The sequence below is a fragment of the Hydrogenobacter sp. T-2 genome (assembly GCF_033971325.1).
Classification (GTDB): domain Bacteria; phylum Aquificota; class Aquificia; order Aquificales; family Aquificaceae; genus Pampinifervens; species Pampinifervens diazotrophicum.
Map to the genome: position 1 here is coordinate 1,487,546 of NZ_CP117180.1, position 112,149 is coordinate 1,599,694.

The 112,149-nt window shown below is 43.5% G+C and carries 113 protein-coding genes and 3 tRNA genes (2 of these 116 only partly in view); 59 read left to right on the forward strand and 57 right to left on the reverse strand.

What is annotated here, in order from left to right; translation table 11 throughout:
- Window positions 1–520: the 5' portion of a M23 family metallopeptidase gene (locus IAE16_RS08610; protein ID WP_323700421.1), read on the reverse strand. The gene continues 83 nt to the left of window position 1, outside the view; the window shows 520 of its 603 coding nt (coding positions 1–520); the start codon lies at window positions 518–520; its stop codon lies off the left edge, out of view.
- Window positions 521–604: 84 nt separating this feature from the next.
- Here IAE16_RS08610 and IAE16_RS08615 point away from each other — a divergent pair.
- Window positions 605–676 (forward strand) — tRNA-Ile (locus tag IAE16_RS08615).
- Here the strand turns inward: IAE16_RS08615 and IAE16_RS08620 are convergent.
- The 7 genes from IAE16_RS08620 to murD form a co-directional block, all read right to left on the reverse strand.
- Window positions 677–1,153 carry a YqaA family protein gene (locus IAE16_RS08620; RefSeq protein ID WP_323700422.1) on the reverse strand — a complete coding sequence of 159 codons (477 nt, stop codon included), beginning with the start codon at window positions 1,151–1,153 and terminating at the stop codon, window positions 677–679.
- Window positions 1,153–1,908, reverse strand: coding sequence for an MBL fold metallo-hydrolase (locus tag IAE16_RS08625; protein ID WP_323700423.1), 756 nt, complete (start codon window positions 1,906–1,908; stop codon window positions 1,153–1,155). Before IAE16_RS08625 ends, IAE16_RS08620 begins: the two co-directional genes overlap by 1 nt.
- A 1-nt stretch (window position 1,909) precedes the next feature.
- Complete coding sequence (locus tag IAE16_RS08630) at window positions 1,910–2,131, reverse strand: ferredoxin (RefSeq protein ID WP_323700424.1); 222 nt, start codon at window positions 2,129–2,131, stop codon at window positions 1,910–1,912.
- The gene (locus IAE16_RS08635; protein WP_323700425.1) at window positions 2,095–2,313 is read right to left on the reverse strand and encodes a ferredoxin; all 219 of its coding nucleotides are present in this window, start codon (window positions 2,311–2,313) and stop codon (window positions 2,095–2,097) included. The genes IAE16_RS08630 and IAE16_RS08635 overlap by 37 nt, the downstream gene beginning before the upstream one ends.
- A gap of 69 nt (window positions 2,314–2,382) precedes the next feature.
- Window positions 2,383–3,264 carry a succinate--CoA ligase subunit alpha gene (gene sucD, locus IAE16_RS08640; protein WP_323700427.1) on the reverse strand — a complete coding sequence of 294 codons (882 nt, stop codon included), beginning with the start codon at window positions 3,262–3,264 and terminating at the stop codon, window positions 2,383–2,385.
- 3 nt (window positions 3,265–3,267) lie between these two features.
- The gene (gene sucC / locus IAE16_RS08645; RefSeq protein ID WP_323700428.1) at window positions 3,268–4,425 is read right to left on the reverse strand and encodes an ADP-forming succinate--CoA ligase subunit beta; all 1,158 of its coding nucleotides are present in this window, start codon (window positions 4,423–4,425) and stop codon (window positions 3,268–3,270) included.
- Window positions 4,426–4,470: 45 nt separating this feature from the next.
- Window positions 4,471–5,730, reverse strand: coding sequence for a UDP-N-acetylmuramoyl-L-alanine--D-glutamate ligase (gene murD, locus IAE16_RS08650; RefSeq protein WP_323700429.1), 1,260 nt, complete (start codon window positions 5,728–5,730; stop codon window positions 4,471–4,473).
- An 18-nt stretch (window positions 5,731–5,748) separates the two neighbouring features.
- Between murD and IAE16_RS08655 the strand changes: the two genes are divergently transcribed.
- On the forward strand, window positions 5,749–6,285 hold the full coding sequence (locus tag IAE16_RS08655; protein ID WP_323700431.1) for a class I SAM-dependent methyltransferase: 537 nt from the start codon (window positions 5,749–5,751) through the stop codon (window positions 6,283–6,285).
- On the opposite strand, the gene mrdA is transcribed toward IAE16_RS08655, so the two are convergent.
- Genes mrdA through IAE16_RS08675 form a run of 4 tightly spaced genes read right to left on the reverse strand, consistent with a single transcriptional unit; the run spans window position 6,278 to window position 10,306 of the window.
- Window positions 6,278–8,047 (reverse strand): penicillin-binding protein 2, encoded by a 1,770-nt coding sequence (gene mrdA, locus IAE16_RS08660; RefSeq protein WP_323700432.1) that lies wholly within the window; start codon window positions 8,045–8,047, stop codon window positions 6,278–6,280. The genes IAE16_RS08655 and mrdA overlap by 8 nt on opposite strands.
- A complete protein-coding gene (locus tag IAE16_RS08665) occupies window positions 8,044–8,493 on the reverse strand; it encodes a hypothetical protein (protein WP_323700433.1) in 450 nt (149 codons plus the stop codon). The genes mrdA and IAE16_RS08665 overlap by 4 nt, the downstream gene beginning before the upstream one ends.
- Window positions 8,490–9,278, reverse strand: a complete 789-nt coding sequence (gene mreC, locus IAE16_RS08670) for a rod shape-determining protein MreC (RefSeq protein WP_323700435.1) — start codon at window positions 9,276–9,278, stop codon at window positions 8,490–8,492. Before mreC ends, IAE16_RS08665 begins: the two co-directional genes overlap by 4 nt.
- Complete coding sequence (locus IAE16_RS08675) at window positions 9,275–10,306, reverse strand: rod shape-determining protein (RefSeq protein ID WP_323700437.1); 1,032 nt, start codon at window positions 10,304–10,306, stop codon at window positions 9,275–9,277. Before IAE16_RS08675 ends, mreC begins: the two co-directional genes overlap by 4 nt.
- 17 nt (window positions 10,307–10,323) lie before the next feature.
- On the opposite strand from IAE16_RS08675, the gene IAE16_RS08680 reads away from it, so the two are divergent.
- A complete protein-coding gene (locus tag IAE16_RS08680) occupies window positions 10,324–12,417 on the forward strand; it encodes a RelA/SpoT family protein (protein WP_323700438.1) in 2,094 nt (697 codons plus the stop codon).
- Window positions 12,418–12,870: 453 nt separating this feature from the next.
- On the opposite strand, the gene IAE16_RS08685 is transcribed toward IAE16_RS08680, so the two are convergent.
- Together IAE16_RS08685 and IAE16_RS08690 are read right to left on the reverse strand one after the other, a co-directional pair.
- Window positions 12,871–15,825, reverse strand: a complete 2,955-nt coding sequence (locus IAE16_RS08685; protein WP_323700440.1) for an AAA family ATPase — start codon at window positions 15,823–15,825, stop codon at window positions 12,871–12,873.
- Window positions 15,826–15,969: 144 nt separating this feature from the next.
- Window positions 15,970–16,389 (reverse strand): RrF2 family transcriptional regulator, encoded by a 420-nt coding sequence (locus tag IAE16_RS08690; protein ID WP_323700441.1) that lies wholly within the window; start codon window positions 16,387–16,389, stop codon window positions 15,970–15,972.
- Window positions 16,390–16,445: 56 nt separating this feature from the next.
- Here IAE16_RS08690 and glnE point away from each other — a divergent pair, with 56 nt between their 5' ends.
- On the forward strand, window positions 16,446–19,226 hold the full coding sequence (gene glnE / locus IAE16_RS08695) for a bifunctional [glutamate--ammonia ligase]-adenylyl-L-tyrosine phosphorylase/[glutamate--ammonia-ligase] adenylyltransferase (protein ID WP_323700443.1): 2,781 nt from the start codon (window positions 16,446–16,448) through the stop codon (window positions 19,224–19,226).
- A gap of 9 nt (window positions 19,227–19,235) precedes the next feature.
- On the opposite strand, the gene IAE16_RS08700 is transcribed toward glnE, so the two are convergent.
- From IAE16_RS08700 to dnaX, 7 genes are read right to left on the reverse strand one after another with little or no spacing between them, the layout of a single operon-like run.
- Window positions 19,236–20,192 carry a magnesium transporter gene (locus IAE16_RS08700; RefSeq protein ID WP_323700444.1) on the reverse strand — a complete coding sequence of 319 codons (957 nt, stop codon included), beginning with the start codon at window positions 20,190–20,192 and terminating at the stop codon, window positions 19,236–19,238.
- A gap of 41 nt (window positions 20,193–20,233) precedes the next feature.
- Window positions 20,234–21,643 (reverse strand): glutamate--tRNA ligase, encoded by a 1,410-nt coding sequence (gltX, locus tag IAE16_RS08705; protein WP_323700445.1) that lies wholly within the window; start codon window positions 21,641–21,643, stop codon window positions 20,234–20,236.
- 9 nt (window positions 21,644–21,652) lie between these two features.
- Window positions 21,653–22,474 (reverse strand): DNA-methyltransferase, encoded by an 822-nt coding sequence (locus tag IAE16_RS08710; protein WP_323700446.1) that lies wholly within the window; start codon window positions 22,472–22,474, stop codon window positions 21,653–21,655.
- 8 nt (window positions 22,475–22,482) lie between these two features.
- The gene (locus tag IAE16_RS08715) at window positions 22,483–23,136 is read right to left on the reverse strand and encodes an endonuclease III domain-containing protein (RefSeq protein WP_323700448.1); all 654 of its coding nucleotides are present in this window, start codon (window positions 23,134–23,136) and stop codon (window positions 22,483–22,485) included.
- Window positions 23,133–24,278 (reverse strand): MFS transporter, encoded by a 1,146-nt coding sequence (locus tag IAE16_RS08720; protein ID WP_323700449.1) that lies wholly within the window; start codon window positions 24,276–24,278, stop codon window positions 23,133–23,135. Before IAE16_RS08720 ends, IAE16_RS08715 begins: the two co-directional genes overlap by 4 nt.
- Window positions 24,268–24,519 (reverse strand): hypothetical protein, encoded by a 252-nt coding sequence (locus IAE16_RS08725; protein WP_323700450.1) that lies wholly within the window; start codon window positions 24,517–24,519, stop codon window positions 24,268–24,270. The genes IAE16_RS08720 and IAE16_RS08725 overlap by 11 nt, the downstream gene beginning before the upstream one ends.
- On the reverse strand, window positions 24,473–25,936 hold the full coding sequence (gene dnaX, locus IAE16_RS08730) for a DNA polymerase III subunit gamma/tau (RefSeq protein WP_323700451.1): 1,464 nt from the start codon (window positions 25,934–25,936) through the stop codon (window positions 24,473–24,475). Before dnaX ends, IAE16_RS08725 begins: the two co-directional genes overlap by 47 nt.
- 75 nt (window positions 25,937–26,011) lie before the next feature.
- Here dnaX and IAE16_RS08735 point away from each other — a divergent pair, with 75 nt between their 5' ends.
- Complete coding sequence (locus tag IAE16_RS08735) at window positions 26,012–28,447, forward strand: ATP-dependent Clp protease ATP-binding subunit (RefSeq protein WP_323700452.1); 2,436 nt, start codon at window positions 26,012–26,014, stop codon at window positions 28,445–28,447.
- Here IAE16_RS08735 and smc read toward each other — a convergent pair.
- Entirely contained in the window at window positions 28,437–31,898 is a 3,462-nt protein-coding gene (gene smc, locus IAE16_RS08740; protein WP_323700453.1) for a chromosome segregation protein SMC, read from the reverse strand. The genes IAE16_RS08735 and smc overlap by 11 nt on opposite strands.
- A gap of 21 nt (window positions 31,899–31,919) precedes the next feature.
- Here smc and IAE16_RS08745 point away from each other — a divergent pair, with 21 nt between their 5' ends.
- The 7 genes from IAE16_RS08745 to IAE16_RS08775 are packed head-to-tail and all read left to right on the forward strand — an operon-like array spanning window position 31,920 to window position 39,505.
- On the forward strand, window positions 31,920–33,143 hold the full coding sequence (locus IAE16_RS08745) for a GGDEF domain-containing protein (protein WP_323700454.1): 1,224 nt from the start codon (window positions 31,920–31,922) through the stop codon (window positions 33,141–33,143).
- 37 nt (window positions 33,144–33,180) lie between these two features.
- Window positions 33,181–33,558 (forward strand): hypothetical protein, encoded by a 378-nt coding sequence (locus tag IAE16_RS08750; protein WP_323700455.1) that lies wholly within the window; start codon window positions 33,181–33,183, stop codon window positions 33,556–33,558.
- Window positions 33,545–34,060: a translation initiation factor IF-3 gene (gene infC / locus IAE16_RS08755; protein ID WP_323700456.1), complete on the forward strand. Its 516-nt coding sequence runs from the start codon at window positions 33,545–33,547 to the stop codon at window positions 34,058–34,060. The genes IAE16_RS08750 and infC overlap by 14 nt, the downstream gene beginning before the upstream one ends.
- 12 nt (window positions 34,061–34,072) lie before the next feature.
- Complete coding sequence (locus tag IAE16_RS08760; protein WP_323700457.1) at window positions 34,073–36,556, forward strand: diguanylate cyclase; 2,484 nt, start codon at window positions 34,073–34,075, stop codon at window positions 36,554–36,556.
- Entirely contained in the window at window positions 36,553–37,887 is a 1,335-nt protein-coding gene (gene radA, locus IAE16_RS08765) for a DNA repair protein RadA (RefSeq protein WP_323700458.1), read from the forward strand. Before IAE16_RS08760 ends, radA begins: the two co-directional genes overlap by 4 nt.
- Window positions 37,888–37,890: 3 nt before the next feature.
- Window positions 37,891–38,538, forward strand: a complete 648-nt coding sequence (locus IAE16_RS08770; protein WP_323700460.1) for a response regulator transcription factor — start codon at window positions 37,891–37,893, stop codon at window positions 38,536–38,538.
- Window positions 38,528–39,505, forward strand: coding sequence for an ATP-binding protein (locus IAE16_RS08775; RefSeq protein ID WP_323700461.1), 978 nt, complete (start codon window positions 38,528–38,530; stop codon window positions 39,503–39,505). The genes IAE16_RS08770 and IAE16_RS08775 overlap by 11 nt, the downstream gene beginning before the upstream one ends.
- Here IAE16_RS08775 and hisS read toward each other — a convergent pair.
- Window positions 39,489–40,703: a histidine--tRNA ligase gene (gene hisS, locus IAE16_RS08780; protein WP_323700462.1), complete on the reverse strand. Its 1,215-nt coding sequence runs from the start codon at window positions 40,701–40,703 to the stop codon at window positions 39,489–39,491. The two genes, IAE16_RS08775 and hisS, sit on opposite strands and share 17 nt — an antisense overlap.
- A gap of 92 nt (window positions 40,704–40,795) precedes the next feature.
- Between hisS and IAE16_RS08785 the strand changes: the two genes are divergently transcribed.
- Genes IAE16_RS08785 through murA form a run of 6 tightly spaced genes read left to right on the forward strand, consistent with a single transcriptional unit; the run spans window position 40,796 to window position 44,464 of the window.
- Window positions 40,796–41,242, forward strand: coding sequence for a DUF4149 domain-containing protein (locus tag IAE16_RS08785; RefSeq protein WP_323700463.1), 447 nt, complete (start codon window positions 40,796–40,798; stop codon window positions 41,240–41,242).
- A gap of 3 nt (window positions 41,243–41,245) precedes the next feature.
- Window positions 41,246–41,548: a cupin domain-containing protein gene (locus IAE16_RS08790; protein WP_173834048.1), complete on the forward strand. Its 303-nt coding sequence runs from the start codon at window positions 41,246–41,248 to the stop codon at window positions 41,546–41,548.
- An 11-nt stretch (window positions 41,549–41,559) separates the two neighbouring features.
- Entirely contained in the window at window positions 41,560–42,789 is a 1,230-nt protein-coding gene (gene hemA / locus IAE16_RS08795) for a glutamyl-tRNA reductase (RefSeq protein WP_323700464.1), read from the forward strand.
- Window positions 42,761–43,033 (forward strand): Lrp/AsnC ligand binding domain-containing protein, encoded by a 273-nt coding sequence (locus IAE16_RS08800; protein WP_323700465.1) that lies wholly within the window; start codon window positions 42,761–42,763, stop codon window positions 43,031–43,033. The genes hemA and IAE16_RS08800 overlap by 29 nt, the downstream gene beginning before the upstream one ends.
- Entirely contained in the window at window positions 43,030–43,206 is a 177-nt protein-coding gene (locus IAE16_RS08805; protein WP_323700466.1) for a hypothetical protein, read from the forward strand. Before IAE16_RS08800 ends, IAE16_RS08805 begins: the two co-directional genes overlap by 4 nt.
- Window positions 43,178–44,464, forward strand: coding sequence for a UDP-N-acetylglucosamine 1-carboxyvinyltransferase (gene murA, locus IAE16_RS08810; protein ID WP_323700467.1), 1,287 nt, complete (start codon window positions 43,178–43,180; stop codon window positions 44,462–44,464). Before IAE16_RS08805 ends, murA begins: the two co-directional genes overlap by 29 nt.
- Here the strand turns inward: murA and IAE16_RS08815 are convergent.
- Complete coding sequence (locus IAE16_RS08815; RefSeq protein ID WP_323700468.1) at window positions 44,461–44,892, reverse strand: Hsp20/alpha crystallin family protein; 432 nt, start codon at window positions 44,890–44,892, stop codon at window positions 44,461–44,463. The two genes, murA and IAE16_RS08815, sit on opposite strands and share 4 nt — an antisense overlap.
- A 152-nt stretch (window positions 44,893–45,044) precedes the next feature.
- Between IAE16_RS08815 and IAE16_RS08820 the strand changes: the two genes are divergently transcribed.
- The gene (locus IAE16_RS08820; RefSeq protein ID WP_323700469.1) at window positions 45,045–45,419 is read left to right on the forward strand and encodes a DsrE family protein; all 375 of its coding nucleotides are present in this window, start codon (window positions 45,045–45,047) and stop codon (window positions 45,417–45,419) included.
- Between the two features lie 27 nt (window positions 45,420–45,446).
- Here IAE16_RS08820 and IAE16_RS08825 read toward each other — a convergent pair whose 3' ends face one another.
- From IAE16_RS08825 to purH, 5 genes are read right to left on the reverse strand one after another with little or no spacing between them, the layout of a single operon-like run.
- On the reverse strand, window positions 45,447–46,379 hold the full coding sequence (locus IAE16_RS08825) for a glycosyltransferase family 9 protein (protein ID WP_323700470.1): 933 nt from the start codon (window positions 46,377–46,379) through the stop codon (window positions 45,447–45,449).
- Window positions 46,372–46,605, reverse strand: a complete 234-nt coding sequence (locus IAE16_RS08830) for a MoaD/ThiS family protein (RefSeq protein ID WP_323700471.1) — start codon at window positions 46,603–46,605, stop codon at window positions 46,372–46,374. Before IAE16_RS08830 ends, IAE16_RS08825 begins: the two co-directional genes overlap by 8 nt.
- A gap of 2 nt (window positions 46,606–46,607) precedes the next feature.
- On the reverse strand, window positions 46,608–47,132 hold the full coding sequence (locus IAE16_RS08835; protein ID WP_323700472.1) for a Uma2 family endonuclease: 525 nt from the start codon (window positions 47,130–47,132) through the stop codon (window positions 46,608–46,610).
- Window positions 47,129–47,659 (reverse strand): Uma2 family endonuclease, encoded by a 531-nt coding sequence (locus IAE16_RS08840; RefSeq protein ID WP_323700473.1) that lies wholly within the window; start codon window positions 47,657–47,659, stop codon window positions 47,129–47,131. The genes IAE16_RS08835 and IAE16_RS08840 overlap by 4 nt, the downstream gene beginning before the upstream one ends.
- Before the next feature lie 10 nt (window positions 47,660–47,669).
- Window positions 47,670–49,187 (reverse strand): bifunctional phosphoribosylaminoimidazolecarboxamide formyltransferase/IMP cyclohydrolase, encoded by a 1,518-nt coding sequence (gene purH / locus IAE16_RS08845; RefSeq protein ID WP_323700474.1) that lies wholly within the window; start codon window positions 49,185–49,187, stop codon window positions 47,670–47,672.
- A gap of 67 nt (window positions 49,188–49,254) precedes the next feature.
- Here purH and IAE16_RS08850 point away from each other — a divergent pair, with 67 nt between their 5' ends.
- Window positions 49,255–50,346, forward strand: coding sequence for a radical SAM protein (locus IAE16_RS08850; RefSeq protein ID WP_323700475.1), 1,092 nt, complete (start codon window positions 49,255–49,257; stop codon window positions 50,344–50,346).
- A 1-nt stretch (window position 50,347) separates the two neighbouring features.
- Here IAE16_RS08850 and lysA read toward each other — a convergent pair whose 3' ends face one another.
- The gene (lysA, locus tag IAE16_RS08855) at window positions 50,348–51,592 is read right to left on the reverse strand and encodes a diaminopimelate decarboxylase (protein WP_323700476.1); all 1,245 of its coding nucleotides are present in this window, start codon (window positions 51,590–51,592) and stop codon (window positions 50,348–50,350) included.
- 110 nt (window positions 51,593–51,702) lie between these two features.
- Between lysA and dnaJ the strand changes: the two genes are divergently transcribed.
- Genes dnaJ through IAE16_RS08875 form a run of 4 tightly spaced genes read left to right on the forward strand, consistent with a single transcriptional unit; the run spans window position 51,703 to window position 54,892 of the window.
- Window positions 51,703–52,845, forward strand: a complete 1,143-nt coding sequence (dnaJ, locus tag IAE16_RS08860) for a molecular chaperone DnaJ (protein WP_323700477.1) — start codon at window positions 51,703–51,705, stop codon at window positions 52,843–52,845.
- Window positions 52,842–53,225 (forward strand): heat shock protein transcriptional repressor HspR, encoded by a 384-nt coding sequence (locus IAE16_RS08865; protein WP_323700478.1) that lies wholly within the window; start codon window positions 52,842–52,844, stop codon window positions 53,223–53,225. The genes dnaJ and IAE16_RS08865 overlap by 4 nt, the downstream gene beginning before the upstream one ends.
- 10 nt (window positions 53,226–53,235) lie before the next feature.
- Window positions 53,236–53,721 (forward strand): cation:proton antiporter regulatory subunit, encoded by a 486-nt coding sequence (locus tag IAE16_RS08870; RefSeq protein ID WP_323700479.1) that lies wholly within the window; start codon window positions 53,236–53,238, stop codon window positions 53,719–53,721.
- 1 nt (window position 53,722) lies between these two features.
- Window positions 53,723–54,892 carry a cation:proton antiporter gene (locus IAE16_RS08875; RefSeq protein WP_323700480.1) on the forward strand — a complete coding sequence of 390 codons (1,170 nt, stop codon included), beginning with the start codon at window positions 53,723–53,725 and terminating at the stop codon, window positions 54,890–54,892.
- Here IAE16_RS08875 and IAE16_RS08880 read toward each other — a convergent pair.
- From IAE16_RS08880 to IAE16_RS08890, 3 genes are read right to left on the reverse strand one after another with little or no spacing between them, the layout of a single operon-like run.
- Window positions 54,807–55,466 (reverse strand): lysophospholipid acyltransferase family protein, encoded by a 660-nt coding sequence (locus IAE16_RS08880; protein ID WP_323700481.1) that lies wholly within the window; start codon window positions 55,464–55,466, stop codon window positions 54,807–54,809. The genes IAE16_RS08875 and IAE16_RS08880 overlap by 86 nt on opposite strands.
- Window positions 55,463–56,785: a M23 family metallopeptidase gene (locus tag IAE16_RS08885; RefSeq protein WP_323700482.1), complete on the reverse strand. Its 1,323-nt coding sequence runs from the start codon at window positions 56,783–56,785 to the stop codon at window positions 55,463–55,465. Before IAE16_RS08885 ends, IAE16_RS08880 begins: the two co-directional genes overlap by 4 nt.
- Complete coding sequence (locus tag IAE16_RS08890; RefSeq protein WP_323700483.1) at window positions 56,782–57,675, reverse strand: 50S ribosomal protein L11 methyltransferase; 894 nt, start codon at window positions 57,673–57,675, stop codon at window positions 56,782–56,784. Before IAE16_RS08890 ends, IAE16_RS08885 begins: the two co-directional genes overlap by 4 nt.
- A 179-nt stretch (window positions 57,676–57,854) precedes the next feature.
- Here IAE16_RS08890 and IAE16_RS08895 point away from each other — a divergent pair, with 179 nt between their 5' ends.
- The 8 genes from IAE16_RS08895 (at window position 57,855) to thiD (ending at window position 67,284) form a co-directional block, all read left to right on the forward strand.
- Window positions 57,855–58,313: a transposase gene (locus IAE16_RS08895; RefSeq protein WP_323700484.1), complete on the forward strand. Its 459-nt coding sequence runs from the start codon at window positions 57,855–57,857 to the stop codon at window positions 58,311–58,313.
- A gap of 402 nt (window positions 58,314–58,715) precedes the next feature.
- Window positions 58,716–60,581, forward strand: coding sequence for a molecular chaperone DnaK (dnaK, locus tag IAE16_RS08900; RefSeq protein ID WP_323700485.1), 1,866 nt, complete (start codon window positions 58,716–58,718; stop codon window positions 60,579–60,581).
- A 17-nt stretch (window positions 60,582–60,598) separates the two neighbouring features.
- Window positions 60,599–62,074 (forward strand): L,D-transpeptidase family protein, encoded by a 1,476-nt coding sequence (locus tag IAE16_RS08905; RefSeq protein ID WP_323700486.1) that lies wholly within the window; start codon window positions 60,599–60,601, stop codon window positions 62,072–62,074.
- On the forward strand, window positions 62,071–62,616 hold the full coding sequence (mepK, locus tag IAE16_RS08910; protein WP_323700487.1) for a peptidoglycan L,D-endopeptidase MepK: 546 nt from the start codon (window positions 62,071–62,073) through the stop codon (window positions 62,614–62,616). The genes IAE16_RS08905 and mepK overlap by 4 nt, the downstream gene beginning before the upstream one ends.
- Window positions 62,616–63,173, forward strand: a complete 558-nt coding sequence (gene thpR / locus IAE16_RS08915) for an RNA 2',3'-cyclic phosphodiesterase (protein ID WP_323700488.1) — start codon at window positions 62,616–62,618, stop codon at window positions 63,171–63,173. The genes mepK and thpR overlap by 1 nt, the downstream gene beginning before the upstream one ends.
- Window positions 63,166–64,167, forward strand: a complete 1,002-nt coding sequence (gene purM / locus IAE16_RS08920) for a phosphoribosylformylglycinamidine cyclo-ligase (protein ID WP_323700489.1) — start codon at window positions 63,166–63,168, stop codon at window positions 64,165–64,167. The genes thpR and purM overlap by 8 nt, the downstream gene beginning before the upstream one ends.
- Window positions 64,151–66,484, forward strand: coding sequence for an outer membrane protein assembly factor BamA (gene bamA, locus IAE16_RS08925; RefSeq protein WP_323700490.1), 2,334 nt, complete (start codon window positions 64,151–64,153; stop codon window positions 66,482–66,484). Before purM ends, bamA begins: the two co-directional genes overlap by 17 nt.
- Window positions 66,484–67,284, forward strand: a complete 801-nt coding sequence (gene thiD, locus IAE16_RS08930) for a bifunctional hydroxymethylpyrimidine kinase/phosphomethylpyrimidine kinase (protein ID WP_323700491.1) — start codon at window positions 66,484–66,486, stop codon at window positions 67,282–67,284. Before bamA ends, thiD begins: the two co-directional genes overlap by 1 nt.
- Here thiD and acpS read toward each other — a convergent pair.
- The gene (gene acpS, locus IAE16_RS08935; RefSeq protein WP_323700492.1) at window positions 67,266–67,619 is read right to left on the reverse strand and encodes a holo-ACP synthase; all 354 of its coding nucleotides are present in this window, start codon (window positions 67,617–67,619) and stop codon (window positions 67,266–67,268) included. The genes thiD and acpS overlap by 19 nt on opposite strands.
- Before the next feature lie 15 nt (window positions 67,620–67,634).
- Here acpS and ccsA point away from each other — a divergent pair, with 15 nt between their 5' ends.
- The 4 genes from ccsA to bioF all read left to right on the forward strand — a co-directional run bounded on the left by ccsA (window position 67,635) and on the right by bioF (window position 70,778).
- Window positions 67,635–68,393 (forward strand): cytochrome c biogenesis protein CcsA, encoded by a 759-nt coding sequence (gene ccsA / locus IAE16_RS08940; protein WP_323700493.1) that lies wholly within the window; start codon window positions 67,635–67,637, stop codon window positions 68,391–68,393.
- Window positions 68,383–68,898, forward strand: coding sequence for a shikimate kinase (locus IAE16_RS08945; protein WP_323700494.1), 516 nt, complete (start codon window positions 68,383–68,385; stop codon window positions 68,896–68,898). Before ccsA ends, IAE16_RS08945 begins: the two co-directional genes overlap by 11 nt.
- A 62-nt stretch (window positions 68,899–68,960) precedes the next feature.
- Window positions 68,961–69,662, forward strand: a complete 702-nt coding sequence (locus tag IAE16_RS08950) for a DsbC family protein (RefSeq protein WP_438617131.1) — start codon at window positions 68,961–68,963, stop codon at window positions 69,660–69,662.
- Entirely contained in the window at window positions 69,663–70,778 is a 1,116-nt protein-coding gene (gene bioF / locus IAE16_RS08955; protein ID WP_323700496.1) for an 8-amino-7-oxononanoate synthase, read from the forward strand.
- 43 nt (window positions 70,779–70,821) lie between these two features.
- Here the strand turns inward: bioF and IAE16_RS08960 are convergent, their stop codons facing one another.
- Genes IAE16_RS08960 through IAE16_RS08970 form a run of 3 tightly spaced genes read right to left on the reverse strand, consistent with a single transcriptional unit; the run spans window position 70,822 to window position 73,107 of the window.
- Entirely contained in the window at window positions 70,822–72,213 is a 1,392-nt protein-coding gene (locus tag IAE16_RS08960; protein WP_323700497.1) for a flagellar hook protein FlgE, read from the reverse strand.
- A gap of 2 nt (window positions 72,214–72,215) precedes the next feature.
- Window positions 72,216–72,863 carry a flagellar hook assembly protein FlgD gene (locus tag IAE16_RS08965; protein WP_323700498.1) on the reverse strand — a complete coding sequence of 216 codons (648 nt, stop codon included), beginning with the start codon at window positions 72,861–72,863 and terminating at the stop codon, window positions 72,216–72,218.
- The gene (locus tag IAE16_RS08970; RefSeq protein ID WP_323700499.1) at window positions 72,850–73,107 is read right to left on the reverse strand and encodes an AbrB/MazE/SpoVT family DNA-binding domain-containing protein; all 258 of its coding nucleotides are present in this window, start codon (window positions 73,105–73,107) and stop codon (window positions 72,850–72,852) included. Before IAE16_RS08970 ends, IAE16_RS08965 begins: the two co-directional genes overlap by 14 nt.
- Before the next feature lie 129 nt (window positions 73,108–73,236).
- On the opposite strand from IAE16_RS08970, the gene IAE16_RS08975 reads away from it, so the two are divergent.
- The 5 genes from IAE16_RS08975 (at window position 73,237) to IAE16_RS08995 (ending at window position 77,760) form a co-directional block, all read left to right on the forward strand.
- On the forward strand, window positions 73,237–74,805 hold the full coding sequence (locus IAE16_RS08975; RefSeq protein WP_323700500.1) for a molybdopterin-dependent oxidoreductase family protein: 1,569 nt from the start codon (window positions 73,237–73,239) through the stop codon (window positions 74,803–74,805).
- Entirely contained in the window at window positions 74,802–75,467 is a 666-nt protein-coding gene (locus IAE16_RS08980) for a CinA family protein (RefSeq protein WP_323700501.1), read from the forward strand. The genes IAE16_RS08975 and IAE16_RS08980 overlap by 4 nt, the downstream gene beginning before the upstream one ends.
- Before the next feature lies 1 nt (window position 75,468).
- Window positions 75,469–76,260 (forward strand): acyl-ACP--UDP-N-acetylglucosamine O-acyltransferase, encoded by a 792-nt coding sequence (gene lpxA / locus IAE16_RS08985; protein ID WP_323700502.1) that lies wholly within the window; start codon window positions 75,469–75,471, stop codon window positions 76,258–76,260.
- A gap of 9 nt (window positions 76,261–76,269) precedes the next feature.
- Complete coding sequence (gene glmU, locus IAE16_RS08990; protein WP_323700503.1) at window positions 76,270–77,655, forward strand: bifunctional UDP-N-acetylglucosamine diphosphorylase/glucosamine-1-phosphate N-acetyltransferase GlmU; 1,386 nt, start codon at window positions 76,270–76,272, stop codon at window positions 77,653–77,655.
- Window positions 77,656–77,687: 32 nt separating this feature from the next.
- Window positions 77,688–77,760, forward strand: a tRNA-Lys gene (locus IAE16_RS08995).
- Here IAE16_RS08995 and IAE16_RS09000 read toward each other — a convergent pair.
- From IAE16_RS09000 to purS, 5 genes are all read right to left on the reverse strand, one after another.
- Complete coding sequence (locus IAE16_RS09000) at window positions 77,758–78,477, reverse strand: Crp/Fnr family transcriptional regulator (protein WP_323700504.1); 720 nt, start codon at window positions 78,475–78,477, stop codon at window positions 77,758–77,760. The genes IAE16_RS08995 and IAE16_RS09000 overlap by 3 nt on opposite strands.
- Window positions 78,435–79,472 carry an aminopeptidase gene (locus IAE16_RS09005; protein WP_323700505.1) on the reverse strand — a complete coding sequence of 346 codons (1,038 nt, stop codon included), beginning with the start codon at window positions 79,470–79,472 and terminating at the stop codon, window positions 78,435–78,437. Before IAE16_RS09005 ends, IAE16_RS09000 begins: the two co-directional genes overlap by 43 nt.
- 71 nt (window positions 79,473–79,543) lie before the next feature.
- Window positions 79,544–81,112 (reverse strand): MlaD family protein, encoded by a 1,569-nt coding sequence (locus IAE16_RS09010; RefSeq protein ID WP_323700506.1) that lies wholly within the window; start codon window positions 81,110–81,112, stop codon window positions 79,544–79,546.
- 15 nt (window positions 81,113–81,127) lie between these two features.
- Complete coding sequence (gene purQ / locus IAE16_RS09015) at window positions 81,128–81,808, reverse strand: phosphoribosylformylglycinamidine synthase I (protein ID WP_323700507.1); 681 nt, start codon at window positions 81,806–81,808, stop codon at window positions 81,128–81,130.
- Entirely contained in the window at window positions 81,805–82,017 is a 213-nt protein-coding gene (gene purS, locus IAE16_RS09020) for a phosphoribosylformylglycinamidine synthase subunit PurS (protein WP_323700508.1), read from the reverse strand. The genes purQ and purS overlap by 4 nt, the downstream gene beginning before the upstream one ends.
- 57 nt (window positions 82,018–82,074) lie before the next feature.
- Here purS and aspS point away from each other — a divergent pair, with 57 nt between their 5' ends.
- From aspS to hemC, 4 genes are read left to right on the forward strand one after another with little or no spacing between them, the layout of a single operon-like run.
- Window positions 82,075–83,871 (forward strand): aspartate--tRNA ligase, encoded by a 1,797-nt coding sequence (gene aspS, locus IAE16_RS09025; RefSeq protein ID WP_323700509.1) that lies wholly within the window; start codon window positions 82,075–82,077, stop codon window positions 83,869–83,871.
- 5 nt (window positions 83,872–83,876) lie between these two features.
- Window positions 83,877–85,064 (forward strand): DNA methyltransferase, encoded by a 1,188-nt coding sequence (locus IAE16_RS09030; RefSeq protein ID WP_323700510.1) that lies wholly within the window; start codon window positions 83,877–83,879, stop codon window positions 85,062–85,064.
- Window positions 85,054–85,743 carry a BsaWI family type II restriction enzyme gene (locus IAE16_RS09035; protein WP_323700511.1) on the forward strand — a complete coding sequence of 230 codons (690 nt, stop codon included), beginning with the start codon at window positions 85,054–85,056 and terminating at the stop codon, window positions 85,741–85,743. The genes IAE16_RS09030 and IAE16_RS09035 overlap by 11 nt, the downstream gene beginning before the upstream one ends.
- Window positions 85,736–86,656, forward strand: coding sequence for a hydroxymethylbilane synthase (hemC, locus tag IAE16_RS09040; protein WP_323700512.1), 921 nt, complete (start codon window positions 85,736–85,738; stop codon window positions 86,654–86,656). Before IAE16_RS09035 ends, hemC begins: the two co-directional genes overlap by 8 nt.
- On the opposite strand, the gene IAE16_RS09045 is transcribed toward hemC, so the two are convergent.
- From IAE16_RS09045 to hemB, 3 genes are read right to left on the reverse strand one after another with little or no spacing between them, the layout of a single operon-like run.
- Complete coding sequence (locus IAE16_RS09045; RefSeq protein WP_323700513.1) at window positions 86,647–86,976, reverse strand: hypothetical protein; 330 nt, start codon at window positions 86,974–86,976, stop codon at window positions 86,647–86,649. The two genes, hemC and IAE16_RS09045, sit on opposite strands and share 10 nt — an antisense overlap.
- Window positions 86,973–87,488 carry a Uma2 family endonuclease gene (locus tag IAE16_RS09050; protein ID WP_323700514.1) on the reverse strand — a complete coding sequence of 172 codons (516 nt, stop codon included), beginning with the start codon at window positions 87,486–87,488 and terminating at the stop codon, window positions 86,973–86,975. The genes IAE16_RS09045 and IAE16_RS09050 overlap by 4 nt, the downstream gene beginning before the upstream one ends.
- On the reverse strand, window positions 87,488–88,471 hold the full coding sequence (gene hemB, locus IAE16_RS09055) for a porphobilinogen synthase (protein ID WP_323700515.1): 984 nt from the start codon (window positions 88,469–88,471) through the stop codon (window positions 87,488–87,490). Before hemB ends, IAE16_RS09050 begins: the two co-directional genes overlap by 1 nt.
- Window positions 88,472–88,492: 21 nt before the next feature.
- Between hemB and IAE16_RS09060 the strand changes: the two genes are divergently transcribed.
- The 3 genes from IAE16_RS09060 (at window position 88,493) to IAE16_RS09070 (ending at window position 91,433) form a co-directional block, all read left to right on the forward strand.
- Window positions 88,493–88,564 (forward strand) — tRNA-Gly (locus tag IAE16_RS09060).
- 24 nt (window positions 88,565–88,588) lie between these two features.
- Window positions 88,589–90,241 carry an ATP-binding protein gene (locus IAE16_RS09065; RefSeq protein WP_323700516.1) on the forward strand — a complete coding sequence of 551 codons (1,653 nt, stop codon included), beginning with the start codon at window positions 88,589–88,591 and terminating at the stop codon, window positions 90,239–90,241.
- Window positions 90,213–91,433, forward strand: coding sequence for an N-acetylmuramoyl-L-alanine amidase (locus tag IAE16_RS09070; RefSeq protein WP_323700517.1), 1,221 nt, complete (start codon window positions 90,213–90,215; stop codon window positions 91,431–91,433). Before IAE16_RS09065 ends, IAE16_RS09070 begins: the two co-directional genes overlap by 29 nt.
- Here the strand turns inward: IAE16_RS09070 and IAE16_RS09075 are convergent.
- A complete protein-coding gene (locus IAE16_RS09075) occupies window positions 91,390–92,037 on the reverse strand; it encodes a 7-carboxy-7-deazaguanine synthase QueE (RefSeq protein ID WP_323700518.1) in 648 nt (215 codons plus the stop codon). The genes IAE16_RS09070 and IAE16_RS09075 overlap by 44 nt on opposite strands.
- Window positions 92,004–94,334 (reverse strand): translation initiation factor IF-2, encoded by a 2,331-nt coding sequence (gene infB / locus IAE16_RS09080; RefSeq protein ID WP_323700519.1) that lies wholly within the window; start codon window positions 94,332–94,334, stop codon window positions 92,004–92,006. The genes IAE16_RS09075 and infB overlap by 34 nt, the downstream gene beginning before the upstream one ends.
- A 22-nt stretch (window positions 94,335–94,356) precedes the next feature.
- Here infB and IAE16_RS09085 point away from each other — a divergent pair, with 22 nt between their 5' ends.
- From IAE16_RS09085 to IAE16_RS09105, 5 genes are all read left to right on the forward strand, one after another.
- Window positions 94,357–95,112, forward strand: coding sequence for a glycosyltransferase family 2 protein (locus tag IAE16_RS09085; protein WP_323700520.1), 756 nt, complete (start codon window positions 94,357–94,359; stop codon window positions 95,110–95,112).
- The gene (locus IAE16_RS09090) at window positions 95,106–95,954 is read left to right on the forward strand and encodes a glycosyltransferase family 2 protein (RefSeq protein ID WP_323700522.1); all 849 of its coding nucleotides are present in this window, start codon (window positions 95,106–95,108) and stop codon (window positions 95,952–95,954) included. Before IAE16_RS09085 ends, IAE16_RS09090 begins: the two co-directional genes overlap by 7 nt.
- The gene (locus IAE16_RS09095) at window positions 95,947–96,678 is read left to right on the forward strand and encodes a 6-carboxyhexanoate--CoA ligase (protein WP_323700523.1); all 732 of its coding nucleotides are present in this window, start codon (window positions 95,947–95,949) and stop codon (window positions 96,676–96,678) included. Before IAE16_RS09090 ends, IAE16_RS09095 begins: the two co-directional genes overlap by 8 nt.
- Window positions 96,679–96,796: 118 nt before the next feature.
- The gene (locus IAE16_RS09100) at window positions 96,797–98,107 is read left to right on the forward strand and encodes an OmpP1/FadL family transporter (RefSeq protein WP_323700524.1); all 1,311 of its coding nucleotides are present in this window, start codon (window positions 96,797–96,799) and stop codon (window positions 98,105–98,107) included.
- 108 nt (window positions 98,108–98,215) lie between these two features.
- Window positions 98,216–98,548 carry a (2Fe-2S) ferredoxin domain-containing protein gene (locus IAE16_RS09105; protein ID WP_323700525.1) on the forward strand — a complete coding sequence of 111 codons (333 nt, stop codon included), beginning with the start codon at window positions 98,216–98,218 and terminating at the stop codon, window positions 98,546–98,548.
- Window positions 98,549–98,558: 10 nt separating this feature from the next.
- Here the strand turns inward: IAE16_RS09105 and hfq are convergent, their stop codons facing one another.
- The 3 genes from hfq to topA are packed head-to-tail and all read right to left on the reverse strand — an operon-like array spanning window position 98,559 to window position 101,415.
- Window positions 98,559–98,801: an RNA chaperone Hfq gene (gene hfq / locus IAE16_RS09110; RefSeq protein WP_323700526.1), complete on the reverse strand. Its 243-nt coding sequence runs from the start codon at window positions 98,799–98,801 to the stop codon at window positions 98,559–98,561.
- A 3-nt stretch (window positions 98,802–98,804) separates the two neighbouring features.
- On the reverse strand, window positions 98,805–99,794 hold the full coding sequence (locus tag IAE16_RS09115) for an ADP-ribosylglycohydrolase family protein (protein ID WP_323700527.1): 990 nt from the start codon (window positions 99,792–99,794) through the stop codon (window positions 98,805–98,807).
- Between the two features lie 13 nt (window positions 99,795–99,807).
- On the reverse strand, window positions 99,808–101,415 hold the full coding sequence (topA, locus tag IAE16_RS09120) for a type I DNA topoisomerase (RefSeq protein WP_323700528.1): 1,608 nt from the start codon (window positions 101,413–101,415) through the stop codon (window positions 99,808–99,810).
- A 42-nt stretch (window positions 101,416–101,457) separates the two neighbouring features.
- Here topA and fbp point away from each other — a divergent pair, with 42 nt between their 5' ends.
- Genes fbp through era form a run of 4 tightly spaced genes read left to right on the forward strand, consistent with a single transcriptional unit; the run spans window position 101,458 to window position 104,695 of the window.
- A complete protein-coding gene (fbp, locus tag IAE16_RS09125; protein ID WP_323700529.1) occupies window positions 101,458–102,603 on the forward strand; it encodes a fructose-1,6-bisphosphate aldolase/phosphatase in 1,146 nt (381 codons plus the stop codon).
- Entirely contained in the window at window positions 102,603–103,058 is a 456-nt protein-coding gene (locus tag IAE16_RS09130; RefSeq protein WP_323700530.1) for a hypothetical protein, read from the forward strand. The genes fbp and IAE16_RS09130 overlap by 1 nt, the downstream gene beginning before the upstream one ends.
- Complete coding sequence (locus tag IAE16_RS09135; RefSeq protein WP_323700531.1) at window positions 103,055–103,780, forward strand: sulfite exporter TauE/SafE family protein; 726 nt, start codon at window positions 103,055–103,057, stop codon at window positions 103,778–103,780. Before IAE16_RS09130 ends, IAE16_RS09135 begins: the two co-directional genes overlap by 4 nt.
- A gap of 9 nt (window positions 103,781–103,789) precedes the next feature.
- On the forward strand, window positions 103,790–104,695 hold the full coding sequence (era, locus tag IAE16_RS09140) for a GTPase Era (RefSeq protein WP_323700532.1): 906 nt from the start codon (window positions 103,790–103,792) through the stop codon (window positions 104,693–104,695).
- On the opposite strand, the gene IAE16_RS09145 is transcribed toward era, so the two are convergent.
- Genes IAE16_RS09145 through IAE16_RS09155 form a run of 3 tightly spaced genes read right to left on the reverse strand, consistent with a single transcriptional unit; the run spans window position 104,666 to window position 107,186 of the window.
- Window positions 104,666–104,842: a hypothetical protein gene (locus IAE16_RS09145; protein ID WP_323700533.1), complete on the reverse strand. Its 177-nt coding sequence runs from the start codon at window positions 104,840–104,842 to the stop codon at window positions 104,666–104,668. The two genes, era and IAE16_RS09145, sit on opposite strands and share 30 nt — an antisense overlap.
- Complete coding sequence (locus IAE16_RS09150; RefSeq protein WP_323700534.1) at window positions 104,839–105,219, reverse strand: DUF302 domain-containing protein; 381 nt, start codon at window positions 105,217–105,219, stop codon at window positions 104,839–104,841. The genes IAE16_RS09145 and IAE16_RS09150 overlap by 4 nt, the downstream gene beginning before the upstream one ends.
- 26 nt (window positions 105,220–105,245) lie before the next feature.
- Entirely contained in the window at window positions 105,246–107,186 is a 1,941-nt protein-coding gene (locus tag IAE16_RS09155) for a thioredoxin domain-containing protein (RefSeq protein WP_323700535.1), read from the reverse strand.
- 88 nt (window positions 107,187–107,274) lie between these two features.
- On the opposite strand from IAE16_RS09155, the gene mutL reads away from it, so the two are divergent.
- Together mutL and hisF are read left to right on the forward strand one after the other, a co-directional pair.
- On the forward strand, window positions 107,275–108,555 hold the full coding sequence (gene mutL / locus IAE16_RS09160; protein WP_323700536.1) for a DNA mismatch repair endonuclease MutL: 1,281 nt from the start codon (window positions 107,275–107,277) through the stop codon (window positions 108,553–108,555).
- Between the two features lies 1 nt (window position 108,556).
- Window positions 108,557–109,318 (forward strand): imidazole glycerol phosphate synthase subunit HisF, encoded by a 762-nt coding sequence (gene hisF / locus IAE16_RS09165; RefSeq protein ID WP_323700537.1) that lies wholly within the window; start codon window positions 108,557–108,559, stop codon window positions 109,316–109,318.
- On the opposite strand, the gene IAE16_RS09170 is transcribed toward hisF, so the two are convergent.
- The 4 genes from IAE16_RS09170 to IAE16_RS09185 all read right to left on the reverse strand — a co-directional run.
- The gene (locus tag IAE16_RS09170) at window positions 109,276–110,013 is read right to left on the reverse strand and encodes an OmpA family protein (RefSeq protein WP_323700538.1); all 738 of its coding nucleotides are present in this window, start codon (window positions 110,011–110,013) and stop codon (window positions 109,276–109,278) included. The genes hisF and IAE16_RS09170 overlap by 43 nt on opposite strands.
- Window positions 110,014–110,168: 155 nt before the next feature.
- Window positions 110,169–110,882 carry a 2-oxoacid:ferredoxin oxidoreductase family protein gene (locus IAE16_RS09175; protein WP_323700539.1) on the reverse strand — a complete coding sequence of 238 codons (714 nt, stop codon included), beginning with the start codon at window positions 110,880–110,882 and terminating at the stop codon, window positions 110,169–110,171.
- Window positions 110,879–111,739: a thiamine pyrophosphate-dependent enzyme gene (locus IAE16_RS09180; RefSeq protein WP_323700540.1), complete on the reverse strand. Its 861-nt coding sequence runs from the start codon at window positions 111,737–111,739 to the stop codon at window positions 110,879–110,881. Before IAE16_RS09180 ends, IAE16_RS09175 begins: the two co-directional genes overlap by 4 nt.
- Window positions 111,729–112,149 carry the 3' end of a transketolase C-terminal domain-containing protein gene (locus IAE16_RS09185; RefSeq protein ID WP_323700541.1) on the reverse strand. Its footprint extends 785 nt past the window's final position, so the window shows 421 of its 1,206 coding nt (coding positions 786–1,206); the start codon falls outside the window, past its right edge; it ends in the stop codon at window positions 111,729–111,731. The genes IAE16_RS09180 and IAE16_RS09185 overlap by 11 nt, the downstream gene beginning before the upstream one ends.

A 112,149-nucleotide genomic window follows, 5' to 3' on the forward strand; every position in this document is an offset into this window, starting at 1 on the left:
TAGTTCCTACGTTTCCTATTATCTGACCCTTTACAACCTTGTCTGAGTAGGAAACCTTTATGTCCGATAGGTGCGCATAAAGGGTTGCAAAACCGTAACCATGATAGATGATAACTGTTTTGCCGTAGCCCCTTATCCATCCTGCGTATATTACCCTGCCGTCAGATGCAGCGACTACAGGTGTTCCATAAGGTGCGGATATATCTATACCAGTATGAAATTCTCTCCTTCCACCAAGTGTCCGCCAGCCATAGTCCGAGGTTATAACGCCTACCACTGGCCATATATCTGGTTTGACAGTCTCCACCGTCTTGACATTCAGAAGCTCTCTCATGGCTTCTTCTACAGACATCTCAGTGGCTATAATTTTGCTAACCGTATCTACGTCAAAAAGTTCCTCATCAAGTTCATTATTTTGGTAAGAGACCTCTGAAGGGCCACCTATGCCTAAAGGAGACGCATCCATTATTGGCTTGCAGAGAGCTCCCACCAGGGCAAAGGCAAGGACAAATCTTTTCATGGCACTACCTCCCTGGTTAAGTTTCCAAAACTCTACCATAGAGTTGCAAAGATTGTCAAGAGGTTTTATAATATTTTTCCTGTAGGGTGCGTAGCTCAATGGCAGAGCGGGCGGCTCATAACCGCCCGGTTGGGGGTTCGAGTCCTCCCGCACCCATTAGTTTATAAATTTCCCAAGCACATCACCAAAGAAGACAAATATGCCTATCCTAATAGCTCTTGCAATAAGGCTTGCCAAAAGAAAGCTCCAAACTGGCATATGAAAGAGACCAGCAAGCCAACAAACGAGCTTGTATGGTTCGCCTATAAGCACCGCCCAAAAGCCATACCTATTAAAAAGAGCTTCTCCCTTGAGGTAGAGTCTCTGACCGAAGAGTTTCTTTACAAAGGTTTCTCCAAGAATTTTGGCAAGATAGTAGGCTACGATAGCACCCGCTATGTTTCCTACAAAGGCAATAAGCCCTGCCACGTAGGGACTTAGATTAAAGAGAGGAGCACTCACTATAAAGGGATAAGGTGGCACTGGTTGAATTATGGATTCTGTAAAGGAAAGAATGAAAAGTGCAGTATAGCCGTGCTCTTGGACAAAATTTTCTGCCCACTTTTTTAACTCGGGGAATAGGTGCTCTAACATTAGAGCACCACCTCCATAAAATCTTTGGCGGATATCACTGGTATTCCATATTTTTGAGAAAGCTCCTCTGCAACCCTTTCTGGGTCATACTGCAAAAGGAACTCATACCCAAAGTGGGTTAGGATGACCTTTTTAGGCTTTAGAACAGATATTAGCCTTTCTGCGTCTTCAACGGTAAGGTGGTCTATAGGCTTTGTTTTCCTGTAAAGGGTTGTGTTGATTATCATAACTTCCACATTATGCGGGTAGAGTTTTAGCATTCTGTCCTCGTATAAGGCACAAGAGACATACAGAATTCTATCGTTGAAGAGCAAGGCATAGGTTTCTGCACCATGATGGGTGTGTTTCATTACCGCTTTTACACTCACTGACTTGTAGGAGAGCACCTCACCCTCTTTTAGAAAACCTTCTAACGCAAGCCTTTCTCTTATAAAGGGGAGAACAACTCTGTGATGACCTTCAAAAGCAGAGCGTGGAGCAAACAAGGCTACGTGCTTTAGCTTTCCTCCATCTGTGGCAGATTCTATTACAGAGTTGACATCGGAAGAGTGGTCAAGGTGGATATGAGACAAGACTACAAGGTCTATGTTTTTTGGGTCTATACCAAGTTGGTGAAGATATACAAAAGCACCAGGACCTGGGTCTACGTGCACCAGTGAGCCAGATAAAAAAAGTAGAAAGCCTCCAGACCTTCTTAAAAATCTAAAAACGCTTGCTCTACCGCCTGCAGTCCCCAGAAAAAGTATCTTATCCAACTTAGTATAGGATTATAGAACCACTGGGGCAATCCTCTGCAGTTTGCAAAAGCTTTTCGTATACCCGCTCTATTGGGACCTTTATCATAACAAGGGGGATGCCATCCCCCCTATCAACAAAAACCTCTGGTAGCCTATCGTAGCATAGCTCACAGGCGGTGCATGTATCTATGTCAATCTTTATATTTACGATTCCTCTGTTATTATTGACCCACTGGGACATTCGTCGGTAACCTCTTTAACCTCGTTTTCAAGCTCCGCTGGCACTATCATCCATCCGTCCGGTCCAGGGCTTACCACTTCTGCTATTCCATCGCCCCTGTTTTTGTAGACCTCTGGCACTCTGTCATAGCAAAGCTCGCATGAAGTACAGGTATCTGGGTCAACTTTGGTCTTCAGAGCCATATTAACACCTCCTTAAAAGTTTGGGTTTATAAAATATATCACAGGTTCACTTTATCAACATAAACTTAATCATAACTTTCCAATAGCCTCCGCTACAGTCTTCCCTATAAAGGCAGGGTTTTCTATTACTGTCACACCTGCTTCCTTTAAGGCTTGCATTTTTGCCTGTGCTGTGCCCTTACCTCCACTTATTATAGCACCTGCATGTCCCATACGCCTTCCCGGTGGCGCGGTTATACCTGCAATATAGGCAAACACTGGCTTTTTCACATGCTCTTTTATATACTCCGCAGCCTCCTCTTCCGCGGTCCCACCTATTTCTCCTATCATAAGTATAGCCTCTGTTTCTGGGTCTTGGTTAAACATGGCTATAACGTCCTTGTGAGAAAGCCCATGGACTGGGTCTCCACCTATTCCTACCGCAGTGGACTGTCCAAGCCCAAACTGTGTAAGCTGATAGGATGCTTCGTAGGTAAGCGTCCCACTTCTTGAAACTATGCCTATAGAACCTCTTTTGAAGATATGCCCTGGCATTATACCCACCTTTGCCTCGCCTGGGGTTATCACTCCTGGGCAGTTTGGACCTATGAGCTTGGCGTCTGGGTAGTTCTTTTTCATGTAGTCCTTTACCATCATCATATCTCTTACTGGTATACCCTCTGTGATACAGACCACGAGCTCTATGCCTGCATCAAGAGCTTCCACTATGGCATCTCCTGCAAAGGCTGGCGGGACAAAGATAAGGGAGCAGTTAGCGGAGGTTTCTCTGACAGCCTCTTCCACGGTGTTGAAAACAGGTATGCCCTCTACAGACTGACCTGCTTTGCCGGGAGTAACGCCTGCCACCACTTGAGTGCCATAGGCTTTGCATTGGGTAGCATGGAAAGAGCCTTCCTTTCCTGTTATGCCTTGAACTAAGACTTTTGTGTTTTTGTCTACAAGGATTGCCATGACTTAACCTCCTTTGGATGCCAACTCCACCGCCTTCTTTGCACCATCCCACATATCCACTGCGTTTATAAAGTTTAGTCCAGACTCAGCCAGAAGTCTTCTCCCCTCCTCTACGTTTGTCCCTTCCATACGGACCACAACAGGGACTTTTATTTCCACCATTTTTGCCGCCTCTATGAGACCATTGGCAAGCCTGTCGCATCTAAGGATGCCACCGAAGATGTTTATAAAAACCGCCTTTACATTTTGGTCTGCCATAAGTATCCTAAAGGCGTTGGCTATCTGCTCCACATTGGCACCACCACCCACATCAAGGAAGTTGGCAGGCTCTCCCCCTGCAAGCTTTATTATATCCATTGTGGTCATAGCAAGCCCTGCACCGTTTACCATACACCCTATGTTTCCATCCAGCTTTATGTAGTTAAGGCTATACCTCTTTGCTTCCACCTCAAGAGGGTCAAGCTGAGTGAGGTCTTCAAGCTCTTCAAGGTCCTTGTGCCTTATTAGAGCATTGTCGTCAAGCTCCACCTTTGCGTCAAGAAGCACAAAGCTTCCTTCTTTTGTAAGGACAAGTGGGTTTATCTCCACAAGGCTTGCATCAAGGTCAATATACGCCTTGTAGAGAGCCAAGGCTATCTTTACAAACTCGTTTACAGGGAGTCCAAGCTTAAAGGCTATCCTTCTTGCTTGAGAAGGCATAAGACCCAAGGCTGGGTCTATGTGGAGCATGTGTATGGCTTCTGGTTTTTCCTTGGCAACCTCCTCTATTTCCATTCCACCCTCCGCAGAAGCCATCAAAACGGGTTTAGAAACTGCCCTGTCAAGGGTTATAGAGAGGTAGTATTCCCTTTCTATGTTGGTAGCCTTTTCTATCCATACCCTGCTTACAGGTTTTCCATCAGGGCACTGGAAGGTCTTAAGCACTTTCCCAAGCATGCTCTCCACCGCTTGCTGGAGCTCTTCTGCATTCTTTACCAACTTTACACCGCCAGCCTTTCCACGCCCACCGCAATGCACCTGAGCCTTTACCACAAGAGGAAACTCTCCAAGCTCTTCGCACGCCTGCAAGGCTTCTTGAAGGTTAAAGGCTACTCTTCCCTCTGGCACAGGAAGACCATATCTTTTCAAAAGCTCCTTTGCCTGATGCTCGTGCAGTTTCATGCCTGCCTCCGTAAAGGTTTGTGAGTTAAAAGATTATAGCAAAGCTCATAGACTTTTGCCACCAAGCTCAAAAACTAACTCCTTAAACCTCTCCCCTCTTTCCTTGTAGTCTCTAAACATATCAAAGGAAGCACAAGCTGGAGAAAAGAGAATAATGTCTCCCTGCTTGGCAAACTCAAAGGCTTTTGATACCGCAGACTCAAGGTCTTTTGCTAAATAGACCTCGCAACCCCGCCAAGCCTTTGCGATTTTCTCCCGTGCCTCACCTATGAGGATGCTGAGCCTTGTCTTTTTCTTAACAAGCTCCTTTATACCTTCAAAATCTCCACCCTTGTCCTTCCCACCTGCTATTAAGATAACCTTACCATCCTCAAAACTTTCAAGGGCAGACCTTAAGGCGTTAACAGTGGTAGACTTAGAATCGTTGTATACCTCTACACCACCAAAACTTCCCATATACTCCATCCTATATGGCAGTCCAGAAAAGCTGTAGAGAACTTCTTGTATTATTTCCCTTTCCACACCCATAAGCCTTGCCATAGCACCCGCAAAAAGGGCATTGTGCCAGTTGTGTTTTCCTCTTATTTTGAGCCTCTCCACTTCAAAAAGCTCCTCACCAAGAAAGTAGGCTTTGCCTTCCTTTATGTATCCTTGCATACCCTCTTCAAGGAGGAAAAACTTTTTTGCATCACTTGGAGTTTCTCTTATTCTTGGGTCTTTTGCGTTCAATAAGAGAAAGTCTTCTTCCCTTTGCCTTGAGAAGATGTTTCTTTTGCTCTCAAGGTAGTCTTGGAGGCTCGGATGCCAATCAAGGTGGTCCTCAGAAAAGTTTAGAAAAGCACCTCCTATTGGTCTAAAGGTTTTTAAAGTTTTACCCTGAAAGGAGGAGACCTCAAGCACCGCAAGGCAAGAGGGATTGCTTAAGACTATCTCAGAGAGAGGCTTTCCCGCGTTTGCACCCTCTTCCACGTTGGCGTAGACCTCTTTTAGCATAAGGTATGTGAGCCGTGTGGTGGTGGACTTTCCGTCTGTGCCGGTGATAGCTAAGGCTTTGCCTTCAAAGAACCTCCAAGCGAGCTCCAATTCTCCTATAACCTCTATCCCTTTCTCTTGTGCTTCCTTCCAGAGTGCGTGGTGTGGTGGTATGCCCGGAGAGAGAACTACCGTATCCACTATATGCAAGAACTCTTTAAAGTTATCACCTCTTGCATCGTCCCCTGCGTACACTTCAAAGCCTTTAGCCTTCAAAAGGTTAAGGGCAGACCTTCCACTAACACCAAGACCCCAAAGGAGGACTCGTTTCATTAAGTTTAAAATTCTACCATGGCACTTCAAGACAAAGAAAGGTGGGACTTTAAATATCTACAGGGTTGGCAAAGCACGCTCCACAAAGCCCTGGTCGAATTTTTCACCTATGCACCTGTTGGAAGGGCACTTGAGATAGCCTGTGGAACTGGAGAGAATGCGATTTTTCTTGCAGAGCAAGGTTTTACTGTAGATGCAATTGATATATCTATTGTTGCCCTCAAAAAGGCAAGAAGGCAAGCCTATGAAAGGAATCTTAGAGTGAATTTCATATGTGCTGACCTTGATTACTTTATATTGAAAGAAAACACATATACACTTGTTGTGAACTTCTATTATTTAAATAGAAGGCTTATACCCCAAATAAAGAAGGCTTTAAAGCCCAATGGTTTGATTATCTTTGAAACCTACAATGAAAAGCATAGCCTTATAAAAAGAGATTTTAATCCCGATTACCTTCTTAAGGAAGGAGAGCTTTTCAGACTTTTTGAGGACTTTAGAGTAGTTTTTTACAAAGAAGAGCTTAACATATCCACGCTTGTAGCCTTTAAGTAAGCTCCTTATGTATACCTTCCATGTATATCCTTTCAAGAATCTTTCTTGCTATAGGCGCTGCTGCCGCACCTCCAGAACCTCCATGCTCCACAAGCACTCCTATTATAAAAACAGGGTCTCTGTAAGGTGCAAAACCTACAAACCACGCATGGTCTCTAAGATGATAGGGCAGGTTCCTTCTTATTGCACTTAGGGCGGACACTTGAGCGGTTCCAGTTTTGCCTGCTATTTCTACTATTCTTGAAAAGGCGGAAGTAGCAGTTCCTGACCTTACCACACTTCTAAGTGCTTCCCTAACTATGGCAAAATATTCTGGCTTTGCCTTCACTACCTTGTAAACGCTTCTTTTTGCCTTCCATATGGTATTGCCCTCCGCATCCCTTTTCTCCTTCACCAAAATAGGTTTATATATTACTCCATTGTTGGCTATCGCCATCATCATAAGGGTTTGCTCAAAAAGAGTAGACTTCATGTATCCTTGCCCTATAGACATGTTAACCGTGTCTCCACCATACCAAGGCTCCTTCATTCTATTTCTTTTCCATTCGGGTGTGGGTATAAAACCCTTTGCAAGAGGAAGTTCAAAGGGTATTTCCTCGCCATAGGAAAAGCTCCTATAAACTCTCTCCATTTCTCTTGGACCAAGCTTATAGTAGCCAAAGTGATAAAAGTAAACGTCGCAAGAATCTTTTATAGCCCCATGTAGGTTCTCCCAGCCATGTCCTGCTCTGTTCCAGCAGAAAAACTTCCTGTTTCCAAGCTCAAAGTATCCCCTACATACCACACCCTCCTTTGGAGATACACCCTTTTGGAGCAGAGCTATTCCCAAAGCAGGTTTTACAACAGACGCTGGAGGGTATCTTCCTTGCGTTGCCCTATTGAAAAGGGGTTTGAACTTATCACTGTTGTATTGACTCCATAAGTCTGCTATTCTGTTTGGGTCAAAGGATGGATAACTAAGAAGTGTTAGCACCTCTCCCGTCCTTGTATCCATTATAAGAACCGCACCAGCCCTGTGTCCAGAGTCCCTAAAGACCTCGTAGGCTATTTTCTGTACTCTTGAGTCTATAGTGGTTAAGATGGTTATTCCTTTCTCTGGCTCTTTATAGCCAAGATTTCCTATAATCCTTCCCACCGCGTTTACCATAACTTCCTCCGCACCGACCTTGCCCAAAAGCTCTGTATCAATAGCTCTTTCAATTCCATACACACCCACCAGGCTTTGACTTCCTATCCTGTCTGCATATTGCTGATAGTGTCTTTCCGTTGGGTAAGAAACGTATCCCACCACGTGGGCGCATACCTCCCCCATAGGATAGTTTCTTGTTGGCACTGTGTTTATAAAGACCCCTGGTAACTTGTAGCTGTAGTTATAAAATTTATCTATCTCCTCCTGTGTCCTTAGCTCTGTTAAGAAAACAGGTTCTATAGCCTTTCTCTTTTTTATGCTCTCATAGTCCAATTTTACTCCAAATATCTCTTCAACATTTGCTAAAACCTCCCTAAGATTACCCTCTTCTTGAAGTTTTTGATGGTCAAGGAGGAGTATATATTTCGGTGTGTCGTAGGCTAACTTCTCTCCTCTTCTGTCTAAAATATCTCCCCTCTGAGGATATATAATCCTTTTTCTTACATAATTCCTCTGTGCAAGTTTCTTGTAGTATTCACCCTTAAAAAGTTGAAGGTATACCAGCCTAAGAAAGATAAGAGCATAGACAAATGCACCAAAAAGCATAAGAAACAAAAACCGTCTTCTACTCATGGCTCTCTGCTAAGGTATCTTCCTGAGATAAGGTAAAGGAAAAGAACTTCAAGTGCAAGGCTCAAGGGCAAAAGCCAGAGGCTAAGGTCCGCATAGTATCTAATTCTAAACAAAAGGACCAGCCAAAGCTTTTCAAGCAGGGAGAGAAGAAAGTAGGCAAGCAACAAAGAAAGCCTGCTCGGAATTTCTATCCTCAGCCTCATTAGATTAAAAAGAATAGCAAAGAATATATGTCCTGACAGGTGCAATCCAAGAGAATCCTGAAATAGGTCAAGGAAAAAACCTGTAATAAACGCTTTTCTAAGCCATCCTTTGTCTTCCTTAAAGATATGAAGGAAAAGGTAAGCAAGGAGAAGATTAGGAGACACGAGCATGTTATGAAAGATAGTGATCAGCACAGAACCCTGAAAATACGCAAGAAAGAATGCTATTATGTAAAACTTCATAACCTTTCCCTTATGACAACAAGAAGGGAAACCTTTCTTATGTCCAAGTAGGGCTTGACCTTTACCTTTTTAAAAAAGCCCTTCCCATCATGGTATACTTCTTCAACAGTGCCAATTTTGAACTGAGGAAAGGTCCTACCTGGCACTCTCACATAAACCACATCACCAATATTAATCTCATCATCCAACTTGACATGTAGTAAAGACCCTGTAGGGAATCCTCCCCTGTATATATATGCCTTATCTCCAACTCCAGCACTAAGAGTGAATTCCTCAGAGAAAACTGTTCTTATTCTTGAGGAGCTTCCATAAACACTATCTACAATACCTACGAGACCCTCTCCAGAAAAGGACAACATACCCTCGGATATACCCTTATCTTGTCCTCTGTTTATGAGCACAAAGGTGTCCCTACCTGATGGGTCGTAGGCAACCACGTTTGCATAAACTATTGAATATTTGCTTGGATTAAAGGGTATATTCATAGCTTGACTTAGGCTTTTAAGGTTGTTTTCGCAGGCGAAAAGCTGGGCTTTATACAATTTATATTCTTCAACTTCCTTTCTTAATCTGTTGTTTTCTTCGCTCACATTTTTCAAAAACAGGTAAGTCTCTACGATTCTTCTTGTGTTTTCTTGTATATTACCCTTTAACTCCAAGAGGGGATAAACCGCTAATCTAAGAAAGTTATAGACTTGGTTAAGATATGGTAGCGTAGAAAAGTTGATAAAATAAACTACAACGCTCAATAATAAAGCAGTAAAAGGCACAACATAGCTTTTCATATCATGGAAACTTTCCTTATCAGCTCTATGTTATCAAGAACCTTCCCTACTCCTCGGGCAACTGCAGTTATAGGGTCTTCACAGTAGCTGGTCTTTATGCCTGTTTCACGTTCTATTCTAACGTTGAGGTTTCTGAGCAGAGAACCGCCTCCAGCCAAGGTTATGCCTCTTTCCGCTATATCAGAGGCAAGCTCTGGTGGAGTCCTTTCCAGGGTAGACTTAACTGCGTTTATGATAGAAGATAGCACATCCTCAAGGGCTTCTGTAACATCTCTATTGCTTATTCTTACAATCTTTGGGAGCCCTGTTATATCCCTTCCCTTTATCTCCATAGACCTCTCCTCTTCTTCGTATATGGCACTACCGAGCTCTATTTTTGCCTTCTCTGCGGTCTGTTCACCTATTAGGAGGTGATGTTTTTTCTTCACATGTTGTATTATAGACTCAGTCATCTCATCGCCTGCTACCCTTATGGAATTTGAAACTACTATACCCGCAAGAGAAATGACAGCTATCTCTGTAGTTCCCCCACCTACATCCACTACCATATTGCCTATAGGGTCTTCTATGGGAAGTCCAGCACCTATTGCAGCAGCCATTGGCTCAGCTATTAGGTATACTTCTCTTGCTCCTGCACTCTTTGCAGCGTCAATGACCGCCCTTTTTTCCACTTGCGTAACCCCAGAGGGCACGCCTATGACAACCCTCGGCTTTGCTTTGAATATGCTACCACCTATTGCCTTGTTTATAAAGTAAGAAAGCATAACCTTTGTGGCTTCAAAGTCCGTTATAACACCGTCTCTGAGTGGTCTTACGGTCTGTATATTTTCCGGAGTTTTTCCGAGCATTTCTTTCGCCTCTCTACCTACCGCCAAAACTCTCCCAGAACGCACATCTACCGCAACGATAGAGGGCTCATAAAGCACTATACCCTTTCCTTGTGCATATACTACCGTATTGGCTGTGCCAAGGTCTATGCCTATGTTGCTTGCAATAAAACCGAATAGATTTGCTAATTTGCTTAACATTCATAATATTATAAACTATGGAAGCTACTCTAAATAAAAAATATGAGGAGAGACTCTTCAAGTCTCTTGGATACGAAGACAGCAAGGTTAAAAAGGCCGTTGAATTCATAGAAGAAAAACATGCAGGACAGTTCAGAAAGTCAGGTGAACCCTATGTGGTCCATCCTATAGAAGTTGCCATTATCCTTGCGGAGCTCTGTATGGATACGGATACGGTGGTTGCAGGGCTCTTACATGACGTGCTTGAGGATACAGAGACCACATATGAGGAATTAAAGGATAACTTTGGTAAGGATGTGGCGGATATAGTGGAAGGTGTAACTAAACTGGGAAAGATACACTTCAAGGATGTGCAGACTCAAAAGGCGGAAAACTACAGAAAGCTCATCCTTGCCTTTTCAAAAGACCTAAGGGTGATATTCGTAAAGCTGGCGGACAGGCTTCACAATATGAAAACCTTGCAGTATTTTAGCAAGGAAAAGCAGGTTAGAATAGCAAGAGAAACCCTTGAAATATACGTCCCCATAGCAAACCGGCTTGGTCTTTGGAAGATAAAAACAGAGCTTGAAGACCTGTGTTTTATGTATCTTTATCCAAAGGAATACGAAGAGGTAAAAAACTTTGTGGGAAACACAAAAAAGGAACTTGAGGATTATCTCAAGAGGCTTTTTATACCAAAACTAAAGGAGGAGCTGAAAAGGGCGGGCATACGAGCACAGGTATTTTATAGACCAAAGCACTTATATGGCATATGGCAAAAAGCCTTGAGGAAAGGTATAAAACTTGAAGATGTGCATGATATCTTAGGTGTTAGGGTTATAGTAGACACAGTTCAAGAGTGCTATCTTGTGCTTGGCTTAGTTCATAGCGTATTCAAGCCAGTCCCGGGAAAGTTTGATGACTATATCTCTCTGCCTAAGCCAAACCTCTACCAGTCCTTGCATACTACGGTTATAGGTCCAAAGGGTAGGATGGTGGAGGTGCAGATACGCACATGGGAAATGCACGAAAGGGCGGAAAAGGGTATTGCTGCACACTGGGCTTATAAAGAAGGCAAAAGCGTAAAGGATGGTGGAGTATACTCTTGGTTGAAGGGTCTTGTGGAAAGCATAAAGGGAAGCAAAAACCCTCAAGAGCTTTTGGAAAACCTAAAATTGGAGCTATTTTCTGAAGAAGTTTTTGTCTTTACTCCAAAGGGAGACCTTGTGGTTCTTCCAAAGGGTGCAACGCCTGTAGACTTTGCCTATCACATACACACAGATATAGGCAACCACTGTGCTGGAGCAAAGGTAAAGGGCAGGATTGTTCCTCTCAATTATAAACTTCAAAACGGAGATATGGTGGAGATAATAACCAATCCTAACAAGAAGCCTAATCAAGAATGGTTGAATTTTGTGGTTACCTCTAAGGCAAAAAGCAGAATAAAGGCGGTTTTAAAGGAGCTTGAAAGGGAGAAATACATACAGCTAGGAAAAGAGAAGTTTGAGCTGTACTTACAAAAGCTGGGTATTGGCAGAGAAATTTTACTGAATAAACTCACTGAGGAGACAAAGGCAAAGACAGAAGAGGAGCTTTATCTACTTTTGGGAAGTGGAAAGCTCTCAAAGGAAAGGGTATTCTCCCTTTTTAGGAAAATCCAAAAGGAAAAGCCTCCAGAAAGGGTAGAAGATATAATCCACATAGACGGGCTTGGGAACGTGCTACATACCCTTGCGGAGTGCTGTAATCCCTTGCCGGGAGAGGAGGTTTACGGCGTCATATCAAGAGGCAAGGGCTTGGTTATACATTCAAAGGATTGCCCTAACCTAAAGCATCTATGGAGTGTATCACCAGAAAAGGTCATAAAGGTCTTGTGGAACAAGTCTCAGGGGTTGCATCCAGTAAGGTTAAGGCTTATAGTCAAAGACCGTATGGGTATTTTGGGAGAAGTGACTACCACCATAGCAAAATCTGGTGCAAACATAACAGAAGCCAAAACCAAAAGCCTACCCTCTGGTCAAGCACTAATGGATTTTACCCTTCAGTTGGAAAACTACCAGAGCTTTTTGAGGGTCAAGGAAGCACTAAAGGGTTTAGAGGGTGTGGAAAGTGTGCAGAGGTTGATGGGGTAGTTAAACAACCTACCTCGAGCAGGCTTTTATACCCACTTGATAAGGGTTTACGGAGTGCGGTGTAAACACCAACCCTACCTAACACGGTTAGGTAAGCTTTTGTCGGCATCCACATTCCGCACCCCACTTTAAAAGCTAAGAGAGTATCCCTTAGTATAGACAAATATCCCTTTTAGGGACATTTATCCACACTTTGGGTTTAGGGGCTCACCGACCCCAGTGCCTTACTCCAACTGCACTAATACCGCTCATCAAGCAGGCTTTTCATACCCACTTGATAAGGGCTTGCAGAGTGCAGTGTAAACACCAACCTCACCTAACACGGTTAGGCGAGCCTTTGTCGGTATTCACGTTCCGCACCCCGCTTTAAAAACTAAAGAATAATATACAACATTTATCTTCGTTTGTCAACATTTTCAAAAACTAATCGCCAAGACCAGTTGCCAAGACTACCTACAAGCTTACAAACTCCAACTTCCCATCCTTCAAATCCACCATTACCCTTTGCCCCTCTTTTATCTCACCCTTTATAATTAGGTTTGCCAGAGGAGTTTCTAAGTGCTTTTGCAGTGTCCTTTTGAGAGGTCTTGCACCATAGGCTGGGTCATAGCCGAGCTTTACAAGATGCTCCTTTGCCTTTTCTGTGAGCTCTATGGAAATGTTCCTCTCCGCCAGTCTTTTGTTTATACTTGCCACAAGCAGGTCTATTATCTGGAAGAGCTCCTTCATGGTCAAGGGTTTAAAGACAATTATCTCATCTATCCTGTTTAGAAACTCTGGTCTGAAGTGATAACGCAGTTCTTCAAGCACCCTTTCCCTTGCCCTTTCAAACTCCCTTTGAACCCTTTCTTCGTCTCCGTCCACAGGTATGCTCAAAAGATACTGAGAGCCTATGTTGGAGGTCATGATTATCACCGTGTTTCTAAAGTCTACCGTCCTTCCGTGAGAGTCTGTGAGCCTTCCATCGTCCAAAACCTGCAAAAACAGGTCAAAGACCCTTGGATGTGCCTTTTCTACCTCGTCAAGGAGCAAGACCGAATAGGGTTTTCTACGAACCGCCTCGGTGAGCTTTCCTCCCTCTTCGTATCCCACATAGCCCGGTGGTGCACCTATGAGCTTGGCTATGCTGTGCTCTTCTTTGAACTCGGACATATCAAGTCTTATTAAGGCATCTTCCTCTCCAAAGAGTAGCTCCGCAAGAGCCTTTGAAAGCTCCGTTTTTCCTACGCCCGTGGGTCCAAGGAATAGGAAGCTGGCTATGGGTCTTTTGGGGTCTTTTAGACCTGCCCTTGCCCTCCTTATGGCTTCTGCAACCGCAATTACCGCATGCTCTTGGTCTATTACCCTCTTGTGTAGTTCCTCTTCCAATTTGAGGAGCCTCTCCATCTCCTCTTCCTTTAGCTTTGTGGTAGGAATGCCAGTCCACTCGGAGACCACCTGTGCAATATCATCCCAGCCTACTACAAGCTCCTGAGCCTTTTTGCTTTCAAGCTCTTTTAATTCCTTTTCTAACTTCACCTTTTCTATCTTTAGGTTTGCTTCCTTTTCGTAGTCTCCTCTCTCGGATGCCTTGATTATCTCTTGGTCAAGCTCCTCTATACGCTTCTTTATTTCCGATATTCTTGCCTCCGTCCCTCCTAACCTTGAAAGGAGTTCTTGCTTTTCCTTCTCAAGTTGAACCTTCTTTATCTTTAGTTGAGCTTCCTTTTCATAGTTGCCTTCAAGGTATGCCTTTTGTATCTCTTCCTCAAGGCTTCTTAGCCTTCTTTCTATTTCTTGAATCTCTGGAGGAACTGCTACCGCCATTAGCTTTTTGCGTGCAGATGCTTGGTCAAGGGCGTCTATTGCCTTATCGGGTAGCTTTCTAAAGGTCACATACCTTCTTGTGAGCTTTACCGCAGATTCTATGGCTTCGTCAGATATCTTTACCTTGTGGTGCTTTTCCAATTTTGGTCTTAGACCCTTGAGTATCTCTATGGTCTCTTCCTCTGTAGGCTCATCCACGTATATGGGTTGAAACCTTCTTTCAAGGGCTGGGTCCTTTTCTATGTATTTGCGATATTCGTCCACCGTGGTTGCACCTATGACCCTTATTTCTCCTCTTGCCAAAGGAGGCTTTAGCATGTTGCCAGCATCTACCGCACCTTCTGCCTTGCCTGCACCCACCACGGTATGAATTTCATCTATAAAGAGTATTACATTACCCTTCTGTTTTACCTCTTCCAAAAGACTTTTAAAACGCTCCTCAAATTCTCCTCTGTATTTTGAACCTGCTATGAGAGAACCCATGTCTACGGATATAACCGCCTTGTCCTGAAGCTCTACAGGCACTTCCTTGTTAACTATCCTTTGTGCCAGACCTTCCACTATGGCAGTCTTTCCAACGCCCGGGTCTCCCACAAGCACAGGGTTGTTTTTCGTTCTTCTGAGTAGCACCTCTATAAGCTGGTTTATTTCCCTTTCTCTTCCTATCACTGGGTCAAGTTTGCCCTCCCTTGCCATCTGTGTGAGGTCCACACCAAACCTCTCAAGGGCGGACTTTTCCTCTTCCCTTAGCTCTTGTGCCACATCCTTCATTTTTTCACCTCCTGCTATATCTTCTAAAATCTTACCAGCAATAGTATCCTTTGCCTCCACAAGGCTTGCGACTATATGATAGGGTTCTACCTGAGAAAGACCCTCAGAGACCGCTTTGTCCTGAGCCTTCTCAAGGACTTTAATGAGGTTTTGAGAGTAGTCAAAGGCTGGTTCTTTGCCAAAGACTATTTTACCCACCGCATCTATGACCCTATCGGGAGATATGCCAAGCTCCTTGACCTGCTCTACAAGAGTTGATGTTTCAAGTGCTTTTCTTATAAGCCCGTCAATACTTAGCCTATTTTCAAGAAAGGCTCTCACATCCTCTAACTTAAAGACCGCAGAAAGGCTTCTTTCTACACCTTCGAGCTGACTTCTATATTGACCTTCAAGCCTCTCAAGCCGTGCCAGTTCCACCTGAAGCTCTTGCAAACTCCAGTAATCTCCGTATTTTCTTGCCCTCTGAAGCTCTTGGTTTATCCTCTCCTTTGCCCTCTTTATCTTGTCCAACTCAATCTGCACCTGACCTATATCAGACTTTACCTGCATTATCTTACTTCTTAGGTCAATAAGGTGCTGTGCTTCTTGCTGAACCGCCTTGTCTATTTGAGCGTGGAGCTTTTCAATGTATTCAGAGACCTTTTTGTAAAAGCCCTTTACATCCACACCTCTCTTTTCAATATACTTTGACAAAGGAGACTTTTCATCAGAAAGCATAAAGAGGAAAAGGTGGTCGGTATCCACCTTGCTATCTCCCCTCTTTTTTGCCAAGTCTTTTGCCCCGCTTAGGTATTCCAAAGACCTTGCGGAGAAAAGATTTTCACTAAACATGCCTACCTCCTTACTTAATAGTAGTTTTTATAATATGCTTTAGTATACCTTTGTCAAGTTTTGGAAAAATTTAAACATTACACCGTCAAGTAGGATGTGGGTAGCTCTGAATTTGTTCTATGGTAAGCTTCTATGAGTAAGTCCCTACCTGTGCCTGCTTTCTACGTTCGCAAGCTCTGCTACGGTGGTAGTGGTGAGGTATTCAAGTATCTGTTCTCTTAGTTCGGTCCATCTGTGATGAATAACGCATGGTGAGCTTTGCCACTCCTCGCACCTTCCGGGTCTGAGGGCACAGTAGTCTAATTTGTAGTCCTCATCAAGGTAACTTATTACGTCCATTAAGGTTATATTCTCAGGTGGAACCGCAAGGGTAAAGCCACCAGTTGGACCCTTATAAGACTTCAAAACCCTTTCCCTTGCCAGCTTATGAAATATTTTTGAAAGAAAGGGTTTAGGGATTCTTTGAGCCTCTGCTATCTCCTCCACCTTGACAAGCCTGTCCCTGTTGAGGGCAAGGTATGCCAAAGCCAATAGGGCATATTTAACAGTTTCTGAGTATATCATGAAAATAAATTATATGTCGGAGACAGATTTCTGCAAAGTGAAATTAGAATATTAGCATGTTCCCCTCAGAATGGTGGAAAAGGGCAGAGGAAAGGGTATATAACCTAAATAGGGCAAGAGAAAGCCTTGAGGAGCTCCTCAAAAGGCATCCCAATCCTCAAAGCCTTTTGGACTATCTAAACGAAAGAAGGTTTATCTTGCTTTTGGAGCTTCTTGACCAGTCTGAGTGTATAAGGAAGTTTCTAATAAACCATCCAGAAGACTTTCAAAAAACCATACCTAGGCTTTGGTATGTCTTTAAGGACAAAAGAGCCTATCTTAAGGAATTGGAAGAGCTTACCTCTCAGAGCATGTCCGACGATGACCTTTCAAAAACCCTTGCTTATTACAGACACAGAGAGCTTATGAGAATATTTGCAAAGGAGATACTGGGAACCGCAAAGTATGAAGACCTTTTGCAAGAGTATTCAAACTTGCCAGATGCCATGCTTGAGCTTGCTTACAGAAGAGCTTATCAAGAAATGGTTGAAAGATATGGAGAACCTCTTGAGGAAAGTGGAAATCCAGCTACAGGTTGTATAATTGCTTTAGGAAAGCTCGGAAGCCATGAGCTCAACTACTACTCGGACATAGACATAATGTTTATCCACTCCAGCGACAAGGGGCACGCAGGAAGGCTTACCATTAATGAGTTTTTTCAAAAGGTTTTCCAAAAGCTCTTTAAACTCATGACGCAGATAACACCAGAAGGTAAGCCTTATGAGGTGGACCTTGACCTTAGACCCTTTGGAAAGTCAGGTCCTATAAGCATGTCCTTGAGGAGTGCGGAGCTGTATTATGAGTCCTATGGAAGAACTTGGGAAAGGTTTGCACTTCTTAGGGCAAGATACTGTGCGGGAGATGAGGAGTTATATAGGGCTTTTGAGAGGGAAGTGAAAGAGCCTTTTGTCTTTAGAAAATCCGTTGACTATCGCATACTTGAGGAGATAAGGCTCATAAAGGCTCAGATAGCCAGCGAGGCAAAGAAAAGGCTTCTTGGTAAAAATAACATTAAGACAGGAGAAGGTGGCATAAGAGAAGTGGAGTTTACAGTCCAGTCTCTTGTTTTGCTACTTGGTGGAAAGTTTCCCTTTCTTAGAGAGAGCAACACCTTTAGGGCTATATGGAAGCTCAGCCAAAAGGGTGTTTTTTCTAACGAAGAGGCTATTTTTTTGGAAAGGGCTTATGAGTTTCTGAGAAGGCTTGAGCACAAGCTACAGCTCCATTCCTGCACTCAAACTCAGAGCTTCTCAGAAAACGACACAAGCAGGCTTGCAAGGCATATGGGAATGAAGGAACAAGAGCTCAGAGCCAACTATGAAAAGTATACAAAGGGCGTAAGCCTCATCTTTTCTCAGATAATACCCTCTCAAGAGGAGGAAGACCTGCACCCCATACAGAGGGCTTTGCTAAATGGAGACATTGAGGAAGCAAAAGAGATACTCATAAACTACCACTTTAGAGAACCCATCAGAGCCTTTAATATACTTTGGAGCTACATAAGTGGAAGGGAAGGCATAAAGCTATCCACACAGGAAAAGCAAGCCTTTATAAGGCTTCTTCCACAGCTTCTTGAAAGCATGGCTCAAACCACAGACCCAGATGAGACCCTTGCCAACTTTGACAAGTTCTTCTCTAACCCAACAGGCAGAAAAGTAATTTTGAGCCCTGCAAAAGAGGATATAAATAGGACTCTTTGCAAGGTATTTTCCTTGTCCTCTTATCTGTCCACTCTCATAAGCAGGTTTCCAGACCTTGTGGAGGATGTGCTCACTCTTTATCAAGACTTTCCAGATGAAGAGAGGTTAACTGAAGAGTTTGAAAAATACAAGGCTATCCTAAACTTAAGCCCTGAAAACCTTTATAGAAGGTTCAAAAGGGTTTGGGAGATAAGAATAGCCCTTGTATACTTAATGAAAAGAGAAGACAGATACAAGAAGCTCTTTAGCTTTTTTGAAAAGCTTTCGGACCTTGCGGACTTTCTCATGAAAAGGCTTTGGGAAAACTTAGGTCTTGAAGATACACTAATTCTCGCTCTTGGAAAGTATGGAAGCAGGGAACTAACTATCGGTTCCGACCTTGACCTTGTATTCGTCTGTGGGAGTGCAGGAGAAGAAAAAACAAAGAAGGCTCAAGAGTTTATAGCCTTTCTTACAAAACATACCTCAGAGGGCTATCTGTATGATGTGGACTTTAGACTTAGACCCATGGGAAATGCGGGAGAAATAGCACCCTCTCTGAGCTTTTATAAGGAATACTTCCAGTTTAATGCAAGAACATGGGAAAGGCTTGCATGGACAAGATGCAGGTATATTGCAGGACCAGAGGAGCTTGTGGAGGAGTTTGAAACTTTGCTTAAAGCCTTTCTCTTTGAGAAACCCCTTGGTGAGAAGGAAAGAAAAGAGATAAGGGATATGAGGTTTGCACTTGAGGTTAATGCGAAAAAGGGAAAGAGCTTTGTGGACCTTAAGTTTTCTCCTGGTGGTCTCATAGATGCGGAGTTTCTAATCCAGTATTACGTGCTTTTGGAAAGGCTTAGGGAGCCATCTATGATAAGGGCATGCCAGAGGCTAATAGGAAAGTATCCTATACTCAGAGAAACTCGCGAACATTACACCTTTCTAAGGCTTGTGGAGACAAGACTAAGGCTTTCAAAGGAAAGGGCTGGGTCTTTACTTGGACCTCAAGAAGGCAAAAGGGTAGCAAGCTCACTGGGTATGCAAGAGGATGAACTCAAAGAAAAAGTGGCTGATAGCATGAGAAGACTAAGGGAGATATTTCTTGAAGTTTTCGATTAATTGAGTTTCTCAGAGGAGTAGAGAAGCAACAAGGAAGTAAATAAACACTGATATTATATCCTGTATCACAGTGGCGAGAGGTCCACTTCCGTGAGCTGGGTCTAATCCAAGCCTTTTGAAAAACAGAGGTAATAAGGACGCAACAAACCCTGCAACAGAGGAAGCAATAAGTATAGCAAGAGAGACGACAAAAGCTATTTTAAAATCCTTCCAAAAAAGCCATATGGTTATAAGACTAAAGAGAAAAAGCACAAAACCTATAGCAGTGCTTGTTTTGGTTTCTTTTCTTATATCAGCAGGAAGCCCCAGCGCGAAGGCTCTGACCACAAGAGCCTCTGTCTGTGTTCCTACCGCATCCGCAAGGTAAACCACCGTTGGTATGAAAAAGGCAAGTGCTACATGTTTTTCCAATTCCTTTTCAAACATTCCAACAACTCCTGCAGCGAAAAATCCACCCGCAAGACCTACTAAAAGCCAGGGCAATCTGTAGACTACCCTCTTTTTCATGGGTGCACCTGAGTAGGAGACTGCGGTGCTATCCGGCCCAAGTATACCAGCCATTCTTGAAAGGTCTTCTTCGTGTTCCTGAAGTAGAACCTTAAGCAAGGTATAAGGCGGAATAAGCCCAAGGAAGTATCCATAATGATCCACAACAGGCATGGCGTATTCGCCCCTTTGCACTGCTTGCCAGGCTACCACTTCTTGGTCTGTGTCAGGGCTCGCCCTCGGGGGGTCCTTATCCATTATATGACCTATTCTGTCCTCTGGGTTTGCACTAAATAGGTCTTCTGCGGTTACTATCCCCACGAGCTTTCCTCCCTCAAGCACCACTATATGAGAGGCGGATGCATACTTTTTGCCCAGTATCCTTTCAATGGTCTCTTTCACAGTGTTCTCAGGGTGTGCCACTGGCACATCAACAACAGCAAGGGACTTTGCAGTCTCGTAGAAGCTTTCTCTTTCCATAAGCAAAGTTTAATAGTCTATTGTTAACTTTTTGTTAAAACTCAGCCCAAAATTTCCAAGGCTTTTATTACCCTATGTAAAACTCTCTCTTTTGGAAGCACATCGCACATAATGTCCACACCTATACCCTCTAACTCTCCAGTAAGACATGCCCTAAGTGCGTGCCATATCTCCTTTGCCTTTAGATTAAGCTCCTTTTGTATCTCTTTGGCTATTTCCTTTACCCTTTGAGCGTTTATGTCTCCCTCTTGCACCTTTTGTAAGAAAAGCTCAAGAACTCTTCTTGAAGGCTCATTTTCAAGGACAGCCATAGCTTCCTCTGAATAGCTCACCTCTTGGACAAAAAAGGGCTTAAGCCTTTCCACACCTTCTGTTAAGGTCTCAAAGGAGTCCCTGGTCTTTTCCAAGACTTTTCTTACAAAGTCCTTGTCCGCTTTGTATCCTGCCTTCTCAAGGAAAGGCATAAACTCCTCCACAAGCCTGTCAAGAGAAAGCACCTCTCTTATATAAACTCCGTTCATCCACCTTAGCTTTTCCTTGTTAAAGACCGCAGGTGCGGAGTTTACCCCTTCCAAAGTAAACAAGTCTATAAGCTCCTTTTTGGAGAATATCTCCCTTCCTTCTTCTGGTGGAGACCAGCCAAGAAGACATAGAAAGTTAAAAAGTGCAGGAGACAGATAGCCCTCTTCCCTGTAGTTTCTCACAGAAACCGCACCATGACGCTTTGAAAGTTTGCTTCTGTCCTCTCCCAGTATAACAGGCAGGTGGGCAAACTTAGGAACCTCAAAGCCAAGGGCTTCGTATATGAGTATCTGCTTGGGTGTGTTAGGAATGTGGTCTTCCCCTCTTACCACGTGTGTGACCCCCATGAGGGCATCGTCCACAACCACCACAAAATTGTAAGTGGGCGTTCCATCGCTCCTCACTATAACAAAATCTCCAAAATCATCCACATTTATAGCTATATGACCCTTTATAAGGTCTTGAAAGACCACAACCCTGCCATCTGGCACTCTAAAGCGTATAGTATAGGGTTTGCCTTGTCTTTTGAACTCTTCCACTTCTTCTTTGCTTAGGGCTCTACACTTGCCAGAGTATCTATAAGGCACTCCCTTTTCTTCTGCCTTCTTCCTTTCTTCTTCAAGCTCTTCCACAGTGCAAAAACAGGGATAGGCATGTCTGCTTTGCACGAGCTTTTCCGCATATTCTCTGTATATGTCAAACCTCTCTGACTGTCTGTAGAATTCATCCCATTCTATGCCAAGCCACTTAAGGTCCTCAAGGAGCATTTCCTCAAACTCCTTTGTAGACCTTTCTCTGTCTGTATCTTCTACCCTGAGGATAAACTTCCCGCGGTGGTGTTTGGCAAAAAGGTAGCTAAATATAGCAGTCCTTGCGTTTCCAAGATGCAAATATCCCGTAGGACTTGGTGCAAAGCGTGAAACTACCATGAGAAACTATTATAACTTTTTAAGCCTCTTGTTCCAAAGCCCTTTCTTTTTCCTCTCCTCAAAGGTGAGGCTAACCTCATGAAGGGAAAGCTCATAAAGGACTCTATGCCTTTCCTTATCTGCGGATTCAAGCCTCTTTATAGCATAAGCCACATATTCTTCAGAAATATCTATTCCTACATATGCCTTACCCAACAGCTTTGCAGATACCAGTGTAGTTCCCGTGCCACAGAATGGGTCTATGACTACACCGTATCTGTCTTCAAGAATAGAGTGGATTATCCTTGTAGGAAGCTCTATGGGAAAAACCGCAGGATGGCTTTTGTGTCCTTGTTCTGGTCTTATGTCCCATATGGATGTGAGTTTTGCATGCTGTGGTTTTAGTTCCGCAGGTTTGCCCTTTACGAGCCAATATATTCTTTCCTCAACCTGCCAAAACCTCCATCCTCTAATGTTCCCTGCTATTTTTCTGTTCCAAATAATCTCCTGCCATATATTCCACTTGGTTTTTGTAAGCCACTCAAGAGGATGTATCATCTTTCCGTTTTCGTATCTAACCTTGTGGTTGTAGAAAAAACTGCCTCCTTCTTTTATCACTCTGTGTAGTTCATCTAAAACGTCTATCTGCCATCTTTGATAGTCTTCCTCCTTCATAGCGTCTTTGTAAGTTTTGTATATCACTTTTGGCACAAGCCAACCGCCATGTTTTTCCTTCTTGTTATAAGGCGGTGAAGTTATCCCAAGGTCTATGGAATCAGAAGGCATGTCCCTAAGAACTTCTAAAACATCTCCGCATATAACTCTGTTGAGAAACTCTTCTATGCTATGCATTGCACTTTTTATTTACCGAGACTACTATAATAACCACACCACTTGCTTATTGGACATTCTCCGCACTTTGGCTTTATAGGTTTGCATATGGTTTGACCAAAGGCTACCAAAAGTCTGTTGTAGTCTCTCCAATACTCTCTTGGCAGTATTTCCATCAAAGCCTCTTCTGTATCTTCTGGAGTTTTTGTCTTTACAAACCCCCACCTGTTGCTTATGCGATGCACATGCACGTCTACTGCTATGGCTGGCTTTCCAAAACCCTCAGAAAGCACGATGTTTGCCACCTTTCTTCCCACACCCTTTAGCTTTAAAAGGTTTTCAAGGTTGTCTGGAACTTTACCATTAAAGTCTTCTACAAGCTGTTTTGCAAGCTCCTTTAATTGTCTTGCCTTGTTTCTATAAAAGCCTACGGGGTATATGAGTTTTTCAAGCTCCTCTTGGTCTATCTCCAAAAGGTCTTGTGGGTCTTTGACCCTTTGTAAAAATCTTTTGCAGACCTCTGCGGTTGTTTCGTCTCTTGTCCTTGTGGAAAGGAGAGCACAAAGAAGTGCACTAAGAGGGTCTTTCCTCTTTTGTGCTATGAGTTTTACTATTGGTGCATGCCACTTTGGAAACTCCCTTTTCATTATCTCAAGCACTTCAGGAAGGTCTTCCCTGGTCATTGGGTTTTATATTTTACGACAGCAAGAAGAAGTCCAATAGCTAAAAGATGTAGCCCTACAGAGTAGATTACGAGAAAAAAGTGGGAAAACTGGTAAAGCAAACCCATCAGAGCACCGCCCAAGAAGGCAGAAAGCCCCATAAAGAAGTGGAAAAGACCATAAGCCTTTCCTCTTGCATCTTCTGAGGAAAGTTTAGCAACCGCAGACCTCATTATAGATTCTTGAACTCCAAGGCTTATACCCCAGAAGACCACTGCAAAAAGTGGCTGGCTTATAAGAAGGAGAAAGAGGGTAGAAAACATACCAATAGAAAGTCCAGCAATCAAAGACATAAAACCAACCCTATCGTAAAGAACACCAAAAAGAAGTGCGGACAGGGCATCCACTCCCATAGCAAGTGCAAAGAAGAGGGCTACCTGCCAACCCTCAAAGTTTAGTTTTTGAGTTAGATGAAAACCTATAAGTGGAAACTGCAAAAAGCCAAGAGAAACAAGACAGGAAGCAATAAGATATAGATAGAAAACTTTGCCAAGAGAAGCCTCTGACCCTCGTCTTTCCTTCTGCAAGTCTTTTACTTCCAAGCCTTTTGCCAGCAAGAGAAAGAGCATGGCAAAGACCGCAGGCACAAAAAGCAGTGCAAAGGCAAGCCTATAACCAAAACCAAGATAAAGCACAAGGGCAACCACAGAAGGACCAAGAACCGCACCAATTTGGTCAATAAACTCATGAAGACCAAAACCTTTTCCATGACCCACTACCTGAGTAGCCTTTGAAAGAAGGGCATCCCTTGAAGGAGTCCTTAGTCCCTTTCCCGTCCTCTCAAGAAACAAAAGAAGGCTTGCGGTCTGCCAACTGCTTGCAAGAGAGAGAAGAGGAACCGCAAAAAGGTTTAGGGCATACCCACTTAGGGTAAAAGCCCAGTAGCTCCTTAGTTTATCAGAAAGAAAACCAGAGAGAAGCCTAACCCAGTATCCCAGAAGCTCTGCCAGACCAGACACAAGGCTAACCCAAAGAGCGGAAGCTCCGAGAAAGGCAAGGTAAGGACCTATAATACCCTTTGCACCCTCGTAGGTAAAGTCCGCAAAGAGACTAACTACCCCCATAAGGACTATAAACCTGTATGCTCTTTTTTTATCCCACATCTATGCTTTCTACCTCACCCACAAGATTAAGCTCGGGAAGGAAAGACCTGACCCCCTCAAGAACCTCTAAAAGTCCAGAAAAGGTGTCTGGCGTGGCTATAAGATAAACCTCTTCTGAGGATTTTTCCCTTGTCCTTACTATGGCATACCTGCCAGACCCGTCTATGAGGGCTGTAAAAAGACCTATCTTTTCCTTAGGAACTTTTACCAGAAGAACCCTTGCCTTTACCTCTTTGTTCATGGCTAACTATCTTTGCACCAAATATGTCCTTTACCTTCTCCACAAAAGGTGGCAGACCGCCTTCTTCCTCCTTTTCCTCTACCACAAAGTCTATTTTAGGGTTCAAAGCCTTTATCTTTTGCATATCCTGTTCTGTTAGGTCTCCCTTTCTTACAAAAAAGACAAACTTGTCTTCCTTGACCTCATACTTTGACCTCTTAAGTGCTTCCATTAAAAGGATGTCCAACTTACCCTCAAGAGGTTTAAAAGGGTCTTCTTGCTCTACTTCTTGTTTAGTTTGCTCCTTTTGTGTAGGTTCTACGGGTCTTTCAGAGGACATATACCTTATAAGCTCTCCGATAGGAAGAATGTCTTTGATTATCTGTGTCTTTATTATGGCAAGCTCACAGGCTCTAAGAAAGTCCCTGCTCCTTGCATCAAGCCTTGCCATGTTGACTACCTTTTCTAAATAGAGCAGGGCATTTAATGGTTTGTCCGTGAAGCTCTTGTGGAAGTCTTCTACCCTCATAACTTTCTCTGGGTTCTTTAGGCTTTTGTAGAGTATTAGGTTTCTTATCTCCTCTTCAAGAGAGTCCCAAAATCTTGTGAGATTAAAACCTCTCTGGCTTATATCTCTTATAAAGGCAAGGGCTTGGTCTGTTTCAGAGTTTAAGAGGAGTTTAAGAAAATCCCTTACCCTCTCTTGAGATACTATACCCAAAAACTCCTCAAGAACCTCAGAGTTTACCTTACCTTCACCGTAGGTGCTTGCTTGGTCAAGCAAAGAGACCGCATCCCTCATACCACCATCACTAAGTCTGGCTATGGTTATAAGAGCCTTCTCTTCACACTCAACACCCTCTTTTTCGCATATAGTCTTTAGATACCCTACTATTTCCTCCTCCCTTAGCTTTGTGAATATTATCCTTTGGCATCTTGAGAGTATGGTGGGCATTATCTTTTCGTATTCTGTGGTGCAAAGCACAAAAACAGTTCTTGGAGGAGGTTCTTCAAGGGTCTTTAAAAGGGCGTTAAAAGCCTCTTTTGTAAGCATATGGGCTTCGTCAAGGATGTAAACCTTGTATTTACCCTTTATGGGTGCGTAAGAGACCGCATCCCTTATGGCTCTTATATCGTCTATGCCTCGGTTGGATGCGGCATCTATCTCTATGAGGTCTGGAAAGTTCCCCTTGTCTATGGAAAGGCAGTTTTCACACCTTCCACAGGGTTCGCCCTCCTCTGGCTGGAGACAGTTTACCGCCTTTGTTAGTATCCTTGCAAGGGTGGTCTTCCCCGTTCCTCTTGGACCTGCAAAAAGATAAGCATGGGAGAGCTTGTTAAGCCTTACCGCATTTCTCAGCACACGCACTGCTACATCCTGACCTACCACCTCGGAGAACCTCTTTGGTCTATACTTCCTTGCAAAGGGAACATACATGCTGTTAAATAGTATAATCCTTATTGCAAAACTTTTTTCCTTCGTTATCTTTATCCTATAAGAGAGGTGTGAGAGATGTTTGAGAAATTTACCGAAAAGGCAAGACAGGTAATCCTCCAAGCAAGGGAGGAAGCCATAGAGCTTGGGCATACATACCTTGGCAGTGAGCATATACTGTTAGCCCTTATAAGGGAGGAAGACCTTCCCTCCCTTGTGCTTACACGCTTTGGGCTGACCCAGGAGAAGGTGCGTAAAGCCATAATGGGTCAGATAACCCGTGGAAGCCATGCGGGTGAGATACTTTTTGCACCCGACGCCAAAAGGGTCCTTGAGTTTGCGGTGGAAGAAGCACGCATACTCCACCACCAGTTTGTGGGACCCGAGCACCTGCTTATAGGCATCGTCAGAGAAAAGACGGGCTTGGGCGGAAGGATACTCAGAGGCTTTGGCCTTGACGAATATTCTGTCAGAAGGGAGGTTCTGCAAATTCTTGGAGAGCTTCCTCCTCAAGAGACCACCAAGTATGCCCCCACTCCAAACCTTGACAGATTCTCAAGAGACCTCACGCAGATGGCAAGGGAAGGTAAGTTAGACCCTGTCATAGGAAGGGAGAAGGAAATAGAAAGGGTCATACAGATACTGGTCAGAAGAAGAAAGAACAATCCTGTCCTCCTTGGCGACCCTGGTGTTGGAAAAACCGCCATAGTGGAAGGGCTTGCACAAAGAATAGCCTACAAACAGGTTCCAGACCCTCTCCTTAACAAAAGGGTTGTAGCCCTTGACCTTGCAGCCTTGGTGGCTGGGACAAAGTATAGAGGTCAATTTGAAGAGAGGCTCAAAAATATCCTCAAGGAGCTTGAAAAGGCACCTAACGTGATACTCTTTATTGATGAGATACATACCCTTGTGGGTGCGGGTTCTGCGGAAGGTTCAATCGATGCCAGCAACATGCTAAAGCCAGCCTTGGCAAGAGGTGAAATACAGGTTATAGGTGCCACAACCCTTGACGAATATAGGAAATACATAGAGAAGGATGGTGCCCTTGAGAGAAGATTTCAGCCTGTCATAGTAGATCAACCATCTCAAGAAGACACTATCAGAATACTGTATGGGCTTAAAGCCAAGTTTGAAGAGTTTCACAGCGTAGAATACACACCCGAAGCGATAGAAAAGGCGGTCATATTATCTGAAAGATACATAACAGAAAGAAACTTGCCAGACAAGGCAATAGATGTTTTGGATGAGGCAGGCTCTCTGGTAAAACTCAGGGCATACCAGCTACCACCCGACCTAAAAGAAATAGAAGATAAGATAAGAGAAATTGAGGAGAAAAAGGAAGAAGCTGCCAGCGAACAAGACTACGAAAAGGCTGCAAGGCTAAGAGATGAAGAGTTAAGGCTTAGGGCAAAACTTGAGAGCCTCAAAGCCAAGTGGAGACAAGAAATGTCTGTCAACAGACCAAAGGTTAATGAGGAGGATGTGGCGGAAGTTGTAGCCAGATGGACAGGCATACCTGTCAAAAGGATACACGAAAACGATATGGAAAAACTCCTACACATTGAGGAAGAGCTTCACAAGAGGGTTATAGGGCAAGATGATGCCATAAAGGCTATAGCCAAAGCCATAAGAAGGTCAAGGGTGGGACTAAAGGGTAGGCACAGGCCCATAGGCGTTTTCCTTTTCCTCGGACCAACAGGCGTGGGAAAGACCGAAACCGCAAAAGCCCTTGCGGAGTATCTCTTTGGCTCTGAGGAAGCACTCATTAGGTTTGATATGTCTGAGTATATGGAAAAGCATACTGTCTCAAGGCTTGTGGGTGCACCTCCGGGATATGTGGGTTACGAGGAGGGTGGACAGCTCACAGAAAAGGTCAGAAGAAGACCCTACTCAGTGCTACTCTTTGACGAGATAGAAAAGGCTCACCCAGACGTGTTTAATATCTTCCTCCAGATATTTGATGACGGAAGGCTCACCGATGCCATGGGAAGAACGGTGGACTTTTCCAACACCATAATCATAATGACCTCCAACCTGGGTGCAAGGCTAATAGCCCATGGCTCTCAGATGGGCTTTGAGAAGAAGTTCGGCATGATAGACTACGAGCAGATGAAAAAGAATGTGCTTGACCAAGTCAAGAGGACCTTCAGTCCAGAGTTCCTCAACAGGCTTGACGAGGTCATAGTATACAGACCCCTTGAGAAGGAGGATGTGGTAAAGATACTGGAGCTACAGCTTGAACAGGTCAACAAGAACCTTCAGGAGTGGAATGTGAAGGTCAGGCTTCACAAGAGCTTCATAGACTGGATAATAGACAAGGAATACAAGCCAGAGTATGGTGCAAGAAGTCTAAAGAGAGCCCTTCAGCATCATGTGGAGGACTTGCTGGCAGAAGAGCTTCTCAAGGGAAGCCTTGCAGATGTGGAAGTGGTAGAGATAAAGGTCAAGGATGATAAGCCTTACATAAAGCCTGTGAAAAAGAAGGAGAAGCTGGAAGCCATCTTCAACCAGTAAGAAGCTGGGCTGGGTTTTCTAAGGCAAAGACCTTGGAGACCCCGCCCCTTCCGCTAACACCTATCACCTTGTCTGCAAAACTTGCGAGGACTTCCCTCAAGGTGACCACTATAAACTGAGCTTCCTTTGACCTCTCCTTTATAAGCTCTCCCACCCTTCTGGCGTTTGCTTCATCAAGGTGTGCGTCCACCTCATCAAAGTAATAGAAGGGTGACGGTCTGTAGTCTTGTATGGCGAAAATAAGAGAAATAGCAGCAAGTGTCTTTTCACCACCAGATATGGCTTCTAAGTATTGCACTTCCTTTCCTCTTGGCTTTACTACCAAGCTCACACCACCAGAGAATGGGTCATCCTCTCTCTCAAGCACCATGTATGCCCTTCCACCAGGAGAAAGCTCAGAGAAAATGTGCCTAAGGTTTCTATCCACTGCCTGAAAGGTTTCCATAAAGGCTCTTAGCTTTTTTGTCTCTATTTCCTGTATGAGTTCTTTTATAGACTCCTTTTCCTCTTTTAGCTTTTTGTATCTTTCCTGATAGTCTGTGTATCTCTCCTCGTATTCCCTGTATTCCTCCTCCGCCTTGAAGTTCACACCGCCGATAGAAGAAAGTTCCTTTAGTATTTTTGAAAGCTCTTCTTTGAGTTTACCAAACCCCTCTTTTACTTCTACCACATCACCCTCATAGTGGAGGTCTCTCAATTTGCTGAGGCTCTCCTCGTATCTTTCTTCAAGTTTTGCCCTTTCAAGCCCAAGCCTATGAAGTTCTTCTTTTATGGTCTCTTCGTGAAACTTCAACTTTCCAAGTTCTGACTGAAGGATTCTTTGTTCTTCTTCCAGTTTGTCCTTTTTTTTGTAAAGCTCGTAAGCCTGCATATTGACCTGCTTTAGTTCTTCTTCCATCTCTTCTCTCTTTCTGTGTAGTCCTTCCAGCTCTTGGTTTAGTCTTTTAATCTCATCCTGGGCACTGTCAATAAAGGCGAGTTTTCTGCCTATTTCCTTCTGTAAGCTCTCTCTTTCCATCTGTAGCTCTTTTAGTTTTAGCTGTTCTAGGTGTATGGACTCCTTTAGCCTTTCTATCTTTTGCTTTTGTTTTTCATATTCCCTTCTTAGGTTTTCCACTCCAGACTCCTTGTAGTGGGTAAGAACCGACTGCCTTTTTATGTTGAGGTTTTCCAGCTTTTCCTCAAGGTAAGCTATTTCTTCTTTTAAAGCCTGTGCTTTCCTTTTGGTCTCTTGCGATTCTTGTTCCAATATCTGAAGATATTCTTCCGCCTTGCGAAGTTTTTCTTCTATATCTTTAAGTCTCTCATAGCCAGCTTTATCGGACTCTTCCACTTCCTCAAGCCTTCTTTTAAGTATGGCTATGATGCTTTCCTTTTCAAGAAGCTCATCCCTGAGAGCTTTTAGGAGCTTTTCCTCCCTTTGTTCCTCTTCCTTCAATTTCTGTTCAAGCTCCAAAAGTCTGTTTAGCTCCTCAAGATAAAAGGCTCTTCCAAGTTCACCCCTTTCTTCGCTATGCCCTCCACTTATGACGCCACTTTTCTCAAAAAGCTCCCCATCAAGGGTCACCATCCTATAAGCATTTCCAAGAGCCTTTGCAGTCTCAAAGCTGTCCACAAGGAGCGTATCTCCAAAGATAAACCTTATTGCCTTTTCAAACCTTCTGTCGTATTCCAAGAGGTTCACCACAAAGTCTATAACACCTCTTTGTCTTGGTGGATAGGATGGCAGGTTCGTTTCCCTTATCCTGTTCAAAGGTATAAAGTTTAGCCTTCCCCATTTTAGCTCCTTGAGCCTCTGTATGCACCTTTTTGCTACCTCCTCGTCCTGCACCACCACATAAGAAAGCCTTCCACCCCCTGCGGTCTCAACCGCCCTGAGATATTCAAGGTCTTTAACTCTTATAAGGCTTGACGCTCTGCCGTAAACTCCTTCTATGCCCTCAAAGGGTAGGTCTTCTGGTGGCATGCTTGCCAGCCTACCCTTAAGCATAGAGATTTCCTTAATGATCTCTTCTCTTTCTTGTCTTATTTTCTTGAGCCTTTCCTCTTGGCTTTGGTATTTATCCTTCTTTGTCCTTATGGACTTCTCTTCCTCCTTTAACATCTTCTGGTAATTTTCCCTCTTCATAAGGGATTCGCCCATGCTTGCCTTTATTTTTTTCTCCTCTTCCCTTAGCCTTTCCATATCTTCTCTAACTTTCTCCTTTTTAAGCTCCAGCTCTTTCAGTTTCAGTTCCATCCTTGAAAGCTCTTTCCTTGCATCTGCCAAAGTATTAGAAAGCTCTTTTAGTTTCTCCTCTGTCCTTTCCATCTCTTCAAGGGAAACCTTTAGGCTCTCCTCCCTTTCTTTTATACTCTTCCAAAGAAGGTTTGTAGCCTCTTCCAAGCCCAAGAGTTCCATCTCCTGCCCCTCAATCTCTCTCAGAATCTCCTCCTCTTCCCTTTTTAGAGACTCCTTTTGGGCTTCAAGAGATCCCATCTGTTCCTGTGTATAGAAGACCTCCTTCTCAAGGTTTTCAATTTTCTTTTTATGTTTTTCTATCTCTTGGCTGAGGACTTCAATAGACTGCGACAGCCTGCCAACCCTTTCCCTATAAGGAAAGAGACTCTCGCTTACGCTCTTTAGCTCCTCTTCTAAAAGGGTGAGCTTTTCTTCGTATTCTCTAAGCATCCCTTTGAGTTTTCCAAGCTCTTCCTCCTTCTGAGCCATAGTTTGGGATGTTTGCTGTATTGATTTTTGAAGGTCATAGGCGGTCTTTAGATTGAGCTTTATCTCCAAAAGTCTTCTCTTTTCCTCTAAGTCTCTGTATAGGTTTAGCCTCTTTAGCTCCTCTTTGAGCTTTTCCATCTGCACTTCCATCTCATCCATAAGAAGCCTAAGCTCCCTTAGCTTTAGCTCCACTTCTCCAAGGTCCGCAAGAGCCTTTTGCTTTTTCTCCTCATACTCTTCTATACCCGCTATCTCCTCAAGGAGCTTCCTCCTCTCCACAGGCATCATTTTCAAAAACCTTACTATGTCTCCTTGAAGGACCACATTGTAGGCATTTTCATATATACCCGCCTTTGAAAGAAAGTCCATCAAATCCCTTTCCCTTACCACCGCACCGTTTATTCTAAAGACCGTTCTACCATCCTGATAGACTTTCCTTGAGATAACTATATCCTCTTCCTGAAGAGGGAAAAGCCCGTAGTTTTTAAAATGCACCTCCACATAGGCGTAATCCGCTCTGTCGGAGTTTTTTGAGTATATAAGGTAAGAGAGGTTTTTTGCCCTAAGGGTCTTTGCGGTAGCTATGCCAAGGGCGAAGGATATGGCATCACCTATGTTAGACTTACCTGCACCATTTGGACCAACAACACCTATAAAGCCCTGACCCAAAGGTATTTCAATCCTCTCTTTCCCGTAAGATTTAAACCCTTCTAATGTTATTTTTTCTATCCAAGCCTTCACAGTTTAATAGTATAATTTAATATGGCAATGAGTAGATATACAAAAACTATAGAAAGGGATAGGTTGGAGGAATTGAAAGGAGGGCTCTTAAAAATACTAAAGAGATTCCTAACAGAGGAGTCCTATAAAGTCATTGAACTCAAACACTTAGATGGTTTTTTGAAGCTCTTAGCATGCGAGGACTTTGATAGGAAAAGTTTTAGGAGGCTTAGGGCTATATCCAAGTTCCTTATAGGCTTGCGTATTCCAGAAACAGCCTTAATACAAGCCTATAAGCTTATAAAGAACTACGCACTTTTAGAGGGAAAGGACAAACTTTTGTCAAATATAGAATTTATATTCAAAAATCTATATAAACCTTATTTAATTCTGCATAAACTGGAAAGACTACAAGATGTTCACTTTCATTTAGAGGGTGACCTGTTATACCAAATGAATAAGCTAAAAGAAATCTACCTTAGAGAGCACAAAAGGCTAATTGGTGATATATTCAGCGATGACAGGGTTTTAAACTTAGATTCAGAAGTGGACTCACTGCTTTCTTCACTGGAAGCTTACTTTAAGGATAGTAAAGTTTATAGTAGACTTTTAAGCTTACACGAGCTTTATAAAAGAACCCTTACATCTATTGCGGTTGTTGAAAGCGACTTTATAAGCCTGTATACACTTACAAAAGATGTGGAGCTTATATTTAAGGATATAATAAACCTTATAGATGAGGCTATAATAAGTCTTCTTTCAGAGACCGCCTTCTTAGACGTGCTTACAGGGGTGTATAGTAGAAACTACCTTCAGCTGATTCTTGGAAAGGAAATAAGCTTTTGCAAAAGACATAACATACCAATCTCGGTTATACTTTTGGATGTGGATGATTTCAAATTAATAAATGACAAATACGGTCATGACGTGGGTGACCTTGTGCTTAGATTCTTAGGAGAGTCCATAAAACGCATAATTAGGTCTTCAGATATACCAGTAAGGTATGGAGGTGAGGAGTTCCTTATACTACTGCCCTTTACTTCTTTAGAAGGAGCCTATACAGCGGGTGAAAAGGTAAGGTCTTATTGTGAAAGTAAGACCTTTACACACAATTCTTTATCTATAACTATAACCATAAGTGTAGGTGTTGCCCAGGTAGAGGACTTTGAAAATCCATGGCAGGATATTAAGAGAGCAGATAAGGCTCTTTATATGGCTAAGTCTCTTGGCAAAAATATGGTAATGATCGCAAGCAATGATATCTGAGCTTTTCCTATGTATATATGCAGGCTCTCTTTTCTGTATGGTTTTTTTGGTTGCACCAACACTCTTAAGAACCAGTGAGAATAAAAACCTTTTAGGAAGCCTATACGGAAAAATACTTTGGAGGTTTTACAAGGTTGCTTTTTTTATGCTTTTGTTTTATCTTATCTTAGGTAATGCAAAACTTGATGCTATACTTCTTATGCTGGGTCTTGGGTTGAACGTGGGAACTTCATACTGGCTGAAAAACTACAAGAGAAGCTTAGGGAACATAGACCTTCTTGATTACGATGAACCCAGAAGGGTGCTCTTTAGAAGGGTTTCCATGCTTTCAACCTTTATTCTTTTTATGAACTTCTTGCTTTCTATGTATGTGCTTATAAAACACCTAAAAGGAGGTTCACTTGCAGGAGTATAGGGTCAACAAACAGATAAAAGCTAAGGAGGTAAGGTTAATAGACGAAAACGGAAAGCAGGTGGGCATAGTTCCACTGCAGGAGGCTCTTAGAATAGCCAGTGAAAAGGGTCTTGACTTAGTAGAAGTAGCACCTCAGGCAAACCCTCCTGTTTGCAAGATACTGGATTATGGTAAGTTCCTTTATGAGCTAAAGAAGAAGGAAAAGGAAGCGAAGAAAAAGCAAAGGGAGCATGCAATAGAGATAAAGGACATGATGCTTTCAGTAAGAATTGATGATCATGACCTGAAGGTAAAACTAAAGCACATGAGGGAGTTCCTCATGGATGGAGACAAGGTAAGGGTAAGGATTCGCTTTAGAGGAAGAGAACATCTCCACCCAGAGCTTGGTGATAAGTTAGCAAACAGGATAGTGGAAGAGTTATCCGATGTGGGACAACTTGAATCTCCAATAAAGAAAGAAGGGAACTTTTTGATCTTTGCACTACTTCCTAAGAAGAAATAAAATTCTAATATTATGCTAAGCCTGAGGGTAGGTGAGCTTGTTAAAGGTGAAGAACCGCTTATCTCTTACGAGTGCAGTCTAAGGGAAGCCTTCGAGAAAATGAGAGAAAAGGGAAGGGGTTATATACTCCTTATGAGGGAAAAATATCCAGCAGGTATACTAACAGAAAGAGACCTTATTAGACTTATTGAGCAAGGTGTCTCCTTTGAAGAAAGAGCCATAGATTATGCCTCAAAAAGACTAATTCATGTTAGAGATTACAGAGACCTATATTATGCCCTTAGCCTTATGGTAGAAAACAACATAAGAAGGTTAGTGGTTGTAGATAAGGATGGTAACTTTCTTGGAACCCTTACCATGGAAGAGGTTTTGGCTCAAGCGGAGGAAGATATATTTAAAAAGAAGCTTAAAGTCAGGGAAATACTCTTGGACAAGGAGTTTGTCTGGGTTTCTGCGAAAACAACCCTTTCTGAGTGTTTAAGGCTTATGAAGGAAAAAAATATCGGTGCCCTACCGGTGCTAAAAGATGGTATGCCTGTAGGCATAATAACAGAGAGAGATATAGTTAAGCTCTTTGATAGGATAAACCTATCAGACCCTGTGGAGCTTTATATGAGCAAGCCAGTTATAACCATAAATGAGGACGCTCTGGCGGAATTAGCCCTAAGGATTATGGAGGAAAACAGAGTAAGAAGGCTTGTGGTTGTGGACGATAAAGGTTTTGCGGTAGGTATAATAAGCAACAGAGATATTGCAAAGAACGCTTACGAAAGCTACTGGAAATTCCTTGAGACCAAGTTAAGGCACGCAAAAGATGTGCTTAATCTTCTACCCGAACCCACCTTTGAAGTGCTTGACCTATTCTCAAGCCAAGTTATTGTGTGGATGAACGCAAAGGCCATAGAACTCTTTGGTAGCCTTATAGACCATGATATAACAGAGGTAATCCCAGTAAAGGATTGGTCCTATATATACTCAACACTTTTAAAAGATAGAAGGGTTGAGAGGCAGAGGTTTAATATTGGGGACAAAGCCTATGAGCTATCCGCCAGTTATCTTTTTATGGAGACAGAGAAGGTCAAGGGCAGAATAAAGCTGATGCTCAGAGACATAACTCAGGACCTGCACTCACAGAGAATAATGGAGAGGGAGTTAAGTAACTATATGAGGATTATGAACTCTACAGAAGATATGATAATCGTATACGAATCGGATAGTGGAAAAATAAAGTTTGTAAACAGGGCGGCGATAAGAAAGCTCGGCTATACGGAGGATGAGCTCAAAAACATGACCATATTTCAGATAGTGGATGCAGACCCTGAGTTTATAAGTCAAAACATACAAAGAATTGTGAGAAAAGATGAGGTCATAAGAGGTAGGAGGTTTTACAAGGATAGCTATGGGAACAGACTACCAGTGGATATAACTGCCACAAAGGTGCATATGAATAGCGTTCCATACATACTTATAGTGGCGAGAGATATATCGGATAGACTAAAATTAGAAGAGGAGATAGAGAGGAAAACAAGGGAGCTTGAAAACCTACACGATTTTATCCTTAACCTAAACAGATGTAGCTCAGAGGGCGAAGCTTACAATCTTTTAGCACATATGTTGGTAAAAATTGCCGGGGTTGATGCCCTTGCAATATACAGAATAAACCCATCTTTGAATAGGGTCGTTGACAAACTATTTTATGGAAGTATGGAATACGCAGAATGTCTTGAGGAAGGTGAAGAGCCTTCTGCGTGTAAGGTTTTCCAAAGTGCCCAGCCTTTTCTTGTTAGAGATAAAAAAGCCTATTCATGTCCTCTTTTCAAGTCCGAATATGGCTCTTATATGTGTATGTCTGTAGTATCTGGAGGAAAAACCATTGCACTGCTAAGTATGGTATCTCAGAAGGAAGACTTTTTTGATAGAGAGAAACTGGACTTTATAGAAAACATAGTTAACACCTTTGCACCTTTTTTGTCTAACCTAAGACTTATAGAGATAAACAAAGAGCTATCCATAAGAGACCCTCTCACAAACCTCTATAACAGAAGATTCATTACAGAGTTCTTGCATAAAAAGATAGAAGAGGCAAAAAGGACTAAGTCCCAGTTTGCTTTACTGCTTTTGGACCTTGACCACTTTAAAAAGATAAACGACACTTATGGACATCAGTTTGGCGACCTGTGTCTAAAAGTTCTTTCTGACGTTCTAAGAGACACAGTCAGAAGCATGGATATAATAGGAAGATGGGGAGGCGAAGAGTTTGTGGTTATTTTGCCAAATACTGGAAGGCTAGAAGCGGTTGAAGTTGCAAACAGGATAAAGGAAAGTTTGAAGAAAAAGCTCCTCTACTCGGATAAGGGTATACCAGTAAGTATGACTGCAAGCATCGGTGTTGCAGTTTTTCCAGAGGATGGAGAGACTGTAGATGACCTTTTCAAGGTGGCGGATGATAAGCTGTATCTTGCAAAAAGTGAAGGAAGGGACATGGTAATTCCATGAAAAAGGAAAAGACCTATTTTGTGTGTCAAGAATGCGGATACTCAAGCCCGAAGTGGCTGGGTAGATGTCCCTCCTGCGGTGCCTGGAACTCTATGGTGGAAGAGAAGGAAATAAGGTCTCTCTCTGGAAGGGTAGAAATAAAAACTACACCAAAGCCCCTTCATCTTTGGGAAGAGCAAAGGGCTATAAGGCTTAGCACAGGTTTTGAAAGTCTTGACTATGCTCTTGGTGGCGGGATAGTGAAAGGACAGGTTCTCCTCCTTGCGGGTGAGCCGGGCATAGGCAAGTCCACTCTTTTACTTCAGGTATGCGAGGGGTTTTCAAAGCTATATGGACCTGTTTTATATGTTTCTGGAGAGGAGTCTCCATCACAGATAGCCCTCAGAGCAAAAAGACTAAGAGTTGGTTCAGAAAGCCTTTTAGTGTTTCCAGAAACTAACCTTGAGGAGATATTGCAGACCCTAAGGGAAGAAAGACCTTCTCTCCTTGTGGTGGACTCGGTGCAAACCCTTTATAGCTCAAGCCTTGAGTCTTCGCCTGGCTCTGTTGCACAAGTAAGAGAATGCACCTTTAGGCTCTCCGAGGTTTGCAAGGAGCTAAACATTCCCGTTTTTTTGGTGGGTCAGGTCAACAAAGAAGGCGTGCTTGCGGGTCCAAAGGTTTTGGAGCATATTGTGGACACGGTTCTGTATTTTGAAGGAGAGAGGTTTAACTTCTACAGGGTGGTCAAGGCGGTTAAAAATCGCTTTGGTGAGTCTGGAAACATGGCAGTCTTTAGGATGACAGGACAGGGGCTTGAGGAGGTTCAAGAGCCTTCCGCCTTTTTCCTGCAAGAGAGGGTTGGCTCTCCTGGGAGCGTGGTTTTTCCTCATACAGAAGGGAGCAAGCCAGTGCTTTTGGAGGTGCAAGCCCTCACCATACAGGCACTATACACCACACCTCAGAGAAAGACCCAAGGCTTTGACCCAAATCGCTTAGCTTTAATACTTGCGGTGCTTGAAAAGGAAGCAAAGGTCTTTACAAGGGACAGGGATGTGTTCGTAAACGTAGTAGGTGGTGTAAGTGTGGAAGAGCCGGCTGTAGATTTGGCAGTCGCCCTTTCAGTGGTAAGCTCTGTAAAGGACAAGCCTGTTGGTGATTTGCTTATTTTTGGTGAGCTTGGACTTTCTGGTGAGGTAAGGTCTGTCCACTTTGCACAGGAGAGGCTAAGGGAAGGTCTTCGCTTTGGCTTCAAAAGGGCTATAGTTCCAGAGGGTTGCAGGGTAGAGTTACAGGGTCTTGAAGTCCTTGGCGTAAGGCATATAAGAGAAGCCATTGAGTTTATAATCTAAAGTGTGAAGGTGCTCCTTGTAGAAGATGATAGGCTTTTGGGGGAGTCTCTTAAGGAGTATTTGGAGTCGGAGGGTTTTTTGGTGGACTGGATATACGACAGCAGGGAGTTTTTTGACCTTCTTGAGGTTTCCATATACGATGCCATCGTGCTTGACCTTATGATGCCTCATGTAAGCGGTGAAGAGCTCCTTGGAAGGCTCAGGGAGAGGGGAAACACCACTCCCGTGCTTATACTTACTGCAAAAGGCAGGTTAGAGGACAAGGAAAAGTGCTTTTCTCTCGGTGCGGATGACTATCTTACAAAGCCCTTTGAACCAAGGGAGCTACTCCTCAGGCTCAGAGCCTTGTACAGGAGAACCGTCAGACAAGAAAGGCTAAGGCTAAACAAGGTGGAGGTTGACCTAAAGGCTGGTAGGGTATGGGTAGATGGAAAAGAGATAAAACTCAGTAAGAAGGAATGGCTGTTGTTTAAGTATCTTGTAGAAAACAGGGATAGGTTTGTCTCCACAGAGGAGCTCCTCAACTATGTGTGGGGCGATGAGCCAGTGGGGGACGAGGTGGTGAGGGCTCACATAAAGAACCTCAGAAGACTCTTGCCAGAGGGCTTTATAGTCTCTCAAAAGGGAAGGGGCTATAGAGTTGAGGCGTGAGAAATTCCTGCTTTATCTTTCTCTCTTTACCCTTTTGGTGGCTGGTTTTGGACTTATAAACCTCGTAGTGTTTCTTGAAATTAAGAGGCTCATTGAGGAGAACTCCTATAGGCTTGCCTATCAGCACTTTTTAACCCATCTCCAAAACCCACACCATATAGGAGACAAAGACTTTGTTATAAACCCACCTGCAGTTGAAGGATACAGGTTTTATGTTTTTGAAGCTCCAGAAAACCCATTAAAGAGTGTAAGGGTCGGTGTAAGAGAGGAGTTTATTAAGGATAGAACGGACAGCCTAATGAAAAGGCTTTTTGCGGTGGAATTTTTCCTAGTTTTTATGCTTGTTTTTCTCTATCAGAGGGTAATTGAGGAGTATTTTTCAAGGCTAAAGGGAAAGGAAGAGTGGATAAAGTCTCTTATGCTCTCCCTTACCCATAGACTTGGAAACTTTATAGCCACACAAAAAGTCCTCTTGGCTATGCTAAAAAAATCCTACCCTCAGGATGAAAAGATAAGGAAGTTAGAAAAAAGCCTCCACAAGGCTCAAAGGGAGCTAAGCCTGTTTATAAACCCAGTTAAGGAAGGGAGAGAAAACAAGAGAGAGAATATCCAGTTAGAGGACTCGGTAAGGGAGACCCTTAGCTTCTTTGAAGAGGAGTTGAAGGGTAAAAGACTTATACTTAGAAATGAAAAGCTATTTGTATACATGAACAAGGAAGACCTTGAGGATGTGTTATACAATCTTATAGGTAATGCCATAAGGCACTCGAGGGAACTTGTCCATATAAAGGTGTGTGCAAAAAATCGCCTTTTGGTGATAAGGAATGACCTTGGTAGTGAGGTGAAGCACGGCATGGGATTGGGTGTAGAGCTTACACGTACTGTGTTAAGGAGATACAACTTTGGCTTAAGGATAAGCCTCAAGAGGCACTATACCGCCTTTGTCCTTTTCAAAAGGCAGGGCTAAACTCCACCCTTGTTTGAATGCCAGAATTAAGGTCCTTAAGGGTGTAGAAGCCACCAGCCATCTCCTCTTCTCCCACTATAACCGCATAGTCCGCCCTTATCTTGTTGGCAAGCTCAAGCTGTTTTTTGAGACCGCCTTTTTTGTAAGAAACCTCAACCCTTTTACCCTCTGCCCTGAGAGCCTTTGCCACCTGCAAGGCATAGGGTAGAACATCACCAAAAGGAATGACTAAGTAGAGGGGGTCTTCTGGAGGAAGGCTTTTCACAAGCATGGAGAGCCTCTCTAAACCCACTGCAAAGCCTATGGCTGGAGTGGGAGGTCCACCCATCTCCTCCACAAGGTAGTCATACCTACCACCTGCTATCACAGTAATATCAAGCTCCTCAGAGACCGCCTCAAAAACCGTCTTTGTGTAGTAGTCAAGTCCTCTCACAAGGTTTGGATTTTCTCTGTAGGGTATAGACATGGCATTTAAATATTCCTTTAGCTTTGAGTAGTGCTCTCTACATTCCTCGCACAGAAAGTTCACCATCTTAGGAGCATCCTTGACCGCAGACTTGCAGGTTGGCACTTTGCAGTCTAAGACCCTAAGAGGGTTTCTGTCCTTTCTATCAAGGCAGACTTCACAGAGATGCTCCTCCACACCTGCAAGATAGGCACTCAAAGCATCTCTATAGGCAGGTCTACAAACCTTACATCCTATGGAGTTTATCTCTATAACCACCTTAACGCCAAGTTCAGAAAGTATCTCATAAACAAGACCTATAAGCTCCGCATCCACCACAGGCTCAAGGCTTCCAAAAACCTCCGCACCCAGTTGATGAAACTGTCTGTATCTGCCAGCCTGTGGACGCTCGTAGCGAAACATGGGACCCTCATAGAAAAGTTTCACATAAGGCTTTAAGGCATATAGCCTGTTTTGAACATAGGCTCTAACCGCGCCCGCAGTGCCCTCAGGTCTAAGGGCAAGCCATCTATCCTTTCTATCCTGAAAGGTAAACATCTCCTTTTGGACTATGTCCGTTGCCTCTCCTATGCTCCTTTGGAATACCTCCACATATTCCACCACAGGAAGAACTATCTCTTCAAAGTTATAAAGCCTTAGCTTTTCTCTTATGAGGTTAGAGAGGTATCTGAACTTTTTTAGCTCCTCTCCGTAAATATCGTGAAAGCCTCTTACACTTTGAAACTCAGGCATAGAGAATAATTATAGTCCTCTGAGTTGACACTTTCCCAATTCTGCATAGAATATAAGTAAGGATTTACATAGAATATAAGTAAGGATTTACTATGAAAGAGCTTGTGCTTTTCCTCCATATTGTCCTTGCCTCCCTATGGGTGGGAGGCATGCTATTTCTTGTTTTTGTCCTTGCCCCCTTTGTAAGAAAACTGCCAATTAGAGACCGAGCCTTTCAGGAAGTGGGGAAACGCTTTAGCTTCTATGGAACTCTTGGTTCACTCTCTTTACTTTTCTTGACAGGGCTTTTGAACATACACTACATAGTTGGTTTTTCAAGCCTCCTTGACCTCTCAAATCCTTATACTAAAACCCTTATGCATAAATTGGGCGTTTTTATATTAGTAGTCTTTGTTTCTCTGGTTCATGACCTTTACTTTGGACCGAAGTCTGTAAGTTCATCCCTTCATAGAAATATGGCAAGGATTCTTGGATTTTTGAACTTGCTCCTTAGTCTTTTAATCGTCTATCTTGCAGTAAAACTTAGGTTTGGAGGTTAGAAAATGGCAAAAATCTTAAAGGCAGAGGGTAGTTTTTCAGATTTTATGCCAGTGAAAAAAGCTATTCATGTAGAGGAAGGCTTAAGGTGTATCGCCTTTTATCTGAAGGCTGGTCAGAAGATAAACTTACACACATCCCCCCACAGGGTTATAACCATCGTCCTACATGGTGAAGGGGACTTTTTTGTGGGCTCAGAAGAAAACAGGGAGAGGCTAAGGGCGGGCGAAGCCCTTCTCTACGAACCCAACGAGCCCCATGGTTTTCAAGCGGTAGAGGACATGGCGGTCATGGCTATTGTAGTGTGATATATTTATATATGATGTATCACATATTTGTATGGGGTATGAACTTCAAAACCGCCCCAGTAGAACAGAGGGAGCTTTTGGCTTGTAGCAGGGAGGATGCTTATTATCTTTTACCACCCCTTAAAACCATAAGGGGTATAGTAGAGATAATGCTACTGTCTACCTGTAATAGGGTGGAAGTTTACACTGTTGCGGAAGACTACGAGCCTATGAACAGGCTAATCCTTGAGCTTCTACAACTAAAGGGTGTAGATACAAGGCTTAGGAGAAACTCCTTCTTTTTGGAGGACAGTTTTGCGGTCGCTCATGTCTTTAGGGTTGCGAGCGGGCTTGAGTCTATGGTGGTGGGAGAAACGCAGATAGTAAGCCAATTTAAAGAGGCATACAGAATAGCGAGGGAACTCCAATGCACTGGTAAGATTCTCAATAGACTATACGAGAAGGCTCTCAGAACTGCCAAGAGGGTTCGTACAGAAACTGGCATAAGCAGGAATGCGGTCTCAGTAAGCTATGTGGCCGTAGAGCTTGCTAAAAGGATATTCGGGAGCCTTGCAAAGACAAAGGTTCTCCTTGTAGGTGCTGGTGAGATGGCTGAACTCTCTGCAAAATATCTCAAAAAACTCCAAGCACACCTTTTTATAACTAACAGAACATACGAAAGAGCAGTGGAGTTGGCGAGAGAGCTTGAGGGACACGTGCTAAGGTTTGAAGAGCTTTCTGAACATCTCCATGACTTTGACATAGTAATAGTCTCAACAGGGAGCAAGAAGTTTATCATAGACACTCCTATGGTCAAAAAGGCGATAAAGAAAAGAAACTACAAACCTATATTTTTCATTGATATATCTGTTCCCAGAAATGTGGACCCTGAGGTGAACGAGGTTGACGAGGTGTTTCTCTACGATATAGATGACCTACAAGAAGTTGCGGAAAAGAACCTAAAGGAGAGGTTAAAGGAAAAGGAAAAGGGAGAGATAATAGTATGGGATGAGGTAAGTAAGTTTATGAAATGGTTGGAGTTTCTTGAGGTTGAAAGATACATAGTAAGCATAAAAAGGGCATGGAGAAAGGTGGAAGAAAGAGAACCAATGGTTAGAAAGCTGATTCACAATGCGGTGGAAGAGATAAGAAAAGACCCTTCCCTTGCAGAGAAGTTAGTTAAAATATTCTTGCAGGAGGTGGAATATGCAGACACAGAGCGAAGGTTACCCTATGTCTATAACAGAGCTCATGGAACTTGAGAGCGAGTATTCAATAAAGGCTTACGTGCTTATAAAAGCAGACCCCAGAGAAATTCCTTCCATAATGCTTGCTTTGTCAACCTTTGAAGGAATAAAAACTGCGGATGTAGTAACAGGTCCCTATGACATAATCGTATTTGCAGAGGTTAGGAATCAGGATGAACTCGGTAGGCTCGTAATAAGCAAAATACATTCCTTAGAGGGAGTAAAGGAAGCCCTTACCTGTGTGGTGGTAAGAATATGAACGATTTTCCTCAAGTGGTGGAGGAAGCCGAGAGAATACTGGTTATATACTCTAACGAACCAGCGGTTAATAAAGAAGAGGATAATGGTGTTGAAATTTTCTATTCAAAAAGTGGAGAAGTTGTGAAAATAATAATAAACAAGGATGATAAGCACTACATCATATACTTCTGACTATCTTGTGATAGAAGGAGGCAAACCTCTAAAGGGAAAGGTAAATATCTCTGGCTCAAAAAACGCCTCACTACCCATACTCATAGCCAGCATACTTACAAAAGAACCTTGCCAAGTAGAAAATGTGCCGGATCTTCTTGATACAAGAACGACCATTGAACTTCTTAGACACTTAGGTGCTGGCGTTGAGTTTAAAGAGGAAAAGATAAGCATTTATCCGAGCTCTATAAACCTTCACACTGCGCCAGATGAAATTGTGAGGCGTATGAGAGCTTCTGTCCTTGTGATGGGTCCACTGCTTGCAAGGTTTGGAAGGGCAGTTGTTTCCATGCCAGGAGGCTGTTCCATCGGTGTAAGGTCCATAGACCAGCATCTTAAGGTGTTTGAGAAAGCTGGTGCTCATATCAGGGTAAGGCACGGCTACATAGATATGGAGTTAAAAAAGGTCAACCCTGTAGAGTATACCTTTGAAGTTATAACAGTAACAGGAACTGAGAATGCCCTCATGCTTCTTAGTAGTTGTGAAAAGAGAAGTATTCTGAGGAATATAGCCTTGGAGCCAGAAGTTATGGACCTTGTGGAAGTGCTCAGGAAGATGGGTGCGGATATATGTATAGAAGACAGAACCGCTATAATAAGAGGGAGCAAAGAGCTTAGAGGATTTAGTCATAGAGTTATTCCAGACAGAATAGAAGCAGGAACCTTTATGGTAGCTGGTTTTTTAACAGGTGGTGATGTTCTACTTGAAGATGTGAGGGTAGAGCATTTGGGTAGCGTCATAGAAAAGCTAAAAGAAGCAGGTGCTAATATTGATATTTTAAGCCTTAACAGTCTCAGGGTAAGAGGAGGTAATGGTATTAAGCCTCTTTGTATATCCACAGCGGAGTATCCGGGTTTTCCCACGGATATGCAAGCTCAATTTATGGTGCTTTGCTGTCTTGCGGATGGAGTGTCAGAGATAAGGGAAAACATCTTTGAAAACCGCTTTCAGCATGTGGCAGAGCTTCAGAGAATGGGTGCGGACATACACGTGAGGGGTAGGACCGCAATTATAAGAGGGGTCAAAAAGCTCTACGGTGCGGATGTTTATTCTACCGACCTAAGGGCATCTGCCAGTCTTGTGTTGGCGGGGCTTGTGGCAGAAGGAAAGACGGTAGTAAAAGATATATACCATCTTGACAGAGGATATGAGAGACTTGAGGAAAAATTCAAAGGTTTGGGAGCTGTCGTAGAAAGACAGCCCCCCAGAGAAGTTTAGGTTATTTCTATCTTTTTCTCCTGTGAACTCTCAGCTTTTGGTATTCTTATTTCAAGCACACCATCTTTGAACTCAGCCTTTGCGGATTCTACCTTTACATCCGTAGGTAGTGGCAAAACTCTTTCAAACCTTCCATATACTCTTTCAACCCTGTGATATGTTTCCGTCTTTTCCTCTTTTTCCTCCTTCTTTTCTCCTCTTATGTAGAGAGCATTGTCCCTTATGGATACCTCAACGTTTTCCTTCTTCACACCTGGAAGCTCCACTTTTACAACCAGTTCCTGGTCCGTCTCATACACATCCACAACAGGTGCAAAAACCCTTTCACCTTCCTCCCTTGGCACAAGCTCATCAAGGAGCCTGTCAAACTCCCTTCTTATGCGTTCAATTTCTGCAAAGGGGTTCCAAAGCATAAGTCCTCTTCTCATGGTAAGCACCTCCTTTAGGGTTTTACTGTAAAATTATTTTAGTCTTTTATTATAAAATGTCAAGGGGTGTGAAGGCCTTTATACTACCTCTGACAGTCTGAGAGTATATAATGCTATAATTCTATAAGAAGATTCTTAAGAGGAGGTTTAACATGGAGCAAAAGGCACCAGACCTTGTGATCATCCTACTAACAGGAAAGGAAAACGCCAAGAGGCTACCTTCTGCCTTTTTCCTTGCATCCACTGCGGCCGCAGAGGACATGAATGTGGTGGTATACTTCACAGGTCCATCTACAGAGCTCCTCAAAAAGGGTGTTGCGGACAGTATCTATCCAATGGAAGGCGGACAGCCACTTTCTTACTTTATTAAGCTTGCCCTTGACAATGGTGTGCATATGGTGGCATGCAAACAGTCCCTTGACCTCAATGGTATGAAAGAGGAAGACTTGGCTTACAGCTTCCCGGTTATGACGCCTACTCAAGCACTGCCTACTCTTGGAATGGCTGGAAGAGTTCTAACTTGGTAATATAAAGTCTAGGTATGGGCTTTAGCCCTACCCTCTTAAAAGTCTCTTAGCTACACTAAAGACTTCCTGTGGTGCTATCTCAAGACAAGGATAAGGATAATTTCCAAACCTACATCCTCCTCTTCCATGAAGGTCGCAAGGTTGACAATATAAACCTTTGAAAAGATATACACCTTCCTGAGGGTCAAGGGCAAAGCCTAAGGTAGGATGCGTTCCGCCGTATATCTGAATAGCCCTTGTCCCTGCCGCCCTCGCCAAATGTAGTAGTCCCGAGTCGTTGCCCACAAAGAGAGAAGCACCCTTTATTATGCCAGCCACATCCAAGAGAGATAGCTCTCCACATAGATTAATGGCTTGCCAATCTTTAGTGAGCTCCCTATCCCTTCTGTCTCCCACGAGAATCACCTTGTAGCCTTCTTTGAGGAAAAGCTCTGCTAACTTTTCAAAGTATGGATATCTTTTCTTTTCATACCTTGCACCAGGAGCTATGCATATATAGTCTCCGAGCCTATCTTTCCAAGCCCTTAATCTCCCTTCGGAGATTATTATCTTTGGTCTTCCTTCCCTGTAGCCTATAGTTTCAAGGTAAGCCTTTACTACGCTATAGGGTTTTCTAAAGCTATCAAGGTAAATGGAAAGCCTTCGCCTAAGGGACTGCTTGTTATAGCTTTTCCACTTTCCACCGAGACTTATCCTCAAGAGGAGTGTTCTCAGATTTTTATGCATGTCAAGGTATAGGTCAAAGCCCTTTAGCCTTTGGACAGTATCCTCTCTGAAAAGTTCTTGCTTTTTTATCTGAAAAACTTCAAGTCTTGGGTCTTCTAAGAAGACTTCACCAAAGGGTTCAAAGGTCAAAAGATATGGCTTATATCCCAGTTCAAGTAAAGGGTCTATAAGGCAAGAAGTTAGCACCACATCGCCCAAAGAAGATAGTCTTATTATGAGAGCTCTCTTATCCACCGCTTACTGGAGGTATAACCGCCACCACTTCCTCTCCCTTTAGCTCAAAATCTTCTCCAACATACTCATAATTAACCGCAAACCTTGAAACTTTTAAAATATCTTCAAGCTCGGGATACTTTTCAATTAAAAGCCTACGGAGCTCTGACACTTTTCCGCTAAACTCAATTTCTTCAAACTCAGCCTTGAGCTTCTCTTTAAGGATGGAAAAGTAAAGGGCTTTCATTCTTAAAGCACCTCAGATAGTTTTATTTTAAGCTCTGGCAGAAGCTCAAACTCTTCGTCAAAGGAGTATACTTCCACAATGCCCTTTTTATGTAAAAATGCCTTCCTGAGTCTCGGGTCTACCAGCAAAACCCTCTCCACACCAAAGTCCAAAAGTTCTTGCACCTTCTCCTCCATCTCCGTGTAGGTATTAGAGGGTGAGAGTATCTCTATTACGAGGTCTGGGGGAACTTGGAGTATTCCCTTTGGCTTTTCTTTTACCTTCTCCTTTGATATATATACCACATCCACCGCCCTTATGGTGAGCGGCTTCTTCCTTATGAGTATTCCTACCTCACCCACCGCAGTGTATCCTTTAATCCTGAGCTTTCCTCTTATGTAAGCACCAAGGTCAAGCTCATACCATCCATGGTCAAAGCTCGTAGGAGCCATTTCCACCACCTCTCCGTTGACTATTTCATACAAGCCTTCTGGGAGTTTTCCCTCAACCAAGTCTTGGTAAGTGTATAACTTCTCTACGGTCTTCATTCCTCAATCACCTCAGATAGTTTTATTTTAAGATCTGGCAGAAGTTCAAACTCATCGTCAAAGGAATAAACTTCCACAATGCCCTTTTTGTGCAGGAACGCCTTCCTCAGCCTTGGGTCTACGAGCAAAACCCTTTCCACGCCAAAGTCTAAAAGCTCTTGCACTTTCTCTTCCATCTCCGTGTAAGTGTTAGAGGGTGAGAGTATCTCTATTACAAGGTCTGGAGGCACTTCAAGCATCCCCTTAGGTTTCTCTTTGAGCTTTTCTCTGCTTATGTAAGCTATATCAAGACCTCTAACTGTTAGAGGGTTCTTGCTCGTTATAAGTCCTACTTCACCGCAGACTACGTAAGCCTTTTTTCTTGCTTTTTCTTTTAGATGATAAACTATATCGCCTTCATAACCACCATGCTCAAAGCTCGTAGGAGCCATTTCCACCACCTCACCGTTGACTATTTCGTAAAGCCCTTCTGGAAGAGTTCCCTTCAGCACATCTTCGTAGGTATATGTCCTCTCCTTTACCTGCATGAGTTTAAATTTAGTGTCTAAAGTGTCTTGTGCCAGTAAAGACCATAGCCATGCTATGCTGGTTTACCGCCTCTATTACTTCCTTGTCTCTTATAGACCCTCCAGGTTGAATTATGGCAGTTATACCTGCAGAATGAGCTATATCTACGCTGTCTCTAAAGGGTAGAAAGGCTTCAGAAGCAAGAACGCTTCCTCTTAACTCAAAACCAAACCTCTGGGCTTTTGCTATGGCACATCTTAAACTATCCACCCTTGAAGTATTTCCAGAGCCTATTGCCAAAGTCATACCTTCTTTTGCTATAACCACCGCGTTAGACTTTACATACTTGCAAACCTTCCACGCAAAGAGCATGTCTTCCTTCTCGGTTTCTGTGGGCTCTCTTTCCGAAACCACTTCAAATCTCTCATAATCAAGACTGTCCTCTTCCTGCAGAAGAAAGCCACCACTTATCTTTTTTATATCAAAGGAGTGGGAAAAGCCAAAGACCTGTATTAGCCTTAGGTTTTTCTTCTTTGAGAGAACCTCAAGGGCTTCCTCGGAAAACTCTGGAGCTATAACCACCTCAAGGAAGACTTCTGTGAGCCCTTGGGCTAAGTCCTTGTCTACCTTGTCGTTAAAGGCTACTATGCCTCCAAAGGAAGACTCGGGGTCTGAAGAAAAGGCTCTCTCGTAGGCTTCAAGCAGGCTATTGCCTAAGGCTACACCGCAGGGGTTGTTGTGCTTTACTATTACGCATGCAGGTTTTGAAAACTCACTTACGAGCCTAAGGGCAGAGTCGCTGTCAAGGTAATTGTTAAAGGACATTTCCTTTCCCTGCAAAACCTTAGAACGGGCAATACCAAGCTCCTCAAGGGGGTTGAGATAAAGCCAACCCTTTTGATGGGGGTTTTCTCCGTATCTTAGCTGGCTTGCTAACCTAATGGGTATGGCGGAGTATGTAACTTCTGTTTGCACCTCAAACATATTTGCCAAGGCTTTTGATATAAGAGCATCGTAGTAAGCGGTAAGGGAAAAAGCCTTTACCGCAAGGGCTTTTCTCTCTTCAAGGGTTAGACCACCTTCTTTTATTCTCTCCGCTACCCATCCGTAGTCCTCAGGGTCTACCACTACCGCAACTCTGTAGAAGTTTTTAGCGGAAGCTCTGATAAGAGTTGGTCCACCTATATCTATAAACTCCATAAGCTCCTGCTCTGTTAGGTCTTCTTTTAGTTTCTCTTCAAAGGGATATAGGTTAACCACCACAAGGTCTATGGGTTGTATGCCAAGGCTCTTTATTTCTTCCTTGTCCTTTTCTACCCAATCTCTGTAGAGAATACCGCCATGCACCGCAGGATGCAAGGTCTTTACCCTACCGTCCAATATCTCGGGAAAGCCTGTGAGCTCTTCCACCAGCTTTACCTTATAGCCAAGGCTTTGGATAAACTTTGCAGTGCCACCAGTGGATATGACCTCAAAACCCTTCTCATAGATAGCCTGCAGAAGTTTTTCAAGACCCTCTTTGTAGTATACGGAGATAAGTGCCCTCATGGAGTTAAGATTTTAACATCTTCTGAGCGTATTGGCATAAAGCCAACTTACGCATATTCTATAGATTATGGAACTTCATCAAAGAATAAGGCTTATGTCAAGGCTTACCAGCTTTGAGAGGGATGGGGATTATAACTTTGAAAGCTGTGTCTTCTATGCTTCCACACCCAAAGGTAAAGTGCCTATCCTCAAGCTCATGCAAACAACCATGTGCGATAAAAACTGCGTGTATTGTGCCTTTAGAAGAGACAGGGACGAAACAATAAGGATAGCACTAAAACCTGAGGAAATAGCAAAGGGTTTTATGGAACTATACAAGGCGGGAAAGGTAAGCGGGCTTTTTCTTTCCTCGGGCATTTTCGGAAATCCAGACTTTACCATGGAAAGGATGATAGATACCGCAAAGATACTTAGAGAGAAATATGAATTCAAAGGCTACATACACCTTAAACTCATGCCCGGAGCTTCTTTGCAAAGTGTGGAAGAGGCAGTTAAAGTGGCAAGTAGAGTCTCCATAAACCTTGAGACTTCAAAGGAAAAGAGGCTCAAAGACATAGCAAAGGGCAAAAGCATACTTCAGGATATGCTTCCCAAAATAGAGTATGTGGATAGGCTTTTGAGAGGTCAAAAGGGTAAAAGTCAGATAAGTCAGATGATGGTAGGCGTTGGAGATGAAAAGGATGAGGAGATAATAAAAGCGGTAGATTATCTAAACAAACGCTTTAGACTGAGTAGGATATACTTTAGTGCCTTTTTCCCCGTGAAGAACACCCCGCTTGAAAATAGACCAGCGGAGAACCCAAAAAGGGAACATAGGCTTTATCAGGTTGATTTTCTTATAAGAGCGTATGGCTTTTCCTTTGAAGAGCTAAAGCCAGTGCTAATAGATGGCAATCTTCCTCTTGACAAAGACCCAAAAACTGCATGGGCTGAGGCAAACATGCATCTATTTCCATTGGAAATAAACACTGCGGACTACGAAATGCTTATAAAAGTTCCCGGCATAGGAAAGAAGACCGCGAAGGAGATATTAAGGAGGAGAAAAGAGGGAAAGCTAAGCTCACCCAAAGACCTAAAAGGCATAAGAAATTTGGAAAAAATGCTTAATTACCTTACCCTTAACGGGAAATATTTTGGTCAAAGACTGCTGAAAGGGTAAATTACAAAGCAACTATGTATTCGTAATCTTCCCTTTGCCTTATAACCCTGTATTTTCCTTTCTCCACAAGCACCTCACAGGCTCTTGGTCTCACATTGTAGTGAGAGGACATGGCAAAGCCATAAGCACCCGCAGACAAAACCGCCAAGTATTCACCCCTTTCTACCGCCTGAAGCTCTCTATCTAAGGCAAGAAAGTCTCCTGTTTCACATATTGGACCCACCACATCGGTCTTTATATAGGGTCTATCCTTTCTTTCCACTGGAACCATGTGATGGTAGGCTTCATACATGGCAGGTCTCACAAGGTCGTTCATGCCCGCATCCACTATAACAAAGTGCTTATGTCCTTTGTCTTTGATAAACTGAACCTGCGTCAAGAGTATGCCTGCGTTTCCTACCACAGACCTTCCTGGCTCAAGAATAATTTTAGCCTTTACCTCCTTGACTACCGGAAGTATGGCTTCTGCAAGGTCAGAGGGTTCTGGGTTTGACTGCTCTGGCTTATACTTTATCCCAAGCCCTCCACCGAGGTCAAGGTATTGGATATCAAAGCCCTCTTTAATAAGGTCATAATACAGCTCCACCACCTTTTGAGAGGCTTCAATGTAAGGAGAAACATCCAATATCTGGGAGCCTATATGACAGTGAATACCAACCACTTGCAGGTTTTTCAATTTTTTGGTGTGTTCGTATTCCTTCTTTGCGGTCTTTATATCCACTCCAAACTTACTCTTTTTCATCCCAGTGGATATGTAGGGATGCGTCTTTGGGTCCACGTCTGGGTTCACCCTTATGGCTATGCGAGCCTTTCTGCCAAGCTTTCCAGCGAGCTCGTCAAGCACTTCAAGCTCCATAAGAGATTCCACGTTAAACATAAGAATGTCTGAGCTTATGGCATACTCCAGTTCCTTGACCGTTTTCCCTACGCCTGCGTAGACTATCTTTGAAGGCTCTATTCCTGCTCTTAGGCTTATAAATAGCTCACCACCAGAAACAATGTCGGCACCAGCACCCTCTTCCTTGACTAAGGTAACTATGTAAGGGTTAAAGTTTGCCTTTACCGCATAGCATATAAGTGCTTCAGGGAATGCTTCTGTGTATGCCCTTATTCTGTCTCTGATGTAGCTACCGCTGTAGACATAGAGCGGAGTGCCAAATTCTTCCGCAAGGGCTCTCAGAGAGACATCATCTAAGTAAAGGTCATCGCCCTTGTATTCAAGATACGGGTTGTATTCTTTTAGCATAGTTGACTATTATAAACTATAAATCCTATTGTAGTCCTACTAAAGCAATAAACCTTCTACCCTTTGGCTACCTCTTGAAATTTGATAAAAGTTGACTAAAATCTTTTAACATGGCACAGTCAGCAAAAAGGGACTATTACGAGATACTTGGCGTTCCGAGGAACGCAACTCAGGAAGAAATAAAGAAAGCCTACCGTAGGCTTGCAAGAAAATACCACCCAGACTTTAACAAAGACCCAGAAGCTCAAGAGAAGTTCAAGGAGATAAACGAAGCCTATCAGGTGCTTTCAGACCCAGAAAAGAGAAAGCTCTACGACCAGTATGGACACACTGCCTTCGGAGCTCAGTCCGGTAGTCAGGAATACCAAGAGGTGGTTTTCCAAAACGTGGGAGACCTATTTGAAGAGCTTCTCAGGGGTTTTGGCTTCGAGGACATTTTTGAAAGGGCCACGCGTGGAAGAAGGCGCGAGCAAAGAAGACCCATAAAGGGCGAGGACATATACTACACGGTGGAGCTAAGCCTTGAGGAAGCCTACAGGGGCACGGTGGTGAGCATTCCTCTGGTGAGAGAGGTTCTCTGCGATGCCTGCGGTGGAAGCGGTTACGACAAGAGCAAGGGAGAGAGGGTTTGTCCTACCTGTGGTGGAAGGGGTGAGGTGGTTCAAAGGCAGTTTTTCATGACCATAGCACAGACCTGTCCCACCTGTGGAGGTGAAGGTGTTGTAAGAGAACCATGTTCCAAGTGCAGAGGCAGGGGAACCATTCCTCAAAGGGAAGAGGTGAAGGTAAGGATTCCAGCTGGTGTGGATACGGGCAGTAAGGTGCTGGCGGAGGGCAAGGGCAACGCAGGCATGTTTGGAGGTTCTCCTGGAGACCTTATCATAACCATAAAGGTAAAGCCTCATGCCCTCTTTGAAAGGAGGGGCAACAACCTCTATGTGGATGTAAACCTAAAGCTCACCGAAGCGGTTCTTGGGACAGAGCTTGAAGTTCCTACCCTTGAAGGTAAGAGTGTTAGGGTGAAGACTCCCCCAGGGGTGAAAGAGGGAGACACCATAAGGGTAGAAGGACATGGTATGCCAAAACTGATGTCAGAAGGAAGGGGAGACCTCTTTGTGAGGGTTCACATAGATGTTCCCAAGCTGGGGTTTATGGATAAACTCTTTGGCGATGGCAGGAGGATAAAACAGCTTCTTGAGGAGCTTGACAAACTCTTGCCAGAGCCAGAACGCATAAGGGAGAGACAAACATGAAAAGGGAAAGGACAAGGCTCTACACCATAGGCGTGGTAGCCAGCATGTTCAACATACACCCGCAAACCCTTAGGCTCTATGAAAGGGAAGGTCTTATAAAACCCACAAGGAGTAAGGGAAGGACACGCTACTATACGGAAGAGGACATACAAAGGCTTGAGATTATCCTTACCCTCAGCAGAGACTTGGGCGTAAACCTTGCAGGCATTGACATAATCCTTCGCATGAAGGAGCAGATTGAGGAGTTGGAGGTTCAAGTGCAAAAGCTCATAGAGTTTATACAAAGGGAGGTTTCAGAAGTATACCAGAGGGATGAGGGCATAAAGTCCATAGTCCTTGCAGAGAGGAAGGACATACTCAAGTCCATAAGGAAGCGGTAAAATATAGTTTATGGACATAAAAGAAACAGACTTGCCCGGCATAGGCAAGAAATATTCCATAAGCCTGAGAGAGGGGAGGGAGTTGGTGCTTGTAATATACAACACAGGCAAGAGGGAAATATATCTCATGGAAGAGGAGGAGACTGCCTGTGTCTTTGAGCTAACAGAAGAGGAATCGAAGGAGCTTGGCTTTTTGCTTGCGGGAGCACTCTATCAGCCTATAAAGGCGGATAAAATGGAGCTTATCCTAAAAGAAGTGGTCATGGAATGGGTAAAGGTGGAGTCGGGGTCAAACTTTATAAACAAAACCATAGCGGAGCTTCAGATAAGAAGAACCACAGGCGTGTCTGTTATAGCCATAGACAGAAAAGGTAAGATTATACCCAGTCCAGACCCATACAAGGAAAGGATAGAGTTAGGGGACGTGCTAATAGTTGTGGGCACGCGTATGCAAATAAACCATTTTCTGGAACTCTGCGGAAGGTGTAGCACCTAAGATGCACAATCCTCAAGACTTTATATTAGCTGGGGGAGTTTTTCTACTCCTTTTCTTTTCTGCTCTTATTCTCTCAAGGGTCAAAGTCCCATACATCCTCTCCTTTATGCTCGCAGGTCTTTTAGGTAAGTCCTTTTTACCTCATAGGGCTGAGGATGTATTGATAATCTTTGAATACTCTGCGGTTATCCTCCTCTTTTTCTTTATAGGTCTTGAGTATTCCTTTGAAAGGCTGGCAGGCATGAAAAGGGTGTTAAAGCCTGGCTTCTTAGATTTCCTGTTTAACTTCGTGCCTGCCTTCATTATCACTTACCTTTTCACGAAGGACTTGGTCTTCTCTCTTGTTATAGGTGCGGTGGTATATCCCAGTAGCACAGCCATAACCGCAAAGCTCCTTATGGACTACAAAAGGCTTGTAAACCCAGAGGCGGAGCTGTTAATTGGAATACTAATTTTTGAAGACCTTGTGAGTATAGTGCTTTTGTCTGTGCTTACGGGTCTTACCTTTGGGGGTGAGCCAGATGTGATAAGTGTTTCAAGGGGCGTTCTGGCAGTCTTTTTGCTTTTTGGAATTTTTTACCTTTTGAAAGCTCCATCCCAAAGGGTGGTTGACTACCTTGATAAAAGGTTGGATGAGGGACTTGTGCCTTTCATGGTGCTTGGCTTTTTGCTCCTTTCTTCTGGAATAAGCCTCAAGTTAGGTCTATCTGATGCTCTTGTTGCCTTTATGTTGGGTGTGCTCGTGCCAGAAAAGAGTAAGCTATTTGAGGTTATAGAAAAATCCCTGACAGACCTAAAGGAAATATCGGTGGGAGTTTTCTTTTTCATGTTTACCTTTCATGCAAAACTTAGCTTTGATTTTAACCCTTGGCTATTGGCTTTGTTGATAGTAATGTCTGTGTTTTTTAAACTCGTCTCCACTTACTACGGTGCTATCCTATACGGATTTAACAAGAGGACCGCTATGAGGGCTTCTCTTTCCTTTATCCAGCGTGGAGAGTTTTCTGTAATTTTTGCCAGCTTTTACGCACCAGCCCAATCCCTTGCCTTTGCTTTGGTGCTTTCTACCGCATTGATAGGTAGCTTTAGCTTTCTTTTAGCTCCAAAGCTCTCTCAGAAAATCTTCCCAAAGAAAGAGAGGAAAGGACCTCTTCCAACTCCTCCCTCTTAGCCTCTATGCTATCCTCTGGCAGAACCCATAGAGGATTTCCAATCCTAACCTTTGCCCTTGAGAAGGGGATAGGGATAATTAGCCTATCCCAAGTTTTTAGCCTTATATACCATTCAAAGTCCACATATACTGGGATTATTGGCACTCCTGTTTTCTGTGCCAATAAGATTACACCCGCCTTTACCTTCCCGTAGGGGCCCTTGGGCCCATCCACCGTTATGGCTACCGTGTTTCCCTCTCTGAGGACTTTTACCAACCTAAGAAGTCCTATGCTCCCACCCTTTTGTGGCTTTCCCTCTTCGCTTGAGCCTCTTACCACCCTGTAGCCAAGGCTAAGGAGAAACCTCTCTGCTATGTCTCCGTCTCTGAACCTACTCACCAAGGCGTAAATACCCCTGTCTATGCCAAGCATGGCAATACCAAGGGCGTTTCCATGAAGAAGGGCTATTATCTTGCCCCTGTAGAGCTCGTAGTCTATTCTTTTGTCCCACCTTATAGTTTTATGAATTAGCCTTATTAGAAAAGCCACGAGAGGTGCCAAAAAGACAGAGAGCTTATATCTTAACCATTTCATTTTGCATCAAGAACAAAGAGTATGTTGTCCCTTATCCATTTGGGGTCAAGCCACTGAAGTGGGTTTACCTCATAGCCTTGCACTAAAATGCCAAAGTGAAGATGGTCTCCAAGTGCAAGCCCAGTCTTGCCAGTCCTTCCTATGACCTCTCCCTTCTTCACATACTGTCCTTCTTTTACCCTAATTTCTGAAAGATGACCATAAAGGCTCATAAGACCCATGCCATGGTCTATTACCACCGTGTTTCCATATATGCCAAGGTCTCCAGCAAAGACTACCACTCCTGAGTTGCTCGCTGGCACTTCCGCCCTCTCCACAGAGGCAAAGTCAAAGCCCATGTGCCTGCTTTCGCTTACCTTTTGTCCATCATAGTAATAGTGTCTTATCTCTCCATAACCTGCAAACACCTTGCTCCTTGGCAGTTGTAAAAAGGCACCCTCCCAAAGGACCCTTGGTTCACTTTTCCTGCCTATCTCTTCAAGCCTTGCCATATCTCTTTGTCTCCAAAGCTCGTTTATTCTCTTAAAGGCTTGTAGGGGTTCAAGTCCTTTACCTTCTTCTCCAAGAAGTGGGTATATAACCCTGTTTATGAAGCTATCGTCTATGGTTATATTGTCTTCCTTAAACCTTACATTCCTTATCCTCAAGGAAAGGGTTTGTTGAGAGAGGTTTCCTGCTTTGTCTTTTACTGCCACTGTGATACTACTTAAGTTTTGTTGGTCAAGCCTTACGGGAAAGAGACCAAAATAATATCCATCACCAAGAGAATAAAGCATATACTCATACTGTCCCATGAGCACAAAAGCCTCAACCTCTTCTTCAGTCCTTATCTTCACTGCAGAAGTTCCACCAAGCGTTGGAGAGGAGAGGTAAGATATAACACTAAACCTTGGGGGTATGGTATCCACAAGGGCGTCAAGGATGTATGTCCTGCTCTGTAAAAAGCCTGAGGAAAGCTCCACGAAAAGCCTTGCATTACCATCTTTGAGACCCGCTTCCTTTGCCCTTAGGGTAAAAGTTATCTCCTTTGAGGGTTCTGTAGGCTTTGCTTTGAATATCTCCCTCTTTTGACCCTCTTGTTCTGCATAAATCCTTATCTCCTCTATGGGCTTGTTTGCTCTAAGCGTAAAGGTTTTTTCCGAAGGAATAAGGGACAGAGACCTTAGGTCTTCTTCTGATATGCTTGGTCTTCCGCTTAGGAAGATAAAGAGTGTATAGAACATTATAAGGACGAAGGAAAAAATTGCCAGCCTCCTTATGAGCCTTACAAATCCAAGTCTTTTTTCCCTTCTTTCTTCAAGTCTGTATCTGTATCTCATAACACTACCGCAACGCCATACCAGTTTTCCAACCTCTTTATTTTAGCAGGTCTTAGACCAAGTAGGTCAAGAAAAGCCCTTAAGTCCTCCTTTCCATAAAGTCCAGAAAAAATGCCAATCCTTTTGAAGAGTTTCGTAAGATAAGCAAGCTCCCTTTTAAATATTTCTAACTCAAGGTTTGCCACAAGAAGGTCAAAGGTTTCCTTTATGTCTTCTGGTTTGGCATGCCAACACTCAATCTCAACGCAGTTCTCTTTGGCGTTATGCACACATTCTTGAACCGCAAGGGGGTCTATGTCTATGGCAACAACACTACCAGCCCCTAGTTTTTTGCAGGCTATAGCAAGTATGCCCGTGCCAGTTCCCACGTCCAAAACAGACCAACCCTCTTGTAAATACTCTTGGATTAGCCCAAGACAGAGGCGGGTGGTAGCGTGTAGCCCAGTGCCAAAGGCTACTCCTTGTCTTATAACTATCGGCTTTATCCAAGAAGGTAAAACCATAAACTGCCCCACCCTGCGAGCCCTAAAAACCCTCTCCGGCGGAAGAGTTTCTACCTCAAAAAACTCTAAGGGTTCTAGCCCCTCATAGGGTTCATACAGTGCAAACTCTACAAAGGACTCACTTTCTGAAAGTATTTCCACACCCTTTCCATACTCTAAAAGAAACTGATAAAACCTTTCTGGTTCAAGCCTGTAGATATACTTTTTGTGCCTCTGCGTCATGCCTTTAATTATAAGGGTTTGTATCTCGAGTGCGAAATTAGGGAGCGTTTCATCCACTGTGTAAAAATAAAGTAAGGAAGTCTTAGCGATAAACAGCCAAGCAAAGAAAAAGTAAAACAATACCGCAAGGAGTTCAACGAGCCACTCAAAGACCTGATGGCTCAAACCATCGGCAAAATCCTACAGGCAGAATTGTACGAATTCCTCGGCTACGAAGAATACAAACGCTCCCATAACACTAACCTCCACAAATGGCTAATACAAAAAGCCATAAATATACCCTCAGGTCAAATCAAAGTCTCTGACAAACCCTTCCTCCTATACTCTAAAGGAGCGTATATCCCATGAGTGACCATCAGAAATGTCTTGTTCACAAGGTAAGGAACAGCCTAAAGAAGGTCAAATACAAAGACAGGAAGAGAGTAGCCAGTGCATTGAGGGCAATATACATGTCCTCCACACAGATGCAAGGGAAGGAGAACTTTGAAAGGTTTAAGAGGGAATACCAAGTAGAGTATCTACAGGTAGTGAAGGAGTGGGAAAGGGAGGTTGAGGAGATATTGACCTTTTACAAGTATCCTTATGAGATAAGGAGGATGTTGGCGACTACAAACTTTGTGGAGAGTATAAACAGCAAGATAAGGAAGGTAATATATGGCAAGAGGATATTTCCAACGGATGAGGCATTGCTGAAGGTATGTTATGGAGTAGCTATGGACTTAGAGGAGAAGTGGAAGAAGCCTTTAAGGGATTGGGAGAGGATATATGCTCAGCTGATAATTCTTTTTAAGGGTAGGCTATGAGGTGTGGTAGAATTTATACAAATTTTGAAATGGTCACGTTTTCTGGCTACACCTTCTGTTTATCTATCGGATAGTCTGAGGGCAAACTTGAGGAACATGAGAAAGGGAATAAGGTTTCTGGGATAGAAGTGTGGTCTACCTCCTTTTGGGTTTTCCTGATGCTTTTGTTCTTCTTGGAAGAGGGAAGGGGTCAATAAAGAGTTAAACTCTTCTGACCAGTTCTTTGTTGTAGTCTTTTTTTGTCTTTAATGTCTACTATTCTATCAGTAGTGTTCTTGGACAGAACATGTTCTTGTATTTTATTCCCTCCCTGGATAACTTCTAAAAACCTCACATAAAAAACTTGACAAGACTACGCTAAAGTTTTATATTAGATATCACACTCTAAAAAGGAGGTGCTTTATGGCGGAGAAGATAATAGGCATAGACCTTGGGACAACAAACTCTGTGGTGGCGGTTATAGTAGGTGATGAACCAGTGGTTATTGCCAATCAGGAGGGCTCAAGGCTTACGCCCTCTGTGGTCTCTTGGACAAAGGAAAAGGAGGTGCTTGTGGGAGAGCCTGCAAAAAGGCGTGCCATACTTGACCCAGAAAACACCGTATATGAGTCTAAAAGGTTCATAGGCAGGAAATACGAAGAAGTGCTCGATGAGGCAAAACGTGTTTCTTACAAGGTAGTGCCAGATGACAAGGGAGATGCCAGTTTTGAGATACCAAACCTAGGTAGGAAGGTCCGTCCAGAAGAAGTAGGAGCACAGGTGCTTAAAAAGTTAAAGGAAGCTGCAGAGGCATACCTTGGAGAAAAAATAACAAAGGCGGTCATAACAGTTCCTGCCTACTTTAACGAAAGGCAAAGACAAGCTACAAAGGATGCAGGTAAGATAGCAGGGCTTGAGGTGCTTAGAATTCTTAACGAGCCAACCGCTGCAGCACTTGCCTATGGACTTGATAAGAAAAGCGATGTGAGGATACTTGTTTACGACTTTGGTGGTGGAACCTTTGACGTTTCCATTCTTGAAGTTGGAGAAGGAGTAATAGAAGCTAAGGTTCCGGGCGGAGATCCACATCTTGGTGGTGCAAACATAGACGAAAGGATAATGGAATGGCTGATAGAGGAGTTCAAGAAAGAGACTGGTGTTGACCTAAGAAAAGATAGGACCGCTTTGCAAAGGCTAAAGGAAGCCAGCGAGCAGGCAAAGAAGGAGCTATCCTTTAAGTTAGAAACAGAGATAAATCTACCTTTTATAACCATAGACCCATCCACCAATCAACCTTTGCACCTACAGAAAAAGCTTACAAGAGCAAGACTTGAAGAGATGATAAAAGACCTCATAGACAGAACTATGGATATTGTTAAAAAAGCCCTTGAGGAGGCCAAACTAAGACCTCAGGATATTGACGATGTGGTGCTTGTGGGAGGTTCTACGAGGATACCTCTTGTTCAGCAAAGGATAAGGGAATTCTTTGGTAAAGAACCACACAAGGGTGTAAACCCAGACGAAGTGGTGGCAGTGGGTGCTGCCATACAGGCTGGTGTGCTTTCTGGAGAAGTCAAGGAAATACTCCTTGTGGACGTAACTCCTCTATCTCTTGGTGTGGAAACCTATGGTGGCGTTATGACGGTTCTTATACCCAGAAACACACCCATACCCTACAGGAAATGTGAAACCTTTACCACAGCCAGCGATTATCAAACAGAAGTAGAAATCCACGTGCTACAGGGCGAACGTCCAATGGCAAAAGACAACAAATCCCTGGGCAAGTTTTATCTCACTGGTATACCACCAGCACCCAGAGGCGTTCCAAAGATAGAGGTGTGTTTTGACATAGATGCGGATGGTATTCTCCATGTAACCGCAAAGGACTTAGGCACTGGCAAAGAGCAGTCCATAAGAGTTCAAGCATCTTCAGGTCTTACGCAGGAAGAGATAGAGAAGATGGTAAAGGATGCCCAGCTCCACGAAGAAGAAGACAGGAAAAAGAAGGAACTCGTGGAAGCCAAAAACCAACTTGACCAATATATTTACAACCTTGAAAAGACTCTAAAGGAAAACAAGGAAAAACTGCCCACGGATATGGTTTCAGAGATAGAAAGGACCATAGAAGAGGCAAGGAGGGTCTTTGAAAGCTCTCAAGATGTGCAAGAAGTAAGAAGGACTATTGAACGGGTGCTTGAGACCGCTGGTAAGATAGGAAGCTATATATATCAAGGACAAACCACACAAAAGGGTGAAGGTGGAGACGTTATAGAAGGAAAGCCTATGTGATATAATGTTGACCGCCCATGGCGGTCACTTTCTTTTTTCTCGTCCTTTTCTTCTCAGATGTTCTCTTAGCCTACGATAGAAAGCTAAAGTTTCAACAACTCTATAAACTTCTCAATGTCAACTGCATATGGTACTGTGAAGGTCAGCCAACGGAAAACCTACAGAAACTTCAAGAAATACTCTCCTCTGCTATCTATCATGGACTTGACCCAGAGAGCTATAAACTTCCAAACAGTGCCAACCCAGAGTTTGCTACCACAGATATGTTTATTAACCTTGCCCATCACCTCTACTATGGAAGGGTAAGACCTTCAGACATATACAAGGAATTGAACCTGCCCCATAAACCATATATAGTTCCTCAGGTGCTTACAACTCTCATAAGAGAAGGAAGGCTTGAGGATTTTTTCTCGGAACTTGCTCCCAAAAACAGGGATTATTGGTTTTTGGTGGAGCAGGCTAAGTTTTATAATGACTTGTCCGCTTTTGAGTGGAGACCTATAAGGATTGCAAAGCCTCTGCGTTATGGAGATAAAAGCCCATGTCTTGACGAGATAAGATTTAGGCTCTTTCTTTTGGGAGACCTGCAGGAGTATAATCCATCTGAAAGTTTTGATGATGCATTGCTCCAAGGGGTAAAAAATTTCCAGAGAAGACACGGTCTACCAGAAAATGGACTTATAGACCAAAAGACCCTCGCGGAGCTGAACGTAAGCCCAAAAGATAGGCTTAGACAAATATACCTAAACCTTGAAAAACACCGCTGGCTACCGGAGGACTTTAAGAGAGCGGTGGTGGTAAATGTGCCTTCCTTTGAGCTTTTCCTTATAGAAGGCTCTATAAAACTCCACTCAAAGGTAATAGTAGGCAGGAATTATATAAAAGACTTTAGACCCACACCCATGCTCTACAGTAGGATAGAAAGCATTACAATAAACCCAAAGTGGTATGTGCCTGTAAGCATATCAACCAAGGATATACTTCCAAAGGTAAAGAAAAACCCAGAGTATCTTGCAAGGAAAGGTTTTAGAGTATTCCTTGGAGAGGAAGAGATAGACCCACTGCAGGTGGACTGGAGTCAGTATAACGAAAGGAACTTTCCCTTTAGGCTTGTTCAAGAACCTGGAGGAAGGAACGCCCTTGGCGTTATAAAGTTTAACTTCCCTAACCCCTTTGCAGTTTACCTGCACGATACACCCGAAAGACATCTTTTCAACCACACTAAGAGAGCCTATAGCTCTGGATGTATAAGGGTGGAGAAGGCAAGACAGTTAGCTATAAGCCTATTGGGAGAGGGTTGGAACGACAGAAGGTTAGAAAATCTCATAAAAAGCGGACAAACTCAAACTCTAAGGGTCAACCCGCCAGTTCCTATATACATACTATACTTTACCGCCTTTGAAAGAAACGGCATGATTCATTTTAGAGAAGACCTGTATGGATATGATACAATTTTGTCTCGTGCACTCTTTAGGACTGGAGGTAGGAGATGACAAGGAGAGAGCTTTTAAAATCAATGGGATATATAGGATGCCTGCTTATGACAGGCTCTTTATCTTATGCTTCGGTCTTTGAGATTAAAGGTATCTCGGAGGGAGCAAGATACCTTGACCTTTACTCTTTGAACACTGGTGAAAGCCTCAGGAGCGCTTACTGGATAGACGGAGAGTATATAGAGAGCTCTCTTAGAGAGATAAACTGGCTCTTGAGAGACTACAGAAGCGGAGAGGTTGCTCAGATAGACGTAGGACTTCTTGACCTTCTTTATCTCATAACCAAGTTATCTGAAAGGGAAAGGGTGGAAGTAATATCTGGATATAGGTCTCCATCCACCAACGCTTACCTTAGCAGAGTAAGAAAAGGTGTAGCCAGGGATAGTTACCATACGCGTGGAAAGGCGATAGATATAAGGTTGCAAGGCATGAACCTAAGCCGGCTAAGAGACCTTGCGATTAGTTTAAGGGCTGGTGGGGTAGGATACTATCCAAGGTCTGGCTTCGTGCACCTTGATACTGGACCTTTTAGGTATTGGTAATGATAAGGGTTTTTGTGGGTTTTTTTACCACCAAGAAGATACAGGAATCGGTGGAGAAAATACGAACACAAAGCGAGAAATTCATCAAGGGAAAGTGGGTAGAACCACAGAACTTCCATATGACCTTTCAGTTTATAGGGGATTTGCAACAGGAAAGGCTTACGGATCTTTTGAAAACTCTTCAGGAAATAGCACAATCTAATAAACCCGTAAGGGTAAAGTATAGGGGTTTGGGAGTTTTCCCAAGCCCTGATAGAGCTCGGGTTCTTTGGATAGGTGTATCGGAGGGTCACAGACAGCTCATAGACCTTGCCAGAAACATAGTAAGAGCGAACAGGCAGGTGGGTATAAGAGACGAAGGTAAACCTTTTTACCCACACGTTACCATATGTAGAGTGAAGGAGTTTGATAAAAGAGCTCTAAAGGACCTTCTGCGTCAACATGAAAACACCATCTTTGGGGAAGACCTTGTTGACAGAGTGGCACTCATAAAAAGCTCTCTGACCTCTGTAGGGCCCATATACACTGTTATAGAGGAGTTTTATTTCCATGGGTGAGTGGACTTACAAAAGAGCTGGTGTAAGCATAGAGAGGGCGGAAGACTTTGTGGGATATATAAAGGAAAAGGTAAAAACTCTGCCACATCAAGCTCTACTCTTTGGCTCCTTTGCCAGTGGTGTAAAACTCAAGAGCTATAAGAACCCTGTCCTTATGCTTACAACCGACGGTGTGGGCACAAAGCTAAAAGTAGCTCAGGCGGTAGGTGTTCACAACACGGTAGGCATAGACCTCGTTGCTATGAATGTAAACGACCTTTTGACCACTGGTGCAAAGCCTATAGCTTTTCTTGACTATATAGCGACGGGCAAGATAGACCTTAAGGTTATGAGAGAGCTTATGGATGGTATAGTGGAGGGTTGCAGGCTTGCGGAAGTTGCCCTTGTGGGTGGAGAGACTGCAGAAATGCCAGACTTTTATCCAGAAGGTGTGTATGACCTTGCGGGTTTCTGTCTTGGAGTGTGTGAGGAGGAGGAGCTCATTACTGGAGAGGACATAAGACCCGAAGATGTTATAATAGGCTTTCCCTCAAGCGGATTTCATAGCAACGGATACAGCCTTATAAGAAAGGTGTTGGAAGACCGTGGCATAAGTTATCACGATAAATTTGAAGGTAGAAAGGTTTGGGAGGTGCTTTTAGAACCCACCAAGATATACCTCCAAGAAGTGCAAAGGCTAAGGTCTTCTCGCATAAAGATAAAGGGAATGGCTCATATAACAGGTGGTGGCATACCGGGAAATCTTGTTAGAATACTTCCAGAAGGTCTAAGGGCGGTTGTGGAAAAGGATAAAATTCCAAAAAACCCGGTTTTTGACTGGATAAGGGAGTTAGGGAAAATACAGGAGGAGGAGATGTTTAGAACCTTTAACATGGGCGTGGGTTTTATGGTGGTAGTTGGGAAAGAGGACGTGCCTTACGCTCTTAATACGGTGCCTTCTTCTTTTGTTTGCGGTTTTGTTGAGGAGGGTAGAAGATATGTGGATATTGCTTAAAATTGTACTTCCACTCTTTACATTGGTGAGCTTTTCCCTTGCACAGGTTGTGAGGGAAATAAGAGTAGAAGAAGCAAGGTATGTGCCAGAGGATGTTATACTCGGGCTTATAAACATAAGGCAGGGTAGTCTCTACAGCCCGGATATGGTTAGAGAAAGCATAAGACGCATGTATAGAACTGGCTTCTTTGATGAGGTGGAGGTTTATGAAGAGAGGGTGGGCGGAGATGTAGTTCTTGTGTACAGGGTAAAGGATTTGCCTGTCATATACAAAATAGAGTTTGTAGGCAACAGAAAGATAAAGTCTGATGAGCTGGAAAGAAAAATAGGCATAGAAACGGAGGTGGGCAAGATAGAACCAGAGGAGCTCATAAAGGGATTTACTTCAGCACCTGCGGTGGAGGAGAGGCTGGAAATACAGAGGAGGCTCAGGCTCGGAAGGGTGCTCACCCGTGAGGAGCTAGAGTTTATAAAGAGGAGGATAGTAGAAGCCTACATGAAGGAGGGCTATCCTAACGTCCAAGTTAGTTATGAACTTGTTCCAAAAAAGGGAGCATCGAAGGTTGTCTACAAAATAGTGGAAGGAGAGCCAGAGTATGTAAGGAGCATAAACTTCACTGGAAACAGAACCTTTAGTAGAGGTAAGCTGCTCGGACTCATGGAAACAAAACCAGTTAGCCTTCTCTCTCTCAGGCTAAAGCCACCCTTCAGCGAGGATGTGTTAAGAGAGGATGTAAGGAAGATAAGAGATTTTTACCGCTCCGAGGGCTTCCTTGAGGCGGAAGTGGATTATTCAATAAGGAAGGAAGGAGACAGATACGAGATAAACATAAAAATACAAGAAGGACCAAGATACAAACTATCTGACCTAAGGATAGAGGGCAATACGCTATACGCATACTCTGAGCTGGTGGAAGAACTGCTTAGGAAAAACAGAGGAGGCTACTACAGAAAAGAAGTTATAGACAGGATAAAGGAAAACATAAGGAGGAAATACTCAGAGATAGGTTTTCTTGGTGTCCTTGTGGAAGAAAAAGAAGCGGTGGATAGGGAAAACAAAAAGGTAAGTGTAAGTTTGAAAGTGGATGAGGGTGAGCCTGTCTACGTAAACAGGATAGAGGTCCAAGGCAACTACGAAACAAGGGACTATGTTATAAGAAGAGAGCTAAGATTCCAAGAGGGTGAGCTGGCAAACCAAAGAGAGATAAACCGTTCAAGGACAAGGATTTTTAACCTTGGATACTATCAAGATGTTTCTATAGACCCATTTCCAACCTTTGGTAATAACTGGGACTTTTCCGCAAGAGTAAGAGAGAGGTTCACGGGACAGTTTTCCATAGGTCTTGGCTACAATCAAGTAACTGGTGTTTCCGGCTTCGTCTCTTTGCGTAAGGGTAACTTCCTCGGAACAGGTGATATAGCAGGCATATCTATATCATACGGAAGCAAATACAGGGACAATTCTCTTTCTTATACAAGAAAATGGTTTCTCAACCAACCTATAGACCTTACTGGTTCTGTGTATGACAGAAGGATAGAGTACACCACTTATACAGTGGAAAGAACCGGTGTAGACTTTATATTCTCAAGGGAGTTTGCAGAGTTTTGGAGGGCAAGTGCAGGAATTAGCCTTCAAAGGGTTAGGTATAAGGATATCTCGCCTGATGCATCAGCCCTTATAAAAGAAGAGGCAGGAACGAGGCAGTCAAGAAAGTTTATCTTTGGTTTGACAAGGGACACGAGGGATAACTATCTATTCCCTTCAAGTGGCTCTCTCACAGAACTGGGTTATTCAGTGGCTGTGCCCGTGTTAGGTGGAAGCGAGAGGTTTAATAAGATAACTCTATCTCATCAAACCTTTTTCAAGGATAGTTGGTTAGACACTGGTCTTATACTGTCTCTCAAAGGCTCCTTTGGCTTTGTTGAACCCTACGGCGGTAAAAGAGTGCCATTGGATGAAAGGTTTTTCGTAGGAGGAGATTTTACGGTAAGAGGTTATAAGTACGGTTATGCGGGTCCTCTTGACCCTAACACACAAGACCCTATCGGTGCAAAAAGACAACTTATATTATCTGCGGAAGCAAACTACCCAATCTATAAAAACATACTATACGGTGCACTCTTTTACGACACTGGTCTTGGCTTTAACGATTGGAGTGAGCTAAAAACCCAGAATCTGAAGGGTGGCTTTGGTGTTGGTATAAGGTTTGTAACACCCATTGCTCCCATAAAGTTAGATTGGGCTTTTAAAACGAAAAAGGTGCCAGGTGATACGTCAAGGAGCAGAATACATTTTGTGTTAGGATTTTTCTTCTAATGGTGCCAAGGGCTTTAACCATAGCAGGCTCTGATAGCGGTGGCGGTGCTGGAATACAAGCAGACCTAAAGACCTTTACTGTGCTGGGCGTATATGGGATGAGTGCTATAACTTCCATAACCGTCCAAAACACGGTGGGAGTTTATGAAGTTGTGGACCTTCCACCAAGGGTGGTATATGAGCAAATAAGGGTTGTGGTAGAGGACATAGGCGTGGATGCCTGCAAAACTGGCATGCTCTCCAACGAAGATATAATAAGGGCAGTGGCAAAGGCTATAAAGGATACAAGGATTGAAAAGCTCGTGGTAGACCCTGTAATGAGGGCAAAGTCTGGAGACCCGCTTTTAAAACAATCCGCAAGAGAAACGCTTATAAGAGAAATCCTTCCTCTTGCACTTTTGGTAACTCCAAACATTCCAGAGGCTGAGGAGTTGTGTGGTTTTAAAATAAGAAACTTTGAGGATATGGAAAAGGCTTGCAAAAAGATACTTTCTTATGGTCCATCCGCAGTTGTGGTAAAGGGCGGACATATGGAGGGTGAGGAGTCTGTGGATGTGTTCTATGACGGTAAGGTCTTTGAATACTTAAAGGGAGAGTTTATAAACACAAAAAACACCCATGGCACTGGATGCACCTTCTCTTCTGCTATAACTTCCTATCTGGCAAAGGGATACAGTCTCATAGACTCTGTGCGTATGGCAAAGGAATATATTCAAAAAGCCATAGAGAATTCCCTACCCCTTGGCAAAGGACATGGACCTCTCAATCACATGTGGCCCTTCTACTCCTTTAAAACATAAGCAACCGCCACGGAGAATTCCCTTTCGTGAGACAGGGAAACAAAAACCTTTATATCTTCGTAGCCCTCTCTTAGTATTCTCACCCTTGCAGGCTTGCCCCTGTCACCATAGACTTCTATCTCCGAGAACTTGAGAAGCACACCGTAAACCTGATAAAAGGCTTTTAGTACCGCCTCTTTGCAAGCCCAACGTGCGGAGAGGCATTCATAGAAGGTCTGTTGACCCATACAGTATCCTAGCTCCTCTTCTGTGTATATGCGTTTAAGAAACCTCTCTCCAAACCTTTCAACTGCAGACTTTATCCTCTGATTGCTTACTATGTCTATGCCTACCATGATAAACTATCTTACATGTCCCTGCTTACTCTTAGCATAGTATTTTACTTTGTTGCCTTTGTATTTTCCCTGATTTCCTATTTCGTAGATAGGGTTAAGGAGTTTACTCGTCTTTTTCTCTCTTCCGCACTCATATTTTACGTGCTTCACATAAGCAGTCTGTCCTTCAAGGTTGGCAGTTTTCCCTTTGCGGACACTTATGGCTTTTATTCCCTCTTAGGAAACGTCATCTTAGGCATTCTCATACTCCTATCTTTCAAATACGAATATCTTTGGAAGTTTTCCGCCTTTTTTGCCATATTTGGAATACTTTCAACCCTTTTGGCTATGCCCGCAGAACCCTCACCCTATAGAAGTCCTCTGTATTCCCTTCATATAACCTCCGCCCTTGCTTCTTACACCTTTGCTTTCCTGGGAGGCTTTTCATCCATACTAAAACTTATCCTTGAAACAAGATTAAAACAAAAAAACATAGCAGGCTTTTTTATGCCTCTTAGCCTTCTCAGAGGAGCGGAAAGGCTTTCTATGAACCTAAGCTTTCTCTTCCTTACCCTTACCCTCATCTTTGGGAGCTTATGGAGCAGGAGCTTTTTTGGAAAACATTGGGTAAGCGACCCAAAGCTCATCTTTGTGCTATACCTGTGGACATACTATGCGGTGATTGTTCACCTCAATCTCCTCAAGAGGATAAAGCCCAAAACCCTTTCTTATGCCATTATGCTTGGAATGGTTTTTACCGTGCTTAATATAATCTTTGTTAGACATGAGCTGTAAGAAAATATTTCTCGTAGGTTTTATGTGTAGTGGAAAGAGCACAGTGGGTAGACTTCTTGCTGATATGTTAGGTTGGCAGTTTGTGGACATAGACAAGGAAGTTGAAAGGATAGAAAAGATGAGCATACCTGAGATATTTGAAACCAAAGGAGAAGACTATTTTAGAAGGCGTGAGTTAGAGGTTCTCATGGATTTGGTAAAAGATGAGGGGCTTGTAATAAGCACAGGAGGTGGATTGGGTAGCAACTCCAAGGCTATGGAGATAATGAAAACCTCAGGGCTTGTTGTTTGGCTAAGAGTGGATTTTGAAACCTTTTTGGAAAGATGTGGAAAAGACTCATCAAGACCTCTTTTGAGAAAGAGCAGAGAAGAACTCCATAAACTTTTTGAAAGCAGGTCCAAGATTTATGCCAAAGCACACCTTGAGCTTAACGGGACAATGGAGCCTTTCGTGCTTGTGAAGGAGATAACTTGTGCTTGCGAAAACTACCCTTTTGCTTTATAATGAACCCTAAAGGAGGTATTATGTTGAAAAAGGTAGGTTTCCTCTCAGCATTTATAGTTGCGATGTTTTCTATTAATGCTTGTGGACAAAGCTCGGCTAAGTGTCCTACAAAGGAGCAGGTCAAAACCTCTGTGAAAGACTTTATACCTCAAGACTTCAGCGTTGAATCCGTATCCCAAGTTCAAAACATAGATGGTCTTTGTGAAGTGGTTATCAAAGTTGGCACACAGCCTTTGGTTTTCTACATGGACAGCAAAGGCGAATACTTACTTGCAGGAAACTTAATAAGCGTAAAGGACAAAAAGAACATAACCAGAGACAGACAGCAAGAGTTTATGAAGGTCTCCGCAGACCAGCTTAAAGAGATAGAAAAGCATGTAAATGTAAGGCATGGAGAGGGTGACAGATACATATACTTTATAACAGACCCAGATTGCCCCTTCTGTAAAAGGAGCAACCCAATAGTAGAGGAGTGGGCAAAGAAAAATAATGTCCAGATAAGACTTATCTTCTTCCCCCTCCCCATACACCCAGAAGCCTTTGTTAAAGCAGTTTCAGTGATATGTGACAAAAAGGGCTTTAAGGAATATGCGGAAGGCTACATTTCTCAAAATCAATGTGAAGAGGGCAAAAAGGCGGTTGAGGCGAACCTTGAGCTGATGGAAAAGCTGGGCATAGGAGGGACGCCTACTTTTATAGGTATGAACGGAAGGATGCACTCAGGACTTCCAACGGAGGAAGACCTTAACAAGCTCATAAACTGAATGCAATGGATAGAAGAGGAGCTTGAAAGGCTCAGGTTTGAAAGTCTTTACAGACAAAGGAGCCTAAGAGAGGGTCTTTTAGACTTTTGCTCCAACGACTACCTTGCGATGAAAGACCACCCTGAGGTAATTGAGGAGAGTGTAAAGGTTCTTAGAAATTACGGTCTTGGGTCTGGGGCTTCCGCTCTGGTATCTGGATACACAAAGCACCACAGAGACCTTGAAGATAAACTATCTGAGTTTAAGTTAACACCTTGCTGTGTTCTTTTCGGCTCTGGCTATCTCGCTAACCTTGGCACTATACCTGTCCTTGTGGGGGAGGATGATTTAGTCCTAAGCGACCAGCTAAACCATGCAAGTATTATAGATGCTTGTAGGTTATCTAAATCTAAGGTGCTTGTCTACAGACATGGAGACTACCAACACTTAGAAGAGCTACTCAAAACCTTTAGAAACTACCACAGAAGATGTCTTATAGTTACGGATACGGTTTTTAGCATGGATGGTGACATTGCGGATATTAGAACCCTAAAAAGGTATGCGGAAGAATTTGACTGCATGCTCTATCTTGATGAAGCCCATGCAACGGGTGTCCTTGGACCTTCTGGAAAAGGTGGTCTTGAGGAGTTTGGAGAGAGTTGGGAGGATTATATAGTGGTTATGGGTACATTATCAAAGGCGATAGGTTCGTATGGTGCATTTGTATGTGGTTCTAAGGTTTTATGTGATTATCTGGTAAACAAGGCAAGAAGCTTGATATTTTCTACATCTCTTCCTCCGGCGGTATGTGCAGGTGCAAAAAAGGCTATAGAGATTATCCAGCGAGAAAGCTGGAGGGTAAGAAAGCTGAAAGAGAAAAGCGAGTTGATCTATAGCCGGCTTTCCACAATTGGGCTTGAGGTTCTCTTTCACCATACACCTATTCTGCCCATAATGGTTTACGAGGAAGCCAAAGCATTAGACTTGAGGGATAGACTTCTTAAGCAGGGAATACTTATTCAAGCTATAAGATATCCTACAGTTCCCATAGGCATGGCAAGGCTAAGACTTACCACAACCCTAAGATACACAGATGATTACCTTGAAAGACTCTTTAAGGCTTTTGAAAAGCTTTAACCCCCTCCCACCCCTTTAGTCCCTCCCATACCCATCTTCTAAATTACCTTACCAGATTTATTGTATCATCAAGCACTGCGTTGGATGAGGTTATTACCCTTGTATTTGCCTGATACGCCCTTTGGGCAGATATAAGATTTATAAACTCAGAGGCTATATCCACATTAGACATTTCTAACATGCCAGACCTGACTTTTTCCGCACCGCCTGGAGCCATTATGGTTGGTGTGGAAATGGAAGTGTAAAGATTAGAACCTTTTTTTGTAAGTTCCTCTGGGTCGGAGAACACTGCAACCGCAACTCTATAAAGGGGTAGAGATTTTCCGTTGGAATACACCCCTACAACCGCACCATCTTCGGACAGAACATAGACATCCACAAGGTCACCCTTGGCGTAGCCATTCTGCTCCACGGTAACTATAAAATCTGAAGCATACTGAGTTATGTATGAGTTATCTATTGTAGTACCAACAACCCCTGCTGTTGCCTGCACTTCTTCACCTACTATAATCCTCCAATCGCCTATATTAGGAAATACGCCTCCACTAGGAGTGGTTGTGCCCGTGGTTGCTGTGTAGCTTACTGTAAGATTGGAGGTATTAAGATAATATACAAAGCTAAGCCCATCAGCTGAAGGCTCTCTAATAACATCGGTATTGTCGTATATGAGAGTGCCAGCAGGGTCAAAGGTTATAGTCCAGTCGCCTGACACCTCGTAGCCAGCGTTTCCTGGGTCTACATCAGCCCTAAGGAACACCTGCCATGTGTTGACCGCCGTAGTGGAGTTTCTAAAAAAGATGTCCGCCTGATATGGAGTGCCAAGGCTGTCATATATAGTTATGGTATATTTGTAGTTGTAGCTGGAAGGGTTGTTTGGGTCAAATGCCACCGATGGGGGTGGAGAGGCAGAGTTTAGGTTTGTTGGACCTAAGAACCTTATCTGCCCTGTAGCTTTTGGTGGAAGCTGAGGTATAACGTGAATATCCTCAAGACCTGTGCCTACTGTTTTTCCCCTCTCGTCAACTCTGAAGCCCTGCAGTTTCAAACCACCAGAATTAACCATATAACCATCCCTGCTAAGCCTAAATTGCCCATCCCTTGTGTAGTAGTTGATCCCTGAAATGGGATCCTTTATTATAAAAAGTCCTCTGCCTTGTATAGCAAGGTCGGTATTTATACCTGTCTGCTTGAAGTTACCTATTGTCCAAAGCTTTTGCGTGCTGTCAACCAAAACACCCGCTCCGTAAGTGGTAGACTTAATGGTGTTGGTTACTGTATTAAGACCTATTGTGACCGAGGATATGACGTCCTGAAAAATGGGTCTACTACCCTTAAAGCCTATGGTGTTTACGTTTGCCATATTATCTGCAGTTATGTCCATCCATGTTCTGTAGGCGTTCATACCCGTTACTGCGTTAAAAAAGCTCCTCATCATGATTACATCCCTCCTGCATATATTAATCTTGAAGGAGAGACAAGCTCTCCATTTTCAAGCTCAAAAAGCAGTTCTCCACCAGAGACACTAACAGACTTTATCTTACCCATAACACCAAGATTTAAACTATCAACTGGCATACCGTTCTTAAGGATCTGCACGCTGTAATGACCCTTTGGCAGGTCACTGAGTTCAATCGGATTAAGCCCCTTGTTTATATCTACTTGATATTCCTTTATCACATCATCTCCGTCCATTATCCTAATGGTAGCACCCTTTATATCCTCTGAAGACAGAAGATAGTACTGTCCACCCTTTAGCGTGTCTATTTTGTTAGTGGAGAACACAAACTCTTTATCTATCAAACTCAGGCTTGAAAGAAGGGTGATTTGATTAAACCAACCCTTGAGACCTTCCATAAAGCTTTTCATATCGTTCATATACCTAATCTGATTTAGCCTTGTCATATCCTCTAACATCTTTGAGAGGTCTTGAGGCTGGAAAGGGTCTTGATACCTTAGAGTTTCTATATATATCTTTAGAAAGTCTTCAGAAGAGAGATTGTCTACGCCTTGAGTGTAGTTTTTGGGCAAAACCTTAGGCTCAGGGGGTTTTATATGGTAAGGGTTAGTTCCTCTAAGCTCCGCCATCTTTCTTCCCTCCCTTCTGTTTTTGGAACTCTTCCGCTAATATCTGGGCGAAGCTCTTCTGTTGGGTTTGCCCTGATAGGATGCTACCCTTTAGGTCATAAACCCTCTGCTCTTTCTTTATTATGAGCTGGTCATCTTTTACCTCAATCCTGACCAAGTCTCCTTCCTTTAACCCAAGCCTTTTTCTAACATCGCTGGGCAGAGCTACCAATCCTCTTGCCATTATCTTGGCTACCTCATCCATGGGTATGATTATATTCCTGTTTTGGAAAATGTCAAGTAGTTTGATACTATAATAATGTCAAACAATAATTAACTATCAGAAAACCCGCAAGATAAATCCGTAGAAAAATGTCGTATAATCTTCTACTCAATGAGCCTTGAGCCCACGAAGATACCTCTCACGGTGAAGGAGTTTGACAGCCAAAGGGTAGGCTTCTGTGCAGGCTGTGGATGTGCCTGTGGATATATACTCTACCAAAAGGAAGGTAAAATAGTAGACCTATACGGACACCCTACAGACCCAAGGGGGATAGGAAGTCTATGCACCAAAGGTATAGCCTATATACAGGAAGCGACAAGTAATCCTATGAGACTAAAAGGTATTTTTATGAGGAAGGGAGATGAGTTTATCTCTGTTGATTACGCTCAAGCTCTTGAAATCCTGAAGGGAAAACTATCAAAGGGTAAGACCGCCTTTTTGCTTGGTAGACAGGCAGGACTTGAAGATTATCTTCTTGCCAAAAGCCTTTCAGAGAATGTTTTTGTTGATGCTCCGGTTGTGGATTTTACGCCGTCAACTCTCAAGCCTACCGACTGGAAAAGGGCTAAGTTCATACTCTCCGTTGACGCGGAGCCAGTTTTTTCTGAGGTTATGGCAACGCGATGGGTGGTGGATGCGGTGGAAAGCGGAGCATACCTCTTGTGTCTTTCCAGTAGATATGAAACTATTTGTGCCAAAGCGAAAGATAGAGTGCTTTTGAAGCCAGATTCTATGATGGAATTTTTGCAAGCTATTCTTGAGGCTGAAAATGGTGATAGCAAGGTAGAGTTTGTTAAAAGAAGCCTGTTTCTTATGAGAGGTGCACTTGTCCTTGTGGGGGCACACCTTTTGAACTCTCCCTTTAGAGAAGCTATACTCTCTATTCTTGCTGGGCTTAGACGCAAGTTTGGTGTCAACTACAGCTTTGTGGGAGACCTTATGCCTTTCCCTGCCAAGCCTATGGAGGAGTTTTTTGAAAGCTTTGAGGAGTTTGATAACCTTGTGGTGGTGGGAAATCTCTTCAGATATTTAAAGGATGAGCATCTGGAAGCCCTCAGGGATAAATTTGTAGTGAGCTTCCAGGCCTTTCCAAACTTTACCGCCCATTATTCGGACATGCTTTTTGCCTTAAGCATTTTCCAAGAGAGGGACTTTATAAACTACAGACATGGCTTTGGTTATCTTGTCTACTCACCAAAGACAGTAGACACGGAGGATGTTTATAGTCCTGCGGATGTGCTTGGAGAAGCGGTCGGATTAGAGGTGAGTTTGGAGAACTTTGAATACTATGAGGAGCTAAGGGCAAAGGGTGAGATTGACCTTAAGATGGGAGAAGTAGATTCAAAAGGCTTTTTAGAGCATTATCACATACGAAGGAGCGAGCTTTTCTTGTATACGGACAGTACTCTTGTGGAGGACCTTGGACATTGGAATCCTTGGACTCATGAAATGGAAAGATTTCAAAAGGCTTACATAAACCCACGTACTGCAAAAAGTAGAGGTCTAAAGGATAGCGTGCAAATAGGAAGGGTTTCCTTTGAACTCATCCATACAGAAAATGTGGCGGAAGGTGTTATCTTTATCCCATCGGAATATGAAGAGTTTCAACCCTTTGAACCTGGGCATAGGGTTGGTGCTTTTCTGAGGAAGCCTTATCATAGATACGAGGCTATTGGATGATTGTAGGGTTATGTGAAGAGAATCTTGATTTTAATGGTTTTATTGTAAGAACTATAGGCTTAGATGCTCTTGAGGGGTATAGAAGTGTAAAATGGGCTGGTGGTGTTGACTTTTTTATAGAGGACGAAGAGAAGCTAAAGCTTTTTGTGGAAAGGTATAAGGATTTTATTTATGCAATAGGAAAGGAAAGTATGGAGGAAGTGGTAGGAAAGCTTTTGAGGGAAAAGGGTCTAAAACTTGCCACCGCAGAAAGCTGTACCGCTGGGCTTTTGTCCGCAAGACTTGTAAATGTACCAGGTTCTTCCCAATACTTCTTGGGTGGCTTTGTGGTCTATGCTAACGAGCTTAAGACTAAACTGCTCGGAGTTGAGGAAGAGGCTTTGAGAAAACATGGTGCGGTCTCTGAGGAAGTGTGTAGGCAGATGGCAATAGGAGTCCTTGAGGAAACGGATGCGGATATAGCAATTGCCATAACCGGTATATCTGGTCCAGAGGGTGGAACAGAGCACAAACCCGTGGGGCTTACTTACATGGCTTTTGCTACAGACAGAGAAGTTGTTTTGAGGAGATTTCTTTTCCAGGGAAGTAGGAATGAAAATCGTTTTATGGCTACCCAATGGGCTCTTGAAATACTGAGGCGATATCTTACAAAGGGGGTTTGAAATGTCAAAGGTGCATCCAACTGCTATAATCAAAGGTGAGGTAGAGTTAGGAGAAGAGGTGGAGGTGGGTCCTTACACTGTTATAGAAGGTAAGGTAATAATAGGGGATGGGACAAAAATAGGTGCAAGGGTCTCAATAAAGGGAAAGGTCTCTATAGGTTCAAACTGTGAGGTACATGATGGAGCTATTTTGGGGGATGAGCCACAACATCTAAAATATGCGGGAGAAGAGAGTGAGGTGATAGTGGGAAACAATGTGATAATAAGAGAATACGTCACCATTCACAGGGGAACAGCCATAGATAAGATGAAGACTGTGATAGAGGATGGAGTTATGCTTATGGCTTATTCTCATGTGGCTCATGACTGCATAGTAAGGAGAGGGGTAATAATGGCAAATTGTGCTACTCTTGGAGGGCATGTGGAGGTTGGGGAGTATGCCTTTATAGGGGGGCTTTCCGCAGTGCACCAATGGGCAAGGGTTGGTGCTTACGCTATGGTCGGTGGTCTCTCTGGAGTATCCCTTGATATACCACCCTACGTGAGGGCGTCAGGACAACATGCACATCTATACGGCATAAATACGATTGGACTTGAGAGGAGAGGCTTTTCCAAGGAAACAATAGCCATTCTCAAAAGGGCATACAGAATTCTCTTTAGAAGTGGTATGTTGAAGGAGGATGCTATAGCCTTACTTCTTAGTGAATACGGAGACCACAAAGAGGTAAGAAACTTAGTGGAGTTCATAAGGACCTCAAAAAGAGGCGTCGCAAGGGACGCAGGAAGAGGTTAAAATATTTCCATGCGAGCCCTTGTGCTGTCCGCAGGTCTTGGAACACGATTTAAAAGCGAAAAGCCAAAGGTTATGCATAACATACTTGGTAAACCTATGCTATGGTATGTCCTAAGAACTCTGAGGGAATTGAATATTGAGGATACTGCCCTTGTGGTTGGGCATAAGGCGGAGCAGGTAAAGGAATACTTTGGAGATTCTTACCATTACTTTTATCAATCAAACCCAAAGGGTGGAACCGGCGATGCGGTGCTTTCTGCCATTGACTTTTGGAGAGACTACTATGGGTATATGTTGGTAATAAACGGAGATTCTCCTTTGGTCAAACCACAAACCCTCAAAAACATGCAGAGATATTTGCATATGGTGGAAGAATACGAGGGTATCAAGTTAAGTGCCCTTTTGCTCTCCACACAATTGCCAGACCCTACAGGCTACGGAAGGATAATAAAGGACGGAAAGGGAAATGTGATAAAGGTGGTAGAAGAGAAGGACGCGAGCTTTGAGGAGAAGCTAATAAAGGAGATAAATGGAGGGGTCTACATTTTCTATTGTCCTCATCTTATAGAAACCCTTTTTAATGTAAAGCCAAGTCCTAAAACTGGTGAGCTTTATCTAACGGAAGTTTTCAGTCTTATGCATGAGAAGGATTATGTGGTAAGGAGCTTTATGGCGGAAGACCCTACAGAGGTCCTTGGAGCTAACACGCGCTGGGAGTTAGCGGTAGCGGAAAACATCATAAGGCTAAGGATACTTCAAGAATGGGCAGAAAAGGGTAACACGATCCACCAACCAGAAAGTGTTTGGATAGAGCCTGACGTGGTATTAGAAGGTGATGTGGAGATATATCCAGACGCTATGCTAAGAGGTAATACGAAGATAGGCAGAGGTGTGATTGTAGGAAAGGGTAGTCTCTTAGAGAACGCTCTTGTAGAGGAAGGAGTGATGATAGAGGCATATTCCATAGTAAGAAATTCACATATAAAGTCTGGAGCTATCATAGGACCCTTTGCCCATGTGAGAGAAAACAGCCTGATAGGAAAGGGTAGCCATATAGGAAACTTCGTGGAAGTCAAGAAGTCCTTTATAGGAGAAGGAGTAAGAGCAAAGCACCTTGCCTATATAGGAGACGCAACTATTGAGGATGATGTGAATGTAGGTGCTGGTGTGGTTTTTGCAAACTTTGACGGAAAGAGAAAGCACCAAAGCTACGTGGGAAAGGGTGCCTTTATAGGTAGCAATGCCCTTCTTATAGCACCTATAAGGATCGGTAGCTATTCCTTTATAGCTGGAGGCTCTGTAGTAAACAAGGATGTGTCCGATGGAGACCTTGCCATTGAAAGGTCCAAACTAAGAATTTTAAAGGGTAAAGGGAAGGAAAAACTGCTTGAATAGTCGGATGATAGATGCTATAATAACTAATCTTAGAGCCGGTAGCTCAGCTGGCAGAGCAACGGACTTTTAATCCGTGGGTCGCGGGTTCAAATCCCGCCCGGCTCATACTGCAAGTCTTTCCAGCTCCCTTCTTTTTATTATCTCTATGTATCCCCTCTCTGCGTTTATTATACCTTGCTTTTTCCACTTACTCATAACCCTTATGGTGGTCTCTACCGTCGTCCCCGTCATCTCCGCAATATCAAGCCTCGTAAGTGGTGCGTCTATGACGATAACATCCTCGTATTTTTTACCTATCCTGTCCGCTATCTCAAGGAGAACTCTGGCTATTCTCTCTTCTACTTTGCCTCCTGCTATGCTTTTGAGGGTCTCGTAGCTGTGTAAAAGTGTAGAGGTTGCCTCACAGGTCATCTTTATAGCAATGGCAGGATGCTTTATGGAAAGGTTTATAAAGTCTTTGTTGGAAATGTAGAGGGTTTTGCTCTCAAGCATCGCCTTTGCAGTGTAAGTATTTCTTGGAACCTTTTTACCCCACTCTATCCAGCCAAATATGTCACCGGGATATACGAGCCTAACTATAACAATCCTTGCATCGTGCGTCTCTTTGAGTAGCTTTATAAGACCATCTATGAGTATGTAAACGCCGGGCTCTGCCTCTTCTTCAAAGAAAAGATACTCGTTTCTCCTAAACTCCCTCACTTGCATGTAGTTCAAGGCATCTTTTAGCTCATCCTCTGATAAGTCTTCAAAAATATGAACCTTCTTAAGCATTTCTATCTTTAGGTCTTTAGTCTGCCTTTCTCTAAAAGTCTCTTTTGCCATCCCTTACCTCCTATGGTTACTTGAGGTTCAAAAACCACATAATCAGTGTGAAAAGAAACTCTGTTTATACCTCCAAAGGTGTGATTATCTCCTATGGCTATATGCACTGTGCCGAGGATTTTCTCAGCCTCTAAAATATTATCAGGTTTTTTTGCGCCCGGGTTTGTTCCAACGCCAAACTCTGCGATTATTCTGGCATTCTCGTGTCGTTTAAATACCTCTTCAAGATAATTCCTATATGGTTCAAAACCTTCTATCTCTTCCACCGCACCATCTCGGAATTTAAGGGTTATGGGTCTTTCAAGTTTCCTGTTTGTACCGTAGGTTAGGGTTAGCTTTCCGAAAGCTGAGTTTTCAAGGGGTGCAAGAAAGGCTTCACCTGCAGGCAAGTTTCCATACTGACCGCTATAGTGGAAGAGACCCGTGTCCGCCACAGCACTCCTTCCTGATACAGAAAACTCCATGTCTGTTCCTTCCGCCTTTACATGCACCCATTCCGCTTCAGAGAGCATGTCCGCCACATCAAGACTCAGTCTTGCCACGTAGTCCCAGTCCACGTCCATAGGACCGTAGAACATCTCTGGCTCAAAGAGTGGCATGCTTGCGTATCTACAGCCAAGGTCTTCTGTAAGAGCTTTTCTAAAAAAGGTATGCGTGGTAGAGTAGTAAGGAAAGGCTACCACCACATGAGGAACATCTTCTGCGTAAGCCTTGAGTATTTGCAAGGCTTCATATTCTGAATAGTCTTCTTTATGGAGTATATGCTCAAAGAGACCCTTTTTTCTTAGCTCATTTATTGCTCTATCTCCAAAGGCAAGCCTCCAAACCTCCTCTGGTGGCTCTTTGCCATGCCCTCCCAAGGAAGGATAAACATAGTGTTTTACTTTTCGTGTTATGGTTCTTGCGGTTTCCACGAAGCGATCTATTAGAGCTAATAGATAGTCCTTTTCCGTGTCTGTAAACAGGAGCAAAGACTCGTCCTCTTTCAGGTTCATGTTCACCTTGTAAAGCCTATATATATGTTCCTTATACATGGCTACTAATCATAAATTTATTTCAATTTACTTCATGGCAAGGGTAGTCTTAAACTACCAAGCAGGTATTTTAGGTCGTTGTCAGTAAACATAAGCCCTACACCACCAAAAACACCCCTTAGCTTTGAATTTAAAAGGTCATCACCACCAAACCTCACATACATAGGACCATTAACCTTGTAGTTTACACCTACCTGAAGATTTGGCTTTAGGTCCTTGTCCTGTGGTCTGTCTCTCCTTCCAAAGTCCCAAAGGTCTGTGGTAAAGGCGAGTCTTTGCGAGTATAAAAGGTCAACACCTATTCCGCCTGTGGATTCCTTGAGCCCACCTCTTAGGACAAGCTCCTTACCAAAGAAGGGAAATATTCTTGCATACTGCAATGTAACTTCAGGCTTAAACTCCTTTTTAACTATAGATTGATTAGGGAGTATTTCCTCCTTGTAGACTCTACCCCTTGAGTCTCCAACTATCTCTAAGAGGTAATACTTTTCGTTATCGGGTTGCAGTTTGACAGTAAGTATCCCCTTTGAATCACCAGCCCTGTAAAGCTCACCCCTAAAGCCTATGTAGAGGTTTGTCCTATCTGCGACCTCTCCTGCTTTGCCAAGCACCCTAACACCAGAAGCTACATTTCTGTATAGTTCCTCATCCTTTATTAGTTTCCCTAAGGTGCCTTCACCTCTTTCAATATGTGCCAGTATGTTATTTAGCCTTTCAGAGCTTTCTTTAAGGGTGCTGGTAAGTTCAGAGAGATTTGATGTGGTCGCTCTTATGTCTTGACGGTTTTCCACAATCAAGGCGTTTAGATTTACTGAAAGCTCGTTAAGGTTTCTTGAAAGTTCGGGAAAGGTCGTCTTTAGGTCGTTGCTAAGCTGTTTTAGGTTTGAAACGGTTTCTCTTATGTCTTGCCTGTTCTCGCTGGCTATGGCTTCAAGGTTTTTTGCAAGCCTGTCTATGCTTTCTATAGTTTGAGGAAGTGTTCTGTTTAAGTTATAGGCAAGTAGGTTTATGTTGTGTATTGCACCTCTCAGGGACTCTCTGTTTTCAAGGGCTATTAGGTTAAGGTTATGGGTGAGCATTTCCAAGTTCTGCACCACTCTCCTTATATCCTCTCTGTTTTCAGAGAGTATAAGCTGGAAACTTTCTACCATTAGTCTTACAGATTCTGAGGCACTTGTCATTTGCTTTATAAGAAGGTCTGTATCCGCATAACCAAGGGTTTTACTTATTGTCCCGCCTTCTTCTAAAATGCCCGCTTGTGGACTTCCAGGGTATATGTTTAGGTATTTGTCTCCCATAAGACCAAGAGTTCCTATCTCCGCCTGTGCATCTTTATAAAGGGTTATGTCTTTGTCAAGTTCAAAAACCACCTCCACCTTGCCATCTTTTAATCTGATAGACTTCACCTTTCCACTTTTTAAACCGGCCACCCTTACCTCCGCACCTGCACTAAGCCCTGCCACATTGTCAAAGTAGACCTTGTAAGTTTTTACCGCAGGTTTGAAAAAGGGGACCTCCCCGAAGGTAAGTATAAGAAAGGCAAAGCCAAGGGAAAATACAAGCACGAGAACACCTACCTTGGCTTCGTTGGAAAACCTCATGCTTAAATTATATCCCTAAGCTACGAGGGAATGCCAGAGTATTATGCCATCTCGGTAGCCAAGTAGGTCTTCGCAAGCTCTTTCTGGATGGGGCATAAGACCAAAAACATTACCCTCTTTGTTGCAAATGCCTGCTATGTTGTATAATGAGCCATTGGGATTAGCTTGAGAGTTTATATTACCCTTTTCATCGCAGTATCTTAGGACAATTTGACCCCCTTCCTCCATAGACCTTAGCTCTTCCTCTGGCACATAATACCTTCCTTCTCCATGGGCTATGGGAAGTTTTATCACCTCACCCTTTTCAAACCTCCTGGTGAAGGGTAAAGAGTTATTTTCAACCCTAAGATATACGTCCTTGCACAGAAAGGTTAGGTTTTCGTTCCTGAGTAAAACACCCGGCAATAGGTGAAGCTCTGTGAGGATTTGAAAGCCGTTGCATATACCAAGCACGAGTCCACCCTTTTGTGCGTATTCCACTATAGCGTTGCCAAGGGGTGTTTTGCTGGCAAGCACTCCAGCCCTCAGATAATCACCAAAGGAAAAACCACCCGGGAGGACCACGCAGTCAAAACCATTGAGCCTTTTTGTATTGTGGTCTACAAAGCTCACATCCTGCCCAAGCAAGTCTCTTATCACATAGTAAGTGTCATAATCACAGTTAGAGCCGGGGAATACGCAGACCGCAAACTTCATTCTATTACATACTCCTCAACTAAGGGATTTACGAGATACTTCTCCACAAGGGCTTTTATGTCTGTGCCTTCTCCCACCTCAAGCTCCACCACTTTTCCCACCTTTACATCCTTCACATCAAAACCGCCGTCAAGGAGCATCTCCTTTACCGCCCTGCCTTCTGGGTCAAGAAGTCCCCTTTTAGGAAGTATAAGAACTCTTACCTTCATCACCTTATATTCTACCATTTTAAGGCACGCGGAGGGTGGATTTTCTATAATTTAAATATGCTAAAAAGAACAAGATACTGCGGACACATCAGCGAACAAGACCTCGGAAAGGAGGTTGTCCTTAACGGCTGGGTTCATCGCATAAGAAACCATGGAGGAGTTATCTTTATAGACCTCAGAGATAGAGAGGGTCTAGTCCAGTGTGTGGTAGAAGAAAAAACAAACCCTGAGGTGTATGAGCTTGCGGACAAGCTCAGAGCAGAGTATGTGGTTGCCTTGCGTGGCACTGTTAGGAAAAGACCGCCTGACACAGAAAACCCAAGGCTAAAGACGGGAAACTACGAAGTGGTAATTGAAGAGCTTGAAATTCTCAACACCTCAGAAACCTTACCCTTTCCCATAGACGAAGAGACACACCTTTCGGAGGAGACAAAGCTCAAATACCGCTACCTTGACCTAAGAAGGGAGAGCATGAGGGAAAATCTTCTGTTTAGGCATAGAGCCTATCAGATAGTAAGGGAAGTCTTTGTTGAAGAAAGCTTTGTGGAAATAGAAACACCTTTTCTTACAAAGTCCACTCCAGAGGGTGCGAGGGATTTTCTTGTCCCTTCAAGGCTACATCCGGGCAAGTTTTACGCCCTTCCTCAGTCTCCACAGCTCTTTAAGCAGGTGCTTATGGTTGCAGGCTTTGATAGGTATTTTCAGATAGTTAAATGCCTAAGGGACGAAGACCTGCGGGCAGACCGCCAGCCTGAATTTACCCAGATAGACTTTGAAATGTCCTTTGTAGAGGAAGAGGACGTTATGGCTTTTAGCGAAAGGCTTATATATAGCCTCTTTAAGGAGCTTCTCGGCGTTGAGCTAAAGCTCCCCTTTGACCGCATATCCTACGAGTATGCCATGGAAACTTATGGCTCAGACAAACCTGACCGTAGGTTTGGGCTTGAGCTTGTGGACCTCACACAGGTCTTTAAAAACACCGAGTTTAAAGTGTTTCGTCAAGCCATAGAATCTGGTGGAGTGGTAAAGGCTATAAACTTCAAAGGCTCAAACCTCTCAAGGAAAGAGATAGATGAGCTTACCCAGTTTGTGCAAAGCCTTGGAGCAAGGGGTCTTGCTTGGATAAAGGTAGAAGAAGACAAGCTAAACTCACCCATAGTAAAATTTTTCTCCGAAGAAGAGACTAAAGAGCTTCTGCAAAGGCTAAGGGCTGAGCCAGGTGATGTAATATTTTTCTCCGCGGACAAAAGGGAAATGGTCTACCGTATTCTTGGAAATCTAAGGTTTCACATAGGCAAGAAATACAACCTCATAGATACGAGTAAATTTGACATATTTTGGGTGGTGGACTTCCCTCTTATGGAATGGGATGAAGAAGAGAAAAGGTTTGTCTCCTTGCACCACCCCTTCACATCACCCAGAGAGGAAGATATTCCGCTTCTTGAAAGGGCTCTACAGGTGCAGGACTTGGAGGAGAAAAAGAGGCTTGTTCATTCTGTGAGGGCGAGGGCTTACGACCTTGTGATAAACGGATACGAGGTGGGAGGAGGCTCCATTCGTATACACAGAAAAGATCTTCAGGAGCTTGTCTTTAAACTTTTGGAGATACCAGAGATGGAAGCAAGGGAGAAGTTTGGTTTTCTGCTTGACGCACTACGCTTTGGAGCACCACCACATGGTGGGCTCGCCTTTGGACTGGACAGGCTAATTGCCATAATGAGAGGCTTGGACTCTATAAGGGATGTGATAGCCTTCCCCAAGACCCAGAAGGGTATATGCCCTCTCACTGGTGCACCAGACTATGTGGAGCCAAAACAGCTCAAGGAGCTTCATATAAGGGTGGTGGAATGTTAGAGGAAATGGGTTTCCTAAGCTCGGTGGGGGTAGAAAAAAGTGAAGTAAAAAAGCATTTTGTTAGACATGGTTTTATCTTTGCTTGCACTGACAAGAGCGAGGAAACACTATTGTCTAATAGGATAATCTTGACTGGGAAAAATTACGCAAATAAGTTATTCGCAGTTAAAGAAGGCGATTTTATTTTTCTGTATAATCTTGACAAAGATGTTCTTTATGGCACTTTTACTGCAAAAGGCGAACCTGGATATGATAAAGGTATTCCAATCTTTGAAGGTAGATACCCTTACTATATACGCTTTGAAACAACACAAACCATAAAAAAAGTTGAAAAGGCAAGTTCAATCTTTAGAAGTCTTAACATCTCGTGGAGAGATATACTGACAGAGAAGGGGGCACTTCTGATAAAGAGTATCCTTGAGGGAAGAGCAATAAATAGGCTTCGCAGGGAAGATGTAATAGATGATAAATACATACCCCCAATGATGACAACTACCTTGTGGGACTATCCATACCAAAGTTACGGATACACCAAAAAGGGTAATAATAAATACCCCGGCGTTACTCCAGCCTTCATTATTTATAACCTCATATGGAGATACACTGAACCTGGTGAGATAGTATGCGACCCCATGGCAGGTTCTGGGACTACGATAGATGTGTGCCTTGAAGAGAGGAGAAGGGTTGTAGCCTTTGATATAGTGCCAACGAGAAAAGATATAATACAGGCGGATGCCAGAAACATACCTCTGAAGGATGAAACGGTGGATTTAGTGTTTATAGACTCGCCATACGGAGACAACATCAAATATAACGACCATCCCTTAAATATAGGTCATATACCTGCAAGTTCTGAAGAGTTTTACGAGGAGCTTGAAAAAGTAATGCAGGAATGCCATAGAATACTCAAAAAAGGTAAAGTATTGGCTTGGTTAATAGGTGACCAATGGGCAAAGGGGGAATATATTCCAGTGGGCTTTAAGATATACGAAAGACTTACAAAATATTTTTCCCCTGTTGATGTGGTTTGTGTGGTTCGCAGAAATCAAGCCTCAAATACTCCCTTTTGGCATAGCAAGGCTTTACAGCATAACTTCTATCTTAGAGGTTTTAAATACCTTATAATAGTTGGAAAAGATGAGAGTGTTAAAAAGAAAGGGACGAAAATAAGGTGGAATTTCTATGAAAGATAGTAAAAAGTTTTTCCTTGAAACATTAAAATTGAAAGCTATAGAAGATGTAAGACTAAGAGGCATAGAAAACCTTTCTAATATTCTTGAAACCATAAGGCAAGAGTTCTCTGGGGAAATAACCAAGTTTGGTATAAAAGACGCAGAGCAAAGCTGGAAAGCCTTCAAAGGGAGGCTTCTTGAAGAGTTGATAGTGGAAGTTATAAGTTCTGAAGTTAAAAAACATGGTTTAAATATAATAAGTGGCTCAAAGTTAAGCGGTATAGTGTTAGATGAGTGTCTATGCATGGTGAAAAGGAGTATACTTGTTGATTATGGTGAGTTTGGGATGCATGTTCCAGATGCTGATTTAGTTATATACAATAAGAATTGCAGAGCTTTAGCGATAATATCTGTAAAAGCTACCTTAAGGGAAAGAATAGCTCAAACAGGTTATTGGTCTTTGAAGTTAAAACAATCAAATCTCACACAAAATATAAAAGTCTTTTTTATAACGCTTGATGAAGATAGAGATCTTTCAAGAAAAAGGCTTGCAAAAAAGGGTAGGGCTATCGTTGAAGTGGATATAGACGGAGCTTTCGTAATAACCACAGAGCGGATTGAAGAAAGTGAGAAAGTTATGCCTTTTGAAAATTTTAGAAGGATAATAGAAAAACTTGGTAGGGTTGATAAGGATGAGTAAGAATACACTTCGTATAGGCACACGAAAGAGCAAGTTAGCTCTTTGGCAGACAAACTATGTGAAGGAGAGGCTTGAGAGCAGGGGATACAGCGTAGAGCTTGTGCTTATTACTACCACCGGCGATAAAATCCTTGACGCTCCTTTGGCAAAAATAGGAGGCAAAGGACTTTTTGTAAAAGAGATAGAGGAGGCACTTCTGAGAGGAGATATAGACCTTGCGGTTCATTCTTTAAAGGATGTGCCAATGGTTCTGCCAGAGGGTCTCACTCTTGGAGCTATAACAGAGAGGGAAGAGCCTTTTGATGTGCTCATATCAAGGGATGGGAGAAGACTTCAAGAGCTTCCAGAGGGTGCAAAGGTAGGCACTTCCTCTCTGAGGAGACAGGTTCAGATAAAGAGAAAAAGACCAGACTTGAGGGTGGAGACCCTTCGCGGAAATGTGGATACAAGGCTCAGAAAACTGGAGGAAGGACTTTATGACGCCATAGTGCTTGCTTACGCAGGTGTTAAGAGAATGGGATTTGAGGAAAGGGTAAGCCAAGTATTGGAAGACTTTATCCCTGCGGTGGGTCAAGGAAGTCTCGCCATAGAGATAAGGCAAGAAGACCAGAGGGTGTATGAGGCTATAGCCTCTCTTGACCATAGAGAAAGTCGTATTAGGGCGGAGTGTGAAAGGGCTTTTCTGAGAGAGCTTCAAGGTGGTTGCCAAGTGCCTATAGGTGCCTATGCATGGATTGAGAGCGAGAAATTAAAGCTAAAAGCCTTTATTTCTGACCTTGAAGGAAAAAGGTTTTTAGAAGGAGTGGAAGAAGGAGACCTACATCAGGCGGAACAGATAGGCAAAAAACTTGCCAGAAGGCTCTTAGAAGGGGGTGGCAAAGAGATACTTGAGGAAATATACCATCAAAGCTGACCTTCAAGCTCCTTTTTGTAGACCTTCCACCTTGCGGGGCTAAGACTTGAAGAACATCCAAGAGAAGATAGGTCATAGACCTTTATAGCTTGAGGGTTGTCTGGAGTGCTTACAAAGAAGAAGGTTGTGCCTGCGGGTATGCTTCTGGTTTCCTCTTTCCATTTTTTTACCATAGCGGTCAATTCAAGGAGCTTTTCCCTTGCTTTTTGCGCGTCAAGCTCTTCTTTTTTTCCATTTTCCTCGTAAACCCATTGCCCTTCTTCTATCCCTTCTACTATTTCATAAATTCTGTCCTCTGAGGGTATGCCGTAGAATCTCAAAGCAAGACCTCCTCAAAGTTTATTTCCACCTTGCAATCGTTAAAGTTAAATACACCATCAAACTTTTCTCTGTATCTTCCATCAAATAGTTCAAAGACTTTCACATATTTCTCATCAGGATAAACAAGCACAAAATATTTCACCTTTTCTCTTTCACACAGTTCAAACTTAAGCCCTTCATCCATATGCCTACTGGAGGGTGAAACTATCTCAATAACCATCTGTGGCGGACTTTCTACCCTTTCTGGAATTTCTCCACATAAAACCATCAAGTCCGGTCTTATTACTGTATCATAGGATATATACCAGTCAAGTTCTCCCGCTACTTTGCAGTCTTCGCAATCCTTTAAAGTGCTGTATAGTAGGTGTCCGAGTTTTATGAGTGTAATTTGATTAATAGGTCTTGGCAAAGCTATAGCATAAGGTATACCTTCTACCAGCTCCCAGTCTCCCTGCCAGTGTTTCCAGTCCTCCACTGTGTATCTTACTGGATACCTTTCAACCAAGCCCATCAAACTTCCCCACTGTTTATGAGCCTTGCCACATCCTTTGCAAAGTAGGTGATTATCATGTCCGCACCAGCACGCTTTATGGAAAGTAGAGTTTCTATCATAACCCTCTTCTCATCTATCCAGCCAAGTTTGCCACCTGCTTTTATCATGGCATATTCACCACTTACATTGTAAGCACACACTGGCAGGAGAGTGTGTTCTTTTACTTTTGCTATTATATCAAGGTAAGCTAAAGCTGGTTTTACCATTACAATGTCTGCTCCCTCTTGCACATCCAAAAGTATCTCTTTAATGGCTTCTCTTGAGTTTGCTGGGTCCATCTGGTAGCTTCTTCTATCTCCAAAAGCTGGTGCGGATTCAGCTATTTCCCTAAAGGGTCCATAAAAGGCAGAAGCATACTTGGCGGAATATGCCATTATGGGAATGTTTTCAAATCCAGAGGAATCTAAGGCTTCTCTTATAGCCCTTACCATACCATCCATCATTCCAGAGGGTGCGAGCATGTCCGCACCATTTTTGGCATGCGATATGGCTTGCTTCTTAAGGTTTTCAAGGGTCAGGTCGTTATGAACATCTCCATCACACAGCACTCCACAATGTCCATGCGTTGTATACTCACAAAAGCATACATCCGTTATAAGATACATATCTGGCACTTCCTTCTTTATGAGTCTTAGAGCCCTTTGTATAATGCCTTCATCACTCCAAGTGTCCGAGCCCACTTCATCCTTGTGCTCTGGTATGCCAAAGAGTATTATGGCAGGTATGCCAAGGTCTCTTACCTCTTTTACTGCATCCACTACCTTGTCAAGGCTATAGCGGTATACTCCAGGCATGCTTGGGACTTCTTCCACGATATTCTGTCCGTATCTCACAAAGATGGGGTATATAAGGTCGTCAAGGCTCAGCTTGGTCTCTCTCACAAGCCTACGGATATTTTCCTTCCTTCTTAATCTCCTTGGTCTTAGCTTTGGAAACTCCATAGGAATATAATATATATCTAAGCGGGCGTAGCTCAGGGGTAGAGCGTCTGCTTCCCAAGCAGAAGGTCGTGGGTTCAAATCCCATCGCCCGCTTGTGAAAGTATTATATTTTTATGCATGAGGGTGGGAATAGTTCTCGGCACAAAGCCTATTAGTCCTCTTGAGTTTTGGGTTGGTGTGGAGGAAGGACAGGTAGTCCAGTTAGATGACGTGCTTTACACAGAAGGTCAGGTTGGAGAAAAGAGGGTTAAGTATTATGGTATTGTGAACGAAGTTCAAAAATTCCTTGAGGGTGCGGAGTTTGTCTATGATGCTCATCTGGTAAGCAAGGGAGTTATACCCGTAAACATAGCTTATGTGGCAAAGGTTAATGTGACAAGAATAGAGCCAGAGGTCTTTGCTCCACCTTCTCCAGGTGACCCGGTTTACAGGGCGATAGGTAAAGAGTTTGAAAGAGCCTTATACTACGACCAGATGAAGGAAAAAATTCCTGCGGGCGTAGACAGAAATGGAAACGTGGTCTATATAAACTACGACTTTATAAACGGTGTGGAAGGGGCTCATGTGAGCATATCCGGTATGTCCGGCATAGCGACGAAAACTTCCTACGCCCTCTTTCTCCTCTATTCAATTCTTGAGAAGGCAAGCGACAGAGACAAGGTGCACGGGATAATCTTTAATGTTAAAGGTAAAGACCTCCTGTGGCTTGATAAGAAGAACAAAAGCTTTGACGCAGAAAGCAGAAAGGTCTATGAAGCTATGGGTCTCAGGGCAGAGCCCTTTAAGAATGTAAAGTTTTATGTGCCACCTTCTAACATCTATTCCGATACTCCCGACTGTGAAAGGTTGGACAAAGAATCCGTTATACCCTTCTATTGGAGTATCAGAGAGTTCGCAGAAGAGGGGCTTATAAAATTCATGTTTACCGAAGGCGAAGAGGGGGTTTCCAATATACACTATGTGATAGACAGAATTTCTAACAAGCTCTACCTCCTTGCACAAAATAGTCCAGAGGGTCGCCTTTTGGATGACTTTTCAAGAGACATAGAGAGCTTAGAAGACCTTGAGGTGCGACTTGAAGAAGCTATAAGAGACAAGGAGCAAAACAAAAGCTCAGAGCTCTACAGAAGTTGGTTTGGAGATGCCCAGATTCAAACCGCCTACGCCTTTTTTAGAAGGTTCAGCAGGGCATGTATGCACATAAGTAGGCTAATAAGGGATAAATCAAGCCCACCCAAATGGGAAGGGAATCGCCTATCTGTTATAGACATAAGCAGTCTACATAGTATAGGGAAAATGTTTGTGGTTGGGTCGATACTTAAGAGGGTCTTCAGAGAGAAAGAGAACATAGGCAAACCCTATCCTAAAGTTTTTGTTGTTCTTGACGAACTTAATAAGTATGCACCAAAGGAAGGTTGGAGTCCTATCAAGGATGTGGTGCTGGATATAGCGGAAAGAGGCAGAAGCCTCGGAGTAATACTCATAGGTGCTCAGCAAACTGCCAGTGAGGTGGAAAAGAGAGTGGTGGCAAATTCTGCTCTAAAAGTGTTGGGAAGGATGGACTCAAGCGAAGTGCTGGGTAAAGAATATGAGTATCTTACGGGGAACTTCCGCCAGAGGGCTATAATGTTAAAAAAGGGCACTATGATACTCTACCAGCCTGATATACCGAACCCTATGGTGGTGAGATTTCCAAAGCCTGCCTGGGCAACAAGGTATTCCGAAGTGGAGGAGGAGGTCCATGTTCCTAAGGATTTTGGTAATTTTTAGTGTGTTTGTGAGCTTTGCCTTTTCTCAGAAGGCTGTTGTTAGGGTAGGAAAGTATCCAGAAAAGGAGCGTATAGTTCTTCAGTTGGACAAAAGCGTAGACTACAAAGTTTTTACCCTTGAAAACCCTAAAAGAGTTGTGGTGGATATTATGGAAGATGTGAATATAAACCTTCCTGCAAACCTGCAAGGCAGAGTTGGTAAGCATCCATGGGGGACGAGGGTGGTTTTTGAAAGAAAATTTCAAGACATAAAAGCCTTCTCTCTGCAAGAGCCATTCAGGATAGTTATAGATATATACACAGGCACATCCACAGAAAGGGCAATTGCAAGGGTGGAGCAAGGGGACGAACTTATAGAGATAGTAGACCCTGCCTTTGTAAGGATGTTGCGTCATACCAGCATGGTTACCTCTGGCGAAAGGGTGGTTAATGAGGTAAGAAAGGGGCAGGTGATAACCCAAAGAAGAGTTATAGTGATAGACCCAGGGCATGGGGGACACGACCCAGGGGCTATAGGTTTTATGCAGATAAAAGAAAAGGATGTGGTGCTTGCCATAGCAAAGAGACTTGCTGATTACCTTGAAAGAGATGGAAGGTTTAGAGTTATAATGACACGCAGGGATGATACCTTTGTGCCTCTTCAGGAAAGGGCAAACATAGCCTTAAGAAACAGGGCAGACCTCTTTATAAGCATACATGCGGATGCACACCCTCAGAGACTGCCAGAGGCAAGAGGGACAACCATATTTGCCATATCCTCAGAAGCGGCACAGAGACGCCGTCAGCAGATAGTTAACAATCAAAACTACGCAAGCCTTGTTTTCGGAAGGGATGATATACCCACATCCGCAAGGGCAGTGCTGGCAGACCTTGCCATGGATGTGACGCTTAACGAGAGTGTAGTCTTTGGAAATAGAATTGCCAAAGTGGTAAGAAGAGAGCTTGGCAGGGATGTGCATTTTAGAGGTATACAAAGGGCAGGCTTTGCTGTGCTTAAAACCCCCGGCATACCTTCTGTCCTTGTGGAGGTGGGATTTATGACAAACCCGCAGGAAGCTTTGATGATGTCTGACAAGGATTTTCAGGATAGCTTCGCAAGGGCGTTGTATCTTGCAATTGTAGAATACTTCTTCCCTACCGCTCAGAAGGTCACTTCAGCCCAAGAAACTTATGCACCTGCGGGATTACCTTAACTTGATAACCCATCTCCAAAAGCCTTAACTGCATCTCAAGGGCTTTTTGTAGAAAGACCTTCTTATTACCCTCTGGCTGTAGCACTACCACCTCTCTTTGGAGAAAGTCAGAAAAATTAAGAAGCACGTCAAGGCTTAGCTCTTGGTCTACCACAAACTTTAGCTCCTTTGCATACCGTCTTATCTTTGGATGCACAAACCAGCCTGCAACAGCCTTTGGAGAGCAGGTTATATGAATTTGTGGAGCAAGCTCTTCCATGGCATCCTGCCACAGAGTGCAGTTTGTCTCTATCTGAAGGGACTTATCTCTTCTTATTAGCTCTTCCACGAGCAAAGGTAAGGACTCTTCTGTAAAGGGCTCTCCACCGGTTATGACTACATGCTTGTGTGGATACTTTTCAACTTCCCTTATGAGGTCCTTTAAATCTATAGAGGTTTCTCTAAAGGTTAAGGCAGATGGCTGGTCACACCATGGGCATCTAAGATTACAGCCCTGCAGTCTGATAAAAAGGCTTGGTGTTCCCACCAAAAGCCCTTCTCCTTGTATGCTTGGGTATATCTCATTAACACTTATTGAGGCTTTTCTAACTTCACTTCGTAGCATTCTATGATATCACCTACCTTCACGTCATTGTAGTCCTTTAGCTTTATTCCACATTCAAAGCCCTTAGCCACTTCTTGCACATCTTCTTTGTATCTTTTTAGGCTCTCTATCTTGCCGTCAAAGACCACAACACCGTTTCTCACAAGCCTTGCCCTCGCATTTCTAAGTATCTTTCCATCAAGCACATAGCATCCAGCTACCGTGCCTGCACCCTTTATCTTAAAGGTAGCTCTCACCTCTGCAGTGCCATGAACCACCTCTCTTTCCACAGGCTTTAGCATACCTTTGAGAGCCTTTTTCACATCCTCTATAGCCTCGTATATGATTCCATACAGCCTTATATCTACCTTCTCCGCTTCCGCAGTTTCCCTTGCCTTTATGTCTGGACGAGTATTAAAGCCAATTATAACCGCACCACTTGCCTTAGCAAGCATAACATCGTTTTCTGTTATGCCACCCACATCCCCGTGTATTATTCTTACAGAGACCTCAGGTGTGGAAAGTTCAGAGAGAGACTTCTTCAGAGCTTCCAAAGAGCCAAGTGTATCCGTTTTTAGTATGAGCCTTAGCTCCTTTAGTTCTCCTTCTTGTATCTTTTTAAATACCTCCTCAAGCACAAAGCCCTTTGCTACCTTTTCCATCTGCTCCTTTTTGAGTTTTCTCTGCTCCGCTATCTGTTTGGCTTTTCTTTCATCCTCAACCACTTTAAGTTGGTCACCCGCCATGGGAAGCTCTTCAAAGCCCAACACCTCAACAGGCACAGAAGGTCCTGCTTCTTTAACCTTCCTGCCCTTATCATCAAACATAGCCCTAACACGCCCATAGGTAGTCCCTGCTACAAAGATATCACCAAGTTTAAGAGTTCCCTCTTGCACCAGAACCGTTGCCACCACACCCCTCTGCTTGTCAAGTTTAGACTCTATTATTGTCCCCCTTGCTGGCTTGTTTGGATTGGCTTTTAGCTCAAGCAGGTCTGCCACCAAGAGTATGTATTCAAGCAAGGTCTCCACATTCTGCCCCGTCTTGGCAGAAACATCCACAAACACCGTATCTCCACCCCATTCTTCTGGTATTAGTCCAAGTTCAGAAAGTTCTCTCCTTACCCTTTGAGGGTCAGCACCGGGCTTGTCTATTTTATTGACCGCTACGATTATAGGCACGTTAAAGGCTTTGGCGTGGTTTATGGCTTCTACAGTCTGTGGCATGACGCCATCGTCCGCAGCAACCACTAAAACCGCTATGTCTGTAACCTGAGCTCCCCTTGCCCTTAAGGAAGTAAAGGCTTCATGACCCGGTGTGTCCAAGAAGGTTATCCTCCTTCCATCTGGCATCTCCACCACCGACGCACCAATATGCTGGGTTATTCCACCCTTTTCTCTCTCCGCAACCCTTGTCTTTCTTATAGTGTCTAAAAGTGTAGTCTTTCCATGGTCTACGTGCCCCATAACCACCACCACTGGAGGTCTTGGCTCTCCACCTTCTTCAAAAGCCTCTGCCTCCTCCTCTTCCTTTACTTCCTCCGACTTTATCTCCGCAAGAAATCCAAGAGCTTCCGCTACTTGAACTGCGATATCAGAAGGAACTGTCTGGTTTATCGTAGCTAATATCCCCCTCTTGAGAAGCTCCGCCATTATTTGGTTAGGAGGAGTCCTCAAAAGGTCTGCAAGCTCTCTTACTGTTATCACCTCAGGAATTTGAACTATCTTAATTTCCTCTTCCTTTTCTTCCTTCTTTTCCTTTTTCACTGGCTGTTGGAGTTTTTTAAGCATTTGCTCTTCACTTTTACTGAGTTTTTCCTTTGGTTGTGGTTTTTGAGGTTTTTCTTCTACCTTTTGCTCACGAGGCGGAGGCATAGGTGGTGGTGCAGGAACCCTTGCTGGGAAGGGTCTTCTTTCCTCTGTCCTTCTTGGTCTCTCCCTTTCCTCCGCCCTCTCTCGCTTTGGAGGCGGTGCTTCCCTTGCTGGCTGTCTTGCCCTTTCGTGGTGTCTCTTATCCCTTTGCCTTTGGTCTCTATGCCTTTTCTCTTCTCTTTTTGGCTCGGTTTTTTCTTCTTTTTGCTTTTCTTCCTTAGGTGGCTCAGAAACTACTACGGTCTCCTCTTTTGCTGCTGCTTTGTTTCCATTTTCTACTGGCTTTTCTTTGGGAACAGAAAAATGGTCGTAAACTATCTGAAGCTCTTCCTCGTTAAGGTAAGCAAAATTTCCCTTATCTATACCCCATTCTTTGAGAACCTCTCTCACTTCTTTGACTGGAACACCAAGCTCCTTTGCCACATCTTGAACCCTTAATTTTCCCATAGTTTATAATTATAAGCCTAAAATGTTGTCTGTCTTAATCTGCACGAAAGACGAGGAGAAAAACATAGAAAGAGCCATAAAAAGCGTGCAGGGACTTGCGGATGAGGTTATTGTGGTAGACTCTGGCTCAACGGATAGAACTGTGGAAATTGCCAAAGAGCTGGGGGCAAAGGTTATTTTTAGAGAATGGAAAGGATACCCAGACCAACTAAATTACGGCATAGGTCTATGCTCCGGAGATTGGGTGTTTGTGCTGGATGCGGATGAGGAAGTTTCCAAAGAGCTAAGGGAAAGCATAGGACAGGCAATCAAAAACCCAAAGCATGATATTTATATGGTTAGCAGACGGACTTATTACTTGGGAGATTTTTTAAAACACGCATGGTATCCCGAGTGGAGGATTAGGCTTTTTCGTAAGGGAAAGGTAAGGTTTGAAGGATTACTCCACGAAAGGGCTGTATTTAGCAGTAGTGTAGGGAGGTTAAAGGGAGACCTCTATCATTATTCATACAAAAGTCTGAAAGACCAGTATTTAAAAACGGTGCACTACGCATATACAATGGCGGAAATCATGAAAAGTGATGGCAAAAGGTTCAGGTTGTATAAGCTAATATTCAATCCTCTTTGGCATTTTATTAAGGTATACTTTGTCCAATTGGGTTTTCTTGATGGTCTAAGAGGCTTTATGGTTGCCCTTTCTGCCTTCTTTTACACCTTCCTTAAGTATAAGTTTCTCTACGAGCTTGAGTTAAAGGAGAAGTTTTCCAAGTTATGGTAAGTGTGGTAATACCAGTCTATAACGGAGAGCAATACATAGCACAAGCCATACAGTCAGTGCTGGAGCAGAGCCTAAAGGTTGACGAAATAATAGTTATAGACGATGCGTCAACGGATAGAACAGAGCAGGTAGTAAAGAGTGAATTTTCTCGCTGGGTGCATTACCATCGCAACCCAAAGAACATGGAAAGGTGCTACTCAAGAAACCTTGGAGTTAGCTTGGCAAGGGGTGAATATGTCTTTTTCCTTGACCATGATGACCTCTGGGAAAAAAACCATGTGGAGAAACTAAGGGACGCTTTAAAGGTTGCGGATATGGTTTATAGTTTTCCGAGAACCCTTGTAAACTCGGAGGGTAAAATTCTGAGAGTTTCAAGAAAAAAGATACCAAAGGACTACAAAATTTTAGTGTTTTCTGGAATAGTAGGCTATCCATCCGCTACCGCCTTCAGAAAAGAGAGCTTTTTAGGATACAAAGACCAATTTATGCTTAGAGAGGACTGGGAAATCTTCCTTAGGGCGGTGCTTAAGGGTCTAAAGGTAGAAATCTGCGATACTAACACGGTAAAGATAAGAGAGCATGGGAAAAGAAGTAGTAAAAGCATCAGGCTTTATGAAGGCACTATGGCGGTTTACAGGTTTTACAGAGATAAAATTCCAGAGGAATACTTGCCATATTTTCTTTTTCATGTGGGAGATGTGTGTATGAGGTTTGGAAACCTCAAAGAAGGCTGGAAGTTGGTGCTTTCCTCACTTTCAAAAAAGCCAGAGCTTATGCTTTCTGGTAGAAACTTGCTTACAATTCTAAAAAGAGGCTTTAGGTTTTGGAGAAGCTATGCTTAGCCTTCGTATGAGAGCGGAGTTAAAGGGACAGCACGTATCTGGTGCGGAAAGGCTTATAAAACCTGACGCCCTTCAAAAGACTATAAAGGAACTTATCAAAAGACCCAAGGCTTATGACAAGATGGTTATAACCCTTGAGAGGGTGGAAGAGATAAACACAATTCCAAAGGCACTTACCATATACAGCTACGACTTTAAAAGCGTAGAAGAAGCCCATAACTTTGCCATAAAAAGCCTATTAAAGGAAGGCATTCCAGAGGATATAGCCCTGGAGGCACTCAATACCCTAAAGAGAGGAGCAAACCCAAAGGGTGGCAATATGAGAGGTGCGGTGCTAATGGATATTCATACAGGGGAACGGCTTGAGCCAGACAAGGAGAGGGGTATAAGAACTGTAAGGGTTGACTGGAAAGACAGGCAAGAGGTCAAGAGGGTCTTGAGAGAAAGAGGATTAAAAAAGCCATACCTTGAAAGACTTCTTGATGCCCTTGCCCTCGCCACAAAGAATATACATTGCGGAGTTATAGCGGAACTATGTTGGAGCGATGACCCAGATTACGTAACAGGATATGTTGCAGGTAAAAACTTGGGATATGTGAGAATAAAACCTATGAAGGAATATGGTGTTCCTTTGGGTGGAAGGGTGTATTTTGTAAGGAGAGAAGGCATAGAAAAACTTATAGAATGCTTGCAAAATAGAGCTGTCTTGATTGAAAACTTATAGGAATATACTGAAATTCTTATATAACATAGGCTTAAAGCCTTATAAGTCCTTTGAATTGCAAGTCTACTATTATGCGGATTAAAATGTGAAAGAAAACCTTTGAAGGGAGGTAAAGGCTATGAAAAAGGCTATTGCTTTAACTGCCTTGTTAGGAATTGCAGGACTGTCTTTTGCTACAAACGGGGACAATCTTATAGGTGTATCTCCAGCCTCAAGGGGTATGGGTGGCATAGGTGTGGGTATGCCAGTAGGACCTACGGACTCTATCTTTAGAAACCCTGCTTGGATGAGCCAGTATAAGGGTTTTAACCTAAGCTTTGGTGGAATACTCTTTATGCCTGAGGTTAAGGCAAGAGTTCAAAATCCTTTGGGAGATTCTGGTTCTCAAAGGTCCAAAGCGGACATGTTTGTTGTGCCAGAGGTGGGTATAGTGCATCAGATTAACGATAAACTCACCTTTGGTATAGGTGCTTTTGGTGTCTCAGGTATGGGTGTGGACTATAGGAACAATAGCAAATTGGTCTCTGCGATGGATCCAGCAACAGGAAAAGTTGTTCCCCTTAATATGCACACGAACTTTCAGTTTATGCGTGTTATACCAACCCTTGCTTATAAAGTAAACGATGCTATATATGTTTCAGGTGCTCTTCACTTGGCTTATGGCTCACTGGATATGGGAGCCACTTTATGTGCAGACGCGTCGGATCCTACTACCTGTTGGAACGCCGGAGGTGGTCAATCTCAGACCTATGGCATGGGCTTTCAGCTTGGCTTAGCCTATAACATGGGAGACTTTGTCTATGCAGGTATAACTTACCAGAGCCCTGTTTCCATGACCTACAAGAGGGTCTTTGACAGCAATGGCGATGGTAGGTTTGAAGACCTAAAACTCACTCAGCCTCAAGAGCTTGCCTTTGGTCTTGGTGTAAAGCCTATGAACAACTTCAAGGTAGGTATGGACATAAGATGGATAAACTGGAAGAACGCAAAGGGCTACAAGGAGTTTCAGTGGAAAGACCAATGGGTTATAGCCCTTGGTGGTGAGTATAAGCCTATGGAAAAGCTGGCTTTGAGAGCAGGTTATAACTATGGAAAGTCTCCCATAAGGGGTAAAAGCGGTCTTCAAGGCTTTCCTGTAAGCCAAAGAAACATTCCTAACTTTGCTTCTCCATTTGGGGACTTTAACATTGCCTTCTTCAACCTTGTAGGCTTCCCAGCTATTACAGAACATCATATAACTCTCGGTCTTGGATATGAGTTTACAAAGACCTTTGGGATAGACCTTGCATACAAGCACGCCTTTAACAAGAAAGTGACTTCTTCGGGAATATATTACGACTCTGGTCCGTGTTCATCTGGTTGTCCCACAACTGTATCTGCCCAAAACGCCCAAAACGCCATATCTATAGGTCTTAACTGGAAGTTCTAAATTCCTCTGGGGAGGCTCTTCCTCCCCTCCTTAAAAAGTGATTAGTCTCATACAAAATTTTCAAACTCTCTGGTAGAATTCTTTCAAAACCTTTCAAGGAGGTATCCAATGGAGTTTAGGCACGTTTTTGTCTGTGTAAACCAAAGACCACCGGGTCATCCTATGGGCTCTTGTGCGGAGAAGGGCGGAAGGGACATATACATGAAGCTCATGGAAAAACTGCAAATGGACCCAGAGCTTTTTATGAGCACTGCGGTCACGCCTACGGGCTGTCTTGGACCTTGCGGTCTTGGAGCTACGGTTGTGGTCTACCCTGATGGGGTATGGTATGGAAATGTAAAACCCTCAGATGTGGATGAGATAGTCCAAAGCCATCTAAAGGGTGGTCAACCTGTAGAAAGGCTTGTGGTTTCTAAGGGCAAGCCTCCGGGCATGTTTTAAAAACAGGGGGCTATACAGCCCCTGGCACTCCTTCCTCTTCAAACTCTATTTCCATTCTCTCTGCAGGTATTATGGTGGTTATGGCATGCTTGTAAACAAGGGTTTGCTGACGCCCATCCTCTATAAGAATAGTATAAAGGTCAAAAGACCTTATCCTTCCCTGAAGTCTTACGCCGTTAACAAGGTAGATGGTGACCTTTACCCTTCTTTTCCTTGCGGTGTTTAAAAAGGCTTCCTGGAGTTTGTAAGCCATATCTCATCTCCTCCTTTCAAGAAATTCCATAGTAGTATTGTAAAGTTTTTCTGCCAAAAGAATATAATACTCGTAGTTTTCCAAATTTTCAAGAAGTTCCAAGGGGAAAGCCCACGCTCCAGCGTATGCACCCACAAAAGACCCCACAAGGTATCCTATGGCGTCCGTGTCCCCTCCCACCATACCGCAGGCGTTTACTCCTTCCCAAAAAGCTTGCAAAGGCTCATCCACATGCCTGAGGAAGATAAAAAGTGCAAGAGGCAAGGCTTCAAAAACATAGGTGGAGTTTCCTATAAGCTCTATGGCTTCTTCTGTGTCTGCTTCCTCTTCTAAGAGTTTTTTCACACTGTCAAGGTGTCTTTTGCTTTTGTCGTATTTGAGAAAGTTTTTAAGGCTTTCAAGGAGTGCAAACCTCTCCACTGGGTCTCTTAGGTCAAAGCTCTCAAGCACAAGGTAGCTAACAAGGGCAGAAACCAAAGCACTGGCATCGTATATCTCCTTGCTTCTGTGTGTAATTAAGCTTACAAGCCTGCCAGCCTCAACAGCAATATATGGATTGTAGTAGTGGAAAAGCCCAGTTATTACGCATCTGAGCACTCCCTCCACAGAGGAAGATACAAGCCCCGCATCCTCAAGACCCACTCCAGAGGATATAAGGTCTATGGCGGTAATCAGTGCAGGGTCTGGATATCTGTGGCTTTCTTCTTTACTCGCCCACTCTCTGAGCTTTTCAAAAAAGTGGTAAGGGTCTAAGAATTTTTTCTCCACTATACTTTGAGCCAGTAGCACACTTATGGTGGTCTCATCAGAAGTTTTTTCTGGCTCAAGACCCACAGAGGGACTAAGAGGATGAGGCTCTACAAAGCAATTCACCTTGCCACCATAAAACTCAAGCACATCTGCCAAAGGCACATCCTCAAGACTTTTGCCAATAGCATCACCTATGGCACTACCAAGGATAACACCTTTGAACTTATCAAGAATGGTATCCATCTGAAACTATAAATTATAGCCCCGATTTGACCTGTGAGAAAAACTCTCTTACCACCTCACGCCAGTCCCTTTGACCCTCTTCCACCTTGTCAAGACCCTCTTCCATCTGGCTTGTAAAAGTATAGTCTATTACCTTTGGGAAGTTTTCCTGCAAAAAGTCCGCCACCTCAAAGGCTATTTCTGTAGGCTTTAGGTGTCCCTTCTCCTCCACCACATAGCCTCGCTCCTTTAGGGTTTTTACTATGGTCGCATAGGTGGAGGGTCTGCCTATACCAAGCTCCTCAAGTTTTTTAACCAAAGAACCCTCTGTGTATCTTGGTGGTGGCTGGGTTTGTCTCTTTTCAAGTAATATCTTTTTGGGCTTTAGAACCTCTCCCTTTTTCAAAGGTGGTAGTTTTACCATTTCCTTTTCTTCTGGGTAAATTTTCAAATATCCATCAAAGACAAGCTCTGAACCTTTAGCTAAAAACCTCATATCTTCACCCTTCCTTTTTTCGTATATGGGCACTATGAGCGCCTTCTTTTTGAGAAAGACCGCAGGGCTTGAAAGGCTTGCAAGGGTTCTCTTTAGTATAAGCATATAGAGGTCTAACTCCTTTCCCTTAAGAGGTGGGACCTTTAGTGCTGTGGGTCTTATACATTCATGAGCACCCTGAGAGAGTTCCTTTTCTTTGAACTTCCTTAGCCTACCCACATACTCCCTTCCGTAAGTTTTTTCAATGTATTTCATAAACTCCTCTGCCTTCTGTGGGTTCATCCTATAGCTGTCCGTCCTTGGATAGGTGATATAACCCTCTTCGTAGAGTTTTTGAGCCATCTTTTGCACTTGCTCCACACCGACCTTTAAGACCCCACTGGCTACTGTCTGAAGACTTGATGTTATAAAGGGCTTTGGAGGTTCATGTTTTTCTTCTTTCTCTTCATAGCTTAGGACCTCAAAAAGGGCGGATTTTAACTTTTCAAGGTAGGGCTTGGCATTTTCTGGCTTTTCAAACCTATAGTCCCAAAAGGCGGAAAACTCCACACCATCCTTTTCAAAGACCACCTTTATGTAGTAGTATTCCTTTTTTCTAAAAGCCATTATCTCCCTTTCCCTTTCCACTATAAGCCTTAGGGCAGGAGATTGAACCCTTCCCACCGAGAGGGTATTTCTGCTGAGGGCTCTCCACAGATAGGGAGAGAGCTTATAACCTATGAGCCTGTCAAGCACCCTTCTGGCAAACTGTGCCTTTACAAGGTTTTGGTTTATAGTGGTAGGCTTTTGTATAGCGGACCTTATACCTTGAGGAGTAACCTCATAGAAAACTACTCTACTTATGGGCTTTTTAAGGTTTTCAAGCTCCTTATAGATAAAGTAGGCTATGGCTTCTCCTTCTCTGTCTGGGTCTGTGCCTATGTATATGGACTCTGCCTTGCGAGCCAAAGCCTTTAACTTCTCCATAAGCTCCCTTTTACCCCTTACCCATACAAAGGTTGGCTTTAAAGTCTCCTCCTCCACTCCGAGCTTATCCTTTGGCAAGTCCCTTATATGACCCAGAGTAGCTCTAACTATCCAACCTCTCCCTAAATACTTGGCTATGGTTTTTGCCTTTGTAGGGCTTTCCACTATAAAGAGCTTCATGAGATGTTATAATATAAAAAGTAAAACACAAAGGAGGTAGTCATGAGGCTAACTTTGAGCGTGATAAAAGCAGACATAGGGGGTTATGTGGGGCACTCTTCCGCACATCCTGAGGTGGTGGAAAAGGTCAAGGAGATAGGTTTAAGGGAGGTAGAGAAGGGAAACCTCATTGACTGTCAGGTGCTTGTGTGTGGCGATGATATTGCTCTTGTGATGACCCACCAGCATGGAGTGGATAGTGAGCTTGTGCATGGTATAGCTTGGAAAGCCTTTGAAGAGGGAACGCAGGTAGCCAAAAGGCTCAAGCTCTACGGTGCAGGTCAAGACCTGCTTTCTGATACCTTTTCTGGCAATGTGAAGGGTATGGGTCCTGGTGTGGCGGAGATGGAGTTTGAAGAAAGACCCTCTGAACCTGTAATAGTCTTCTTTGCGGACAAGACCGCACCAAGCGCGTGGAGCTTACCCCTTTACGAGATGTTTGCTGACCCCATGGTCTGTGCAGGTCTTGTTATAGACCCTAAGATGCATGATGGCTTTACCTTTGAGGTGCTTGATACCTTCACCGGCAAGGCGGTAAAGCTCTCTACACCAACGGAGCTGTATGACCTTCTTGCACTTATTGGAACTGTGGAACGCTATGCGGTAAAAAGTGTTTGGAGAAACTCTGACGGAGAAATAGGCGCGGTTGCCTCTACTCAAAGGCTTTCCTTAATCGCTGGCAAGTATGTGGGCAAAGATGACCCTGTTATGATAGTGAGGTCTCAGTCCGGTTTTCCTGCCATAGGTGAGATACTTGAGCCCTTTGCAAGACCTTGGATAGTGGAGGGTTGGATGAGAGGTTCTCACAATGGACCCCTTATGCCCGTATCCTTCAGGCATGCCACTCCCTCAAGGTTTGACGGACCTCCAAGGGTTATCGCCGCAGGATATCAGATAGCCAACGGCAAACTCATAGGTCCAAGAGACCTCTTTGATGACCCAGCCTTTGACAAGGCAAGAGAACAAGCCCAGATAATCGCAGACATCCTCAGGCGTCAAGGGATATTTGAACCTCATAGACTGCCTTCAGAAGAGATGGAATACACCACACTGCCTAAAATACTCAAAAAGCTTGAGGAACGCTTTTATGACTTGGAGGAAGGCAAAAAAGCCCCAACTGGTGAGGAACACCACACGGAGACGGACTAATGGATAGGATATATAGCATAGAGGAAAGGGTTGTCCTAATAGTGGAGGAGTTTTTCCAAGACCTGCCTTCAAAGGAACCCTTTCCCTCCTTGCTTTCCGAATACCGCTTTAGGCTAAAGTCAAAGCTGGTGGAACTTATAAACCAGTTTCCCACAGATACACAGGCGAGGAATGCAAGTTTTGATAGTGCCCTTGAAGGTATACTCAAAAGCCTTGAGCAAGCCATAAACAAGGCAAACTTTGAAAACAAAGAGGAGCTAAAACGCCTTATAAGGGCTCTTGAGGAGACCAACGAAGTGCTAAAAGAGTTTCTCTTCACAGACCACATAAGGGATAAGTCCCTTCTTTCAAAAACCTCTGGCAGAATAGGTGAATGGGTAGAAAACCTACGCATGGAGTTTAAGAGAAGGTTTGGAGGGTTTATAAACTTTATAAAGTCAATTTTTGGTAAATGATACCCTTTTTTGTTGTCTCCTTTGCTTGGTTTTTTCAATCTATAACAGGTTTTGGAGCTGGGATATTCATAATAGGTATTCTTTCCATGTTGTATGACCCCAAGATGGTGGTTGTGTCCTCTGCCATTTTCAACCTCTTTGGAACTCTCAGCCTTTTGTATCAAAACAGGAAGGGAAAAATAGAGCCAAAGCTACTCTTTTCTCTAATAGCAGGTTCAGTGCCAGGAATATTCTTAGGTGCATATCTTTTGGACAAGGCAGACACAAAGACCCTAAAACTCACCATAGGAGCTTTTATCCTCGCTTTGGGAGTTTATAACCTGCTGGTCCAGAGGGGGCTTTTAAAAGTCAGGCTTGGCAGACATATGGCTTTTCCTGTGGGTTTTCTTGGTGGTCTTTTTGCAGGGCTTATGGGTATGGGAGGACCGCCACCCCTCGTTTTCCTTAGTCAGCACCTTTTTGACCCATACTCCATAAGGCTTATGCTTAATCTTTACTTTACTTCCAATATACTCATAAGGCTTAGCTTTTATCAAAACTTTGACCTACTTTCTCTTGACTGGCAGTTTATAGCTATGGGTCTTGCAGGGCTTGTTTTTGGAACACTAACGGGTGGACTTTTAGCTAAAAGGCTTCCTTCAAAGGTTTACGCTTCTGGTGCTTCTTTTGCGGTAATCTTACTGGGAATAGTGCTTTTAATTATTGCAGAGCTTGGCTTATAATAGCTATTAATGAAGGTTGGTTATGTAGCTATCGTGGGCAAACCAAACGTGGGCAAATCCACATTGTTAAACCAAATATTAGGCACGAAGGTTTCCATTATATCTCCAAAGCCAGGGACTACACGCATAAGGGTGCTTGGTGTGAAAAACATACCAGAGCAGGCACAGATAGTTTTTTTAGATACCCCTGGCATATACAGACCAAGGGATGCACTGGGAGAGGCTATGGTGCAGACCGCAAGCACCTCTTTGGAGGATGCGGACCTTATACTCTTTATGATAGATGCGGAGGACGGCTTTAGAGATGAGGATAGGCAAGTCTTTGAAAAATACATAAAGCCCTATGCGGAAAACAAACCTGTTTTCCTCCTTATAAACAAGGTGGACAAGGTAGGAGGTGTAGAAAATCTCTTACCTCTTGCAGAAGAGCTTTCAAAGGAGTATCCGCAAATAAAAGAGATAATACCCATAAGTGCCTTAAAGGGCTATAACACAGATGAGCTTCTCAAGACCATAATAAAATACCTTCCAGAGGGTGAGCCACTATTCCCCGAGGATATGGTCACAGACCTACCCTTTAGGCTTATGGCTGCAGAGATAATAAGGGAGAAGGTCTTGTTAAAGGTTCACCAAGAAATCCCTCAGGGCGTGGCGGTGCTTATAACGGAAGTTTCTGAAGGAAAGCACGACCCGAGCGTCCTTGTCATAAAGGCGGACATTGTAGTAGACAGGGAAAACTACAAGCCTATAGTCATAGGCAAGGGCGGGCAGAGGCTAAAGTCCATAGGCAAGATGGCAAGAGAAGAGTTGGAGCTTATAACAGGCAGGAAGGTCTACCTTGAGCTTTTTGTAAGGGTAAAGCCAGATTGGAAGAAGAGACCAGAATTAGTCAAGAGTTTTGGATACACCCTCTGAAAGCAAGATAACCACGTCCGCCTTTCTGGGCAAGTCCTTTTTTAGGTCCTCTTCCTTCTCCGCCTGTGCAACCACAAGACCCTTTTTTAGAAGTCTGTCTGTTAACCTTTTTGCCACCTTCTTGTCCTTTACACTAAGCACCTTCATAGGCACTCCTCCATTATCTGCTCCATGAGCTCCTCCACCTCTTGAGCTATCTCTTCCAGGTCTGTCCTTTCGAACATGGAAAGCATTTCAGTAGGAGCTATGGTGCTTAGCACCGTCTTGCCGTTCTCTTCAAAGATGGCTATCCTGCATGGCATGGCGGTGGATATGTATGGGTCTGTGGAGAGCACTTTGCTGGCATGTTTTGGAGAGCAGACTTCAACTATTACACACTTGTAGCTTATAGGCACGCCTTTGTTCTCCAAGACCTTTGAAACTTCATGAACCGCCATAACTCCAAAACCCTTCTCTTTTGCCTTCTCTTCAATGGCTTGCCTTACCTCATCAACGCTTTTGTTAGTTTCATAGCTTATGAGCATTGCTTTCACCTCCTTTGTAATATATATTAACCCTTGCCTGTTAAGATTTCGTTAAGGTTGTCAAACCGTTGGCAGGTTTGCCCCTCGCATATTATCAACCCTTCCACCTCAGAGCGAAGGACAAACTTAAAGGGTCTGAAAAGCCTCAGGGAATCTTCAAAGAAATCCCTTGTCTCCACCTTGTATATGCCCTTTAAGAAGGCATACAGGCTTATAAGGTAAGAGTGAGACACCATAGGCACTTCCCTTACAAACCTTGAAAAAGCCTGCAGGGTTTTTTCCCCGTAGTCTATAAAGGTGGTATCTCCCGTAAGTGTTCCCAAAAGCAGTAGTGTGTAGCCTGCGGACCCGTTTGCCGATTGGGTGGGTGTATCTTGGAGGTTTTTAAGTCTAATCTTTAAAAGCCCGCCTTCCTCCTTTGCGACGTCATAAAATCCCCACCCATCCCTATCCCAAAAGAGGTCTATGGTTTTTTTCATTATCCGCACTGCGACCTCTAAGTAGGTTTTGTCCTGAGTTATCTCATAGAGGGATAAAAGTGCGTTGCAGAAGAAAATGTAGTCTTCAGAAAAGCCATCCACACCCTCTGTATGAAAGAGCATACCATCCTTGTAATACTGGTTTAGTATCCTCTTTACCGTTTTCTCCGCAGATTCCAAAGCCCATGGGTCATCAAAGGTCTTCCAATAATCGCACAGTCCACACACCATAAGTGCGTTCCAGTTAGTGTAGAGGGTTTTGTCTATGTAGGGTATCTGCCTTTTTTCTCTGTGTTGTAGGAGTTTCCTCTTTGAAGACTCTAAAAGGTTTTTCACTTCCTGAGGGCTTAAGCCTGTTGCCTTTGAGACCTCATCTTCCTCCATGTATACATAAAGCACCTTCTTATGTGGTTCATGAGGCATGTCCGCCAGACCAAAGTATAGGCTAAAAACCCTTAGCTCCTCTGGACTAAGGAGGCTCTCAATTTCCTTCTGCGTAAAGGTGTAATATCCTCCCTCATCAAGCACGCCTATGTCTGCATCTTGAGAGGCATAAAAGCCTCCTTGCGGGTCATAACCGTAGAGCTTATAGTAGTTTACTATGCCTTCCGCAATACTTTTGTAAAGCTCCTTACCAAAGACCCTGTAGGCTATGGAGTATAGGCTCAAAAGCTCTGCGTTGTCATATAGCATCTTCTCAAAGTGTGGTATGTGCCATTTTTCGTCGGTAGAATACCTAAAAAAGCCACCAAGTAGATGGTCGTATATTCCTCCCTTAGCCATGGCGTCAAGTGAGCTTGTTATAGCCCTTTGCAAAAGAGGTGATGGATTAAAGTAGTTATGATATAGGAGAAGTTCAAAGGCTTTTGCATGATGAAACTTGGGAGCAGACCCTATACCTCCCCATTGGTAGTCTATGTTGGCAAGTAGTGTGGATATTCCCCTTTGGAGTAGGTCTTGGTCCACTGGGTCTTTGAAGTTTTGCTTGCTGTAGTTCATAAGGCTTTCGTATATGCTCTCTGCGGACTTGAGTATGCGTGCTCTGTCTTCCTTCCAAAGCTGTGCTATCCTAAGTAGTAAACTCTTAAAGCCTGGTCTTCCCCATAGGTCTTCTGGTGGGAAGTATGTGCCTCCAAAAAAGGCTTTCCCCTCGGGCGTTAGAAACACTGTGAGGGGCCAACCGCCGGAGTTTGTAAGGGCTATAACCACTTCCTGATATCTTCTGTCTATGTCTGGTCTTTCATCCCTGTCCACCTTAATAGGCACAAAGTTCTCATTTATTATTTTGGCTATCTCTGGGTCCTCAAAGCTTTCGTGAGCCATCACATGACACCAATGACACCACACACCACCAATGGAGAGCAAAATAGGTTTGTCTTCTTGCCTAGCCTTTTGGAAAGCCTCCTCGGACCACTCATACCAGTCAACAGGCTGATGGGCAGATTTTTGCAGATAGGGACTTTTTGAGTTTATAAGTCTATTTGGCATCCTTTCCTCCATAGAAAAAGTTAAACCTTAACTTGGTGGATTATCCTGACGGAGCTCACATTAAGGAAGTTGCATATCTTATATCCTTATGCGTATAAATCTTCTGCCAGAAGAGGTAAAGAGCCACATAGCCTCTGGAGAGGTTATAGAAAGTCCAGCGGAATGCGTCAAAGAGCTCATGGAAAACTCCCTTGATGCGGGTGCTACCCTTGTGGATGTGGAAGTGATAAAGGGTGGCAAGAGGTATATAAGCGTGCGAGATAACGGCACAGGAATACCATCAGAGGACATACACAGGGCTATCATGAGTGGTGCAACCAGCAAAATAATAAGCCTTGAAGACCTTCAAAGCCTCTCCACTTATGGCTTTAGAGGTGAAGCCCTTCATGCCATCAGCCTTGTAAGTAAGATGGTTCTTAGGTCAAGGTTCTTTCAGGAAGAGGTGGGTAAAGAGATAAGAGTTGAGGGCGGGAGGGTAGTAAGTGAAAAACTTGTCGGCATGCCCGTGGGAACACATGTGGAAGTTTACGACCTTTTCTACAACCTACCTGTAAGGAGTGCCTTTCTACAAAAGGAAGACATGGAAAGAAGGAAAGTATACAAGGTTTTTAAAGCCCTTGCCTTGGCAAACCCAAAGACCGCCTTTCGCTTGAGAGCGGAAGGAAAAGAAATATACCATCTCAAGCCTGCTATGGATATAAAGGAACGAGCGGAAGAAGTTTTTCAAGTTAAGTTGGAGCATATAACAAAAGAAGAGCAATCCTTTAAAGTTGACTTACTACTTCCCTTAAACAGAGAGGGAAAAGATTTTTTCCTTTTTGTAAATGGTAGAGCTGTGCAGAACAAGAGCCTGTCTGAGTATGTTAGAAAAGCGTGGGGCAGGACTGGTTTGGTGCTCTGTTACGTGCGGGTGCCTCCCTACCTTTTGGATGTAAACATCCATCCTAAGAAAACAGAAGTGAAAATCCTCAAGGAAGGTAATTTAAAAAACCTCATAAAGTCCTTTCTGGAAACAAGGCACAAACACACACCTGCCTTTTTATCTCAAAAAAGGGTAGAATACCAAACAGAACCAGAGTTTATTGGTATAATAGATAACACGCTAATCGTGGCTAAGTTGGGAGATTATCTTTATTTCTTTGACCAGCATTTGCTTTCAGAAAGGTATAATTACGAGGTTCTTAAGATGGAAGAGGACAAGGCTTGTAGGTCTTCCATAAAAGCAGGAGACAAGATTGACCAAAAGAAGGCAAGAGAGCTTTTAAACCTGTGGCTTTCCTTTGAGAATAGGGAAGTGTGCCCTCATGGCAGACCCATATACTACCGCATATATCTTGGCGATATCTACAAAAAGCTCCAGAGAGGCTAACATGTTAGCCAAGAGGATAATACCCTGTCTTGATGTTGACAAAGGAAGGGTGGTAAAGGGGATGAGGTTTTTAAACCTCGTGGACGCAGGAGACCCTGTGGAAGTTTCCCGCCTCTACGAGGAGCAAGGGGCGGATGAGCTGGTCTTTCTTGACATAACTGCCTCTGCAGAAGACAGGAAAATAACCCTTGAGGTTGTAAGAAAGGTAGCGGAGGAAGTTTTCATGCCTTTTACCGTGGGTGGTGGTGTCTCAAGCCTTGAGGATATGAGAAAACTCTTAGAAGCTGGTGCGGACAAGGTTTCAATAAACACCTCTGCGGTGAAAAACCCTCAGCTCATCTATGAGGGTGCAAAGAGGTTTGGCTCTCAGTGTATTGTGGTTGCCATAGATGCAAAAAGAAGTGAAAACAGCTGGGAGGTATACATACACGGTGGTAGAACTCCCACAGGTATTGACGCTATTGAGTGGGCAAAGAGGGTGGAAGGTCTTGGAGCGGGTGAGATACTGTTAACTTCTATGGATATGGACGGGACAAAGTCAGGCTACGATATAGAGCTAACAAGGGCTGTTTCTGAATCTGTAAACATACCCGTTATAGCCTCGGGTGGGGCTGGCTCAATGGAGCATTTTTACGATGGCTTTGTTCTTGGTGGTGCGGACGCATGCCTTGCGGCCTCTCTCTTTCACTTTAGAGAGATAAGCATACCAGAGCTAAAAGCCTACTTAGCCTCAAGAGGTGTGCCTGTAAGAGTATCCGCATAGTGCGGATTTTCAATACAGGCAAGATTCCTGGTAGAAAGAGTCTTAACTAAACTCATAGCCCTCTCTTTTGCTATTCGTTCGTTTGCATGGATATTACCAACAGAGTCCGCATAACCCTTTACCCTTATTTTATACTCTTCGTCGGATGGAAGCAAATTTATCTCCACCATCAATTTTTCAATAAACTTATCCCTTAGCTCCACTTTACCTATAGGAAAGTAAAAGCTATACTTTTTCACTACCTTTTCCCGAGTTTCTTCATTCTTGACCACTGGGGAAACAAGATGCGGTTTGTATATGACCGAGGCTTTTACGCTGTATTCAAGTTGTAGTTGTTCACCTGCATGCACTACTGGAACGCCTATGTATAGATTTTTACCCTCCAACTTATAAGGAGCTGTTATAAAATCTTCCACTATCAGGGGATTCTTGGAAATTATTCGTCTTGCTTTCACCAAACCTTCTAAGCTACCTTCAAGTCTATGAGATATTACCACATCTCTTATTGTTTCATTACTTTTGTTAAGAACCTCCACTCTAATAAAGCCCTCAGGACTAATGAACACCTTATAAGACAGTCTGTCGTCTGGCAAAATACTACTTACTTTTTCTATTTTCACTATTTCCACATCTACCCTTCTGTACTCCTTACCCCTCTTCGGAGAAACCTCATAGCTCCAGGAAATCTTAGGCAAACCCTTAGGACAGGAGAAGGATGCTGGGGCAATTATTAAGGGACTAAGGAAAACCGCCGATTTTAGAAAGTTCACTACCCGCCCCATTCCTAAATTTTATACCTTAGTTTAATGACATGTCAAGTTTTTAGAAATGGGGGCAAAGCCCCCGAGTTTTATACCGCCACCTTTTTGGGAGGAGGAGGAAGGAAAGGCTCAAGCCCTTGCTCTTGTGCCCATCTTTGAGCAAGCTCATATGCAGCCTTTGCGGTGTTGAGGTTTTTCTCTATTAGCTCTAACTTTTTCTTGAACTTTCTCTCAAGGGCAGAGTCCAAAGAAGCGGTTCCACCAGAGGCTACGAATTTCTTGAGGAACCTTGACTTTATACCCTCTTCTATAGCCTCAACACCAACCGCACCTATGGAACCAAAGAGGGCACCTATCATAGCCATATTGGTGGAAAGCTCTGTGCCTGCTATGTCTATAGCAAACTTGGTAGCAGGGAAGTTAAATACTTTTACCTCAAGCTCTTCAAGTCTTTCTTTGTCCTCGTCGGTAAGCAAGTCTTCCTCTGTGTTTATGATAATAAGACCCTTTTTCTTTATGCCAGAGTAGAAGGGCATGGTGTAGGATTTACCCATGGTGATAACTTGAGGGTGAAAGACCATGATAACATCTGGGTATACTACTTCACCTCTGTCGTAAATGGGTTCCATTCCTATGCGTGCATAACTCTCTGCGGGTGCCATTCTCTTCTCTGCACCAAAGAAGGGGTTAGAGACTGCATAATAGCCTTCATAGTCCGCTGCTGTGGCTATTATGTGTGCAGCGGTAACTGCACCTTGACCTCCAAGGGCTGGCATACGAATGTTTACCCTTCTCCTTGTCATAGCAAGCCCTCCTCTTTTTTGCGTTCAATGACCTCTTTTGCAGGCTCAGAAACATACTCAAAGAAGGCAAACCTTTCCTTGTCCCTTTGCCTCATCTCGTCAAGACCGTCGTCAGAGTTAAGACCTATCTCAAGAATACAAGGAGTATACAGATGCACATATGTGGGTCCTACTTCTCTTGCCACGTATATGGCTTTCTTTATGACCGTTTCTACCCTTTTGGGAGAGGACACGGTAAGCCTTGCCACATAGTGGCATCCTGAGTCTATGGCAAGTTGCCACATGGGAACTTTGTCCCATTGCTTACCTTTAGGTGCCATTTTAAAGACATGACCTTTCATCGTCAAACCGCTCTCTTGACCACCTGTGTTGGCATATACCTCGTTGTCAAAGCATATGGTGGTTATCTTCTCTTGTCTGAAAAAGGACTGAAGGGTGCAGTCAAGACCTATGTCCACTGTGGCACCGTCACCGGCAAGCACTACCACATCCTTGACCTTGTCAGGGAACCTCCACTCAAGCACCCTCTTTATGCCAGAGGCTACTGCGTTCTGGTTTCCAAAGAGAGAGTGGACAGTATGAAGGGCTATATGAGGAAAGACCAAGGAGGTGCATCCTGTAGAGTTAACTATTATGGTATCCTCGGGGTTTGGCAAAGAGGCAAGAATGTATCTGAGAGCCATGGACTCAGGGCATCCCGCACACAGAGAGTGCTCCTCTATTAGCTCCTTCGAATAGGGCAAGTCCATGACACCCCTCTTGGGGTTGCCCCAGGTAGCTTTAAACTGAAGGTCTCTTATCTCTTGAGGCATCACGTCCAAAAGGTCTTCGTTTATTTCGTAAATCTTATATGACATGCTTTACCTCCTTTCCTGTAAGTTTAAGAACTTCTTTGACTATAACCTCCGCAGGCATGGTCATTCCACCTGCTACCCTTGGTGCACCTATAACCTCTGCGTCAGAGTATGCGTAAAGATATCTTCTTACTTCTCTTTCAAGCCATCCCACCACGTTAAACTCTGGCACAAAGATGTATTTAGCACCCTTTACCGCCTGCCTTAGCTCCTCTATGGGGAAGGGTCTTATGGTTTTTAGCTTGATAACCCTTGCCTTTATGCCTTCTTCTTCAAGAAGCCTGACCGCCTCCTTTGACTGAGCGGCCGCAGTGCCACAAGCCACAAAGACAAGCTCCGCAGATGGGTCTCCAAACTCCTCTATAAGACCTCTAAGGTAGTGCTTAGCAAAGGGTCTTGACCTTTCAATAGCA

Excerpts from the sequence above, each read along its gene's own strand:
- mreC (WP_323700435.1), bottom strand. The coding sequence starts at position 9,278 with ATGAAAAGCTATGTTGTGCCTTTTACTGCTTTATTATTGAGCGTTGTA.
- IAE16_RS09030 (WP_323700510.1), top strand. The coding sequence starts at position 83,877 with ATGGGTTTCCTAAGCTCGGTGGGGGTAGAAAAAAGTGAAGTAAAAAAG.
- IAE16_RS09130 (WP_323700530.1), top strand. The coding sequence starts at position 102,603 with ATGGATAGGATATATAGCATAGAGGAAAGGGTTGTCCTAATAGTGGAG.
- hfq (WP_323700526.1), bottom strand. The coding sequence starts at position 98,801 with ATGGCTTACAAACTCCAGGAAGCCTTTTTAAACACCGCAAGGAAAAGA.
- bamA (WP_323700490.1), top strand. The coding sequence starts at position 64,151 with ATGTGGATATTGCTTAAAATTGTACTTCCACTCTTTACATTGGTGAGC.
- IAE16_RS09175 (WP_323700539.1), bottom strand. The coding sequence starts at position 110,882 with ATGACAAGGAGAAGGGTAAACATTCGTATGCCAGCCCTTGGAGGTCAA.
- purM (WP_323700489.1), top strand. The coding sequence starts at position 63,166 with ATGGGTGAGTGGACTTACAAAAGAGCTGGTGTAAGCATAGAGAGGGCG.
- IAE16_RS08965 (WP_323700498.1), bottom strand. The coding sequence starts at position 72,863 with ATGGCGGAGCTTAGAGGAACTAACCCTTACCATATAAAACCCCCTGAG.
- IAE16_RS08750 (WP_323700455.1), top strand. The coding sequence starts at position 33,181 with ATGGTTTTTTTGGTTGCACCAACACTCTTAAGAACCAGTGAGAATAAA.
- IAE16_RS08865 (WP_323700478.1), top strand. The coding sequence starts at position 52,842 with ATGAAAAGGGAAAGGACAAGGCTCTACACCATAGGCGTGGTAGCCAGC.
- IAE16_RS08630 (WP_323700424.1), bottom strand. The coding sequence starts at position 2,131 with ATGTCCCAGTGGGTCAATAATAACAGAGGAATCGTAAATATAAAGATT.
- IAE16_RS08970 (WP_323700499.1), bottom strand. The coding sequence starts at position 73,107 with ATGGATGAGGTAGCCAAGATAATGGCAAGAGGATTGGTAGCTCTGCCC.
- hisF (WP_323700537.1), top strand. The coding sequence starts at position 108,557 with ATGTTAGCCAAGAGGATAATACCCTGTCTTGATGTTGACAAAGGAAGG.
- IAE16_RS08710 (WP_323700446.1), bottom strand. The coding sequence starts at position 22,474 with ATGCATAGCATAGAAGAGTTTCTCAACAGAGTTATATGCGGAGATGTT.
- era (WP_323700532.1), top strand. The coding sequence starts at position 103,790 with ATGAAGGTTGGTTATGTAGCTATCGTGGGCAAACCAAACGTGGGCAAA.
- IAE16_RS08820 (WP_323700469.1), top strand. The coding sequence starts at position 45,045 with ATGGAGCAAAAGGCACCAGACCTTGTGATCATCCTACTAACAGGAAAG.
- IAE16_RS08980 (WP_323700501.1), top strand. The coding sequence starts at position 74,802 with ATGATTGTAGGGTTATGTGAAGAGAATCTTGATTTTAATGGTTTTATT.
- IAE16_RS09135 (WP_323700531.1), top strand. The coding sequence starts at position 103,055 with ATGATACCCTTTTTTGTTGTCTCCTTTGCTTGGTTTTTTCAATCTATA.
- dnaK (WP_323700485.1), top strand. The coding sequence starts at position 58,716 with ATGGCGGAGAAGATAATAGGCATAGACCTTGGGACAACAAACTCTGTG.
- IAE16_RS08790 (WP_173834048.1), top strand. The coding sequence starts at position 41,246 with ATGGCAAAAATCTTAAAGGCAGAGGGTAGTTTTTCAGATTTTATGCCA.
- IAE16_RS08665 (WP_323700433.1), bottom strand. The coding sequence starts at position 8,493 with ATGAAGTTTTACATAATAGCATTCTTTCTTGCGTATTTTCAGGGTTCT.
- IAE16_RS09155 (WP_323700535.1), bottom strand. The coding sequence starts at position 107,186 with ATGCCAAATAGACTTATAAACTCAAAAAGTCCCTATCTGCAAAAATCT.
- IAE16_RS08885 (WP_323700482.1), bottom strand. The coding sequence starts at position 56,785 with ATGAGATACAGATACAGACTTGAAGAAAGAAGGGAAAAAAGACTTGGA.
- IAE16_RS08680 (WP_323700438.1), top strand. The coding sequence starts at position 10,324 with ATGGAAGCTACTCTAAATAAAAAATATGAGGAGAGACTCTTCAAGTCT.
- IAE16_RS08725 (WP_323700450.1), bottom strand. The coding sequence starts at position 24,519 with ATGAACAAAGAGGTAAAGGCAAGGGTTCTTCTGGTAAAAGTTCCTAAG.
- IAE16_RS08895 (WP_323700484.1), top strand. The coding sequence starts at position 57,855 with ATGAGTGACCATCAGAAATGTCTTGTTCACAAGGTAAGGAACAGCCTA.
- lysA (WP_323700476.1), bottom strand. The coding sequence starts at position 51,592 with ATGCTAAAAGAATACAACCCGTATCTTGAATACAAGGGCGATGACCTT.
- IAE16_RS08875 (WP_323700480.1), top strand. The coding sequence starts at position 53,723 with ATGCACAATCCTCAAGACTTTATATTAGCTGGGGGAGTTTTTCTACTC.
- IAE16_RS09150 (WP_323700534.1), bottom strand. The coding sequence starts at position 105,219 with ATGCTCATAAGCTATGAAACTAACAAAAGCGTTGATGAGGTAAGGCAA.
- IAE16_RS08870 (WP_323700479.1), top strand. The coding sequence starts at position 53,236 with ATGGACATAAAAGAAACAGACTTGCCCGGCATAGGCAAGAAATATTCC.
- IAE16_RS08760 (WP_323700457.1), top strand. The coding sequence starts at position 34,073 with ATGCTAAGCCTGAGGGTAGGTGAGCTTGTTAAAGGTGAAGAACCGCTT.
- IAE16_RS08960 (WP_323700497.1), bottom strand. The coding sequence starts at position 72,213 with ATGATGAGGAGCTTTTTTAACGCAGTAACGGGTATGAACGCCTACAGA.
- IAE16_RS09105 (WP_323700525.1), top strand. The coding sequence starts at position 98,216 with ATGGAGTTTAGGCACGTTTTTGTCTGTGTAAACCAAAGACCACCGGGT.
- purH (WP_323700474.1), bottom strand. The coding sequence starts at position 49,187 with ATGAGGGCACTTATCTCCGTATACTACAAAGAGGGTCTTGAAAAACTT.
- radA (WP_323700458.1), top strand. The coding sequence starts at position 36,553 with ATGAAAAAGGAAAAGACCTATTTTGTGTGTCAAGAATGCGGATACTCA.
- infB (WP_323700519.1), bottom strand. The coding sequence starts at position 94,334 with ATGGGAAAATTAAGGGTTCAAGATGTGGCAAAGGAGCTTGGTGTTCCA.
- hemA (WP_323700464.1), top strand. The coding sequence starts at position 41,560 with ATGATGTATCACATATTTGTATGGGGTATGAACTTCAAAACCGCCCCA.
- IAE16_RS09075 (WP_323700518.1), bottom strand. The coding sequence starts at position 92,037 with ATGCTACGAAGTGAAGTTAGAAAAGCCTCAATAAGTGTTAATGAGATA.
- IAE16_RS08785 (WP_323700463.1), top strand. The coding sequence starts at position 40,796 with ATGAAAGAGCTTGTGCTTTTCCTCCATATTGTCCTTGCCTCCCTATGG.
- IAE16_RS09000 (WP_323700504.1), bottom strand. The coding sequence starts at position 78,477 with ATGGCAAAAGAGACTTTTAGAGAAAGGCAGACTAAAGACCTAAAGATA.
- thpR (WP_323700488.1), top strand. The coding sequence starts at position 62,616 with ATGATAAGGGTTTTTGTGGGTTTTTTTACCACCAAGAAGATACAGGAA.
- IAE16_RS09010 (WP_323700506.1), bottom strand. The coding sequence starts at position 81,112 with ATGAGGTTTTCCAACGAAGCCAAGGTAGGTGTTCTCGTGCTTGTATTT.
- ccsA (WP_323700493.1), top strand. The coding sequence starts at position 67,635 with ATGTCCCTGCTTACTCTTAGCATAGTATTTTACTTTGTTGCCTTTGTA.
- IAE16_RS09085 (WP_323700520.1), top strand. The coding sequence starts at position 94,357 with ATGTTGTCTGTCTTAATCTGCACGAAAGACGAGGAGAAAAACATAGAA.
- murA (WP_323700467.1), top strand. The coding sequence starts at position 43,178 with ATGATAAGCACTACATCATATACTTCTGACTATCTTGTGATAGAAGGA.
- IAE16_RS08745 (WP_323700454.1), top strand. The coding sequence starts at position 31,920 with ATGGCAATGAGTAGATATACAAAAACTATAGAAAGGGATAGGTTGGAG.
- IAE16_RS08905 (WP_323700486.1), top strand. The coding sequence starts at position 60,599 with ATGGCGGTCACTTTCTTTTTTCTCGTCCTTTTCTTCTCAGATGTTCTC.
- gltX (WP_323700445.1), bottom strand. The coding sequence starts at position 21,643 with ATGGTAGTTTCACGCTTTGCACCAAGTCCTACGGGATATTTGCATCTT.
- topA (WP_323700528.1), bottom strand. The coding sequence starts at position 101,415 with ATGAAGCTCTTTATAGTGGAAAGCCCTACAAAGGCAAAAACCATAGCC.
- IAE16_RS08635 (WP_323700425.1), bottom strand. The coding sequence starts at position 2,313 with ATGGCTCTGAAGACCAAAGTTGACCCAGATACCTGTACTTCATGCGAG.
- mrdA (WP_323700432.1), bottom strand. The coding sequence starts at position 8,047 with ATGAGTAGAAGACGGTTTTTGTTTCTTATGCTTTTTGGTGCATTTGTC.
- IAE16_RS09050 (WP_323700514.1), bottom strand. The coding sequence starts at position 87,488 with ATGGGCTTGGTTGAAAGGTATCCAGTAAGATACACAGTGGAGGACTGG.
- IAE16_RS09100 (WP_323700524.1), top strand. The coding sequence starts at position 96,797 with ATGAAAAAGGCTATTGCTTTAACTGCCTTGTTAGGAATTGCAGGACTG.
- hisS (WP_323700462.1), bottom strand. The coding sequence starts at position 40,703 with ATGCCTGAGTTTCAAAGTGTAAGAGGCTTTCACGATATTTACGGAGAG.
- IAE16_RS08975 (WP_323700500.1), top strand. The coding sequence starts at position 73,237 with ATGAGCCTTGAGCCCACGAAGATACCTCTCACGGTGAAGGAGTTTGAC.
- IAE16_RS08685 (WP_323700440.1), bottom strand. The coding sequence starts at position 15,825 with ATGTTTAGTGAAAATCTTTTCTCCGCAAGGTCTTTGGAATACCTAAGC.
- aspS (WP_323700509.1), top strand. The coding sequence starts at position 82,075 with ATGCTAAAAAGAACAAGATACTGCGGACACATCAGCGAACAAGACCTC.
- IAE16_RS08830 (WP_323700471.1), bottom strand. The coding sequence starts at position 46,605 with ATGAAAGCCCTTTACTTTTCCATCCTTAAAGAGAAGCTCAAGGCTGAG.
- IAE16_RS09095 (WP_323700523.1), top strand. The coding sequence starts at position 95,947 with ATGCTTAGCCTTCGTATGAGAGCGGAGTTAAAGGGACAGCACGTATCT.
- IAE16_RS09070 (WP_323700517.1), top strand. The coding sequence starts at position 90,213 with ATGTTCCTAAGGATTTTGGTAATTTTTAGTGTGTTTGTGAGCTTTGCC.
- IAE16_RS09065 (WP_323700516.1), top strand. The coding sequence starts at position 88,589 with ATGAGGGTGGGAATAGTTCTCGGCACAAAGCCTATTAGTCCTCTTGAG.
- IAE16_RS09035 (WP_323700511.1), top strand. The coding sequence starts at position 85,054 with ATGAAAGATAGTAAAAAGTTTTTCCTTGAAACATTAAAATTGAAAGCT.
- IAE16_RS08620 (WP_323700422.1), bottom strand. The coding sequence starts at position 1,153 with ATGTTAGAGCACCTATTCCCCGAGTTAAAAAAGTGGGCAGAAAATTTT.
- hemB (WP_323700515.1), bottom strand. The coding sequence starts at position 88,471 with ATGGAGTTTCCAAAGCTAAGACCAAGGAGATTAAGAAGGAAGGAAAAT.
- glmU (WP_323700503.1), top strand. The coding sequence starts at position 76,270 with ATGCGAGCCCTTGTGCTGTCCGCAGGTCTTGGAACACGATTTAAAAGC.
- sucC (WP_323700428.1), bottom strand. The coding sequence starts at position 4,425 with ATGAAACTGCACGAGCATCAGGCAAAGGAGCTTTTGAAAAGATATGGT.
- IAE16_RS09090 (WP_323700522.1), top strand. The coding sequence starts at position 95,106 with ATGGTAAGTGTGGTAATACCAGTCTATAACGGAGAGCAATACATAGCA.
- IAE16_RS08700 (WP_323700444.1), bottom strand. The coding sequence starts at position 20,192 with ATGGAAAGAGAAAGCTTCTACGAGACTGCAAAGTCCCTTGCTGTTGTT.
- IAE16_RS09180 (WP_323700540.1), bottom strand. The coding sequence starts at position 111,739 with ATGTCATATAAGATTTACGAAATAAACGAAGACCTTTTGGACGTGATG.
- IAE16_RS08840 (WP_323700473.1), bottom strand. The coding sequence starts at position 47,659 with ATGCAGGTAAAGGAGAGGACATATACCTACGAAGATGTGCTGAAGGGA.
- glnE (WP_323700443.1), top strand. The coding sequence starts at position 16,446 with ATGTTCCCCTCAGAATGGTGGAAAAGGGCAGAGGAAAGGGTATATAAC.
- acpS (WP_323700492.1), bottom strand. The coding sequence starts at position 67,619 with ATGGTAGGCATAGACATAGTAAGCAATCAGAGGATAAAGTCTGCAGTT.
- IAE16_RS08805 (WP_323700466.1), top strand. The coding sequence starts at position 43,030 with ATGAACGATTTTCCTCAAGTGGTGGAGGAAGCCGAGAGAATACTGGTT.
- dnaJ (WP_323700477.1), top strand. The coding sequence starts at position 51,703 with ATGGCACAGTCAGCAAAAAGGGACTATTACGAGATACTTGGCGTTCCG.
- IAE16_RS08850 (WP_323700475.1), top strand. The coding sequence starts at position 49,255 with ATGGAACTTCATCAAAGAATAAGGCTTATGTCAAGGCTTACCAGCTTT.
- IAE16_RS08950 (WP_438617131.1), top strand. The coding sequence starts at position 68,961 with ATGTTTTCTATTAATGCTTGTGGACAAAGCTCGGCTAAGTGTCCTACA.
- IAE16_RS08800 (WP_323700465.1), top strand. The coding sequence starts at position 42,761 with ATGTCTATAACAGAGCTCATGGAACTTGAGAGCGAGTATTCAATAAAG.
- IAE16_RS09145 (WP_323700533.1), bottom strand. The coding sequence starts at position 104,842 with ATGAAGGTGCTTAGTGTAAAGGACAAGAAGGTGGCAAAAAGGTTAACA.
- bioF (WP_323700496.1), top strand. The coding sequence starts at position 69,663 with ATGCAATGGATAGAAGAGGAGCTTGAAAGGCTCAGGTTTGAAAGTCTT.
- lpxA (WP_323700502.1), top strand. The coding sequence starts at position 75,469 with ATGTCAAAGGTGCATCCAACTGCTATAATCAAAGGTGAGGTAGAGTTA.
- IAE16_RS09005 (WP_323700505.1), bottom strand. The coding sequence starts at position 79,472 with ATGAACCTGAAAGAGGACGAGTCTTTGCTCCTGTTTACAGACACGGAA.
- purQ (WP_323700507.1), bottom strand. The coding sequence starts at position 81,808 with ATGAAGTTTGCGGTCTGCGTATTCCCCGGCTCTAACTGTGATTATGAC.
- IAE16_RS09115 (WP_323700527.1), bottom strand. The coding sequence starts at position 99,794 with ATGGATACCATTCTTGATAAGTTCAAAGGTGTTATCCTTGGTAGTGCC.
- IAE16_RS08715 (WP_323700448.1), bottom strand. The coding sequence starts at position 23,136 with ATGACCAGGGAAGACCTTCCTGAAGTGCTTGAGATAATGAAAAGGGAG.
- IAE16_RS08690 (WP_323700441.1), bottom strand. The coding sequence starts at position 16,389 with ATGATATACTCAGAAACTGTTAAATATGCCCTATTGGCTTTGGCATAC.
- murD (WP_323700429.1), bottom strand. The coding sequence starts at position 5,730 with ATGAAACGAGTCCTCCTTTGGGGTCTTGGTGTTAGTGGAAGGTCTGCC.
- mepK (WP_323700487.1), top strand. The coding sequence starts at position 62,071 with ATGACAAGGAGAGAGCTTTTAAAATCAATGGGATATATAGGATGCCTG.
- IAE16_RS08675 (WP_323700437.1), bottom strand. The coding sequence starts at position 10,306 with ATGTTAAGCAAATTAGCAAATCTATTCGGTTTTATTGCAAGCAACATA.
- dnaX (WP_323700451.1), bottom strand. The coding sequence starts at position 25,936 with ATGTATGTTCCCTTTGCAAGGAAGTATAGACCAAAGAGGTTCTCCGAG.
- IAE16_RS08835 (WP_323700472.1), bottom strand. The coding sequence starts at position 47,132 with ATGAAGACCGTAGAGAAGTTATACACTTACCAAGACTTGGTTGAGGGA.
- sucD (WP_323700427.1), bottom strand. The coding sequence starts at position 3,264 with ATGGCAATCCTTGTAGACAAAAACACAAAAGTCTTAGTTCAAGGCATA.
- purS (WP_323700508.1), bottom strand. The coding sequence starts at position 82,017 with ATGAAGGTAAGAGTTCTTATACTTCCTAAAAGGGGACTTCTTGACCCA.
- mutL (WP_323700536.1), top strand. The coding sequence starts at position 107,275 with ATGCGTATAAATCTTCTGCCAGAAGAGGTAAAGAGCCACATAGCCTCT.
- hemC (WP_323700512.1), top strand. The coding sequence starts at position 85,736 with ATGAGTAAGAATACACTTCGTATAGGCACACGAAAGAGCAAGTTAGCT.
- fbp (WP_323700529.1), top strand. The coding sequence starts at position 101,458 with ATGAGGCTAACTTTGAGCGTGATAAAAGCAGACATAGGGGGTTATGTG.
- IAE16_RS08815 (WP_323700468.1), bottom strand. The coding sequence starts at position 44,892 with ATGAGAAGAGGACTTATGCTTTGGAACCCCTTTGCAGAAATTGAACGC.
- IAE16_RS08720 (WP_323700449.1), bottom strand. The coding sequence starts at position 24,278 with ATGTGGGATAAAAAAAGAGCATACAGGTTTATAGTCCTTATGGGGGTA.
- IAE16_RS08735 (WP_323700452.1), top strand. The coding sequence starts at position 26,012 with ATGTTTGAGAAATTTACCGAAAAGGCAAGACAGGTAATCCTCCAAGCA.
- thiD (WP_323700491.1), top strand. The coding sequence starts at position 66,484 with ATGGTGCCAAGGGCTTTAACCATAGCAGGCTCTGATAGCGGTGGCGGT.
- IAE16_RS08655 (WP_323700431.1), top strand. The coding sequence starts at position 5,749 with ATGGCACTTCAAGACAAAGAAAGGTGGGACTTTAAATATCTACAGGGT.
- IAE16_RS08880 (WP_323700481.1), bottom strand. The coding sequence starts at position 55,466 with ATGAAATGGTTAAGATATAAGCTCTCTGTCTTTTTGGCACCTCTCGTG.
- IAE16_RS08945 (WP_323700494.1), top strand. The coding sequence starts at position 68,383 with ATGAGCTGTAAGAAAATATTTCTCGTAGGTTTTATGTGTAGTGGAAAG.